Below are 115,343 nucleotides of genomic sequence, written 5' to 3' on the forward strand. Positions count from 1 at the left end.
AATCATAGCCATTTTCATTATATCTGCAGCTGTACCTTGGATTGGTGCATTCATAGCTGCTCGTTCAGACGATTGACGATTGTTTATTGAAGACCCATGTATTTCCGGGGTATATATTCTACGACCAAATATTGTTTCGACATATCCATATTTTTTTGCTTTTTTACATATATCCTCCATATAAACCGCTACAAGAGGGTAACGAAAAAAATATCGATCCATATATTGCTTAGCACTACTTCTACTTATCTTTAAGGCTGATGATAAACCAAAAACACTCATTCCATAAAGCAAGCCAAAGTTTATTGCTTTTGCTGATCTACGTTGCTCGTGAGAAACATTACATATGTCTGTATCGAATATCTCAGAAGCCGTAGCAGAATGTATATCCTTTCCTTCTGAAAAAGAAATTTTTAAGTTAGTATCATCTGAAATATGAGCCATTACTCTTAGCTCTATCTGTGAATAATCAGCAGATATCAGTAAATAATCTTCTCTAGAAACAAAAGCCTGCCTTATCATTCTACCTAAATCTGTACGAACCGGTATATTCTGCAGATTGGGATACGAAGAAGATAATCTGCCTGTAATAACACCTATCTGTGAATATGTAGTATGCAATCTACCTGTATTGATATTAACCATGCTAGGTAATTTATCAGTATAAGTAGATTTTAACTTAGTTAATGATCTATATTCTAGAATGATATTTGGCAAGAGAAAATCATTAGATAATTTTCTCAATACTGATTCGTCAGTAGAATGTAACCCTGCTGACGTTTTCTTAACAAGAGGATATTTCATTAAACCAAATAAAATATCACCTAATTGTTTTGGAGAATTTAAATTGAAACTTTTACCAACTATATTGAAAACCTCTGATTCTAATTTTGAAATTTTATCTGATAAATTAAGACTATGGTCTTTTAACTTATTTGAATCTATCTCTACTCCATTTATTTCAATAATGCTTAGAATATTTGAAATCTTCATTTCTAAATCATAAATTGAATTTAGACTATCTTTTTCTAATAATTTAGAAAATTCGATACACAGTTCCATTATTATTAATGAATTTTTAGCAGAATAATTCGCAGAAGCAATAATATCGAAATCACTAAAGTCATCAATTTCTTTACATTTACCATAAATTTCTTTGTATGAGTTATGTTTTATTTGTAAATACTTTTCTGATAACTTATCTATAGATATATTATTATGCGAATCAAGGACATATGCTTGCAACATAACATCATCCCTTACTCCTTTTAACTCAATACCTTCATTATATAAAACATGAAAACAATTTTTAGCATTATGCACTATCTTTTGTTTAGTAGAGTCTTCTATCCAAGGCTTGAGTAAAGATAAAATATAATTTTTCTGCAAATAAAGATTATCTGGTTTATGATCTAGCATTGGAATATAGAATAATCTTTTATTTGAAAAACAAGAAATAGCAACTAATTTTGATAACATAGGAACTGTAGATGTAAAAATAAAATCTACTGAAACTACTCCAGGGTTATTTAAACATTCTAAAAACGAGTATAAATAGTCTATACTATCAACAATTTCAACATCTCTTAATAAATTATCTATAAATAATTCTCTATCATTAACATGATTACTGTAATAATACTCATCTTTTATCTCATCCAACCATAAATTAAAATCAAATCTAGTGTAAAGATTAATTAATTCATTGTAGATCATAGGTTTTATTAAAAAGTCTTCTTTAGAATTTATACGATCACCTAAATCACAGTCACATTTTATTGTTAATAACTTCCTTGTTATTTCAAATTTATCTATAAAATCACGTAGATTTTTACCTATTAACCCAGGTATCTCATCAATATTCGATATAATATTATTCAGCGATCCATATTTATTTAATAGTTTTACTGCTGTCTTAGGTCCAATCTTTTTAACACCTGGAACATTATCTACTGAATCACCAATTAACATAAGATAATCAACAATAAGATTAGGAGGAATACCAAACTTTCTTGCAACTCCTTCCTCATCTAATATATCATTACTCATAGTGTTAATTATTGAAACACGCTTGTTAACTAACTGGGATAGATCTTTATCACCTGATGATATTACAACGTTAAAGTCAGATATCTCCAAAATTTTTGTAACTATAGATCCAATAATATCATCTGCCTCGAAGCTATTAGAATGATAAATAGGCAACCCTAAAGCCTCTATTATCTTATATATATATTCTGTCTGTTTAACTAAATCATCAGGCATGGAAGATCGGTTTGCCTTATAAGAAGAGAATATATCTTTCCTAAAGGTTTTTTCTGAAGAGTCAAAAACACAAGCAACATAATTAGTATCTTGATCAGAAAGTAATTTACGCAACATATTAATGACACCATATATAGCTCCTGTAGGCTCACCTCTTGAATTGCGCAAATCAGGCATAGCATAAAAAGCACGGTATAAATAACTGGAACCATCTAACAATAGTAGCTTTTCAGACATAATTTATATATTAAACAATCCATAATAATAAGATAAATAATGTCTAGCTATTACGTTCACGGCTAGCCTTACGTCTCTCGTGCTCCTGTAAATAACGCTTTCTTAATCTAATAGATTTTGGAGTAATTTCAACTAATTCATCATCTTCTATAAATTCAATAGCATATTCTAAAGATAACTGCACTGGAGGTATCAAACGTATGGCCTCATCAGTTCCAGAAGCTCTTATATTTGTCAACTGTTTCTCCTTAGTAGGATTAACAACTAAATCATTGTCTCTGCTATGTATACCAACTATCATGCCTTCATATAGAGTCTCTCCAGGATTAACAAACATTCTTCCTCTGTCCTGTAATTTCCATAAAGCATAAGCCACTGCAATACCAGAATATTGACTTATTAGAACCCCGTTACGTCTACCACAGTTGGAGATGTCATTAACAGGAGCATATTCCCGAAATACATGACTCATTATACCATTGCCACGAGTTAATGTCATAAATTCATTCTGAAAGCCTATAAGAGAACGGGCTGATATTACATATTCCAATCGAGTCTTGCCTAGTCCATCTGGTAACATATTTTGTAGATTACCCTTGCGACGACCCAATTCTTCCATAACACTACCTTGGTGAATATCATCGACATATATAGTCAAATCTTCATAAGGTTCATTTTTTATACCATCAATATCTCTATAAACAACATTTGGCCTAGAAACCGCAAGCTCATACCCTTCTCTGCGCATTGTCTCTAATAGAATAGTAAGATGCAATTCGCCTCTGCCTGAAACTTCAAATACAGTATCATCATCTGTTGTAGAAACACGTAAAGCAACATTAGATTTTAATTCTAAAGATAGGCGATCAAATATCTGTCTACTAGTTACAAATTTTCCTTCTTTACCAGCTAATGGAGAAGTGTTAACCATAAAATTCATTGTTAAAGTAGGCTCGTCAATATGCAATATTGGTAATGCCTCTATATTATTAATATCACTCAAAGTCGTACCAATAGATATATTGTCAATTCCATTTATAAGTACAATATCACCAGCCTCCGCTTTGTCTACCGATATTCTATCAAGCCCAGAAAATTTTAATATTTGATTAACTCTAGATTTTTCAGGTTCTCCTGCATGACCTAATTTCATCACAACATCCATACCTGGGTATAAAATACCACGATTTATCTTTCCTATCCCAATCTTACCTACATAAGAACTATAATCTATGGATGCTATCTGCATTTGAAAAGGACCATCAGAAGAATTATTATGCTCAGGAACATACTTTAAAATAGCATCAAATAATGCGCTCATATCACCAGATCTAACATCAGCTCTATCACTAGAATAGCCTGATAATCCAGAAGCATATACGATCGGAAAATCCAATTGTTCTTCTGTAGCTCCTAGACGATCAAATAAATCAAATACTTCATTAATAACAAAGTCTTGACGTGCTCCAGGCCTATCTATTTTATTAACAACAACAATTGGTTTTAATTTTAACGCCAATGCTTTTTTTGTAACAAATACTGTTTGCGGCATAGGACCTTCTACCGCATCTACTAATAATAAAACACCATCTACCATAGATAAAACACGCTCAACCTCTCCACCAAAATCAGCATGTCCAGGAGTATCTATAATATTTATATGCACTCCTTTATATTCCACAGCACAATTCTTAGATAAAATTGTTATGCCTCTTTCTTTTTCTAAAGCATTAGAATCCATAACACGTTTGACTATGTTTTGATTTTTTCTAAAAATACCAGATTGCTTTAATAATTGATCTACTAACGTAGTTTTACCATGATCAACGTGTGCTATTATGGCTACATTGCGTAAAGCACGAGTCATATGTTATCCTCTTATATTGTTTAAATGAAATCTTTATATATCTCTTTGTCGCATAACAATTTATCAAGAGACCTTGATCCATTTAATAAATTTTCTAAAGTAATAGAATTTTCTAATAAAAATGGACCGACCCTTGTTCTCCTTAGACTTATTAAATGCGCAAAACAGCCAAGTTTCCGTCCTATATCTTGAGCAAGTGTCCTAATATAAGTACCTTTGCTACATGAAAGTTCTATCTTGAAAATATCATCACTAAAATTAATTAAATTAATATTATGTACGGTAACTTTCCTAGGTTCTCTATATATATCTATACCACTGCGTGCATATTTATACAAAGGTACGCCATTAAATTTTAGAGCTGAATACATTGGAGGAATCTGCTCTATTTCTCCTATAAAGTAATTAAGTGTTTTTTCTATAAAAGGCATCTCAATAAATTTATAACTAGAAGATTTTGATACTATCTGCCCTGTTAAATCACCAGTATCTGTCTCTTCACCAAGCTTTATAGTAGCAATATATGACTTAGAAGAATTTAAAAAAATATTAGATATTTTGGTTGCCTTGCCAAAACAACAAACTAAAAGTCCAGTGGCAAATGGATCAAGAGTACCAGTATGACCTGCTTTCTTTATATTTAAAAAACGTCTTACTTTTTGTAGAGCTGAACTACTTGTAATGCCTGCTGATTTATCTAGCAAGAAAAAACCATCAAATTGATATAAACTCATAAATCTAATTAATAAATTGATTATCAGATGAGTTAGCTTGTTTTATTAAATCTAACAACTTGTCTGTTTCATAAAATTGACTATCATATAAGAATTGTATACTAGGTACCGTATGAATTTTTAATATCTTATAGAGACAAGAATGCAGCCATCCAGATTTTTTATTAAGAAAATTTTCCACTGCAAAATGATCTAAACCAAAAACGGTAAAATAAACCTTTGCATGTGCATAATCTATGGATAATTCAACCCTAGAAATAGTACAAACCCCAACTTGCTCGAGAGTATAGTATTTTCGTATTATCTCAGATAAATCTCTCTGAATTTGCTTTGCAATTCTAATATTGCGATTAGATATAGAATTATTTTTCATAACTTGTTAATAATAAAAATTATAGCTTCCTTGCAATTTCTCTAATTTCAAATATCTCCATCTGATCTTTAGTTATGATGTCAGAATAACCCTTCAAAGTAATACCGCAATCAAATCCTGATCTTACCTCTTTGACATCATCTTTAAACCTTTTTAACGAGTCTATCTGACCTGTCCAAGTTACTACATTATTTCTAATTAAACGAACTCTAGAATCTTTTCTAACGATTCCATCAAGCACCATACATCCAGCTACTTTACCTATTTTAGATATGCTATAGACTTCACGAACCTCTACTAAGCCAATCACTTCTTCTTTTTTCTCAGGAATTAACATGCCTGATACGGCTTGTTTTATATCATTTATAGCATCATATATAATGCTATAATAACGTATGTTAATGTTATTTAATTCCGCATTTTTTTTTGCTATAGAATCAGCACGAACGTTGAAACCTATTATTACAGCATTAGATGCAATAGCTAAATTAACATCATTATCAGAAATACCACCAACAGCTGCATGTATTATCTTTATACAAACCTCATTATTAGATAATTTTAATAGAGAAGAAGATATAGCTTCTTGAGATCCTTGAACATCAGATTTGACAATAATAGATAAAACTTGAACTGAGCTATCAGTAATATTATCAAAAATAGACTCCATCTTGTCTGATTGCTTACGCGCTAACTTAGAATCTCGGAATTTTCCTTGTCGAAACAAAGCTATTTCTCTAGCTTTACGTTCATCAGATAAAACAACTAAAAAATCAGCTGCAGAAGGAACGTCTGTGAGTCCATGTATCTCGACTGGTATTGAAGGACCAGCTTTTTCTATAGAATTGCCATTTTCATCTAACATAGATCGTATGCGACCAAATGTTGCTCCTACTAAAACAATATCACCTTTCTTTAATGTCCCACTTTGAACTAAGACCGTTGCAATTGGACCACGTCCCTTATCTAAGCTAGCTTCTATAACAATTCCTTTTGCAGGACTGTCTACTTGAGCCTTTAATTCCAAAACATCTGACTGTAGAATAATGTTATCTAAAAGAATATCTATACCATCACCAGTCTTTGCTGATACAGGTATGAAAGGAACACTGCCACCATACTCTTCTGGAATAATTTCTTCTGTAATCAACTCTTGTTTTACCTTATCTAAATTTGCAGAAGAAGACTTATCTGCTTTAGTCAAAGCAACTATAACTGGCACATTAGCATGCTTCACGTGATTTATAGCTTCACGAGTTTGAGGCATAACACCATCATCAGAGGCAACCACTAAAACCACAATATCCGTTAACCTAGCACCACGGGCACGCATAGATGCAAAAGCCTCATGACCTGGAGTATCTAAAAACGTAATAGAACCTATATCTGTTCTAACGTTATAAGCTCCTATATGCTGAGTAATACCTCCAGCCTCGCTACTAGTAACCTTTGTTCTTCTTATATAATCCAATAGTGATGTTTTTCCGTGGTCAACATGCCCCATAACTGTGACAATAGGTGCTCTTTGTATACTATCAGCATTAGATACTGAGGAAATGTCTAAAAAAATCTCTGGATCATCTATTCTAGAAGCTATTGCAGTATGACCAAATTCCTCAACAACGATCATAGCCGTTTCTTGATCTAAGACTTGGTTAATTGTAACCATTTGTCCTAGCTTCATCAAATTTTTAATAACCTCAGCAGCTTTTATAGACATTTTATGCGCTAACTCAGCGACACTTATTGTCTCTGGAACATTAATTACTCGAGAAATAAACTCTTGCTGCTGATTAGCGACATTACCTTTATTATTTTGCAAAGAACGAGAATATTTCCCATTGCTGCTTTTAGATGACTTAACCCCAACAACTTTCCACTCTTCAGAATCGCTATGAACGCCAATTTTTCGATCCTTCTCAACTAACTTCTTACGGTTATTTTCATCACTCCAGTTAGAAGAAACATCGGAAGACTTCAGTGTTTTTTTTGAAACAATAGATGATTTTGTTTCCTTTTTATTAGCTAAATTTTTCTTTCCTAATGGTTTAGAAGTAGAAAAATTATCTGGAGAAGATACTACCTTGCGAGGACGAACTAACATTTCACGTAAGGCAGCAGCCTCATTTTCCGCAAATTTTCTAGAATCATCTTTATTAGAACTATCTAATAATTTTTCATTTTTAGGCTTAATAGCATGATTTTGTGACGAAGAACGACGAATATTTGTTTCGTTTTTAGGATTTTTCATAATTTGAGATTTAGAAATAAGTATCGATTTATCTGATTCTTTATTAAAACCTTGTACTTTATTTTCAATTATTGGCAATACCTTGCTTTCATGCCTATTAGAGGCCATATTATTATCTTCTGTTAAATTAATTATAGATTCATTGTTTTGTTTAGTAATAATGCTATCATCTATACTATCTTTCCCAAGGGTATTATCATCAACATTATTAATAGGTAAACTTAAAACTTTATTGTCATTTAAATTATCTATAGATTGAGGCTTTACAGAACTAATATCTAAACCATCAACTTGGTATCTAGACTGATCTTTTTTTATAAAAGTACGCTTTTTCAAAACTTCAACTTGAATTGTTCTTGATCTACCTTTAGCATCTGCTTGATAAATTTCAGTAGTTTTTCTTTTTGTTAGAACAATTTTTTGATCTTTTTTATTACCTTCACCATTAGCTCGGCGTAATGATCCTAATAACTTTAACTTGTCGCTATCTGTGACAAAATCTTTTACTGTTTTAACATTTACTCCAGCAGATTTTAACTGATCTAATAAAATATTAGAAGGCATGTTAAGCTCAGCAGCAAACTGAGCTACGGTAACACTAGACATTAAGATTTCTTCCCTATATAGCGACTAACAAACCAATAGCTACAAAATAATAAGATTTAGACTTATTATTAACTCACTCCATTACTCAAACCAATGCGCACGAGCTGAGATTATAACACTAGCAGCCTCATCCTCACTCAATCCTGATATTTCGGATAATTCTACAGCATCCAACTCTGCTAGATCATTCTTTGTAAAAATCTTTCTTTCTGCTAATTTTAATAATATTTCCTTACTTACCCCATTAATATTGAGCAAGTCACTTCCTATTTCAATATTCTCTTCTTTAACGATAGCTTCAGTCAATAAAGAACTTCTTGCTCTTGATCGCAAATCATTAACAAAATCCTCACTAAAACCATCTATATCTAGCAATTCTTGTAGAGGTATATATGCAATTTCTTCAATTCCAGTAAATCCCTCATCTATCAATTTGTCCGCAATAATCCCATCAACCTCTAACTTTTTAATAAAATCATCACGCAATGATTCTCTTTCCAATTGATGGCGATTAAGACTTTCCTCTGAAGTAATTATATTAATTTTCCATCCAGTCAAATCAGAAGCTAATCTAACATTTTGTCCCTTTGATCCTATTGCTTTAGATAAATTCTCATCGTCCACGACGACATCCATTGAATGACTGTCCTCATCCACAAGTATAGAGATCACATTTGCTGGAGATAATGCACTAACAATAAATTGAGCTGGATCTTCAGACCATAGAACTATATCTATCTGTTCACCACCTAATTCATTACGAACAGCGGTAACACGCAACCCTCTCATTCCAACACAAGTTCCGATAGGATCTATTCTTTTATCATAAGCAATTATAGCTATTTTGGCTCTTATCCCTGGATCACGAGCAGCAGCTTTTATTTCCAATAAACCTTGTTCGATTTCAGGGACTTCATTCTCAAATAAATATTTAATAAAATCAGGAGAAGTCCTAGAAAGAATAACTTGTTTACCACGAGGATTATTCTCCACCCTAAGGAATAAAGCCCTTACCCTATCCCCCATTCTTAAGTTTTCTTTTGGTATCATTTCAGAACGAGGCAGCCTAGCTTCAATTTTACCTATATCTATAATAGCATCGCCTTTATCAATTCTTTTAATTAAACCAGATAAAATTTTATCATTTTTATCTAGAAAATCATTTAATATCTGCTCTTTCTCGGCTTCACGAATTCTCTGTAAAATAGCCTGTTTAGCAGTTTGAGCACTGATTCTACCAAACTCTACAGGATCTAAAGACTTCTCTATATAACTACCTATATTTACATCTGCATCTAGTTCTATAGCATCTGACAACAATTCTTGTCTATCTGGCTCCTGCAAACCGTTTTCATCTGGAACAACTAACCACCTACGAAAACCTTCGTACTTACCACTATTTCGATCTATCAGAACACGTATATCAGCATCTTCTTTAAATCTTTTTTTTATGGCAAAAGATAAAGCGCTCTCCAAAGCCTCAAAAATAACCTCGCGCGTAACATTTTTTTCTCGCGCTAAAGCATCAACCAACATAAGAATTTCACGACTCATCGCTTTTTGCCCTTGAAATCGAGAACAGGATCCAATTTTGCATAACAAACATCATCGATATTAAAATTGATAACTTTTAAATTATTTTTACTCTCATTATCACTAAATTCAATACTAAACATAGTACTTCTTGAAGAAATATCATTACTATTCAGAGGATTTTGTAAACGAAGAATTCCATTAAAAACCTTTCTCCCATCCAAGGAGTCATTTAATTTCAAAGCTATACGCTCTCCTGCAAAACGAATAAAATCGGACTCACTATGCAAAGGACGATCTGTACCAGGCGAGCTAATTTCTAACTGCTTATAATCAATATTTTCAGCAGCAAACACACAAAGCAGGTGACGAGACACTAATTCACAGTCATCTATACATACTCCATTAGTCTTGTCAATAATGACACGAAGCACACCTGAGGAAAGTCTTTCGATATTGACAAGATCAATATCATTTGCAATTCCATGTAAAGCATTTTTAGTCAATGCAAATAAATCTACCATATACCATTATAAATATAAAAAAACAAAGAAAAACACCCTTATTAAAAATAAGGATTTAAGTCCTAATTAGACTAATATACACAAACAAATAGATATTAATGTCTATATAACACATAACTATAAGTTAATATACAATTTTAACAGACATTTCTAAAAATTAATACAGAAATAACCGTTATACTAACTCAAAAATTCCTTTTCTTTCTTGCTATAAACCCTAAATGAGACTCATGTGCATTAGGATTATTTGGCTGGCGATCATAATTAACGCCAATGGTTTTACTGATGCTTTGTGAAATGTATTTAGTATTAACATTTTTCCTGGGATCAGTATTACTAATCTTATAATTACTCTTCTTTACTTTTCTTTCTAAAGTTGAATCATGTCTGACAACTTTATCTTTTTGCAAAGTTAAATCATTAACAATAAACTGAGAGTCAGATTTAATGATCTGATTCCTTATATTAGCATGACCTCTTGAATTTTTATTAATTTTGGTAGATCTATTTCTATTCTTATTGGCTTCAGTTTGAATATTATTACCATAGGGTTTATTAAATGCCGATCTTTTAATAATTATCCCTTTATCATCTAAAATGTTTTTTAATAGTTCATTTTTTGTAATAATAGCTAATACTATAGATTCATCTAATTCCACCCACTTCCCTCGATGCAAATTTCTAGGAAGCACTATTTCACCGTAACGAATTCTCATTAATCTACTAACGGTAATACCTATGCTATCAAACAACCTTCTGATTTCGCGATTACGACCTTCTTTAATTACCAACTTGTACCATTTATTACTGCCATCCCCTCCAAGATAAGACAAAGAACTAATAGAAGCAGGACCATCATTAAGCAATATTCCATCAACTAATTTAGATTTTTGCTGCTCGCTTATCTCTCCTAGTATCCTGACAGCATATTCACGTTCGATTTCATTTCTAGGGTGCATAAAATAATTTGCCAAATCCCCGGAATTTGTGAAAATTAATAGACCTTCAGTATTAATGTCAAGTCTACCTATAGATATCCATTTACCATAACTGATTTTAGGCAAAGCAGAAAAAACACTATTTCTACCTTGAGGATCGCTATGACTTACTATCTCTCCGGATGGTTTGTGATAGACAATAACACGAGGGATTTTTTTTGTGCTTGATCTTTGTATTATTTTCCCATTAAGTCTTACCAAATCATTTGCCTTAACTCTCTGACCAATATGGGCTGGAGATCCATTAACAGATATTCTTCCTGATACTATAAGCTCTTCCATATCTCTTCTAGATCCAATACCCAGATCAGCTAAAACCTTATGCAACTTAGGAGCAATGTCATCGCCTTGGTATTTTTTTAAGTCAATCTCAGCCTGCCCATAAGATTTATTCAAATAAGGGGATACTACCCTATCACAATTAAGTTCTTCAATATCAAGTTTAGGATTATGAATTTTTAATTTTTTATTTTCTTGGATAGAATCATCCATATTGCTAGAAACTTCTTCGATATTTATTCTTCTTCTCCTAAAGGGAGTGCGTAACTTGCGCCATTTATTATTACGCAATGAGAATCCTGCTTTATCTTCAGATATGTTTTTTTTATCAGAATTCACAATATTTTTTGAATCATGTGAACTATCTTTAACAGTTTTACTTGCCTTCACCAAGACAACTCCAAATTACAAATTCAGCAAATTAATATTAATATTAATATTAATAAAGTATTTTAACGGATAGGTATATAGATGCTTCAGAATACAGAAATATTTATATAAAAGAATAATAATGCTTACCAACAACAGGATAATTTGATTAACTACCAAAAAATTAAGAAAAATAATATTTGCATAGAATTGTATTATATTTTGGGTTGATATGCCCTCTCTGCAAAATTAAATAATAAACAACTAATAATAAACAAAACAGAAATAGAACATTGTCTTTAATATTACATTATATCATAATTAATCATAAAAAACTCTTGCTAATCCATATGTCTATATTATATATTTCCTTGTATTATAGAAACAACACTACATTTTGATAAATTGTTCAATAAAGAGCCGGTGTAGCTCAGAAGGTAGAGCAGCGCATTCGTAATGCGAAGGTCAGGGGTTCGATTCCTCTTATCGGCACCAAAAAACAATATCATTATTTAGAAGGAAATTTTGGCAAAGGGAATGATATATTTTCTTCTATAATAGACACGAAATTAACAGAATCATCACCAAATCCATTTCTTTTTAAAAATTCTACTATTTGGTCAACTATTACTTCTGGAGCTGAAGCCCCAGAAGTAATACCTATATGTTTTTTACCATGTAGCCAAAGCAGATCTATAGAATTAAAACTATCAATAAGATATGACTCTACACCGCTTTGAATAGCTAATTCCAACAATCTATTAGAATTAGAGCTATTAGCACTTCCGGCAATTAATATTAAATCACATTCTTTAACTATATGTTTAAGTGCATTTTGTCTATTCTGTGTAGCATAGCAAATGTCACTCTTTTTGGGACCAAGTATCATAGGGAATCTATTTTTCAATGCTTCCTCTATACAAATAACATCATCAATAGACAATGTTGTTTGTGTAACATATCCAAGCAACAAATTATCATTAACTTTTAAACGCAAAACATCACTAACGCTTTCAACAATATATATTCCACTAGTATCCTGACCCAAGGTGCCATTAACTTCCGGATGATTCTTGTGGCCAATAATTATAACTTCTCTATTTTCTCTACGCATTTTAAGGACTTCAAGATGCACCTTGGTAACCAAAGGACAAGTAGCATCTATAATAAGCAATTTTCTCTTTTTTGCCATGGATATTACATCCTTTGATACACCATGTGCAGAGAAAATTATCACCATTCCTTCTGGGACATCAATTATGTTGTCTACAAAAATTACACCTTTATCCTTGAAATAATTTATAACATGCTTATTGTGAACAATCTCATGGTTTACATATATTTGAGGACCATATATATCTATGGCTTTCTCGACAATAGATATAGCCCTCTTGACCCCAGCACAAAAACCTCTTGGAGAAGTTAATGTTATGTTTTTTTTACATACTGAAACTTTGAATTCCATTATACTAATAACCTTATAATGCTAAATTATGTGAATGTGTGCCAGATGTTTGTATAAAGATGCGATTTAACGTCAAAATGTTGTAATAAGATTTGTTAAGCTAGAGCTATCATATCAAATTATAAGTATATGTTTTAATCCCATGCTAGAATAACTATTTAATAAACTAATATAAAAATCCTTATTGGAAAATAGTTATGAAATCAGAAATACATCCAAACTATCAAGAAGTTGTTTTCCTTGATGTTCAAACAAACCATAAATTTATCATCAGATCTACAGTACAAAGTAGAGAAACAATAGATATTGACAACAAGACATATCCATTGTTTAAATGTGATGTAACATCAAAGTCTCATCCTTTTTATACAGGAGCACAAACAAGAATAGTAGAGACTGGACGTGTAGAAAAATTCCGTGCCCGCTTCTCTAATCTAAAAGGCATAAGCAAACCTAAATAATAAGAACGAACCACAAAAACAAACACACAGGTATGTTTTTCTAAATTGTAGGCAACATACATGTGTTTGATATCTTAGTTATGCCTTGTTTTAAATTAGTTAACATACACTAACAGATATAAAATATTGTTGAAATTGAGAATGTAGAAGTTCATGAATATCTAAAAAATATAAATATTAATTAGAACTATAGAACTATCTAAAATAAAAATTCATAAGTAATTCTATGTATAGCATATATGATGATGAGCAAATTATCAAATTTAGAAATTTTTAGAAAACTAACTAAACAGTCTTTTCCTATTTTAGTTAGTCAACTAGCTGGCATATCATTTGGTTTGCTTGATACTATAATGACGGGTCATACTAATAAAAATGACTTAGCAGCTGTATCTTTAGCAACATCCATATATGTAATAATATTTGTTGGGTTGCTTGGAGTAATAAATGCACTGGTTCCTATAATAGCAAAAAATTTTGGCAGTGGTAACAATACAGAAATTGGAGAGTACTGGGGACAAGGTTTTTGGGTATCAATAGTATTATCAATAATTGGCACAATACCACTATATTTTTCTGAAATATGGTTCTACTTTATTGGTAACATAGATTTAGATGTATATAATAAAGTCGTAAGATACTTAAAGATATTAATAATAGCATTGCCTGCAGCATTGATATTCAGAACCATATATAACCTTTGTGCTGCATTGTCTAAATCAAGAGTAATGATAACAGTTAGCTTAGTATCAGTACTATGCAAAGCTTCCTTAAATTATATTTTTATTTATGGTTTTTTCAAAATACCATCCCTAGGATCAACTGGAGCCAGCATATCTACTATGATAGTATCCTGGATAAGTTTATCTATAGGCATATCAATTATATATACAGACAATTTTTACAAACAATTCAACATACGTATCAGAAAACCAAACGTATCCAAAATAAAAGAAATATTAAAACTAGGACTGCCAATGGGAGGATCATATTTAGTAGAAGTCCTAACATTTTCATTTATGACAATACTTATAACAAGAGAAGGAATAGTAGCTGTAGGAGCACATCAAATCATAACTAACATAGTGTCTGTTTGTTACATAGTGCCTATATCTCTTGGTTTAGCTACATCTTCAATGACTGCTCAATTTTTAGGAGCAAGAAATAATGATATCGCCATACAAATAGGTAAAATTGGAATAAGAGTAACAATGCTAATAGCTGCTATTAGCTGCATAGCCATATACTATTTTAGCGATAAAATTCCAACAGTTTATACAAATGATTCATCCATAAGAACAACATGTTCTAGTATGATGTTTATCGTACCATTTTTCTTAATTGTCGACTCAGTACAATGCTTTAACTCTTATATACTTAGAGCTTATAATATTACAGCACTACCTTTTATATTACAAACAATAGCACTTGGAGTTATAGGCTTAGGGGGCGGATGGTGGTTTGGATTTGGTCCAGGTAGAACAACATATCAGCCTATACACAATATTTTATTTAGCGGGGCTCCTATAGGTGCTAGTAGTATGTGGATAATGGCAACTAGCGGGTTAGCAATATCCGCTTTTTCTCTATATATATTATATAAAGAAAAAGTAATTAAAAAACTCTAGTTATAACTTGAAGAAATATTTACGGTAATAACGCAATTCATTTATTGAATCATATATATCTGAAAGAGCTTGATGCTTACTATTTTTAGAAAAATTTTTATATGCATTAGGGGACCATCTCTTTGCAAGCTCTTTTATAGAACTAACATCGATATTTCTATAATGAAAAAATTTTTCTAATCTAGACATGTATATATTCATGAATCTACGATCTTGACTAATTGTATTACCGCACAATGGAGAAACTCCTGAATTAATATAATTTTCCAAAAATAATAAAATATTATCTTCTGCTTCTTTTTCTGATATCTCAGACGACAAAACTTTATCAACTAGTCCGCTCTTACTATGAACTGATTTATTCCATTTATCCATTGATTCTAAAATCTCATTAGTTTGATGAATCACAATAACTGGACCTTCTATTATCTCATCTAAATTTTCATCCGTAATAACTACAGCAACCTCCAGAATCTTATCTTTTAATGGATCCAGACCACTCATCTCCATATCTAACCATACTAATCTATTGTTATTGATATTCATTATTTAATTATTCCTTATATAAAAAAATAAATTTTAATTATTTTTAATATATCAATTATTAAAAATAACCGTATACTATTTCACGTAACTATAAAATTAGCAATTTTAAAATGGAAAAAAACATTATCGGAAGAGTTATAGGCCTATACAAACAGAATTATATAATTGCTCATGGAAAATCTGTTTTAAGGTGCATCTCAAAAGGAAAAAAAAATGAAGCAGTTGTTGGGGACTTTGTTAATGTAAATTACAAATCTGATAGTTATTATATTATTACTGAAATTATTCAAAGGAACAATCTCTTCCTAAGATCAGATATAACAAAAACAAGAAAAATAGCAGCCAATATAGATAATGTTATACTGTTAGTGGCAGCTGAGCCTGATTTTTCAGTCGAATTAATATTAAAAATTATTATTGAGGCTGTACGATGTAATACAAAAATTACTATTGTGCTTAATAAAAGAGATTTAAGCAGATCCATAAAAACAGCCAAGGAGAAACTTTATTTTACAGAAATCTTAGGCATACCTTTATTAGAGATAAGCGCAAAATATCCAAGCTCAGAAGAGAAATCTATACTTGATATTCTAAAAGGAAAAGTTACATTAATAACGGGGCCTAGTGGAATGGGAAAGTCTACATTAGTAAATTTACTAGTTCCAGAAGCTTGTGCAGCAACTAGAGAATATTCTAAATTTTTAAATACTGGAAAACATACTACAAGTTATACGAAACTATACAAGCTAACACTGGAAAATAGCTACATCATAGATTCCCCAGGATTTAAAGATTTTGGTCTAAATCATCTAAGCTTCAATGATATAGTAAAGCCATTTCTAGAATTTCGTGATTTAAATAATAAATGCAGATTTTATAACTGTACACACTGTCACGAACCTGGATGCAAGATAATAGAGTCTAAAACTAATGGAACAATAGACGAAAAGATGTATTCGTTATATAAAAAAATTATGGGTAAGTATATACTTACCCATGGTAATTAGATCATCAAATTACCTCTTATATATTAATTTTTCCTTAATTCTAGCAGATCTGCCGGATCTGGAGCGCAAATAGTATAGTTTAGCTCTTCGGACACTACCAAATCTTTTGACTTCTATTTTTTCTATTTGAGGGGAATAAAGCTGAAATGTTCTTTCTACCGCCTCCCCAGAGGATATCTTTCTAACTATAAACGAAGAATTAAGACCTTTATTACGCCTAGCTATTACAACACCTTCATATGCCTGAATTCTCTTCCTAGATCCCTCTATTACATTAACACTTACTGTAACAGTATCTCCTGGAGAAAAAACTGGGATATTCTTATTATTACTAAGCCTATCTATTTCTTCCTGTTCTAATATAGCAATTAAATTCATAAAAACTCCTGACTCATCTTTTAACGTATTATATTTTATGATTAAAGATTTTAATTATTAATACAAAAGAGGATGATATTAAAAATGGGGTCATTAATTATAATGGCATATTAACTATAAAATCAAGCTTTATAAACAATCAGATAATTTTGGGACTATTTCAAATAAATCACCACATAAACAGTAATCTGAAACATTAAATATTGGCGCATTAATATCATTATTTATTGCTATTATTGTCCTTGAATCTTTAATTCCTGCTAAATGCTGCATAGATCCAGAGATACCTATAGCCAAATATAATCTAGGAGATACTATCTTGCCTGTCTGTCCAATTTGACAGCTATTAGGCGCATAGCCTTCATCAACAGCAACACGAGTAGCACCAATTGCCGCTCCCAGCTTCTCCGCCAAAGGCATCAATAAATTATTAAAATTTTCTTTGCTTCCCAATCCACGACCACCGGAAACTATAACATTAGCTTCTGTTAAATCAATTTTAGAACTATCTACTCTATTTTCTTTTTTTAATAATTTTGATAATCCTAAGTCATTAGAAACAGTAATATTTTCTATATCGGCATAATTATTTATATCAATATTGATATCTTCATTAGTGAATGAACAACCACGTAAAATTAAAATTTTAATTGGATCTATACATTTGATATTAGCAAGAATTCTGCCAGCATACATGGCAGCAGAAAACACATTATCAGATATAATTTTCATTACATTAGATACTGGAGCAACATCTAATTTTGCAGCAATTTTAGGAGCTATAGATCTCCCATAAAATGAATCGTTAAATATTATATGAGTGTAATTATTAGCTATACTTAAAATATGATTAGCATGGTTCTCTGGTAAAAAATCAATAAAATGAGATGCGTCAGCTGTAAAAACTTTAGATACATTCTTTAATTTGCTTATATTGCAAGCCAAATTTTTAATATCTTTCCCTATAATTAAAATATGTATACTTGATCTAAATTTAGAAGCTGCAGATATAAGACCATATGTTGAAACATCAAAAGACTCATTGTTATGATCAGGAATAACTAGTATCATTTTTCTAACACTCCAAGCTCTGCCTTAATAATCTCAGATAAAGAAAAAACATCTTTTTCTAATATTTTCTTTCTTTCATTTTTTATTTCTTCGATATTTAATAATTCTAAACGTGGTGAATAATCAATATTAATATCTTTAATATTGATTATTTCTGTTTTTTTACTCTTAGCCCTTAATATATTCTGTAGTGTTATATATCTCGGCTTATTTAGATTCAGATCAGCGATAATAACGGCAGGCAATTTTGTGCTAATTATATCAACACCATTATCCAATTCTCTAGTTGCTACCAAATTATCGACATAAAAATCTATATTGCTTACAAAATTTATTTGAGGCCAATCTAACAAACTACTTAATATCTGACCCGTCTGACAAGAATCATTATCGATAGATTGTTTTCCCAAAAAAACTATTTTAGGTGCTTCTTTTTCAACAATATGTTTTATTGCTTTTGCTACAGATAATGGCTGTAAACTAAACTCTGATTCTATTAAAATACCTCTATCTGCACCCATTGACATAGCCGTCTTTAAAATATTCTTGCTAAGAACATCTCCACAAGATAAAGCTATAACCTCATCAATAAAACCTTTCTCTTTAAGACTTATAGCCTCTTCAAGGGCAACCTCATCAAAAGGATTCATTGATAGCTTAGCATACTCTAAATTTATTCCTGAATGATCATTATTAATTTCTAATTTAGTGTTATGATCAATTACAGATTTAACAGCTACTAATACTTTCATCGATTATACCCTATAACTATAATTTAGCTAAAGAACGTATATGCAAAACGGCACTACGACCTAAAGATGACATGTCATATCCACCCTCTAAAAAACTCACTATTCTACTAGAAGAATATTTTTCAGACATTTCTACAAGTATATCAGTAATCCATTTATAATCAGATTCATGAAGATTTAATTGCCCCATGTCATCCTCTCTATGAGCATCAAATCCAGCAGATATCAATATTAACTCTGGTCTAAATGACTCTATTGCTGGTACCCATTTTCTATTTACTATATCCCTTATAAAGGCACCATCTACATAAGCATCAACAGGAATATTACACATATTTTGACTATGAATTAGCCTCGTATCAGGATAGAATGGATGTTGAAAAAAACTACACATTAATACAGATGGGTCATCTGCAAATATTTCTTCCGTACCATTACCATGATGCACATCGAAATCTATGATAGCTAATCTTTTTAGTTTGTACTTGCTAATAGCATATCTTGCCGCTATAGCTATGTTGTTAAAAAAACATGATCCCATTGCCCTATTATGGCAAGCATGATGTCCTGGTGGTCTGGTTGCACAAAATGCATTATTAAAGTTTTTGCCAAATACAGAATCTATTGCAAATAAACCTGCCCCAGCTGCATAAAAAGCAGCATCTAAAGTATATGAATTCATAATAGTATCCATATCAATATAGCAATAACTACCTTTTTTAGGAACAAGGCTACGTAAATAATTTAAATACTCTAATGTATGCACCCTTAGAATATCTTTATCCGAAGCTCTTGAAAAACTATGGTAACTAACTATGTATGACATGATACCACTCATGATTAACTGATCAGAAATAGCATCAATTCTTTTCGGGTTATCAGGATGTAAAACGCCCATTTCATGTAAGTAACCAGCATGATGAGTAATATACATCGTATTCATAAAGACATATTTTGCCAAACTTATAAATTCATAAAAAATTACTATAAAATTTCATATAGTATTTGAATATTATCTTTATTTAATTAATAAATAAAAACACACAGACTAGAAGTAAATACTAGGACTGTGTGTTAAAAAATACAAGCTAAAATTAAAGAAAAAAAACTACATATTTATTTTTTACTGATAATTAACTTTTCCTTTAGGGCCTTACCAGGCCTAAAACATAGCACCAATCTATCAGCAACAAAAACATTCTTTCCAGATTTTGGATTGCGAGCAACTCTAGAACCTCTCTTAGATATAAAAAAGCTACCAAATCCACGTATCTCTATACGCTTTTCTGAAGAGAAACAATCCTCAAATATCTCAAGCATAGCCTTTATTGCTCGCTCCAAATCACCAATAGACAGATAATCCAATCTACTGGACAACACTCTTAATAAATCATTTTTTTTTAAATAATCAGCCATCATTACGTTGTTGGTCTAATTTTTCTTTCAGTAAAGCTCCGAGATTAGTAGTTCCTGAAGAAGCACTAGCATCTGACATTCTTTGGATTACACCAGCAGTATCAATACTATCTCTAGCTTTAACTGACAATTGAATAGAACGAGTCTTTCTATCTATATTAACAATAAGAGCCTCTATAGGATCACCACTCTTTAATATTGAGGTTGCATCTTCAACTCGACCAGAAGAAATTTCAGAGGAACGTAGATAACCATCAACATCTAAAGAAAGATTTACGATAGCTCCTTTAGGCTCTACTGATTTTACTGTGCCATGAACAGTCGATCCTTTATCATGGGACGACACAAAATTTTGAAAAGGATCACCTTCAAGTTGTTTAACTCCAAGAGAAATACGTTCCTTAGCTGTATCTATGCCGAGAACAACTGCTTCTATTTCATCTCCCTTCTTTAGATTTCTTACTGATTCTTCACCATTATCTGTCCATGATAAATCTGATAGATGCACTAAGCCGTCAATTCCTCCAGGAAGACCTACAAAAACACCAAAATCTGTTATAGACTTAATAGCTCCTTTAACCTTATCACCTTTCTTAAAGTTTACTGCAAATTCTTCCCAAGGATTAGGACGACATTGCTTCATACCAAGTGATATGCGGCGTCTATCTTCATCAATCTCCAACACCATCACTTCTACTTCTTCACCTAGAGTAACTACTTTTCGTGGATCTACGTTTTTATTCGTCCAGTCCATTTCTGACACGTGAACTAATCCTTCTATTCCTAATTCAACTTCTACAAAAGCACCGTAATCAGTTAGATTAGTAATTTTTCCAAACAAATGAGTTCCCTGAGGATAACGACGAGCTAGATCTACCCAAGGATCCTCTCCTAATTGTTTAACACCTAAAGAAACCCGATTCTTTTCTTGATCAAATTTTAACACCTTGGCTTCTATCTCTTGGCACACTTGCAGAACTTCAGAAGGATGTCTTACACGACGCCAAGCCATATCTGTAATATGCAATAAACCATCTATCCCTCCTAGATCTATAAAAGCACCATAGTCAGTAATATTTTTGACAACACCCTTAACTATTGCTCCTTCATATAAATTCTCTAAGAGTTTTTGACGTTCCTCTCCCATGCTAGCCTCTAAAACCTGACGTCTAGATAACACTACGTTATTTCTCTTTCTATCAAGCTTTATAACTTTAAACTCCATGGTTTTGCCTTCATATGGAGTTGTATCCTTAACAGGACGCAAATCAACTAAAGAACCAGGCAAGAAAGCACGAATACCATTAGTCATAACAGTAAGGCCTCCCTTGACCTTGCCTGTAATAGATCCAGTAATCAACTCTCCACTTTCTAAAGCTTGTTCTAATTTTAACCAAGCAGATAGACGTTTTGCACGATCACGTGATAAAACAGTGTCTCCATATCCATTCTCTAAAGAATCAATGGCTACAGAAACAAAATCTCCCTGATTAACTTCTATCTCTCCCTTATCATCTAGAAATTCTTCTATCGGGATAAGAGCCTCTGACTTGAGACCTGCATTTACAATAATGAAATTATGATCAATACGCACTACTTCAGCGCTGATAACTTCACCTGATTTCATATCTTGCTTTTTAAGACTTTCTGCGAATAAATCAGCAAAGCTTTCTCTGCCAAATGTAGTTGAGGAAAATGATGACATGGGTTGTTAATCCATATGGCCATATGGCCAAAGTAAAAACCGATTAAAACGGTGGTTTAAAATACCTAGCAATAAAAAATCTTAATAATTAATTACAACTAGGGCCAAGTTTATATTTATATAAATCTAATATAATGCTTAATGTCTTCTCAATATCTAAAGTAGAACTATCTACAACATGTGCATCTGGGGCAGGTAAAAGCGGCGAGCACAAACGACTGGCATCACGCTCATCCCTATCTCTAATGCTATCTACAATACTTGCGATATTAACAATATTACCTTTATTAATCAACTGATCATATCTTCTTTGTGCTCTTATTGATATATCAGCTGTTAAAAAAATTTTCAAGAACGCATAAGGGAAAACAACTGTCCCCATATCACGTCCATCTGCAACCAAACCTGGACAAGATAAAAAACTTCTCTGTTTATCTAGCAAAGCTTGTCTAACTTTATAATTACTAGCCACAATGGAAGCTATTCTACCTATTTCTTCACTACGAATCTTATTATTGGTACTCAACCCGTAAGTACATAAATCTCTTCCATTATTAAATATTTTTAAATTTATCGCTAGCTTCAAAATGCTATCGAAATCATTGATAGGGATATCATTGTTTATCATCTCAAAAGCTAGAGCTCTATATATGGAACCGCTATCAAGTAATGACCATCCCAATTTTTCACTTATTATTTTTGAAATAGTCCCTTTACCAGAAGCAGTTGGTCCATCTATTGTAATTATAGGCGGTAATTTTATACTCAACCCAACTCACCATTAAATTTAATGTGTACTATAAACAATTTCATTATAAACGCTAAAATAATTAGGAAATGTCTTATTAACACAAGAAGGGTCTATGATCTTAACATTTGTATTACCAAAAGTAGCCAATGAGAAACACATAGCCATACGATGGTCATCCCACGTATCAATACTAACCTCTTCTGGCCATTTAGATATATCTATAGGATCTATAGATATCCAATCTTCACCAGATTCCACTTTAACACCGAACTTACTTAGTTCTGTATGCATAGCATGAATACGATCTGTCTCTTTTACTCTCCAACTACCTATATTCCTCAAATAACATTTACCATCGGCATACAAAGCTAATACAGCCGCAGTCATAGCAGCATCTGGAATCATGTTGAAATCGATATCAAATGATTTTAACTTTTCCCCAGAAGAGACATTAATACCAGATGATTCTATATAGCTATCATGGAATTTAATATCAGCCCCCATATCTACTAATACCTTAGAAAAATCTATGTCACCTTGTATGCTATTACACCCAACCCCATTAACTCGAACAGGTCCTCCTCCTATAGCACCAAGAGCAAGAAAATATGAAGCAGATGATGCATCTCCTTCCACAAGAATCTTGCCGGGGCTTTTGTATCTAGATAATTTATCTACAACAAACCTATTAGAATCATTATTGCTAACATTAACACCGAATCTACGCATAAGGCTCAAAGTTATATCTATATAAGGCTTAGATATTAATTGGCCTATAATATCTATAATCAATGGACTATTAATCTTATTAACTAAAATAGGAGAAGCAATTAATAAAGCAGTTAAAAATTGACTAGAAATAGAGCCATTAATATGTACATGATTTAGACCATTATGAATAAATGGATCTATTTCTAAAGGAGGATAACCTTTTTTACCAAGATATTTTATATTGCATCCTAAACTAGTAAGAGCATCTATCAAGTCAGCTATAGGACGTTCATGCATTCTAGGTATACCAGAAAGAATATAATGCCCACTCATAAAGGATAAGGCTGCAACTATGGGGCGAAAAGCAGTACCAGCATTCCCTAGAAATAGATTATCACATTTATCATTGAAATGATCTACACCAGTAACCTCTATGCAATCTTGAGATTTGCTTGATATTTTGATACCTAGTTTCCTCAAAGAGTCTATCATAACTCTTGTGTCATCAGAGTCTAACAACCCTTTAATTTCTGTAACACAATTAGGAGAAAGCGCAGATATCAATAATACGCGATTTGAAATGCTTTTTGATCCAGGTAGAATTACATCACCTTTAGCGCTACAGCATCTATTTAAATGCAAACAAGGCTTCAAATTTTTACTCATGAAAATTATCCTTACTCCAACTACGACGAGCTCCCGCTGCTTTTTCTAATATAAATCTTAGAGAAGTCCTATCATCATAATCGATAGCTTTCTCAGCCTGATTTATAATATTGCGCACCTCAAATAATTCTTCTTTAATAAATTTCTTATTCGAGAAAAAAATATCTAGCCACATTTCAACTGAACCAGCAGAAATACGGGTAAAATCTCTAAAACCACTACCTGCTAATTTTAGACGCAAATCTGAATCCTCAGAACTAGCCACTTGTGCCATGTACATCACAGACAGAAAATGAGGAATATGACTAATTGATGCTAGCAAATGATCATGATTCTTTGCACTCATAAAAATAACATTCGAGCCGCATAATTTCCAAGCATGAGAGATTAACTCAATGTCTTTATTAGAATTATTATCCAAAGGGGTAAGAATGGTATTCTGACCTCTAAACAAATTATCTGAGGCCGCATCAGGACCACTTTTCTCCAATCCAGCAATAGGATGACCTGGAATAAACTGACTAACCTTCTCTCCTAAAATAGAAGTAGCTATGTTTATAACTTCTAATTTAGTACTGCCAACATCAGTTATTATAGTATTATCACCTAAAAAAGGTTTGATGGATTTTAGTAAATCAGACAAAAAACCAACAGGGGTAGATAATAAAATTAAATCTGATTTTTTTGTGGCCTCATCTATAGTCATAAAGTCATCAATTATTCCTAAATCGCACGCTCTCATTAATGAATTTTTATTTCGACCAACACCTATAATATTCTTTACAAAGCCAGCTTTTCTAACAGCTAAAGCAAAAGAACCACCTATAAGGCCAACTCCAACTATAGTCACAGTAGATAAAGAATCTAAGCGACGTAATAGCTTGCTACAATTATTAGGCTCTCTCATGACTATCTAATAATCTCTCTCAGGGATTTAATGAAGAAATCATTCTCGCTAGGCAATCCAATTGTTACTCGCAACCATTCTGATAAATTATATGAATCTACTGGACGAACAATCACACCAAGTTTCAATAATTTATAATTAATAGATTTAGCATCACCTACACGTACAAGAATAAAATTTCCATAACTTGTAACATATTCTAAATCTAAATTTTCAAATGCCTTGTATAGTTTTTTCTTTTCTATATTATTCAATAAACGACTTTTCTCAAGGAACTCATCATCCTCTAATGCTGTAATGGCAGCAATCTGAGCTAATGAATTAACATTAAATGGCTGTCTTATTCTATTTAAAAAACCAATAATATCTTTATCTGCTATAGCAAATCCAACTCTGAGACCTGCAAGACCATAAGCTTTAGAAAAAGTGCGGCATATTATTAAGTTTGGATAAAGATCTATCAATTCAAAGCTATTAAAACAAAGATTATCATCAATATACTCACTGTATGCTTCATCTAAAATAACTAAAACACTTTTACCATATTTTTTCCAAACATTATCCAAGAAGTTTATAATTATCTCACTATTAACAAATGTTCCTGTCGGGTTATTAGGATTAGCAATAAAAATTAATCTAGTATCAGGCTCTATAGAATAAAACATGGCTTCTAGATTGTTACCATAATTCAATGATGGAACAACGATATGTCTAGCACCCCTAGCTTGCGTAGCTAGCTTATATACAGCAAAAGAATATTCCGAATAAATAGCAGACGATGATCTATCTAAAAATGTCATGGATATCATCTCTAATATATCATTGGATCCATTACCTAAAATAAGACATTCCATAGGAACATTATATTTCTCTGATAAGCTAACCTTCAAATTAAAAGCATTTGCATCAGGATAGCGAGAAACTACACTAACATATTTTTCGATAGCCTTTTTCACTTTTTCAGACATGCCTAAAGGGTTCTCATTTGAGGCTAGCTTTATGATATCTTTGACATTTATATTAAATTCACGCGCTAACTCTTCTATGGGTTTACCAGCTTGATACGGCAATATCTTCTTGATGTAATTAGGTATGTATAATGATTTATTACTATCCATGTTAATACTCACTGTGCAGGATAAGATCCCAGTAATTTAAAAAATGCAACACTTGACTTTAACTTTTCTAGGGCCTTAAATACATTAGGCTCATCTTTATGGCCCAATACATCTATATAAAAATAATACTCCCACTGACCTGTACGAGCAGGTCTTGACTCAAAACGAGTCATAGAAACACAATTAGAAGCAAATGGTTCTATCATCTCATAAACAGCACATGCTCTATTCGGCACTGAAAGAATAAGACTAGTCTTGTCCCTAGAGCTTGGTAACGGTTCAATATTACCTAATGATACGAAACGAGTACGGTTATTAGCATCATCTTGTATTCTAGAAGAAACTATAGATAACCCCCATGCTTTAGATGCAGCTTCGCCTGCTATAGCTGCAATTTTATGATCTTTGGATGCTATGCTGGCAGCTTCAGAATTGCTGGAGGCTGCCACCCTAAGCAATCCAGGATGGTTTTTATTTAACCACATCTGACACTGTGCTAATGCTTGAGGATGAGCCATAATTCTTTCAATGCCATCCATATTGCCATTTTTAGTTAATAAAAAATGATTTATGATAAGAGATCGCTCTCCCATGATTTTTAAATTTGTATTGAGCAATAAATCCAAACTTCTATTTACAGCTCCCTCAATAGAATTTTCTATAGGAATCATACCAGCATCAGAACTTCCTGTTTCAATGGCATGCACAACATCATCAAATGATGAACAAGGTAAAACATCTATAGTATGCCCAAAATGCTCGAAAACAGCTTGCTCAGAAAATGATCCTTTAGGACCGAGGTAGGATACAGTCATTTGTTTTTCTAAATTGCGGCATGCTGACATAATCTCAACCCATACAGGCTCTATAGATTTATTTGGGAACGGACCCTTATTATTTTTTTTCAGCTTATCTATTACCTGAGACTCTCTCTCCGGTCTCAAAACAGGACTCTCAATATGCGCGCAGTGCTTAATTTTACCTATTTCCACTACAACATTAGATCTTTTATTAAGTAAATCTAATATCTGCTCATCTAGCTCATCTATCTTGTCTCTTAACGGAACCAGTCTCGACAATAATAAATTATCCATAATAACGCTCGAAATCTCTCATATAATTAATTAAAGCATTTATACCATCAATAGGCATAGCATTATACATGGATGCACGTAAACCACCCATGCTTCTATGTCCTTTTATATTTATAATTCCACTACTTTCAGCTTTTTCTACAAAAATATCAGTAAGAAAATCATTTTTTAAAAAAAATGGTATATTAACCCTAGAACGCACACTTGAATGTATTGTATTAGTATAAAAAGATGTTGAATCTATAAAATCATAGAACATTCGTGATTTTTCCAAATTATTAGACTCCATTCTTTTTATTCCACCATTACTTTTCAACCATTTAAATACTAATCCAGAAACATAAATGGCAAATACAGGTGGTGTATTATATCGAGATTCTGAATTAACTACATTCTTATAGTCAAATACTGAAGGACATATATTTAATGACATACCGATTAGATCTTTCCTTACTATGAAAATAGTAACACCCGATATGCCTGCATTTTTCTGAGCACATGAAAACACCACGCCTGTACAGTTTATATCTAGTTCTCTTGTTAAAAAATTTGAAGATACATCAGCAACTAAAACCGCATTACCATCTATAGAATTTACAAGACCATTCCAATCTACGAACTCCACTCCATTTATAGTTTCATTACTGCAAAATTGTAAATATGAAGAACAAGCTCTAGTTTTTATAGATTCAATTTTTGGAAACCATGTATAAGGATTACAGTCCTGATAATCTATTTTCATAGCATAGTTGCTACTAGCAACTATCGAGGCATCACCGTACTTACATGCCTCAATATATGATTTTGATGACCAATATCCTGAAACAATAAAATCAGCCATATTAATGCCATTTCTACCAATTATATTCATCGGAATAATTGCATTAGCCCCTTGACCTCCACCTTGCATAAATAATATACAATAGTCAGAAGATAACCCTAACAATTCACGTAAATCACTTTCTGCTTCATTATATATGATTTCAAAATACTTGCTACGATGACTAATATCAAATACAGATACTCCGGTAGAGTTCCAATCTAATATATCAAAAGACATTTGATGTATTACATCATATGGCAACATTGAAGGACCAGAAGAAAAATTCCACAAACGCGAAATACCCCCTTGACGATTTACTATATAGATATAACTATAAACCTAGTTTACTGTAGGCTCATCTATAACATCAGACTCAACAACACGACGAACACCAGACAGAAGACTACCATCAACATTCATTAACCTTACACCTTGAGTTACACGACCCATTTGTCTAATTTCTGATACTCTCGTCCTTACTAATACCCCGCCATTAGTTATAAGCATAATTTCATCATCAGGTTTTACCAAAATGGCACCAACCATCTTACCATTACGAGCACTTGTTTGTATCGAAATCATACCTTTTGCTCCTCTATTATGACGGGTATATTCTTTAATAGATGTGCGCTTACCAAATCCGTTTTCTGTAGCAACAAGCACGCTCTTGTCTTCATCATTTGCCACCAAAAGAGATATTACCCTATGTTTAGAATCCATATTGATTCCACGTACACCACGTGAATTGCGACCCATAGAGCGAACGTCATTTTCATAAAAACGCACGGCCTTACCTGAATCAGAAAATAACATGACATCATGTTTGCCATCAGTTAATTCAGCGCCTATTAAATAATCACCGTCACCAAGAACTACTGCTATAATTCCACTTCTTCTAGGATTTGAAAAATCAGATAATGGAGTTTTCTTAACAATACCCTTAGCAGTTGCCATAAAAATATATAAATCGTCAGTAAATTCTCTCACTGGTAGCACTACAGTTATTTTCTCGTTCTCATCTAATGGGAACATATTTACTACTGGTTTTCCTCTTGATCCCCTTGTGCCTTGTGGAGTTTCCCATACTTTCATCCAATAAACTCTTCCAAGATCAGAGAAAAATAAAAGATAATCATGCGTATTGGCTATAAATAAGTAATCAATCCAATCATTTTCTTTAATAACAGTAGCTTGTTTTCCATGACCACCCCTTTTTTGAGACCTATACTCTGACAAAGGCTGGCTTTTTAAATAACCATTATGAGTCAGAGTAACGACCATGTCTGTTGGAGTTATTAAATCCTCAGTATTCAATTCAGCAGAATTAATCTCTATTTGAGAATTCCTAGGATCACCTTTAAGTGAAGAAAATTCTTCCTTAACTAACTCTAATTCATTACTTATAATTTTAGTAACACGATCTGGCTTTGCTAGTATATCTAACAAATCAGTAATCGTATCCATAACTTCTCTGTATTCATCTATAATTTTGCCTTGCTCAAGACCAGTTAAACGCTGCAATCTCATATTAAGAATTTCCTGAGCTTGCAACTCACTTAAATAATATAATCCATCATTACCTAGACCTGAAACAGAAGTTGCAGACTCTGGTCTATAAATATGTCTTAAAGACAAATCTACTCGAAGCAATATATCATTTACTAAAGTCGAAGGCCAAGGACACTGCATAAGACTCTGACGAGCAATTGAAGGAGTAGCTGCTGATTTTATTATTGAAATAAAGTTGTCTATATTCTCCAAAGCTACAGCAAAACCCTCTAATATATGTCCTCTAGCTTTCGCCTTATTAAGTCTAAAGACTGTTCTTCTTGTAACAACCTCTCTACGATGCTGTAAAAAACAAATAATAATTTGCTTTAGATTCAACAACTTTGGCTGACCATCAACTAATGCTACTAGATTCATTCCTATTGAATCCTGTAGTTGAGTGTTTTTATATAAATTATTCAGAACAATTTCTGGAGATTCTCCGCGACGCAAGTCAATCACTAGACGCATGCCATCTTTATCAGACTCATCCCGTATGTCAACAATACCTTCGATCTTTTTTGAATTAACTAATTCTGCTATTCTTTCCTGTAAGCTTTTTTTATTAACTTGATAAGGTATCTCGTCAACTACTATCCTGGATTTGTTTTCCTTGCTTTCCTCAAAATGAACCTTCGCTCTTATAACAACACGTCCTCTACCTGTTTTATAACCGTCTATTATGCCAGATATCCCATGTATTATTCCTCCTGTCGGAAAATCTGGTGCTGGTATTAAATCAATAATCTCATCTATAGAACAATCTGGATTGCTCAAACAAAACAAACACCCATTAATAACCTCTCTTAAATTATGTGGAGGAATACTAGTAGCCATTCCTACAGCAATACCAGAACTACCATTTACTAGCAGATTAGGAATTCTAGAAGGTAATATTAGCGGCTCTTGCTCACTATTATCATAATTGGGCCCAAAGTTCACTGTTTCGCTATCTATATCAGCTAATAATTCATGAGAAATTCTAGATAAACGAATCTCAGTATATCTCATAGCAGCAGCACTATCCCCATCAACAGAGCCAAAGTTTCCTTGACCATCAATAAGAACATATCTCATGGAAAAATCTTGAGCCATTCTAACAATGGCATCATATACTGATTGATCACCATGTGGATGATACTTACCTATAACATCACCGACAATACGAGCAGATTTCTTATATGGACGATTCCAGTCATTGCTAAGCTCATGCATAGCAAAAAGAACACGTCTGTGCACGGGCTTTAAACCATCACGAACATCCGGCAATGCACGCCCAACTATTACGCTCATAGCATAATCAAGGTAACTACGACGCATCTCCTCTTCTAGAGAAACAGGAAGCATTTCCACGGCAAATGAATTCATAGCTAAACCACACCTGAGAGGCAAATATATTAATGAGTAAACAAAATGTTTGAAATTCTTAACAAGGTAAAATTTTACATTCTAAAGACTAAAATGTAAAATAATTAGGAAAATTACTGAATCAAATATTAGCTCACAATATTCTTATGGCAAATATATTTTGTAACGAGAAGCAATAAAATTAACAGACAACAACCAGTGTGTCTTTCTAACACAACATAAATAATATTATTGATGCAATTTTTTATAATTGACATTAAAAACTATAAACAATTCGTTTAAATTGCTATACTCGATCAGGAATTTTATATTTATTTGTTAGTTATTGAATAAAAATTTACTTTATTATTACTGATAGTAAAAAGAGGAAAAACATGAACAAATCATCTAAGTTAGCTATGTTTATTGCCCTAGCTACCATTGCTTCCTCAGGTAGTGCTTATGCACAAAAAACAGATAACTGTTGGCATGGGTCATTTGGAAACATAATAAAAAATGGAACAAATGAGCTATGCTGGAAAAACAACATAGTAAATACACAAGACAATTTTGTGAATCTATCCATCAATAGAAACAAGACAGAAACCGTAGTCAAGAAAAGTATATTTTTTGATTTTGACAGCTCAAGCATTAAGCCAGAAAGTCGTATCCTACTGGATGAAACTATCGATTACTATAAGAGCAAAAAAAACAATATCAAAAAGATTACATCTATTGGTCATTCTGATTCTATTGGTAACGAATTATATAACCAAAAATTGTCTGAACGTAGGGCTGTTGAAGCAAAAAAATATTTAGTAGAAAATGGTATAGATTCTGAAAAATTAGAAATTCATTATTATGGATCAAAAAAACCAATTGCTTCTAATGAAACATCAGAAGGAAGATCTAAAAATCGCAGAGTAGATATTCTCATCACCTCAGAAAAAAATAGAAGCTAACCTATAATTAAGCAGTGTCTGCGCTTTGCGCAGCTGCTGTTTAAATTTTTGTGGAGGTTTAATAATTTGAAAGAAACTAATGTCTATCATTCAGAAATTGACAAATTTAACAGAATGGCTGAAGAATGGTGGGATAAAAGTGGAAACATGAAGACTCTTCATGAAATAAATATTTTACGATTAGATTGGATATTAAGATTATTAACTGATATTAAAAACAAAAGCATATTAGATATAGGTTGCGGAGGTGGAATATTATCAGAAAGTTTGGCTGCATTGGGAGCCGAAGTTACTGGAATAGATTTAGCTGATAACTTAATAAAGATAGCAAATTCTCACAGTTCAAAAAATTTTATTGATGTTAACTATAGAAACATATCTGCAGAAGAACTATCAAGAACAGAAAAAAATAGCTACGACGTTATAGTATGTATGGAAATGCTAGAGCATGTTCCAGAACCTGCTTCTATAATAAAATCTTGTTCGTCTCTAGTAAAAGATGGGGGTAGTGTTTTTTTCTCCACAATAAATAGAAACTTGAAATCTTTTATATTTAGCATTATTGGAGCAGAGTATATTTTAAAACTACTTCCTGTTGGAACACATAAATATGAATTATTTATAAAACCAAGTGAATTAGTAAATCAAGCAAGAATGTTTAATCTTGAGCTTATGGATTTGGTCGGCTTATCATATAACCCTATTAATGGAAAATTTTATTTATCTGATAATGTTAATGTAAATTACTTTATATCTTTTAGAAAAAACATATAAGAAAACATAAATACATTGATCTAAGACAACAAAAAGTAATATAATAAAAATGTTAATATTTTTATTATATTAAAACACTTTGGGGCCGATTAGGATTCGACGTTGATTAGAAAATGGATCATGGCATGTCGAGCACCAGTTAGCTCGCTAATCCACTGGAAAAAATATAAACGCCAATAATTCGCGTTTCAAGTTAGCAGCTTAAAGCTCTAACCGCTGCACTGGTTTTTTTCTTGGATCAGATGATTCTTTCGAGTCATAGCAGTGTCATATACAAGAAATATATTTGTAATATTTTCACGATATGCAAATTGAACATAAAAGTGAATCGCCTTATTAAAAGCCTGTCAATTGGCTGATAATATGGTTAAATTAAAAAAATTGAATACACATGTAGAAATGACATTAGAAGATTAACGGACGGGGGTTCAAATCCCCCCGGCTCCACCAGCCTCAATTGTAGTATTTATAGCCTCTAAAGCAATTAAGATATCTCCTGGTGGAGGTATAAAAAAACTCTGTTCTTTCCCGTCTAAGTCTGGAAATGATAAAAAACAGGCATGTAACATTTGTCTTTCCAACCCTAAAATTTTCTTGCCACCATATAATATATCGCCTACTACCGGATGACCTATACTAGATAAATGAACTCTTATTTGATGAGTTCTTCCTGTTTCCAGTTTACAAATGAGCTGTGTAACTTTATATCCATTTATTAAGCCCCTTCTTACAGCAGTACAATATGTAATAGCATTTCTACCAGCTATAGGATTTTTTACACTCATCTTTATTCTGCTTACTCGATCTCTGCCAATATCCATATTTATAGTTTTAAAATTTGGCAAATGCCCATGTACAATAGCTATATATATTCTCAAAATATTACGTGACTGCATATTTCTTATGAAATGAATTTGTGAAATTTCATTTCTAGCGATAACCATGAGTCCAGAAGTATTTTTATCTAGCCTATGCACTATACCCGCCCTAGGAACAATTGATAATTCTGGATATCTATGTAAAATAGCATTTAAGAGAGTGCCTCTCCAATTACCGGATCCTGGATGAGTTACCAAGCCATGTGATTTGTTTACTATTATCCAATCTTGTTTTTCGTCTACAATGTTTATTTTAATATCTTCTGCTTTAAATGACATTGTTTCTGGCAAAGGTTGCTCATTAACGTAGATAATATCGTGAGGATTAACAATTTGACGAACTTTTGCTGTTACCCCATTGACATAAATGTGATTATTTTTTATCCAATTTTTTAATTTTTCTCGTGAGTATTGCGGCATCAAAGAAGATAGAATCTTATCTAATCTATCTTTCTTACAATCCTTCGGGATTTTAATTTGCTTGTATAATGATTTGTTCTCAGATAACGACATATGATTTTATATAAAACTACAATGATTAAAAAACGTTTATTTTATAAATTTTTTGAAAAAATTAAATTTCTATTTTTACTATCAATAATAATACAAATACATGGATGTGCCTTATACGCACATAAAATTAATCTAGGTATTGATAATTATAATATGAAACAATTGTATGAATTATCAAAAGAAGAAATTAACAGAAAGAACTGGAAATTAGCAAAATACTACATAAATAAAATAACAGACAGTTTTAGCACAGAAATTATCTATCAAGATGCATTAATTGATCTTATATATATTAACTGGCAAGAAGGAAAATACCAAGAATCTTTGTCTCAAATTTCAAATTTTCAAAAATTATACCCAAGAAATCCAAGAATTGACCACTTGCTGTATATAAGAGGACTTATAAATTCTACTATGGATAAATCATTATTTGATCTTATAAAAAATGAAAAAACATTATTAGTAAAAGATAATAAAAAAATAATATCTGCTTTACAAGATTTCAATGAAATTATAACCAAATTCCCTGACAGCAAATATAGCGCACAATCAAGGGAAAATATAGAAGTATTAAATAATATGCTAGCAAAAAATGAACTAAATATAGCAAAGTACTATTATGACAATAAAATATTATTAGCGGCAATAAATCGTGCTAAAAAAATAACAGAACAAACAAATAACATATATTACAAAGAAGCGTCAGAAATTATTGAAAAATCATATCATATTCTAAGTAAATAGCAAATTGCTTAAATTTTTATAGAGTCTAGTAGAGCTATAAGTTTCGATAAAAATATTTTATCTTTATCAGAACCAAATTTACTATATTGATCAGAAATCTCTATAGAATGAAGCCTCAATAGAGAAATATAATCAAAATCGACGTTTTTAATATTATTAATAAGATCCAACTTAATTTTTTTTAGTAATGATATTATTTCATTAGGATTATTAAATAACGAATTAGATATAATAAGCTCAGTACCATCACTAGAAATAAGACGAAACTTAAATTTATCTTCTATATCCTTATAAATTAAAAAACGAGATTTTCTACTACTTTTATAGTTAAATAACTTTTCTTTATTATTTAAGGTAACCTTTTCTAGATTTCTAATTCCTATTAAATCCCTTATTTCCTCTATAATTGGTTTTATTATTTTACGAGCCTTGAAACAACCAAAAGTCAAAATTTTTTCTATATACTCTGGATCTTTAATAAGTTTTTTATATTTTTCTCTAATAGGTGCTAATTCATGCTCTATCTTGTCATATAGGATTTTTTTAGCCTCTCCCCAGGCTAAACCATTATTTAATTTTAATTTAAAACTCTCGGACTCATTTTCATTGGAAAATGCACGATATAATAAATAAATATGACTTTCATCTGCATTTTTAGGATCATTTAACTGACTAGAATCAGTAATTATTTTCATTATAGATGACTTTAAAGTCCTTGTTTCATCATCAAAAATTGGAATAGTATTATTATAACTTTTAGACATCTTGCGACCATCAAGACCAGGCAAAGTAGCTACATTCTTTGCAACAACCGCTTCTGGCAACACAAAAAAATTATTCTTATATGTATGATTAAACCTTTGTGCTATATCTCTAGCCATTTCCAAATGTTGAATCTGATCTTGTCCAACAGGAACTTTATTAGCCTTAAATATTAATATATCTGCAGCCATTAATATTGGATAAGAGAATAATCCCATCGTAATACCGTCATCAATATCTATTCTTTTTGTAAGATTTTGATTTGTCATAGACTTATAAGCATGAGCCCTATTCATTAATCCCTTGGATGTTATGCAAGTTAATATCCAAGAAAGCTCTAAGACTTCTGGTATATCAGATTGTCGATAAAATATAACACGATCCGTATCTAAGCCAGCAGCCAACCAAGCAGCGGCTATTTCCATCCTAGATTTCAATAACCTTATAGGATTCTGATTCTTAATTAAAGCATGGTAATCAGCAAGAAAAAAAAATGAATCGACATTAGATCCAAGACTTGCTTGTATAGCTGGTCGAATAGCTCCCGCATAATTACCTAAATGAAGAGTACCTGATGTGGTAATGCCAGTTATAACACGACTGTTCATGAAACAATTACTATAATATGAAATTAATGAGCAAATAAACGCAATATCTTTTATCTAAGAATATCATTAATAATGCATTAGTAGAATAAAATCAAACACTAATGCATTATCTATTTATATTAAAAATTCAAAGAACGCTTATCAACTGCCAAAGCTGCTTCTTTTAAAGACTCAGAAAGAGTTGGATGAGCATGACAAATTCTTGCTATATCCTCTGCAGAGCCTCTAAACTCCATAATGGTTACTGCTTCAGATATAAGCTCAGAAGCCATGGGACCTATTATATGAATACCTAAAACCTCATCAGTTTTAGCGTCAGCAATAATTTTAACAAAACCAGTAGTATCTCCTAAAGCTCTCGCTCTGCCATTAGCTAAAAATGGGAATGTTCCTACTCTAAAATCATGTCCATCTTGTTTGAGCTGCTGTTCATTTTTGCCAACCCATGCAATCTCAGGAGATGTATATATAACAGAAGGTATAGTATCAAAATTTACATGACCATGTTGTCCAGCAATTCTCTCAGAAACAGCAACACCCTCTTCCTCAGCTTTATGTGCTAGCATAGGACCTCTTACTACATCACCTATAGCCCAGACATTAGGTAAATTAGTTCTACAATCTGCATCTACGCAAATAAAACCTTTATCGTCAATCTTTAATCCTACTAAAGAAGCATTTAGTTTATCGGTATAAGGCAAGCGCCCAATAGAAACTATAAGCTTATCTACTAGCAATTCTTTATCTGTTCCTTTATTGTCTTTGTAACTAATTGATACTGAATCATTGATAATCTTGACTCTGTCTATATTTACTCCAACCTGAATATCTAATCCCTGTTTTGTAAAAATCTTCAAAGCTTCCTTAGCTATTTGACTATCAGCAGACATTAAAAAATCAGGCATAGCTTCTAATACTGTAACACTAGCTCCTAATCTACGCCATACGCTTCCCATTTCTAAGCCTATAACACCACCTCCAATAACTCCTAATTTCTTAGGAACACTATCTATTCTTAGAGCTCCGTCATTTGATAGAATCACCTTTTCATCAAAAGGAAGACCTGGAAACTCCCTAGCTGAAGATCCGGTAGCTATAATAACATGCTTAGCAATAATCTCTGTATTAGTAGAGCCATCAACTTTTATGCACCAACCGCCCTCTATTTGAGCAGAAAAAGATCCAACTCCATGAAAAAAACTAATATTATTTTTCTTAAATAAATAAATAATACCTTCATTATTTTGTTTAACAACAGTTTCTTTTCGAGAAATTAGCTTTTTAAGATTTAAAGATAAATTCTCAATATCAATACCATGATCTTTAAAGTGATTACCAGCTTGCTCAAAGTGCTCTGATGACTGTAACAAAGCTTTTGAAGGTATGCATCCAACATTTGTACAAGTACCTCCAGGAGCTGCTTTACCTAAATCATTACTCCATGCATCTACACATGCTACTGACATACCTAACTGAGAAGCCCTGATAGCTGCAATATAACCACCAGGACCGGCACCTATGACTACTATATCAAATTGTTTAGACATAATTTACATATAAAAAATAATGTTAAATATAGATATTCAATACTAACATTTGATTCGAAATAAAAACTTAACTATAGAGAATAAATAGAAATCAATCAGTCATCATCGGTTATAACGACTGATTGATTTTTTCTACAAATCCAATAAAAGACGTTGAGGATCTTCTAAAGCATCCTTAATAGCTACCAACCCTAAAACAGCTTCTCTACCATCTATTATTCTATGGTCATAAGATAAAGCTAGATAATTCATTGGACGAATAACAATTTGCCCGTTCTCAACTATAGCACGCTCTTTAGTTGCATGTATGCCTAGAATGGCAGATTGTGGAGGGTTGATTATAGGAGTAGATAGCATAGACCCAAACACTCCACCATTTGATATAGAAAAAGTTCCACCAATCATTTCTTCTATGCTAAGTTTACCATCTGCTGCTCGTTTCCCAAAATCAACAATAGATTTTTCTATATCGGCAATAGATAGCTGATCTGCATCACGAAGTATAGGAACCACAAGTCCTCTAGGACTGCCGACAGCTATACCTATATCAAAATACCCATGATATATTATATCTTTACCATCTATGGAAGCATTTATCAAAGGATATTTCTTCAATGCAGAAACGGCAGCTTTAACAAAGAAAGACATGAAGCCAAGCTTAACACCATGTTCCTTTTCAAACTTATCCTTATACTGTTTCCTAATATCTATAACAGATTGCATATTGACTTCATTGAATGTAGTCAGAATAGCATTTTCTTGTTGAGACTGAATAAGACGTTCAGCAATACGAGCGCGCAATCTACTCATAGGCACGCGTTGCTCAGAACGTCCATCTAATGACAGTGAGGACGGTGCAAATTCCTCTGTCTTTGATGATGTTTTTTTATCAGATATCAAAGCATCAGATTTTGTTATGCGACCATCCCTTCCAGTGCCATTTACAGTAGAAGGCTCTATACCTTTCTCTGACAAAATTTTTGAGGCTGATGGTGAAGCAACCCCTTTCAAATCTTTATTCTGAATCTTATCAGAATTAACAGTACTTTGAATTTGCTTACTTGGTTTTGAATCAGTGACAGATGGTTTCGCATCTGTGTCTATCTTTGCAATTAATTCGCCAGAAACAACTGTACTATTATCACCCATCACTATCTCTACCAAAATACCTGAGGAAGGAGCTGGAACTTCTAGGACAACTTTATCTGTTTCAATTTCAATTAAAATCTCACCAGATTCAACAAAAGCACCAACTGACTTTTTCCAGGACAACATAGTAGCTTCTGAGACAGACTCAGACAACTGGGGTACAACTACTTCTTGAATAGCCATAATGATAAATTCCGTAATTTAATAAATATCTATAAAATAATCCGCTTACTTAACTAACATAATCTTAAATTTATTAGCAAATGCTTGTTCTATTAACGCCTTTTGTTGCTCTTGGTGTTTTGCCATATAGCCAACAGCAGGAGAAGCAGAGGCATTACGTCCAGAATAGCCTAATTTCTGGCCATACGACATATTTTCATACAAGTGATGATGTATATAAGACCAAGGACCTTGATTTTGCGGCTCATCTTGAACCCATATAACTTCTGTTGCGTTGGGATATTTTTGCAGCTCAGTTTCAAATGACTTATGAGCAAAAGGATATAATTGCTCAATACGAATAATTGCAACATTATTAATTGATCGGTCACGACGTGCATTCAACAAATCATAATAAACCTTACCTGAGCAAGCCAAGATACGTTTAACCAATTTTGCATTTATCGATTCATCTGTCTCTCCAATAACCATCTTAAACGCACCATCAGAAAAATCAGACAGAGGAGAAGCTGCATCTTTATTACGTAACAGAGATTTTGGTGTGAATATAACTAATGGTTTACGAAATTGTCTTATCATCTGACGACGCAATACATGAAATATCTGTGAACCTGTAGTAGGCTGTATTACCTGTATGTTATTATCAGCGCATAGCTGCAAAAATCTTTCAATTCTTCCAGAAGAATGTTCAGGACCCTGCCCCTCGTAACCATGAGGCAACATCATAGCCAAACCTGATTGACGTCCCCATTTAGCCTCACCAGAACTTATAAATTGATCTATAACTACTTGCGCCCCATTAGCAAAATCCCCGAACTGTGCTTCCCATATTGTCAAAGTATTTGGCTCAGAAGACGAAAATCCATATTCGAATCCCAAAACCGCCTCTTCAGATAACACTGAATCTATTACAGTAAATTTTGCCTGAGAATCCGATACATTCTGCAATGGTATATATGTACCATCATTCCAACTCTCTCTCTTTTGATCATGCAATACAGCATGCCTATGAGTAAAAGTACCGCGACCAGAATCTTGTCCAGTTATACGCACAGAATATCCAGAAATTAACAAAGTAGCATAAGCCAGATGCTCTCCCATTCCAAAATCTAAATTTAAATTACCATTAGCCATATTGCGTCTATCATTCAATACTTTAGTAACTAATGGATGAGGGTTAAATCCTTCTGGAACTTTGGTTATAATATCACCTATGCGTTTTAACTCAGATACAGGAACTGCTGTGTCAGCATAATCAGTCCATTTAGAATTTAAAAACGGAGCCCAATCTGTTGCATATTTACTCTTGTAATCTGTGAGCACAGGTTCTGTAGTTTTGTGACCATCTTCTAGAAGCTTTCTATATTCTTTTACTAATTCATCTGGCTCCTCATCAGTTAGAATATTCTGAGCTACAAGCTTATCTGCATATAATTTTCTAGTTCCAGGATGACTAGTTATACTTTTATACATAAGAGGTTGAGTTAGCGCAGGAGTGTCTTGTTCATTATGTCCAAGCTTACGGAAACAAACTATATCAACAACAACATCACGTCCAAAATTCATTCTATAATCAAGAGCTAATTTTGTGACAAATACCACAGCTTCAGGATCATCTCCATTGACATGAAAAACTGGAGCTTCTATCATTTTTACAACATCTGTACAATAAATGGTAGAACGTGCATCCCTAGGATCTGATGTGGTAAAACCAATTTGATTGTTTATAACAATATGCAAAGTACCACCAGTACCATAACCTCTGGTTTGAGCTAAATTTAAGGTTTCCATAACGACACCTTGCCCAGCAAATGCAGAGTCTCCATGAACAAGAACTGGTAAAATCTGTTTACCACTGATATCGTGGCGTCTTTCCTGTCTAGCTCTAGCACTACCTTCTACAACAGGATTTACTATCTCTAAATGAGAAGGGTTAAAAGCTAGCGATAAATGCACAGGACCGCTATCAGTTGCTATATCACTAGAAAAACCATTGTGATACTTAACATCCCCGTCACTTAAAGCCTGGGAATGTTTGCCTTCAAACTCGGCAAACAAATCGGTTGGGGTTTTACCTAAAATATTTATAAGAACATTTAGCCTACCACGGTGAGCCATTCCGACTATAATTTCTTGAATACCTAATGATGATGAGTGCATAACAACAGAATCCATAGATGCTATGAAACTTTCACCACCTTCTAAAGAAAATCTTTTCTGTCCAACGTATTTAGTATGCAAAAATCGTTCAAGACCCTCTGCTTCAGTCAATTGTTTTAGGATATGACGTTTATTATCAGAGCTCAAAAGATCTTTTCCATGACTTGATTCCATGCGTTCCTGTATCCATCTTTTAGAAGCTGGATCAGAAATATGCATAAATTCAACGCCGATAGTATCACAATAAGTATCACGCAAAGCCTTAATAATTTCACGTAATGTCATTGTACTTGAAGTTGTAAAATACGTATTGCTTGCAGAGTAAGTCTGATCTAAGTCAGCCTCTGTTAATCCATAAAAAGAAGGATTCAACTCTGGTATTTCCAGTCGCTCCCTTCTTTTCAAAGGATCAAGATCAGCCCAATTGGATCCCAAAATTCTATATGCAGCTATTATTGACTGTACGAAAACCTGTTTAGAGGCAATAGACAAATCTGGAGCAGACTGCGATTTAACAAAGGAATTTGTTTTTGCTCTTTGTGCAAATGACTCAACTATTGGAGCATGAGCCTGATCTCTAGTGCAATCACTACCATCTACTGCTGGGGAGTGCTGCAATTTATCAAAATACTGACGCCAGTTATCATCTACAGATCCTGGATTATCAAGATAAGCTTCATAAAGCTCCTCTATATACGGCGCATTTCCGCCAAATAAGTAAGATGTTGACAGTGATTCTTTATTCGAAGACATAATTCGCTTCACCTTTTCGAGCATTTCGCCGACACGATGCAGGGGATAAAACCTTCCGCGACACGGACTTCCCGTTCAGCGGATAGCAATGGGCAGAAGGCACGTGCAAAACTTAAAACATTTAAGCCATATTGGCCCTTAGTATGTATTGTATTACAACTCTCTAAAATTAACAGTATCTTGCCATAATACAACACTATTCTAGTCTTACAAAAGACTAGTTAGTAATAAAATTATTTTTCAAACTTATCAAGTGATATATCAGATTAAATCTTAAACATATAAAATTTAACTAAGATCTTTCAATACGACCGGCATTGCAATTAATTTTTAAAAAAATTATTAATTTAAAATTTAATAGATAAGGAAAGTAATGATTTTTATGGTTAATAAATTATTCTAAAATTCAAATTACTACACAGTTTATTATTATCTCATACTAAATCTAACTATATCTTCCTATTTTTTATCGTTAGCAAACTTTGTTGTAAAAAAAAATAGATAATGTTGACTATTTAAAACAGAAATATGAATTAGTTTTAAATTTTGTGTTAGTGTACTTCAATGGTGAATATTACCTTGAGTAAATAAGAGATGAATTAAAAATCGTAAAAACTCAAAAGCCCCACTGAGCTAATTATAAAGTGGACGAATATTCTTTGCTATAACATTTCCAACTAATATAAGACCATGGATGATACTTTAAATCAACGCGCGCTAGATTACCATGCATTCCCTACTCCAGGAAAAATATCTGTAACACCAACGAAACCATTAAACAATCAAGACGACCTTTCTTTAGCATACTCACCTGGAGTGGCTGCTGCTTGTATGGCAATAGTACATGAAGGAGATGCGGCCGCATCTAAATACACTTCAAGATCTAATTTAGTAGGTGTTATAACAAATGGAACCGCTGTTCTTGGATTAGGTAACATAGGGCCTTTAGCATCCAAACCAGTAATGGAAGGAAAAGGTTGCTTGTTGAAAAAATTTGCTGGAGTCGATGTATTCGATATAGAGCTTGCTGAAAATGATCCAGACAAAATCATAGATATAATAGCTGCTCTAGAGCCTACTATTGGAGGTGTAAATCTAGAAGACATAAAAGCACCTGAGTGTTTTTATATAGAAAAAAAACTACGTGAGAGGATGAAAATACCAGTTTTTCATGACGATCAACATGGCACTGCCATAATATCTTCAGCTGCTATTCTTAATGGTCTGGAGGTAGTAAAAAAAGACATAAGCAAAGTGAAACTAGCATGTTCTGGTGCCGGAGCTGCTGCTATCGCTTGCCTAGACTTGTTAGTCAGACTAGGAATGAAAATAGAAAACATATTTGTTGTTGACTCGCGTGGTGTTATTTGGGAAGGTCGCGATGAAAACATGGAAACAAATAAGAAAAGATATGCGCAAAATACTACTTCAAGAACATTAGCTGATGTCGTAAAAGAAGCTGATATCTTTTTGGGATGCTCTGCTGCAAAAGTTTTGACACCAGAAATGGTAAAAACTATGGCCCAAAACCCTTTAATTTTAGCATTAGCTAATCCAGAACCTGAAATATTACCATCACTAGCTAAATCAGTAAGACCTGATTGTATAATTGCAACTGGACGTTCGGATTATCCTAATCAGGTTAATAATGTACTATGCTTCCCATTCATATTTCGCGGAGCATTAGACTGCGGAGCGACCTCTATAACAGAAGAGATGAAGCTTGCTTGTGTTACGGCAATTGCAGATCTTGCAAAAGCAGAACAGAATGATGAAGTTGCATCTGCATATTCAGGTGATGATTTAAATTTCGGCCCAAATTATATTATACCAAAACCTTTCGATAGAAGACTAATCTCTCATGTTGCTCCAGCTGTAGCTAAAGCTGCACAAGAATCTGGCGTAGCCACAAGGCCAATTAAAGACCTGGATGCCTATAGGCAGAAACTTAACAATTATGTTTATCATTCCGGCCAACTTATGGACCCATTATTTGTTAAAGCAAAACAGGATCCTAAAAGAATTATATATACAGATGGAGAAGAAGAGATAGTTCTAAGGGCAATACAGACAATCGTTGATGAAAAATTGGCATACCCAATATTAATAGGTCGTGATTCTGTAGTAAAAGAGAATATAAGAAAAGCTGGCCTAAGACTTCAGATAGAAAAAGATATTCAATTGATTGATCCTGAGGATGAAAAACTTTTAGAGAAAAATTGGAAACATTATTACAAACTAAAATCTAGAGATGGTGTTACACCAAAAATTGCAAAATCGATGCTTAGAAAACACAACACTTTAATAGGATCGATGCTTCTCGAAAGAGGAGAAGCTGATGCACTTATTTGCGGAGTTTCTAGCAAATACGATAATCAGCTTAAATATATTAGTGAAGTTATAGGAAAGAAAGAAAATCAAACATTTGCCGCTTTAAATGTACTAATGCTTCCTGAACAAACATTATTTATTGCCGATACTCATGTTAATGAAAATCCTACTGCTCAAGAAATTGCAAACATAACCATACAATCAGCTAACGAAATGTTACGATTTGGATTTATACCAAAAATAGCTTTGCTCTCTCATTCTGATTTTGGCAGTAGAATTACGGAGTCTTCAAGAAAAATGTCAGAGGCTTTAAGAATAATAAAAGAGCTAGCACCAGACCTAGAAGTAGATGGCGAAATGCATGCAGACTCTGCTCTATCAAACAATATTAGAAAATCTTCTTGTCCAGATACTCATCTTAAGGATACAGCTAATTTGCTTATAATGCCTAATCTTGATTCTGGCAATATTGCATATAATCTTCTAAAAATGACAGGAAGCAAAGGAGTGGCAATGGGACCAATACTTCTTGGCGCAAATAGACCTGTACATATATTGACGAATAGCACCACCGTAAGAAGAATAGTAAATATGACAACATTAGCAGTTGTAGATGCTCAACAAGAAGATTAAATTTTCTTAGACAATCTAATCTAGGCAAAATCATAATAAATTATAATTTTGCCTAGTGCGATATTTTTTCCTGCAATTACAGAAAAAATACGACAAACACTACATTAGATAATCGTAATTATATTTTATAGCGTTTTATTTATGTAAAAAACGCATTATATATAAAAACTCTATTAACTATTCACAAATTAATATGTATTATTATCAAGTGGAAGATTGATAATAATTACTTAATAACTAATTAAATGAAAAATAATAGCAAAAATAATCTAATTAATAAGAATAAGGTTTTTGATGTTTTTGTTCCTTGTCCTAATGGAATAGAATTAAAGCTAAGCGAAGAATTAAGGTCATTAAACATAGATGTCGTTAAAACCAACAAATCAGGTTGCTATGCAAAAACATCGTGGGATGATATAGAATATATAAACCTAAATTCTAGGATTGCTAATAGGGTGCTATTGCAAGTATCACATTCATCATACATAAAAAATGAAAAGGATATTCTAGAAATATCACATAATGTAGAGTGGGAAGAATGGTTCAGACCAGAATACTCTATAAGAGTGGACACTTCTTCAATAAATAGTAGTTTTATTAGTAATCAATATTGCAATTTACTAGTTAAAGATGGTGTTTGCGATAGATTTAAAAGAATTTTTTCTAAAAGACCAAATGTAAATACCATAAACCCTGATATAAGAATACATTTATTCATTGAAAAAAACTCTGTAACTATCTACCTGGACACTTCAGGTGAATCACTATTCAAAAGAGGATGGAGATTAAGTAAAGGTGAAACTCCATTAAAAGAAAACCTAGCTGCCGGCATAATAGCATTATCCGATTGGGATCCTAGATATAATTTATTAGATCCATTCTGCGGTAGCGGAACTATCCTTATAGAGGCGGCTTCAAAATTAACAAATACTCCCCCAGGAATATTAAGGTCATTTGGATTTGAAAAAATAAACCTTCATGATAAGAGTAAATGGAATAATCTAAAAAAAGAATCAATTGCTAGTATAAAAAAAAATATGGAAACAGAGATAATAGGATTTGATATAGATAGAGAGGCTATAGATGCATCTGTTAATAATTTAAAAATATCTGGTTTACATACAAATAATTTAAGATTTATACAAAAAGACTCAAATAACATTGGAAAATTAAATATACCAAGTGGATATATTATAACAAACCCTCCCTATGGCGAAAGAATAAAAAATGACAACGACATAAAACTATGGCAAAATTTCTCAAAAAACTTAAAACAATACTTTTTTGACTGGAAAGTGAATATTCTATCTAGTGATTTAGACTTGCCTAGAAAATTAAGACTAAAACCAAAAAGGAAAATTCCATTATTTAATGGAAAGCTTGATTGCAGATTATTTCAATTTGATATTGTCGAAAAAAGCTATAGAAATAATTAGCTATAGCTTTTTTCTGATCTTTATATTTTTATGTCTATCTATATTATGTTGTAAAATGCTTCTTTTCCGGGGTAATTAGCCATATTACCTAACGCCTCTTCTATTCTCAATAACTGATTGTACTTAGCCATGCGATCAGATCTTGATAATGACCCTGTTTTTATTTGCATAGAATTTGAAGCGACAGCTATATCAGCGATAGTAGAATCCTCAGTCTCTCCTGAACGATGGGAAACAATAGATGTATAACCGTAACGCTTTGCCATTTCAACCGCAGAAAATGTTTCTGTAATAGTGCCTATTTGATTAATTTTAATCAAAATAGAATTTGCTATACCATCATTTATGCCTTTTCTAAGAATATTAGTATTTGTTACAAATAAATCATCACCTACTAACTGAATATCATTACCTAATTTATCTGTAAGAATCTTCCATCCTTCCCAATCATTTTCAGCCATGCCATCTTCAATAGATATAATTGGATATTTATCACACAAAGAAGCTAAAAAGTCAGAAAATTCATTAGAAGTTAGAGCAATTCCACCTTCGCCATTTAATACATATGAGCCATTTTTATAAAATTCAGAACTTGCGCAATCTAAGCCAAGATAAATATGTTTTCCAGGCTCATATCCAGCCTCACTAATTGCTTCTAAAATAAGTTTTATAGCCTCTTCGTGATTACTTATATTCGGAGCAAAGCCACCTTCATCCCCAACGGCTATAGACATTCCATTATAACTAATTATTTTTTTTAAGGTATGGAAAACCTCAGACCCCCAACGTAAAGCCTCTTTAAAACTCTTGGCTCCAACTGGTAATATCATAAACTCCTGTATATCTAAATTATTATTTGCATGAGCACCTCCATTAATAACATTCATCATAGGAACCGGCATACTCATCAAGCTGCTACCACCTAAATATCTATAAAGAGGCAAACCCGAATCTTCAGATGCAGCACGAGCTACTGCCATGCTAACTGCTAAAATAGCATTAGCTCCAAGTCGCCCCTTATCTTCAGCACCGTCTAATTCTATCATGATATGATCTATATAAGATTGATCATAAGCTTCAAGTCCTATCAAAGACTCTGCTATTTCTGTATTAATATTTTCAACAGCCTTTAATACTCCTTTGCCAAAATAACGATTGGCATCACAATCCCTAAGCTCAATAGCTTCTCTTGTTCCAGTAGAAGCCCCTGATGGAACTGATGCTCTACCGATAGAACCTGTTTCTAAAACAACCTCACACTCCACTGTTGGGTTGCCACGAGAATCAAGTATTTCCCTACCCAAAATATCAACAATAGCACTCATAAAATATTATCCCAAAATAATAAAAAGATATAAAATCAAGTCATCTGCAAACATATGAGAATATAAAAAATAATTACCGAATTATTAAATAATTGATATTTATATAATTTTTCAGGCTAAATATACCTATTCCCCTTAACAATATTATCTATATCTACCAAAGATTTTAAAAATGACTCCACACTATCTAGTGCAACAGAATTAGAACCATCAGACTTTGCCTCTGATGGATTAGGATGTGTTTCTATGAATAAACCAGAAATCCCCACCGCAACTGCAGCACGAGCTAATACAGGAACAAAATTAACATCTCCTCCTGATGATGACCCTTTAGAACCAGGTAATTGAACAGAATGTGTAGCATCAAAAATGACTGGGCAATTAGTATCACGCATGATAGATAGTGATCTCATGTCTACTACAAGATTTCCATATCCGAAAGAAGATCCACGTTCACATACCATAATACCATCAGTATTACCACCAACTTCCTGTACAGCACTCCTAGCTTTATTAACTACATGAGTCATGTCATGTGGCGATAAAAATTGCCCTTTTTTTATATTCACTGGTTTTAATGTTGCAGCACAAGCTTTTATAAAATCTGTTTGTCTACATAAAAATGCTGGGGTTTGTAAAACATCAACAACAGAAGAAACAACATTAATCTGATTTATATCATGTACATCAGTAGTTACAGGTATACCATATTTATCTCTTATATCGCATAAAATTTGTAATCCTTTTTCTATGCCAATACCCCTAAAAGAACTATCAGATGATCTATTTGCCTTATCAAATGAACTTTTATAAATGAAATTTATATTCATATTATCAGTAATATCTTTCAATACTTTAGCAGTCTCAAAAGCAATTTCACTTGATTCAATAACACAGGGTCCTGCTATCAAAAACAGTGGGCAATCTATACCAATATCAAAGTCTAATAATTTCATTTAAACACTTTTAGAAAATTTTCTATTTATAATTGCTTTAACGTAATCTATAAACAATGGATGACCATTACGAGGAGTAGAAGTGAACTCAGGATGAAATTGCACACCTATAAACCATGGATGATCATTCAATTCGATAACTTCTGTTAAATTCTCTGATGATGTGCTAGCCCCTATAATGAGCCCAGCATCATTTAAACATTTTAAATAATTATTATTGACCTCATATCTGTGACGATGTCTTTCATAAAGACTAGCACCATATATACCATTTGTTCGAGTGTTGTTTTTTACAGAAATATTTTGAGCTCCCTTCCTAAGAGTTCCACCTTTATCAGAATCAACACTACGTCTTTCTATTTGCCCACTAATATCTTTCCATTCATTTATTAAAGCTATTACAGGATATTTTGTATCAATGTCAAACTCCGTACTGTTTGCGTTTCTTAGACCAGCTACATTTCTGGCAAATTCTACAACGGCAAGCTGCATACCTAAACATATACCTAAAAAAGGGATTTTATTTTCTCTGGCATAATTAATTGCCATAATCTTACCTTCTATACCCCTATTACCAAAACCACCAGGAACTATTATCCCATCTAAATTTTTTATTAAATCTATTCCCTTGTTTTCGATATCTTCTGAATTTATGTACTTGATATTAACTCTAGAATTTGTATGTATGCCAGCATGCGCTAAAGCCTCAATTAAAGATTTATAGGATTCAGTGAAATCTATATATTTACCAATTATTCCAATATCAACATCACAGCTAGGATTTTCAATCCTCTCTACTAGTTTTTTCCAAACAGAGAGATCAGCTGGTGATGGATTGAAACACATAGTTTTACATACTATATCATCTACTCCTTGTTCCTGAAGTATGGATGGAATTTTATATATAGAGTCAACATTCCAAACAGATATTACTGATTCCATTGGAACATTTGAAAACATCGATATTTTAGATCTTTCCTCGCTAGAAATACGTCTACTAGCTCTACATAGGATAACATCAGGAAATATACCTATCTCACGTAATTTTTGTACAGAATGCTGTGTTGGCTTGGTCTTTAGCTCACTAGATGAAGATACTGATGGCACTAATGTAAGATGCATGAAAAAAAAATTACTCCTGCCTAATAATAAACTCATTTGTCTTACTGCTTCTAGAAAAGGTAAAGACTCTATATCACCAACAGTTCCACCTATCTCTACAATTGCTATATCAGCGTCACCTTCAAAACTATTATTAGCTCCTTTAACAATAAAATCTTGTATTTCATTAGTAATATGCGGAATAACTTGTACAGTATTCCCAAGATAATCACCACGACGTTCTTTTTTAATTACAGAATCATAAATTTGACCTGTAGTAAAATTATTAAATCTAGTCATTCTAGTAGATATAAAACGCTCGTAATGACCTAAATCTAAATCAGTCTCTGCTCCATCCTCTGTGACAAACACCTCTCCATGCTGGAATGGGCTCATAGTGCCAGGATCTACATTAATGTATGGGTCCAACTTTAACATAGTTACACGAAGACCTCGTGATTCTAAAATAGCAGCTAATGAAGCAGCAGTGACTCCTTTCCCTAGAGAAGAAACTACTCCACCGGTAATAAATATATACTTAATCATCGTATTCTAATGGCAAATTGAAATAATAGTGCATCAAGTATTAAACTAAGGCACTAATGAACAGAAAGTTACAAGCAATAAAAATATACTAATATCATAACTTCTTTGAGGAATTTTATAACAATCTTTGTTATATATATATATATATATTGACCAAGATAACATAAAATTTGCGAATATTATGGACTTTACCATTTTTTATAATTTTAAAGATTATTAATATTCGTAAAACATCTATCTATAATTATTTGGATTTTATATTATATATTCATAGTAAATTATGAAATTAATATGTAGTATTGGATCTTAGCTTAGCATTATATTAGTTCGTATCAATTTAATAAATAGTATGGGAAACATATGCACCAAGAAGAATCCGTATATTATGATGTTATTATAGTCGGAGCTGGACCTTCTGGCATATCAGCAGGCATTAAACTTAAACAGCTAGCCATAGATAAAAAAACAGATATAAAGGTTTGCATAATAGAAAAGAGTCTAGAGCTAGGTGATCATATCTTGTCAGGAGCCATTGTAGATATAAAATCTATCAGAGAGCTGTTACCTAATTTCAATGTTGAGGAATCAGGATTATTTACAGCAATCAATGAAGAAAAATTCCTATACCTCAAAAAAGATAAATATTTTAATGTGCCTAATTTTCTTTTGCCAAATTGCCTAAAAAACAATGGCTGCTATTTAACTAGATTAGGACATTTAGTCAAATGGATGGGAAACAAAGCAGAAGAATTAGGAGTTGATGTTTTCACTGGATTTGCAGCAACAAATTTATTGTACAACTCTAAAGATGAAGTATGTGGAATAACGACAGGAAGCTTTGGTTTAGATAGAGAAGGAAATAAAACTAGCCATTTTCAAGCAGGATTAAATATATTATCTAAGCATACCGTATTAGCAGAAGGATCTAGAGGAAGCTTAGGAAAAAAAGTTATCGAGCACTTTAACCTTGATAAAGAAAGAAACCAACAAAGATATTCTATTGGAATAAAGGAGATATGGGAAATAGATCATAGCAAATCAAATCCTGGGCTTGTAGTTCATACAATTGGTTGGCCGTTAGATGATAAAGCTAATGGCGGAGCTTTTCTGTATAATATGGATAAGGACCTTGTATCTGTCGGCATGGTTATCGATCTAAACTATAGCAACCCTTGGTTATCACCATTCGAAGAATTTCAAAGTTATAAAACTCACCCTGTAATAAACAATATTTTAGAGAATGGAAAAAGATTATCATATGGTGCTAAATCTATAACAATGGGAGGATTATTATCCTTGCCTAAACTATGCTTTAAAGGCGGCATATTAATAGGATGTGATGCTGGATTTTTAAACTCATCTCGCTTAAAAGGTATACATACTGCAATAGAAAGCGGAATAATTGCTGCAGAATCAATTATAGAAAGTATGTTGCTAGATAAAAATACTGTAGAAAATAACGAGCTAGTTATTTACACTAAAAAAATTAAAGCATCAGGTCTTTATAAAGAACTGAATAAATCTAGGAATTTTAAACAATGGAGCAACAAATATAAAATAGTTGCATTATTAATGATAGTATTAGAACAAAAAATATTTAGAGGTCATTTCTTTTGGAATCTGTATTCGAAAAAATCAGACAATGAATCCCTGAAGCCAGCAATTTTTTTTGATCAAATAATCTATCAAAAGCCTAATTATAAAACAACATTCGATATAGACAGCTCAGTTTTCTTATCAAATACTCGTTATGAAAAGAATGAGCCTGTACATCTAAAAATCAATAATTCGGAAACACCTATACTCATAAACCTAAAATACTATGCAGGACCTGAAGCTAGATATTGTCCAGCAGGAGTATATAATTTTATCAAGGATGAAAACGGCAATCACAAGCTACATGTTAATTCAGAAAACTGCATACATTGTAAAACTTGTGATATAAAAGACATTACACAAAATATAACCTGGGAGACACCTCAAGGAGGTAGCGGCCCTGCTTACAACGGTATGTAATTTTCTAAAAAGGACCTGATAATTTATCAAAAATGGATATATTCTCTACAGTTGAAATATCTTGGTTAATATCCTCACCATTAGCAATAGATCTTAGTAATCTCCTCATGATTTTACCAGATCTTGTCTTTGGTAGGCTATCACAGAATATAATATCTTTTGGTTTAGCTATAGGCCCTATTTCACAAGAAATCCAATTACGTAACTCCTTCGCTATATTGATAGCCTCATCTTTAGAAGGCTTATCCCCCTTCATAACTATAAAAGCAACCACAGCTTCACCAGTAGTATCATCAGATCGTCCTATAACAGCTGCCTCTGAAACCTTAATATTTGAAACCAAAGCTGATTCTATCTCCATTGTTCCTAATCTATGACCTGATACATTTAGAACATCATCAATCCTACCCATAATCCAAAAATATCCATCACTGTCACGTTGTGCCCCATCTCCTGCTAAATAATAGCCACGAAGCTCTTCTGGAAAATAACTTGTTATAAAACGTTCGGTATTTCCCCATATATTACGTATCATTCCAGGCCATGGTTTTTTAATCACTAAAAATCCACCGGTAAAGTTGGGAACTTCCTCTCCAGACTCGTCAACTATAGCAGCAGATATTCCAGGAAGAGGTAATGAACAAGAGCCTGGTTTTAAATAACTTAAACAAGGCAACGGTGTTATCATGTGTCCTCCTGTCTCTGTTTGCCACCAGGTATCAGCAACTGGACAATTCCCTTTACCTACATTTTCATAATACCATTTCCATGTATTAGGACTAATAGGCTCACCGACAGATCCTATTATGCGCAAACTACTGAGATCAAAATTCTCTGGATGTACATTGTTATCAATATCTGATGATTTTATTAAAGAACGTATAGCTGTAGGAGCAGTATAAAAAACACTAACTCTATGATTTTCTATCATTTTCCAAAATCTAGCAGAATTAGGATAAGTTGGTACTCCTTCAAAAATTACCTGTGTAAGACCTATAGACAAAGGGCCATAAGCAATATACGTATGTCCAGTTATCCAACCAACATCAGCTGTGCACCAAAAGATATCGTTATCATGAGTATCGAATGTCCATCGCATTGTCATTTTAGCCCATAATAAATAACCTGCGGATGAATGTTGTATACCTTTAGGCTTTCCGGTTGATCCTGATGTGTATAAAACAAATAAAGGATGCTCTGCATCAACAAAAACAGGATCACAATAATCTAATTCATTTTCCTCTATATCATTCATCCATAAATCACGACCATTAAACCAATTAATATCGCTTCCAATACGCTTATAAACAATAACATTTTTTATATTTTCACACTTTCCTAAATTAATTGCATCGTCAACAGCTGCTTTTAATGGTATTTTTTTACCACCTCTTTTTTGATAGTCAGAAGTAATAATAATAGATGCTCCAATATCTAATATACGCTCATGTAAACTCTTAGAAGAAAACCCGCCGAACACCACGGAATGAATTATCCCTAGTCTTGCACAGGCTTGCATAGCTACAATTACTTCAATAGACATAGGCATATATATTACACATCTGTCTCCGATTTTATAACCTAGATTTTTTAGACCGTTCGCAAATCTACAAACTCTTTTAAGTAAATTCTTATAAGTAATACTTGTGATTTCGCCATCATCAGATTCAAATATAATTGCAGTTTTATCTGAGTTTCCATTTGTCAAATGAACATCTAAACAATTAAATGTTACATTTATTTTTCCATCTATAAACCATTTATAATGAGGCTTGTTAGAATCATCCAATACCTTAGTAAAGACCTTAGACCAAGATAAAAGCTCAGTAGCGTAATCACCCCAAAATTTTTCAAAATTATTTTCTGCTTTTAAACATAAATTTTTATAAGATTCATAGCTAGGAATTGATGCTCCTAACACGTTACAATTTGTATTTGATACCTTATCATCTGTCATGAACGACTGGATCGCATTAGACATAATGCTATCTCCATTTAATTATTTTTTAAATTTTTATAACACAAATATTTTTACACTAATCAACTAAACGGCTATAAGTGAATCTATGCCTGCTCTAGCTATATCAGCATCTTCGTTTGATTTTGCTCCAGATACACCGACAGCACCAATAATATTATTTTCTATAATAATTGGCACGCCACCTTCTAACATTCCTTCTATTATGGGAGCTGATAGAAATGAATAACGACCAGAATTTATTATTTCTTCATATACTAATGATTCTCTTCTGCCTAAAGCTGATGTCTTTGCCTTAGCTAAGGATATATGGGATGATATTGCTGGTGCTCCATCAAGACGCAACATTCCCAATAGATGCCCTCCATCATCTACTACTGATATTGCCACATTCAAATTTTTATTTAATGAATACAACTCAGAAGATTTTATTATTAATTTTACATCATCTGCTGTAAGAAAATATTTAGACTTCATAATTACCTCTTTATAAAATACAATCTAATAATTAATTCAAATTATTAATAACATATACAGTTCCATATATGATTAAATATAAAATGGAATAGTATATTTACATGGTCTGGGTACTAACTTAAATAGAAAAGCAAGGTTGATTAATTCTCAAACAATCCTAATATATCCTAGTCAAAATGGAAAACATAGAAGCAAACTATAAACACCTAAGATCGGCTATAAAGGCAACTAAACTTGTAATAAATATTTGCTTGGTTACAATGATAGTTTTTGTGTTATCTATTGTTACAGGGTGCTCTACACTAGATAGTTATAATAAAACTAAAACTAAAACAAAGAAGTATTATAATAGAATTCAGGAACAGAAAAAGCTACATTCTACCGTAAAAAATAGCTTTAAAAAATCTGATATTAAAAAGAAGAATAAAAGATTCTATCTTTTTGTTAGTGAGGCATTGGATAATTTAGGCAAACCTTATCATTTTGGTGGGGAAAATCCACGTGATGGGTTTGACTGTAGTGGTCTAATTTATTATTGCGCAAAAAAATCTTTAAATATAAATCTACCAAGAACATCTAAAAAAATCGCAGAAATGAGTAAGCCAGTGAAAAAAAATCAATTGCAAACTGGTGACTTACTATTCTTTAATATAAATAGAAATAAATATTCACATGTAGGCATATACTTATGTGATGATCTTTTCATACATTCGCCTAGAAGTGGTAGGTATGTAGAAATAAGCAGCATTAAAAAAAGCTACTGGTCTAGAAAATTTATAGCTGCCCATAGAATAATAAAATAGTATCTAAATAAAACTTGTATTACTCCTTATATATGAATTTAAATTTAATATTTGGTTCATTAGAAACATATTAAATAATATAACTAGTATATGAGGCATTAATACGCCAATGAATGAACTAATATTCTGATAAAAAACTAAAGATCTTACCAAATTTGTCAAACTTATATATAGAAAACATATCAACAAAGATATAAGTGAATTTATAAATCCTCCATTTCTAGTATTTATAAATCCTAGCGGCACCGCCAAAAATGATAAGTTTAAAAACATTATAAAAGATGAAAAACGCCAAACTATATGGAAGATAGAAGACAAGCTGTTATCATGTATTAAATCAATTATAGAGCTACATTTTAATAATTTGTTTTCAGAATTTTTCACATTGTTATCACTATTAAAATGCATGCCATAATTATCGAAATGATATAAAAAAGAGTCTAGTCCTGATATACTAGGAGGCATATCTAAGCGATCTACATTGCGCATAACAATAGAGCTATTATCTCCATTTATTACAAAATTTACTCTTTCTGCCACTATTATAGATAGATAACCATCTTCTGTAATTTTATTAATAAATACATCACTACATACTAAACTTGTATTAGTACAATTTTCTGCAAAAAAAATGAAATTATTATCGCTAGATTTTATAAATCTACCTGAGGAGTTTTTATATAAATTTACTTGGCTTTCTTGTGAATATATATTGTTAATTTTATCAATCTGCCGATAAGCCCACGGAGATAAAAATAGTGATAAGATTAGAACAATTATAGATATTGGTGCTGATACTTTAGATACAGGAATAAACCAATTTTTTAAAGATACTCCACTGGAAAGCCATACAATCATCTCATGTTCTAAACTACTACGCATTACAGTAAATAGAACAGCAATGAACATCGCAACTTGTATAATAATAGGAGATGCTGTAATTAATGATAATACTGACAAGATAAAAATTATTTTTATAGATATTACTTCGAAATGAGTAATTAAACGAACAACAAAAAAACATATCCAGACCATGGTTAATACTAATAACTGTATAGAAAAACGATTAATAATTTCTCTAGCTACAAAGTGACTGAATATTGACTGCATCAAAATATTTAAACAATATATTATTATAGGAATAAAAAATTACATGGAAATTAACATATCAAACAATATCAATAAAATACATGAAATACAAACTGAAGCTATAAGTATAGGTATATTTTCTGATGAGGATTTAATAAATAGCTCTGAGATAACCAGGAAAATAGATAGCGACACCATTATAAATCTGATAAAAAATGATTTTCAAGCAAATATAGGACAAATTATAGTTTTATATAATATAAATAACATATTAGCAAAAAGGATAATCTTAGTAGGGTTAGGAAAAAAAACAAAATTTAGCGTCGATAATTACATAAGAGCCGAAGAAACATTAGTAAAAACATGCATTTCTCACAATATTAGCGAATATTGCTCTGCTTTGATAATGCGACTGGATACCAATATATGCAAAAAGACTGCAATAAGAAATGCTGTTATATCAATTAAAAATGCTACGTATAAATATACTGAAACAATAAGTGAAAAAGAAAACAAAAAAATAAGATGTTTTACAATTGTAACGAACGAAAAAGATCAAGAAAAAATAAAAAATGGTGCAGATGAAGGTAACTATATAGCAAATGGCATATCACTTTCTAGAAAACTTGCAGATTTACCTAGCAATATATGCACGCCATCTCATATAGCGAAAACAGCTAAGGAATTAGCTGATGAATTTGATTCTATTAGCGTAAATATTATGGATTACGAACAAGTATATAAACTAGGCATGAGAGCATTTATATCAGTAGCTAAAGGATCAAAAGAACCATTAAAATTTATAGAGATAATGTATAAAAGCAATAAAAAAAACAATAAAGACCCTATAGTTATAATAGGAAAAGGCATTACTTTTGATTCTGGCGGAATTTCATTAAAACCTTCTAATTCTATGCATGAGATGAAATATGATATGTGTGGAGCTTCTACTGTAATCGGCCTGTTCAAAGTAATACCACAATTAAAAATAGATCGCGATATAATAGGACTAATACCAGCCTGTGAAAATATGCCTAGCGGAAACTCCAATAAGCCAGGTGATGTTGTATCTAGCATGTCTGGGAAGACAATAGAAATTATCAATACTGATGCTGAGGGACGATTAATTCTATGTGATGCATTAACCTATGCAAAAAAATTTAATCCGGATCTTGTAATTGACATAGCAACATTAACTGGAGCTTGTGTTATTGCTCTTGGAAATGTTTATACAGGGTTATTTTCAAATAATGATGAAATAGCAAAAAAAATCATACGAGCTGGAAAATCTTCTAAAGATCCAGTTTGGAGAATGCCCGTAGATATATCTTATTTAGATTTATTAAAATCAAATTTTGCTGATTTGTCAAATACAGGAGGAGCATCTGCTGGAGCAATAACAGCTGCTTGCTTTTTATCAGAATTTGCAGAAACATATAAATGGGCACATCTTGATATAGCAGGAACAGCTTGGAAAAAAAATAATAAAGGATCTACAGGAAGACCTATTCCATTACTAGTAAATTTTTTGATAGATATTAATAATGGAAATTAATTTTATTTTTGGAATAAAAAAAAGGATGGATGCTGTCTGTCAAATAATAAATGGATACTATCTAAATAAAAGGAGAGTAGTTGTATATTCTAACGAATATGATATTTTATGCAAACTAAATATAATGTTATGGACTTTCAAAGACGTATCTTTTATACCACACTCATTCTATCAAAAAAAAAACAATTGCGAAGAGGAATATATAATTATTTCTGATTATCTATCACAAACAAGCCACATAAAAAACAATGAGATGTTGTTGGTTAACATGTCTAATATCTTACCCTTGTGTTATAATGACTTTGATTGTGTCGTAGAGATAGTAACAGAAGATGAACAAGAGCGCAGTGAGGCTAGGTCTAGATGGAGGACTTATAAAAATGATGGTCATATATTGACAAGTTGTCATTTTAATGATTTAGTCTTTTCTAAATAGGACGTTTTTGTCGCGCAGTCAAATAATATAGATATTTATCTTGAATGATTAACGTGTAACCTATAGACTTACATTTACAATAAATGTAGGTTTGGGTGATTTTTGTATTTTAGATAAAATAATCCTCAATATAGAATCTATTAACTAATAATAATTAGAGGTTAAAAATGAACAATTACCGATCATCCCAATTTAGAGCAAGCGTTGTTATAGATCAGAATGGTGAAATTGTACGTAATAATGTCTTGCGTAATACATACTGGTTATTAGCTATTTCTCTAATACCAACCGTCTTAGGGGCAATTTTTGGAATAGTTTCCGGAATAAATTACGGAATGTTATCGAATCCTGGTATATCTACGATAGTATTTTTTATCGGAGCTTTTACCTTAATGTCTTGTATTGAAAAAAATAAAAATAATATTTTTGGTGTGTTATTCCTCTTAGTATTCACTTTTTTCATGGGTATAATGCTTTCTCGTCTGTTAGGAATAATAATAGGCATGCATAACGGGGCCCAGATAATATCTATGTCTTTTGGCGGCACTGCTATAATCTTTAGCGTAATGAATTTTTTGGCAAACACTACAAAACGTGATTTATCTAACTTTACAAAATGGGTTTCTATTGGAGCGGTATTAATGTTATTCGCAGCAATAGCTAATATATTTATGCATATTAGCGCCCTTTCTTTAACTATATCTATGATATCTATTATAATATTCTCATCTTTTATTCTAATTGATATTCAAAGAGTTGTTAACAATGGCGAGACTAATTATATATCAGCAACCTTAGCAATATATTTAGACATATATAATGTCTTTAGTAATCTATTAATAATTATTGGATTTATGAATAATAACAGAGAATAATTTAATTAGATGTAGTGGAGTAGTGGAGATTAAATAGGATTTTTTTGGTTAATAGTTCTTTACCTCCTAGCATAGTCTCCATCCTTCTTCGCAAGTCTAAACGTAAAACAGGCTCCAATCCCTGATTATTAAAATCAGGCTCTGATTTATCAATTCCGTATCCTATTTCTTTTAATAAAAACCACTCAAATCTCCTTAGAATACTAGCTTTGTAATTAGACTTATTACATAAATATTTTAAAGAATTACTGTATTCATCAAATAATGAAGGATGAGAATCCTCACTAGCCAGAGAATATAAAATTAATTCATTCATGTACCAGGCAGACATTAATGAATCACCCGGAAGTAAAAATATCTCTCCTAAATCAGCTCTAACTAGAGTTTTTATATTAGAAGTATTATTTTTCCAGGCCAACAACAAATGCTGAAAAGACAATAAAACAGGCCTTAATTGAGAATATGGTCTCTTAGCCCCTTTGGCAACAATAGAAATACAACCATGATTACGAGAGAATATTTTTATAATTGATGAGGTTTCCTTCCATGGGATACTATGCAAAACATAACAATCATCCTCTACAAAACTAGATTTAAATCTACTCATAGCCCATGATTTCCAAAAATTCTTTTTTATTAGACCAATTTTTGCAAACTTTTATATATATTTCCAAATATACTTTTTTATCTAATAGTTTCACAATATCTTGACGTGATTCTGTTGCAATGCGCTTCATATGCAATCCATGTGATCCTAATAATATTGCTCTATGGGTAATACGTTCCACAATTATACATGCATATATATATACAAGATTAGCCTGCTCATCCCATTTTTCTATAATTACAGCACACTTATAAGGTATTTCATCACCAACAAGCCTAAAAACTTTTTCTCTTATTATTTCAGAAACAAAAAATTTAGCTGGTCTGTCAGTTAAAACATCATCATCAAAAATCTTTTCTTTATAAGGCAAATATTTAGAAATATCATGTAATAAAGGTTCAAGTTGATATTTTTTAGAAGCACTAATAGGTATGACTGAGCTATATGGATAGTATTTAGTTGCATTATTAATAAATGGTAATAGTAAGTTTTTATCTTTTAGTAAATCAATTTTATTAATAGCCAGTAATACTGTTTTAAATTTAGGTATTATCTCTAATAAATTATTGTCTTCATTATTCCACTTACATGCTTCAATAACATGTACTACTATATCAACATCCATTAAAGCTTTACTTACTAATCTATTCATCATACGAGTCATAGTGCTTACATACTTTATTTGAAACCCAGGAGTATCTACAAAAACAAATTGCTCATTGCCCCTAGTTAGAACTCCATTAATTTTATGACGAGTAGTTTGAGCTTTTTTGGAAACTATAGAAATTTTTTCTCCAATCAATGCATTATTAAGAGTAGATTTACCAACATTTGGACAACCAATAATAGCAATAAATCCAGACTTGTACTTTTCTATGGAATTTTTCATTATAAGTTTAAAAAATTATACCTTTATGCTTTTATATAAATAACAATCTAAATAATTTGAAGATGTTAATATATTAATAGCGATCTTAGCAGCTGCTTGCTCAGCAGAACGTCTTGTATCACCTAATGCTTTTGTTTTTATATTGAGCTCAGATATAATACATTCAATCTCAAAGCGTTGATTATGCGCAGCTCCATTTATATTAACTATCAAATAACGAGGTAGCGATATCTTTCTAGACTGTAATAACTCTTGCAGTAAACTTTTTGCATCTTTACACATAGTCTTTAGATCTAGATTATTCAAAAGCTTAACAAATTGCTTTTCAATAACAATTCTGGCCTCATTAAAACTAGAATCTTTGAAAACAGCTCCGAATACTGCCTCAAGACAATCAGCTAATATTGAGGGTCTATTACAACCACCACTTTTTAACTCTCCATCGCCTAACTTTAAATATCTTGATAAATTTAAATCGCTAGCTATTGTAGCTAAAGAATTTTGCTGAACTAGTCTGGCTCTCAAACGTGATAATCCACCTTCATCAATATCTGAATACTTCTCAAATAAAAAAATGGTGATTGCAAAATTAAGTACAGAATCCCCAAGAAACTCTAACCTTTCATTATGAGGAGAACCATAACTACGATGAGTAAGCGCTAGTTCCAATAAATTATTGTTACTGAATTTATAATTTAAACTATATTCCAATTCAAGAAAAGACATAATAATTAATTTAAATAACCTATACGACCAATATCATTAAAATTCATCCATATAAAAAAAGCTCTACCTACAATATTGTGATATGGAACAAATCCCCAATATCTACTATCAAAGCTATTATCTCTATTATCACCCATAACAAAATAATTATCATCAGGAACTATACAACTAAAATCACCATCAGAATATTTAAAATTTTCTAAAAATGGAAATTTGAAATGTGGACTCAAACTATTGATATATCCTTCATTTGATAATATTTTATAAACAATATTATCTAAAAACTCATTATATCTATTAATAAAACGCATAGAATTATGATCATAATAAAAACCATCTCTATGATTATCTATTTCAATATCGTTGATGAATAGTTGTTTTTTTTTGTAGGATATTTTATCCCCTGGTAAACCTATTATGCGTTTTATATAGTCAACTTTCTTAGAGTAAGGATAATGAAATACAATTACATCGCCTCTTTTAGGTTTTGATAATAATAGAATATCATAATTTAAAAATGGTAACTTTATACTATAACTATGTTTATTCACTATAATAAAATCACCTGGTTGTAAAGTAGGCAACATAGACTCGGAAGGAATACGAAATGGCTCAAAAACAAAAGATCTAAATAAAAAAACTACTAATAGAACAGGAAAAATATTTATAGAACAGTTTGATAAATAAAGTAATTTCTTATAATAAATATTACCTGTATCAGAGGTTATATTTTTTCTTCTGCGTAAATATAAGATATTAATCAACCACAACATAGCTGTTGTTAGTAATATAATAAACAAAAATAAATTAAATAATTGACTCATTAAATTAATAAATTTTATTTGTCATCGACTTTTAGGACTGCTAAAAAAGCGTCTTGTGGTATTTCAATATTGCCAACATTCTTCATTCTTTTCTTTCCAGCTTTTTGCTTTTCTAATAATTTTTTCTTTCTGCTTATATCTCCACCATAACACTTAGCCAAAACATTTTTTCGTAACGCTTTAACATTTTCACGAGCTATAATGTCAGATCCTATAGCTGCTTGAATAACAACATCGTACATCTGTCTAGGAATAACAGATCTCATGCGTACTACCATATTACGAGCACGCAAACGAGCATTTGCACGATGAACTATCATAGATAAAGCATCAATTTTATTATTATTTATAATAACATCAACTTTTACAACATCTGCGGCACGATACTCTAAAAACTCATAATCCATAGAGGCATAACCATGAGATATAGATTTCAAGCGATCAAAAAAATCTAAAACAATCTCAGCTAATGGCATCTCATAAGTTATATTTACTTGACGTCCATAGTAAACCATGTCTACTTGAACTCCACGCTTACTATTACATAAAGTCATAACTATACCAACATAGTCTTTAGGCATAAATAACTTAACAATTACTATCGGCTCACGAATTTCTTCCAAAGAGCCTGATATTGGCATATGTGATGGACTACCTATCATTTCTACGGCACCACTTTTTCTTGCTACCTGATACACAACAGATGGAGCAGTAGTAATTATATTCATACTGAATTCACGTTCCAGTCTTTCCTGTACAATTTCCATATGCAATAAACCAAGAAAACCACAACGGAATCCAAAACCGAGCGCCTCAGAAGATTCAGGCTCAAATACTAATGAAGCATCATTTAGCTTTAATTTATTTAAAGATATATGTAACTGTTCATATTCGGAATTTTCAACTGGATAAATTCCGGCAAAAACTTGAGACTGAACATTTTTAAATCCTGGCAAAGGATCTAACGATGGATTCATATATGTAGTAATAGTATCTCCAACTTTAGCATGTTGAAGGTCTCTGATCCCAGCAACAACAAAACCAACATCTCCAGCTGATAATAAGTCTCTTGACTCTGATTTAGGAGTGAATACACCGGTTTGTTCACATATATACGTACAATTAGTTGACATAAATAGAATTTTATCTTTTGGTCTTAAAATACCATTTACAATCCTAACTAAAGCAACAACTCCTATATAACTATCAAACCAAGAATCTATAATAAGAGCTTGTAACGGCTGATCAAATGATCCTTTAGGCGAAGGTATTTTCGTAACTATTAACTCCAAGATATCATCTATGCCAACACCAGTTTTTGCACTTATAGAAATAGCATTTTTAGAATCTATTCCTATAAAATCTTCAATTTCCTTTTTGACACTACATGGATCAGATTGTGGTAAATCAATTTTATTTAGTACTGGCAAAACCTCAACACCCAAATCAATTGCCATATAACAATTTGCAACAGTCTGAGCTTCTACACCTTGAGAAGCATCTACAACTAATAATGCACCTTCACATGCAGAAAGAGAACGACTCACTTCATATGAAAAATCTACATGACCAGGAGTATCTATCATATTTAATTTATATGTAATACCATCTTTTGCTAGATAATTAAGACAAACAGTTTGTGCCTTAATTGTTATACCTCTTTCTCTTTCTATATCCATGGAATCTAAAATCTGATTAGACATCTCCCTTTCTACCAAACCGCCACACTTCTGTATCAAACGATCGGCTAAAGTTGATTTGCCATGGTCAATATGGGCAATAATGGAAAAATTACGAATTTGTTTCATAAATAAAATATTTTTAATACTATAGTTAAATGCAATTCTAAGTAATTGGTTAATATTAGTTATATACTAGTTAAATTTTATAGGAATCCATTGAGTTTGCTCGCCACGTCTTACAAGTAAAGCTAAAGATCTATTTTTACAAAGAGTTTTAATATGTTTTCCAAAATCCTTAACTCCATTTATGCAATACTCGTTAATAGCAAGTATCATGTCTCCTTGTTTTAGACCACAAGAAGCTGCTATTCCGAATGATTTCTTTACCAATACACCACCATTGATCCGTAAATTTGAACAAACATCACTAGGTATATCTGCCACTTTTAAACCAATACTATCAAAAACAATAGAACCTTTATCTAAATTGCTATTATTGTCAACAATACAAGAATTAGCAGATTGAATCTCTCCTACCTTAACATCTATTTTTATCTTCTTTCCATGACGAAATACAATTAGAGTAGATTTGCTTCCTGGTTTTGCTTCTCCAACTATGCGAGGTAAATCTGTATGTTTTTTTATATTCTCATTATTGAAACTTAAAATAACATCACCAGCAATAATACCTGAAAGATCTGCGGGACTACCATTCTCAACGTAACTAACCAAGGCCCCATAAGAATTTACTAATCCAAGAGCATCCGCAACTTCTTTGCTTATTTCTCCTATATGGACTCCAATTCGTCCACGTATAACTTTACCTGATAACCGTAATTGCTCAGCAACTCTCATTGCCTCATCTATTGGGATAGACAGCGAGATACCCATAAACCCACCACTACGTGATATAATTTGAGAGTTTACTCCAATTACCTCGCCATTTAAATTAAGTAGAGGACCACCGGAATTTCCAGGGTTAACAGCAACATCAGCTTGGATAAATGATAAATAATCCCCAGTATCTCTACCTATAGCACTTACTATACCTGCAGTAACAGTAGAGTCCAACCCAAATGGAGATCCTATTGCTAAAACCCATTGCCCCTTTCTAACAAAATTAACACTGCCTATAGATAAAGGCTTGGTGTTTTTATTATCTATTTTCAGTAAAGCAATATCTGTACGATCATCTGTACCAACAACTTTTGCAATAAATTCTTTTCCATCATAAAGAGTAACAATTATTTCTGTTGCATCTATAATAACGTGATTATTGGTCAATATATAACCATCATCAGAAATAAAAAAACCAGACCCCATTCCTCTTGGAATTATTTTTTCTTCGTTAACTTGTGGAGGATAAATAGGAACAGGTTGTTGCAATTGCGGTCCAAAAAACCATCTAAAAAAATCATAAGGATCATTGTTAAAGTTATTGCTAGCATCTCTATTTGCTATATTTGTCATGGTACGTATATTAACAACAGAAGACTCTACTTTCTCAACAATATTTGTAAAATCTGGCAAATTAAGAGAAGAATTATTTGTTAAACCAGCTATAGATTGCGCGTAAACAGAGATATAGCACGAGGCTAAACACAATTTTATTATGATTAACGTTGATAAGAATATCCTAGAAATAAAAAGTCTAGATACTTTAATTTCCAACATCTATAAATCCTCATTTTAAATATAATAGGGAAACAAATCTAAAATTAACTAAGAGCATCTGTGACTTTAGTAATTAAAAATATTTCCCAATTAAATAATTTTTTAAAAAATAATATATAAACTATTTTACAAATTACATAATATATAAAATCTATAAAAATAAACTCTACATTTTACGCATAATGATAGTACCATTGGTACCACCAAAACCAAATGAATTAGAAATTGCAACATTAATATTCATATCTCTAGCATCTTTTGAGCAATAATCTAAATCACAATCACTATCTTGATTAAATATATTAATAGTTGGAGGAGATATTTGTTTATAGACTGCCATAGCTGTAAATATAGCCTCAATACCACCAGCAGCTCCCAATAAATGACCTGTCATGGATTTAGTTGAGTTAACTACCAAATTATATGCGTGATCTTTAAAAAGCATTTTTAAAGCATCCGTTTCATTCCTATCGCCTATAACAGTAGAAGTTCCATGAGCATTTACATAATCTACTTGATCGTAATTAATGCTTCCATTTTTCAATGCCATTAACATTCCATTATAAGCCCCATCTTTATTAGGAGAGGTAATATGAAATGCATCTGAACTCATGCCATATCCGACTAGCTCACTATAAATTCTAGCGCCACGACGTTTTGCATGCTCATACTCTTCTAGAACTACTACACCTGCTCCTTCACCTAAAACAAATCCATCCCTATCTTTATCCCAAGGCCTAGAAGCTGTTTTAGGATCATCATTGCGCTCAGACAAAGCACGCATAGCAGCAAAACCACCTACGCCAAGCGGAGAAACAGTTGATTCTGCTCCTCCAGCCAACATAACATCGGCGTCACCATATTCTATTAAACGAGATGCATCTCCTATACAATGTAACCCTGTGGTACAAGCAGACACAAGAGCATAATTAGGACCTTTAAAACCATACAATATTGAAACATGCCCAGATATTAGGTTAATAAGTGATGCTGGAACAAAAAATGGTGATATCCTGCGTAAACCTCTATCTAAAACTTCTGTCTGCGTCTCTTCTATTTTCTGCAAACCACCAATACCTGATCCTACTACAACACCAATCCTACTTGCATTAGTTTCGTTTAATTCCAAACCACAATCTTGCCATGCCTGTATACTAGCAGCAACGCCGTAGTGAATAAAGGTATCCATATGACGAGCTTCCCTAGCCGGAATATAACTAGAAATATCAAAATTAGAAACCTCTCCAGCTATACGAACAGAAAGATTAGAAGGATTAAATTTAGTAATTAATCCAATGCCAGAAACACCATTAACTATATTATCCCAAGCAATATTTAAACTATTACCAACAGGTGAAACTATACCAATACCAGTAACAACTACTCGCCGTTTCAACAGACACTCCTTAACTAGAAAAAACGGTTACCAAATATAAAACTATAAATCGAAGCTAAATACAATAGAATTTGGCATCATAATTCACAAGACATCTATGCCAAATGCTAAAAATATTACTTCTTGACTGAGATATAGTCTATGGCCTGTTGAACCGTTGTGATTTTCTCAGCATCCTCATCTGGAATCTCAGTCTCGAACTCATCTTCCAATGCCATAACCAATTCAACCATATCAAGAGAGTCAGCCCCAAGATCATCTATAAAAGATGAATTTATACTTATATCAGACTCGCCTACACCTAGTTGCTCAGATACAATCTTCCTAACACGCTGCTCTATACTATCCATCTACATCCCCAAATTACAATAACAAAATTATAAAAATAATACTTTAAAAAATACAAATGGCTTATTAATACCATTCCCCACAAATAATCTAAATATGCCACTAAGATTTTACATGTGCATCCCTCCATTCACATGCAAAGTGGTACCATTTATGTAGCTAGCTTTAGAACTTGCTAAAAATGATACAGCATAAGCTATATCATCATCAGAACCAAGTCTACCTGATGGTATCTGTTTTAATATCAAATCAATTTTTTCTTGACTTATAGCTTTAGTCATATCTGTATCTATAAAACCAGGAGCTACGCAATTTACTGTTATACCTCGGCTACCTAACTCCTTAGCTAAAGATTTCGAAAATCCAGAAATAGCAGCTTTTGAAGCTGCATAATTAGCTTGACCTTTGTTGCCTATGGAACCGATAACTGATGTAATATTAATTATGCGACCCCATCTTTTTTTCATCATGTTATGCAAAACAAACTTAGTAATACGAAAAACAGAATTAAGATTAGTATTAATAACATCATTCCATTCTTCATCTTTCATTCTTATGAAAAGCATATCTCTTGTAATACCAACATTATTAACTAAAATATCAATATTAAACATATCATTTGCAAGACTATCTAGTGCTAAATTACAACCATCAATATCATTTACATTTAAAACAATACCTTTAACTCCTAAACCACCTAAATCAGCATTAATTATATCCACTCCAGACTCGCTAGTTGCTGTTCCTATAACACTAGCCCCTCTATAAGCTAATTCTTTTGCAATAGCTCTACCTATACCTCTCGTTGCTCCAGTTACGAAAGCATTCTTTCCTTTAAGTTCCATAAAGCAACTCACATAGTATTAATTAACAAGCATAATGGCTTTATTTAAAGAATTATAATCTCTAATAGATATTGTTACTAACTCTGGGTCTATACGTTTAATTAAGTTAGACAAAACACTACCAGGACCAAATTCTAAAATATGAGTTACGCCCATCATTTTCATATATTGAACAGTCTCAACCCATCGTACTGGACTCCAGGCTTGACGAACCAATGCATCACGAATTAAAACTGGATCATTTTCTATTTTAACATCTACATTATTTATAACATCTACTTTTGGTGCTTTTATATCAATAGAATCAAGAAAATAAAATAAATATTTTGATATTGGTTTTAATATTGTCGAATGAAACGGAGCTGAAACAGGAAGCATAATAGTACGTTTTGCACCCAAAGCTTTTGCCTCTTTACAAGAGCTAATTACAGCATCTTTATGTCCTGCAATCACAATCTGTAAAGGAGAATTATAATTAGCTATCTCAACAATATGAACATCATTGCTATTTCTATTACAGATTAATACTACATCATCTTGTTCTATGCCAATAATCGCAGCCATAGCGCTATGATCAGCAGGAATAACAGATTGCATTAATTCAGCTCTATAACGAACTAACCTCAAACAGTCAGAAAAAGAGATAGCTCCAGAAGCAGCCAAAGCTGTATATTCCCCTAAACTATGTCCTGCCATAATATCAGGATCCCTACCACCAGATTCACGCCATACTAAAAAAAATGATAGGCATACAGCTAACATTATAGGTTGAGTATTAACAGTAAGATTTAGAGATTCCAAAGGACCTTTTGATATAAGACTTTTAAGATCTTGTTTCAATATACTAGAAGCCTCCAGCATAACACTATTTATCGTCTCATTATTCCAAGAATCTAACATTCCTAAATACTGCGATCCTTGGCCTGGAAAAACAAAAGCAATTTTCATATAAATTTCATTAATTAATTTTTTTATATGCGAACCAATAATGATCCCCAGGTAAAACCACCACCAACACCTTGAATAAGAACAAGATCACCATTTTTGATTCTTCCATCTAGTTTTGCAACATTAAAAGCGAGAGGGATACTAGCAGCTGATGTATTAGCATGCTTATCTACAGTTATAACAAACTTATCATTGCTTATACCTAATCTACGACTCAACATTTTTATAATTCTTATATTAGCTTGATGTGGAATAAACCAATTTATACTATTTATATCAACACATGCTTTATCACATACCGCCCGTGCTGATTCTTCCAAAACATATACTGCATTCTTAAAAACCGATTGGCCATCCATCCTTACAAATGGGCAACCATTTACATTGCCCCTATCAAAATGCCCGGAAACACTTAGAATATCTGAGATTGATCCATCTGAAGATATACAGGATGATAATATACCACAATCATAAGAAGCTGTAAGAACAAAAGCACCTGCCCCATCTCCAAAAAGAACACATGTACTACGATCATTCCAATCCAAAATGCGAGAAAACTTTTCAGCTCCAATAACAAGAACATTCTTTGCTTTGCCAGAACAAATAAAACTTTCTGCTGTTGATAAGGAATATATGAACCCACTACAAGCTGCCTGCAAGTCAAAAGCAGCGGCACGACTTGCATTCAACTTGGATTGAACAACACATGCAGTACTTGGAAATACACAATCAGGCGTTGATGTTGCCACTATTATTAAATCAATATCAGATGCATCAATGCCAGAGTCAATTAAAGCCATTCTTGCAGACTCAACAGCCATATGACTAGTATTAACATCAACATCAGCAACATAACGTTGTTTAATACCCGTGCGTTGTACAATCCAATCATCAGAAGTATGAATGCCCCTGCATAATAAATCCTTAGCCAAATCATTATTAGAAACAACTGTACTTGGCAAGAAAGACCCAGAACCAACAATTCTGGTATATATCATAAAACTTCCTGGAAATTATATAGGTCAATCATTATGACCTAAGCAATTGATTAATCTGAGACAACTTATCTATTGTTCTTGCTAAGAGATTATTTATAATAGCCTCGCGAGAGCGTTTTAAAGCAAAATAGAAAGATTTCACATCAGCCGACCCATGACTTTTAAAAACAATACCTCTTAGACCTAATAGAGAGGCCCCATTATATCTCCTATTATCCAATCTATTTTTTAACCTTTTTAATGTCGAATTAGCTATAAAACTAGTAAGCAATGAAAACCAATTACGTTGAAATTCCTCTCTAACTACTCCAGAAAACATCTTAGCAATACCCTCTACTGACTTAAGTACGATATTACCTACAAAACCATCACATACTACAACATTAACTATTCCCTTAAATATATCATTACCCTCTATATTGCCATAAAAATTTAAAGGGCTAGATAATAGAAGATTACTAGCTTCTTTAACAATTTCATTGCCCTTTATAACTTCAGATCCAACATTCAATAGACCAATACTAGGATCTTTAATGTATTCCACTGCCTGTAATAATGCAGTTCCCATTATAGAAAATTGCAACAAATTATTAGCAGAACAATCTACATTTGCACCAAGGTCTAACATGGCAGTAACCCCGCCATTTTGTATCGGAAGAAAAGCAGCAATAGCTGGGCGGTCAATCCCATCTAAAGTCTTTAAAATATATCGTGATATCGCCATCCAAGCACCAGTATTTCCAGCAGAAATACAAGCATCAGCATTGCATTTCTTAACCTCCTGGACTGCAATATACATAGATGATTTTTTCTTTTTTCTAAGAGCTACATCAATAGTATCACTCATGGTTACAACTTCATCTGAATGTACTATGTGAACTCTATTAAAAGGCACTCCATCAATAAGATTGAGGGCAGACTTGATGAGAGGCTCAACACCAACCAACAATAAATCAACATCACCATAATCATTGGCAAAATTAACAGAGGCTGGTACTGTAACGTCTAAACCAAAATCTCCACCCATACAATCAATAGCAATACGCATCAGCTGATTCAACGGAAAATATAATTATTTAAATACTATAGTACCATAGGCCTAATCATCATTTTTTAAATTTATGACTTTTTTCCCTCGATAAAATCCGGTAGAACTTACATGATGACGAAGATGAATCTCTCCTGTTTTAGATTCTATCGCTGTAGAAGGTAACGATAAAAAATCATGAGAACGATGTTTTCCTCTTCTAGAAGAAGATTTTTTATTTTGTTGAACTGCCATTGTAACTCCCTAAAGCCACCTAACCTAATAAAGACAAAGGTATTATAATAATTAACTAGAATTAAATAAATACCCACTAATTAAATAAAACATTAAAAAATACTAACAAGCAAATAATATAATTAGCAAGTATAATTGAGACTATGTATTAATCAAAATTCTACACATTAAATAATATTTGTCGCTAATATAAATATGCAAAAAGAATAAATTACTAAAAAACTAGATATAGAAGGAAAAATGAAGTTATAAGTTATTCTTAGAGACATCATCCGTAATTCTAACATATCGATAAACAGCAATATCATTATGAATAATAAAACATCAATAAAATTAATCCTAGCTTCTAGTTCTGTATATCGCAAAGAACTATTGTCAAGATTATATATACCATTTACAATCATATCACCTGACATAGATGAGAATCCTCTACAAAAAGAGACTCCAGAGGAAACAGCATTAAGATTATCTACAAGCAAAGCAAAACATATATCAGAATCTAATCCTGGATTTACTATAATAGGAGCTGATCAAGTATGCTCATGCGATGGTATACTTATAGGGAAATCTGGGGAATTTAATAATGCAAAAAAACAACTACAATTTATGTCAGACAAGAGAGTCTTCTTTATTAGCGCAATATCAATAACGAACGGTAATAAAACGTTATCATCATCAGTTACAACAGAATGCAAATTCAAGCATCTAAGCGATGACAAAATCGAACATTACCTTCAAAAAGAAAAACCATATGATACAGCAGGAAGTGTTAAAATGGAGAAACTAGGTATAACTTTGGTAGAATACGTAAAAAGTGATGACCCTACTGCAATACTAGGTTTACCACTTATTAAGCTTACAGAATTTCTTAAAGAATTTAGCATTATATCTATGTAATTAAGAAAAATGATATCTACATTACATCTTATACCAGTTGGAATAAGCGATTCCAATCTGAAATTTTGGATGCCTTTGGAAGCTCTCAAACAGGCAAGGTCACTTAATGTATATATAGCAGAGAATGCTAAGACAGCACGATCTTTTTTAAAAGATATAGGATCATCTCACCAATTAAATGATATAACGATACACCAACTGTCAAAAAATATTACTAAGGAACAAATAATAAGATGGTTATCTTGCGTTAAACAAGGGAAAGAAATTGGACTAATCTCAGAGGCAGGTTGTCCTGCGATAGCAGACCCTGGATCAGATGTTGTTTCATTAGCTCAATCTATGGGAATAAGAATAAAACCATGGACAGGACCATCATCAATTTTCCTAAGCTTAATGGCCAGTGGACTGAATGGACAAAGTTTTGCTTTTAGAGGATATCCGCCTATAAAACCAGATGAGCTAAAAAGAAAAATCATATCTTGGGAAAATGAGTCTAAAAATATCAATCAAACTCAAATTATGATAGAAACACCTTATCGTAATATGCGTTTATTGCAATCTGCAATGGATAACCTAAAGCAAGATACAATGTTATGCATAGCATCTTCTATAACATCAGAAAGTGAGTATATAAGAACACTATCAATTCTTGAATGGAAAAAAACACCACTGGACTCCATACAAAAAAAACCAACAATATTTCTCTTCCTTGCAAAAGGCATAAAATAGACCTCTATTAGCAAATACCATCTAGTTTTATTAAAAGATTACTAAAATCATTTGGCAAGTCTGATACTATTTTGAGGTTTTTTTCAGTATTCGGATGTGAAAATATTAGACTATGTGCATGTAAGAATAATCTTTTAGAGACTAATTTACTTATTTTTTCATTAAAAAGAGATAAATCAATACCATACTTAGTATCACCAACAATTGGGAATCCAATAGAGGATAAATGAACTCTTATCTGATGAGTTCTACCACTATATAGCTCAACCTCAACCAAACTACAACTGTCTCCATAATTCCTTATGAGATTTACTGCAGTATGAGCCTCTTGACCATTTGGATCCACTTTCACCCTTCTTTCCCCTGTCTTTGTTATCCATTTAGATAAAGAAGATTTAATATGTTGACGCTGATTTAGCCATCTTCCATGAACTAAGGCAACATATCTTTTATCAATTAATCGATCTCTTAACTTAGAATGCATGGCTAGAAGAGTACTACGTTTTTTTGCTAAAATAAGCAGACCAGACGTATCACGATCTAGTCTATGCACTAACTCTAAAAAACTATTTTCTTTATAATATTCCCTTACTTGTTCTATAACACCGAAAGATATTCCACTTCCACCATGGACAGCTACGCCAGATGGCTTATTTATAACTAGCAAATAATCATCCTCATACGCTACTGAAAACTTTCTTGGTAAAATTTTAGAATTTTGTAATCTGCTACTAGCAGGAACTGAAAGTTGAAAAATAGAGACAATATCAGATAATTGCAGTCTGTAATTTATATCAACTTTTTTATTATTTACTTTTACATATCTAGTACGTATCATTTTGTAAATGTGGCTTTTAGGTACACCTTTACAAATTTTTAATAAAAAATTATCTAGCCTTTGTCCATAAAGATCTTCTGTAATAGTTAAATTTTTCACAATAGAACCGACATAGTTAATAAAGTTTCTTTTCTCATATCAGAAAGCGACATATAATCAATATAATCTAATGAATTAGTTATTTAGCTTTTTTAATATAACAGTCACCATGAGTTGTGTAAATTAATTAAAATCTTAAAATCATAGATGCTATTGAGATTTTGCTATATGTCAACCTAATTCATAGATTTGCTATAAATTCTAGTTCTATCTCTTATTAGAAATGAGATGGCTAGTAGCTAGTTTTTATGATCTGCAAGATTAGAGATTTTAAGGCAGAAGATATACAGTGTTTATTTAAAACAGGTTCTTAGTAACAGTAACCTGAAAGTAACTAATTAATACATGTACACCTAGAACAAGATATTAAAAGATTGTATGTAACATGTAAATTGAATCTACTGGCGCACAGAAAATACCTACTCAAGAATATTTAATTCAAAGATCATATTGATTAAAAATTAAAAGCCTGTTTTGGCATATGGTAATGGAGAGTACCAATAATGAAAAGAATGTTATTTAATGCAATGCATCAAGAGGAACTTCGCGTTGCAATTGTTGATGGACAAAAACTTATAGATATCGATATAGAAACAGCTGGTCGCGAACAACGAAAAGGCAATATATACAAAGGAACCATAACGAGAGTAGAACCTGGTCTAGAGGCATGCTTTATCAACTATGGAGAAGAAAAGCATGGCTTCCTTCCTTTTAAAGAAATAACTAAAAATTATTTCAAAGAAGGGATTGATATTAAAGGAGCAAGAATACAAGATGTTATAACAGAAGGACTAGAATTAATAGTACAAGTAGAAAAGGAAGAACGAGGCAATAAAGGTGCGGCGCTTACTACATTCATTTCCCTGGCAGGTAGGTATCTTGTCCTTATGCCAAATAATCCAAGAGGCGGAGGAGTATCTCGTAGAATAGAAGGAGAAGAACGTCAGGAATTACGAGAAACTATGGAACAGTTAAATATTCCTGCGGGAATGAGTATCATAGCGCGTACCGCTGGTATCGGACGCACTTTGAACGAACTTCAGTGGGACTTATCCTATTTGTTGCAATTGTGGAACGCGATATATAAAGCCTCAACAGAAAATAAATCCCCAGTACTTATTTACCTAGAATCTAGTCTAGTAATAAGAGCAATAAGAGATTATTTTTCTCCTAATATTAGTGAAATCCTAATAGATAATGATGATATTGTAAAACAAGCAACTGCATTTATGAGCATAGTAATGCCTGATAATGTTCAGCGTGTAAAACATTATCAATCTGATGTGCCGCTATTTTCAAGATTTCAAATAGAACATCAAATAGAAACTGCTTATTCTCGCATGATACAGCTACCATCTGGTGGCTCAATAGTGATTGATCACACTGAAGCGCTAGTTGCAATAGATGTAAATTCCGCAAGATCTACAAGAGGGGCTGATATTGAAGAAACAGCACTTCAAACGAATCAAGAAGCAGCTGATGAGGTAGCTAGACAACTAAGGCTACGTGATCTAGGTGGGCTAATTGTTATAGATTTTATTGATATGGATGATGCTAAAAATCAAAGATCAGTAGAACAAAGATTGAGAGAAGCTTTAAGGGTGGATAGAGCTAGGGTACAAATGGGGAAAATATCAAAATTTGGCTTAGTAGAATTATCTCGTCAAAGATTACGTCCCGCATTAAATGAGGATTCTCACAAAATTTGTCCGAGATGCACTGGTACCGGAGTTATTAGAGATACAGAATCGAGTGCATTACAAATATTAAGACTAATCCAAGAAGAGGCAATGAAAGAAGGAACTTATATAATACATGCACAAGTTCCAGTAGATGTAGCTACTTATTTGCTTAATGAGAAACGTAATGATATAAATAATATAGAAAGCCAACAAAAGATTAAATTGATATTAATACCAAATAAATATCTAGAAACACCAAATTATAATATTGAGAGACTAAAGCAAGACGATCAAAAACTTGAAGAAAATAGAACTAGCTTTAGACTAATCGACACTCCAATTAATAATATGATAGTTAATGGAGCAGAATTAGAAGATAAAATCCGTCCTGAGGCAATCGTAAAGACAGCTACTCCTTCTCAGCCTGCACCTATACCAACAACCAATAAACCTGTTAATAATATTAAGACAAACAATATATTTAAGAAAATAATATCTTGGATATGGAAAAAGAACACAAAAAACAATGATAATATTGATAGCATATCGAAAACAGAAAATAACAGGATAATAAAGAGCGAAAGAAAATATAAATATAAAAATAAACAGCAAAATAAAATATCAAATAATAGAAAGCATATATCCGATAATTATACTAATGACGTAAGCAATAAAGCTGAATCACAAACAACTTATATTAATAAACAATTAGATATCATTAACGATGATAAATCCATAGGTTTAGCAACAAACAAAAAAAATAAACGAAATAATTTTAATGATCAGATTGTTGTGACAAACGATGAAAAATCATCCAAACAAATTATGCACGATAATATTCTCACAAGCTCAACACCTGATAGTTCAATATCAGAAAAAGGTGAGCGTAAATATGTTAATCGCAGACGACATAATAATAAAAAAAATCGTGATACTGAAAATTCTTTTGTGAAAAACACAGAAAAAATAGAAAACTCATTTACTTCTAACCTAAATACTAATGGAGAAGAAGATAAAAATTCAAAAGAAAATAAAATAATTAATAACTCTGAAAATAATATTGAAAAAATAATAGATAATGATAGTCAATTATTAAAATCAAAATTATCAAATATATCACTAGATAAGACAGGGGCATCTAAAAATATATCTGTCAATCAAGTAATAGATTTTGGCATGTTGAAAATGGTAGAAACAAATATTAATCTTCCTAACAAGTTAGAAGAAAGTAAAACATCTATAAAAATAGAAAGAAAACCATATGTCAGCGATTATGACAAAGAAAATAAAAGCAAGACTTTGATACAAGTAGAAACAAAGAAATAAACAGAAAAACACCCATTCTCTCTGCGGCAATGAATGGGTGTTTTAAAACATCATTTTAATTTTAAATATTACTTATTGCGATTAGACATTAAAATAGAGAGGATATCAGCAATTTTTCTTTTCAAGTTTCTCCTATCTATAACCATATCTATAGCTCCCTTCTGAAGAAGAAACTCAGACCTCTGGAATCCATCTGGTAATTTCTCACGAACAGTCTGCTCTATAACTCTCGGGCCTGCAAAACCTATTAATGCTTTTGGCTCTGCAATTACAACATCCCCCATAAAAGCAAAACTTGCTGAAACACCACCCATAGTAGGATCAGTTAATACACTAATAAATGGCAATTTAGAAGATGAAAGCAATGTCAACATAGCATTCGTTTTAGCCATCTGCATCAAAGAAAATAAACTTTCCTGCATACGAGCCCCGCCAGATGTTGATACACATACAAAAGGGATATTATTATTTATAGAATGTTGAACAGCATCTTTAAATCTCTCACCAACAACAGATCCCATGGACCCGCCCATAAAATCAAACTCAAAACAAGCCAAAACAATTGGAATGCCAAATATAAAACCACTAAAAACAATTAATGCATCTGATTCTCCAGTAGATTTAGAAGCATCATTTAGTCTATCGCTATATTTTTTTTTATCTCTAAATTTTAATACATCAATTGATTTGATCTTGGAAGATATTTCTACTCTGTTTTCGATATCCAACATATAATTAACACGTGTTCTAGCACGTATTCTCATATGATAATCACATTTTGGACAAACCTGAAGACTATCAACTAAATCATCGCTATATAAAACAGACTCGCAAGAGCTACACTTAACCCATAGTCCCTCAGGAACACGCCTAATGCCACTATCATTAGACCTGTTTATTCGTGGTAAAAGCTTACCAAACCAACTCATTTGAGATCTTCTCAAGCATAAAGTAATAATAAAAGAAATAGTGCTATTTCAATACATTATTAATTGTAGATATAAAATTGACTGCAGCTTCTATGGCGCACTCTTCTTTTTCTCCAATCTTTGCATCATTGAATGCTTGCTCCATTAATTCTATAATTTTACTTCCTATAACTATAGCATCAGATAGAATAGCAATTCTTCTTGCTGTGTCTGCATCTCTAACACCAAAACCAACCCCAACCGGTATATTTATATATTTGCGAATTGTTTCTAAGCGTTTATTAACGTCACTTACATCTAATTTACTAGATCCAGTAACACCTTTCAGAGAAACATAATATATATAACCACTAGCTATTTCTGAAATAAATTTAATCCTTTCTTCCGTAGATGTAGGAGAAAGCAAAAAAATCTGATGCATATCATTTTTCTTTAATAAATCAGAAAAATAATATGACTCTTCAGGTGGCGAGTCAACTACAAGGACTCCATCAACACCACTATTTTTAGCAAGATTAACAAAATTTTCCTGTCCTATACACTCAATAGGATTTTCATATCCCATTAATACAATTGGAGTTTTAGTATCATCATTACGAAATTTCTCTACAGCAGACAAAACATCCATTATGCCAACACCTTTAGCAATAGATCTTTCTGAAGACTTTTGTATAACTGGTCCATCTGCCATAGGATCTGAAAATGGTATACCTAACTCAATAATATCAGCACCAGACTTAACTAAAGAATGCATCAAAGGTACAGTTATATTAACTGATGGGTCACCAACAGTAATATAAGGAATCAAAGCAGACTTACGACCACTATCTTTAACTCTAAAAAATGCGTTCTTAATTCGATTTGTTTTCATATTTGTACAGTCTATAAAATGATACCAGAGCGCTCGGCAACAGTATGCATATCCTTATCTCCTCGCCCTGACAAATTTACTAAAATAATAGAATCTTTAGGCAAATTGGGAGCTATCTTCATAGCATGAGCAATAGCATGAGAAGACTCTAAGGCTGGCATTATTCCCTCTATAAGACAACAGTCATGAAAAGCCTTTACTGCCTCATCATCCTTTATGCTAACATAGTCAGCTCTTCCTATTTCTTTTAACCAAGCATGTTCTGGGCCAACCCCTGGATAGTCTAATCCTGCAGAAACAGAGTGGGTTTCCTGAATCTGACCATTATTATCCTGAATTACATAGGTACGGTTACCGTGCAGTACACCAACCTTGCCCGCATTTAAAGAAGCTGAATGTCTGCCAGTTTCAATTCCATCACCAGCAGCCTCAACTCCTATTAAATGAATATTTTCATAAGGAATATATGGATAAAATATACCTATAGCATTTGATCCGCCACCAACAGAAGCAATGACATAATCAGGTTGTTTGCCAGCACACTCTGGCATTTGAGTCAAGCATTCTTGTCCTATAATCGCTTGGAAATCTCTAACCATACGAGGATAAGGGTCTGGGCCAGCAACAGTACCAATAATATAAAAAGTGCTATCTATATTTGTTACCCAATCCCGCATCGCTTCATTTAAGGCATCTTTAAGAGTGCAGGATCCTGATTTCACAGGAACGACACTAGCTCCAAATAACTTCATGCGATAAACATTGGAAGCCTGTCTACGTATATCTTCACTGCCCATGTATACAATACATTCCATACCATATCGAGCAGCAACGGCAGCTGTTGCTACTCCATGTTGACCGGCCCCAGTCTCAGCGATTATACGACGCTTACCCATTCTTTGAGCTAACAAAGCCTGACCAACACAATTATTAACTTTATGGGCTCCTGTGTGATTTAAATCCTCACGCTTTAGCCATATCTGAGCCCCACCAATAGATTCTGATAACCTCTTAGCATGATAAATAGGACTAGGCCTACCAACAAAATGCTTGAGCTCATTTTCAAACTCTTTTCTAAACTCAGAGTCAAATCTATACTTGTCGTAGGAAGAACGAAGATCACTCAATGCATGTATAAGCGTTTCAGCTACAAAAATACCACCATACGGACCAAAGTGTCCGGCTTCATCAGGATAGTTATAACTCACGAACAATATTCTCCGTTAAAGGCAACAGGCAAACACTAACAAAATACCAAGTAATGGCTAATTATAACCTAATATTTAATCAAAATGTAAACATGTCCCCTAAAATTTATACTTGTTATATTAATGCATAACAACTTTGATAATTGCAATTAATAGCTTGCAACTTAAGATTTATAAATAAAGAATGTTTCTTCATAATAATTTGCTACCATAAATATTATCTATACTAATTTTTCTAAACTTTTTATAATACCAGTGCGCTGCCAATCCATATTCTGCAAAATTATGCATATCACCAGTTCTTATTTGAATTTCTATTAAATAATTATATTTATCTATAACAACAGTATGCAATGACTGATAACCATTTGGTTTAGGTCTAGATATATAGTCATCAAACTCCTCTGGTATATGACTCCATAACTTGTGCACTATGTCAAGCACCATGTAACATGTTTTCACGTCTTTAACCACAATTCTCAATGCACTTAGATCATATAACTTCGCAAAATCAACGTTCTTAATAAGCATTTTATTCCATATACTATATATATGTTTTAGCCTTCCAGTAATCTCTGCTTTGATTCCATATCTATCAAGCACATGTCTGATTTTACTTAAAGTGTTCTCTATAAATAACTCATGCTCAACTTTTTTGCCATCAAATAATAATGCTATTCGATCGTACTGTTCAGGATATAGAGTCTTAAATGCCATATCCTCAATCACACACATTGTCTTATAAATACATGGATAACTTAAAGTATGTAGTCTTGATAAAAATCTATATAGAATAGCTTTAAAATCTACTTTCATGGCTAAAAACATATTTTTTAAAGTTCTATTATTATTGTTACTTTTATCAATACAATGTTTATTATAATTAGGATCACATATTGATAAACTCTCGTTGTAATCAAGATTAAAGAAATTCAAAAAACTAAGATTATTCTTGTTTGTCACTAGAAAATCATAAGTCGCAATGGAAGATAGAATATAAATATGTAGATTTCTGTCAATATTAACAATTGAAGGATTAGATATAGTCATTAATATGCTAGTATTTAAGGCTAATGGAAGAACAATATCTGACATTTTATCAAGATTACTATTTTCTGCATAAAAACAGGAACAAGCAGTTAGTGATAACTTGCTGTCTATTTTAGTAATTTTTGATATGGGTAGCGATAAAATTAAAGATTCAGAATTATTCATATATAGGTCAAATTAAGTATCTATTTAAATATAAGAATAATCATAATAAAAAATCTCCTAAATCAATGGTAGATCAAAAACCTTTCTAATATATGACAAGTACTCTGGGTCTTCGCATATTATTTTCTCAGGAGAATCTGAGACTTTTGCTACTGGTTGATCATTACAGCGAACCATTTTCATTACTATTTGCAAAGGAGCTTTACCCATATCATTAGTTAAATTAGTACCTATTCCAAAAGCAACCCTACATCTTCCTGAAAAATGACGTAATAATTTTATAGCTAATGGAAAAGTTAAAGAATCAGAAAAAACTAAAGTTTTATCCCTATAATCAACCCTATTTTTTGAATAATGATCTAGCAAACGATCTCCCCAGATAAATGGATCACCTGAGTCATGCCTAACACCATCAAATAATTTACAAAAATAAATATCGAAATCTCTTAAAAAAGCTTCCATCCCATATACATCTGACAGAACAATCCCTAAATCACCTCTATATTCTTTTGCCCATATATCGAAAGCAAATACCTGTGAATCTCTAAGTCTAGGACCTAGAGCCTGACAAGCTTGTAAATATTCATGGCCCATGGTTCCTAACGGAGAAACATCATAACGTTTTGCTAACATAACGTTACTAGTACCAGCAAAATTTTTACCCATAAATTGCTTCATAGTAGAAACAACTTCATCTTGCCACAATTGAGAGAATCTACGCCTAGTACCATATTCAGCAATTCTAAAATCTACTAGATCAGGATCTTTTGATACCAAATTTATCTTGGATCTTAAGCGTTTTCTACCCTCTTCTAAACTAATATTTTTCTTTCGAAAGTAAACTTCGTTCACTATAGCCAAGATGAATATTTCAAATAATATAGTATGTAACCAAGGACCACTTACAGTAATACATATCTCCCCATGATTACTGCCATTTGATATGGAAACACATCTCTCCGGTAAATAAAATAATCTTAAAAAATCTATAAAATCACTCTTTATAAATCTTAATTCCTCTAAATAACTTAATTCCTCCTCAGTGAATCTTAAAGCACATAAATGGCTTATCTCTTCCTGTATTTCTTCAATATGAGAAGCCAAATCTACTCCAGTACTGCGGCATTTGAAACGATAAACAACCTGCGCAGAAGGAAAATGATGCAAAACAACTTGCATCATAGTAAATTTATATAAATCTGTATCAAGCAAAGAAGTTATTATCATATAAAATAAACTTTTCCAGCAAAAACAATGCAATTTAAAATTCACAAAAAGAATAACTAAAAATATAAAAACAAATAAGTTTTTAATGATACATTATTATCTTTTTTTATTATATATTCTATCAAGGAAAGGCTATAGAATGACGCATGTTGTTACTGAAAACTGTATAAACTGCAAATATACAGACTGTGTAGATGTATGCCCTGTTGACTGTTTTCGAGAAGGAGAAAATTTTTTAGTAATAGATCCAGATGAATGTATTGATTGTGCTGTTTGTGTTTCTGAATGCCCAGCTAGCGCTATTTTATATGAAGAGGATTTACCAGAAGATCAAAAAATATTTATATCAATAAATAGTGAACTATCAAAAAAATTTAATAGCATATCAAGATCTAAAGAAGCATATTGCGACGCAGATAAATGGAATGGCGTGGCAGATAAACTTAAACTTTTAAAAAAATAGGTATATTCTATATGATAGTAAATTTGTTAAATAATAATCACAGTTACTCAATCCAAAAGATAAAAAAAATAAATGAATGGGTCCCTGGAAAACTGTTTTCTATAACAATAACAAAAGATAAAAATTTTTTTTTCAAGGCAGGACAATTTACACGCATTGGAGTTGGCATTAACAACGACACTAATAATATAATATGGAGAGCCTATTCAATGGTTAACTCTCCTAATGAAGATTACTTAGAGTTTTATTATGTGATCGTGCCAAATGGAAAATTTAGCAGAATTCTATCTAAACTAAAGTTTGACCAAACATTATTTGTTAGAAGACAGTCTTTTGGTTTTCTAACAATAGATCAATTCCAAAAAAACACTGACAACTTATGGCTAATGGCAACTGGAACAGGAATATCTTCTTACATTTCAATACTAAAAGATAAAAAAACTTGGGACCGTTTTAAAAAAATTATACTTGTACATAGCGTTAGAGAGATAAAAGAATTAACCTACCAAGAGATAATAAATAAAATAAAAATAGAACAATCTACAATTGGAAATATATTAACTTATGTCCCAATAACAACAAAAGAAAATACAGAATGTGTACTACATGAACGCTTGCCAATAATTATAGAAAACAAAAGACTAGAAGAGATGGCTAAAGAAACCCTGGACTGCCGTTGTTCAAGTGTTATGCTCTGTGGAAATCCAGAAATGCTATTAGATGTACGTAAAATATTGATTGAAAAAGGATTCACGACAAAAAATTCTGACAACTCTAAAAATCTAGTTATGGAAAATTATTGGTAAATAAAAACTGTAAATCACTGAATATTAAAAATCACTCCTAAGAAGAATATGTCCCGTAAGGAATTAATAAGTATAATAGATGACTCTTTGCCACAAACTCAATGTAAAAAGTGTGGTTATGAAGACTGTATGTCCTATGCAAATGCAATAGTTAATGAAAACGCTAGTATAAGTTTGTGTGATCCAGGTGGAAATAATGTTACAAAAGAAATTGCTGATAAACTAAAACTAGACGAAACTAATCAACTGGACAGAGATGATTTTAAAAAACAACTAATGTTGGCTTATGTAGAAGAGGATGAGTGCATAGGATGTACTTTATGCATAAAAGCATGCCCTGTAAGCGCTATAATTGGATCTAATAAATTAATGCATTCTGTAATACAAGACTGGTGCACTGGATGCGAGTTGTGTCTAAAAACATGTCCAGTTGATTGTATAAAAATGAAATCATCTGAAAAAATATGGACGAAAGAGGACGCAGAAACAGCACGTAAACGTTATAAAAAAACGAAAGAAAGGATATATAAAAACTCAATTAATAATCACAGCCTAATGAGTAATGTTTATGATAATAAACATGAAGATGAAAACATTGGCGGTGATGACTTAAATCAAAAAAACTCATTAATTGCAAAAATTTTAAAAAAAGCAAGAGATATGCGAACTGACTAAAATTATAATTATCCTATGAATATCAATAACATATGCAAGAAAATTTTTGATCGTTTAGCAAATATCAATCCTACACCAAAGACAGAACTTATATACGATTCTAATTTTCAATTATTGATATCTGTAATGCTTTCAGCTCAATCTACAGATAAATCTGTTAATTCTGTAACAAAAATATTATTTTCTAGTTATGGAACAGCAGAGATAATGTTAAATCTCAAATTATTAGAAATGGAAAATCTTATAAGAAAAATAGGTCTTTACCACATGAAAGCTCGTAATATTTTAAAAACTTGCGATCTAATAGTTAATAAGTTTGGAAATAAAGTACCCGAATCTAGGGAAGAGCTAGAATCATTACCTGGTGTTGGAAGGAAAACGGCTAATGTCGTTCTGAATGTAGCATTTAATCAGCCAACTATAGCAGTTGATACGCACGTTTTTAGAGTAGCAAATAGAACTGGTATAGCAAAAGGTAAAAATCCACTTGATGTTGAAAAAAAACTTATTAAAAATATACCAAAAAAATATTTACACAATGCTCACCACTCACTAGTTCTATTTGGGAGATATATATGTACAAAACGTAATCCTAAATGCGATCAATGCACAATAAAAAATTTATGTGAATATTACAAAAAAATTTAATTTCTATCCTGTCTATATATTAAACTAGAAGCAATATGAAAAGAATTATATTTGATCTATTACCAATAACTCTATTTTTCTCAACATATATGTATACAAATAACATATATTTCGCTACGAAAGCTATTGTATTTACATGCATATTTCAATTGGCTTATATAAAATTTTTCCACGTTAAGATAAATAAAACAAATATAATGAGTAATCTCATTATAATACTACTTGGAGGCACTACAATTTTTCTTGAAAATGACCTGTTTATAAAAACTAAACCAACGATAGTTTACTGGATATTAGGACTAACAATATTTTTTTATAGAATAGCTCTAAATAGAAATATTGTATGTACTTCATTAAAAAATAAAATTAAACTTCCCAAAAAAATATGGGACTACATAAATAAACTCTGGATATGTTTTTTTATCATAATGGGTTGTATAAATATATTTATAGCCTTTTCCGGTTTTTTTAGCGAAAAAGAATGGGTATTATTTAAGATAATAGGGTCACCATTAGTGTTTATAGTATTTATTCTAATACAATTAATTATCTTCAAGAAACATATAAGTTATGATAATGAATAATATGAAATCAGATGAAATAATAAAAATCATAAAAGATAGAGTAGCTTGTATAGAACCAACTTATCTTGATATAAAAGATGATTCCCGACTACACGAAAATCACAATAGTGGGGCGGCAGGACACTATACTATAACAATAATATCAAAAAGGTTCATAAACCTTTCTATTATAGAACAACATAAGCTAGTATATAAATGCTTAAGAGATTTGATCCCCTTTCCTATTCATGCTCTTGCTATAAAAACTAAAATTTAAAAAACATAAAAGGATCTTAATGAAGAAATTAATACTAATGCTATTTATATTGACAACAACATCTGCATTTTCTAAAAATATAGCAACAGTCGATGGAATACCAATTACTCAAAATAGTATGGAGCAATTTATAGAATTACTTGTTGCTCAAGGAGCCAAAGAATCAGACCAGCTCAGAGAACAAGTTAAACAAGAATTGATAAATAGACAGATATTATTACGAGAGGCAGAAAAACTTGGTATTCATAAAAGGGAAGATACACAAACAGAAATAGATTTAGCCAAAAATAGTATTATAATTAGAACGCTCCTAAATGAATATATAAAGAAACATCCTATATCATCAACAAACATAAAAAATGAGTATGATAAATTAAAAAAAGAACAATCCACAAAAAAAGAATTTAGGTTAAGTCATATACTAGTAGACACAGAAAAATATGCTAATGAGTTGCTTAATATTATAAAAACAGATGCAAATAAATTTAATGACATAGCAAAAGCAAATTCTAAAGATGTTGCCAGTGCTGTGAATGGAGGTGATCTAGGATGGGGGTCATTAGAGAACTATGTAAAATCTTTCTCAGACTCTATTAAAGATATAAATGTTGGAGAGATTGTACAAAAACCAATCAAGACACAATTTGGGTGGCATATAATACAACTAAATGATGTAAGAGCGGTGGAATTCCCTGAGTTGGATCAAGTTAAACCACAAATAGAAGAAATATTGAAACAACAACTTATATTAGAATATCAGAGAGATTTACGTAGTAAATCAAAAATTGAAATGTAAGAAAATCAGAAACTATAGATCAATTAGCTTCATAAATGCTTTTTGATCTATTACTTTTATTCCATTATCTATCGCAAAATCTAACTTCTTGCCAGAACTCTCACCAGCAATTAAATAATGATTTTTTTTAGATATGTTGCTTGTAACTCTACCTCCATTATCCTCTATATGTTTTACAATATCTTCTCTAGAATAGTCTGGCAATCTACCTGTTATAGCAAATAATTTACCTTCTAATAGTTTTAGATTATTTGATTTGTAATATTCATCAGATAAAGGATAAACACCTATAGACTTTAAAGAATTTATTATGCCTATATTGTGTTCTTCAGAAAAAAACAACCTTATGGATTCAGCTGTCTTAGATCCAACATCCTTAACTGATAGCAAATCATCAATACTAGCCTGAATAATACTCTCAAGAGTATTAAAATTATTAGCTATATCAATAGCTGTTGCCTCGCCCACATGTCTTATTCCCATAGCAAATATGAAATTACTCAGACTAGGTTTACGTGCATTATTAATAGCTCTTAATAAATTAGTAGCTGATTTCTCAGCTACTAATTCTACCTTCATCAAATCAGAACATGATAATCTAAAAACATCAACCAAAGATTTTAAGTATCCCAAATCAACCAATTTGTCAATAAGTTTTTCTCCAAAACCAACTATATTAAATGCCTTGCGACTTAGAGCGTGCTTTAATCCTTGTTTTAATTGAGCGGAGCAATATAAACCACCAGTACAACGATACGCAATCTCATTATCAATGCGTTTAATTGAAGAACTACAAATAGGACAACTAACAACCATATGAAATGGTGTTGTATTAACAGGTCTCAAATCTATAATTGGATAAACAACTTCTGGTATCACATCACCAGCTCTTCTAATTACAACAAAATCTCCTATGCGTATATCTTTGCGTCTTATTTCGTGTTCATTGTGTAATGTAGCATTAGAAATAGTAACTCCACCAACAAAAATAGGCTTTAAACGAGCTACAGGAGTTATGACACCAGTTCTTCCTACCTGAACATCTATACCAATAATCTGTGTAACTGCCTCTTCTGCCAAAAACTTATGAGCCAGAGCAAACTTCGGAGCTCTGGATGAGTATCCAAGCATCTCTTGCCTATCCAAAGAATTTACTTTATAAACTACACCATCTATACCATATGGCAAAGAATCACGGTCATTAACTATTGAGTTATAATAGTCCAATATACCACTAATTCCTGATACAACCTTATGGTATCTTTTATTAACAGGCAATCCTAATGAAATAAACCAATCAAGTACTGAATCATGAGTTTTATACTGACATTTAAATAATTTATTAGGCGCAGATTGATCATCAATAATTTTGCCCCATCCATAAGCAAAAAATCTTAATTTACGCATAGAACTGACCTTTGAATCAAGATTTCTCAAGCTTCCAGCAGCAGCATTGCGAGGGTTTACAAAAACTCTTCCTCCATTTCTTATATTATAGTTGTTGAGATTTTCGAAATCCACATTGTACATTAGTACTTCTCCCCTTACATCCAATATCTTAGGAAAATCTCCAATTAATCTTAATGGAATAGATCTTATAACACGTATATTAGCAGTAACATCTTCACCAATATAACCATCACCACGGGTAGATCCATGAACTAAAATACCATTTTCGTATCTAAGGTTTATAGCAAGGCCATCTAGCTTCAAATCACAAAAATACTCAACATCATCTCTAAGATCAATTTTCTTAAGTAACGAGGAAATTACTCTTTTATTAAACAATTCAACATCTTCTGATGTAAATGCATTGGAAAGAGATAACATAGGTATTGAATGCTCAATTTTATTAAATGACTCAAGAGGAGTGGATCCTACCCTCTGTGTAGGAGAATATTCTGTTATTAAATTAGGGTACATGGATTCTAGATTTAATAACTCATTCATTAAGACATCGTACTCTGAATCACTTATAATGGGATTGTCATAGCAATAATAATGTACGTTGTGTTCCTCTATAGTCTTGCATAAATGTTCTATCTTGTTTTTTATTAACTTAGTACGCTCAAACATTATTTAAAAACTCTTCTAGCTCGATAACTTCCTGATGTAAAACCGCACTCATCTAATCTTTTGAATAATTTATTTAACTGCCTACTAATAAGTTCTATAGAATCATCATTTAGAATTAAACCATTATCATCAACTAATTTAGCATTTAATTCTTTTGCAATTTTACTTGACAAATCAAAGAAAGCATTCAAAGTATTTTCATCTTGGATAGAGCATGGAATATCCATGATAATATCTAAATTACACAAATTATCGTCTTCCTTGAGATACACTTTAATACGATCAGATTTTAATATATAAATATCATGAAATTTATTAAAGCCAATACTAGAAATAATTTCTGACAGTTTTTCTCTTGAGAAACAATGATCTGTCACTATTTTAAACTTTATTTGTGCATCTAGAAACGCACATAAATTATCTAGTTTTTTAGCCTTATTAATTACTATTTGTTTATCAGGAACTACGATCATAGCATTAAAATTATTAGCTAACTTTCTGGAAATACTTACTATTTTATGCCACTGTTCAGAATCTATAGGGCCATCGCGACTAGCTAATAAAACAAATATATGAATAGAGACATAGTAATCATTTTCATCTAGAATTTCACTTTTTTTACCAAAATTATTCTCAAGCATGATTCTTATGAAAGAATCGCTAATATTCTTAAATTCTTTTAAATGACACGACAAATCAATACCTTTGACGCTTGGTTTTAAATTCACCAAAATATCTACTTCTATAAGAGAGTCAAAATCATGGAAATCATAGTCAATACAATTATTGTATTTATAATTTTCTAGTGATGAGGAATCATTCTTTTCTAGCAATAAAGAAACCTTATTATAAAAAAAACTAGACTTTATTTTTTCTATTATATTAAGAATGTATTTAAAAAAATTATTACTCATCTTTGGATTTTATAATATTTAGTTAATAGGATAATATATTCTCATGGATTACAAATCAAATATATCATTAAAATATATGGAATATATAATGAAATGAAGTATCTGTTAAGCTTACAAGATAATTAATTAGGCAATATATATTAAATAACTATTTTTATATGAATTCAATAAAATAAGAGCTGCTACATATGGAATTCAAAATTATATTTATATATAAAATATTATTCAATACTAAAGAAGAGTTATGCTATAGGATATGATTGATTCATTTTTACTAAATAGCTTTTCAATTTTGCATACATTATTGTATTGGCAGATAAATTTACAAAAAATCATTGCTACTAACTATAAATTTCATTAAATTACCTGACTTTTTTATAATGATACGTTACTGTTCCTAGAGTAATGTTATAAATAACAATCACATTGTATTAATGTTTTATATGATATTTTCAGAGATATTCGAGAACAGCATTTTATTGTCGAATATTATAACCATGATAGAAAACATATAGTCCGATATAGTAGACAAACTATTTGCCTAACAAAGAGGCTATCAAACAAAGATCAGCCCAAGCTAATGACTTTTCTTCTGGCCTCCTTAACAGATAAGCTGGATGATAACTAACAACCACCGGTATACTAGACCCCTTCGATTTAAAGCCATGAATCTTACCTCGCAAACCTCTTATGCTGGAATCACTACAAAGAAGAGTATTGGCCGAAAATTTACCCAAAGCTAATATTGTCTTGGGATTTATTATGTCTATTTGCTCAATTAAATAAGGACGACAAGAAATTATCTCTTCTGGCCTAGGATTCCTATTTCCTGGGGGACGACATTTTACAATATTTGAAATAAATGCATTAGAACTTCTACTTATAAAAATAGAACTGAGCATTGAGTCTAACAACTTACCAGACTTTCCAACAAAAGGTTTACCCTCTATATCTTCATATTCACCAGGAGCTTCGCCTATTATCATACAATCAACATCTGATAAAACACCATCTCCAAATACTACATTTTTTCTATGACCAGATAGAAAACAATTTTTGCATCTTACAACTTTCTCTTTTAATATAGAAATATCATTACAAAATGTAGTTTTATAGGAAGAGTCTATATCCTTTTGTAAAACATTTATAGTATTAATATTGTTGTTATTGTTAAATCCATTACAGAGCGAATTGGCTATCTTATTTTCATGATTATTACTATTTAAAGAAAATGTTTTACTACTTTCATTATTTTTATCAATAAACTTAGAATAGATTAACCTATCTATACCAATTTCTTCTAAAAATAAGCATTGAAATCTATTTAAAGACATATGCTAGAAAATGATTTGTTATATTGTTTCATATGAATTCAGACATTTTTTCATGACTAAAGCATCATTACTTCTGCCATCTTTTGATAAATAATACCCTTTGCGATTTCCTATAATATAGAAACCATGTTTTTTATAAAAATTAATAGCAATTGTATTGGATTCCTCTACTTCTAATAAAATACTTTCTAGTGAATAATCATTGCAAATTTTGAAACATAATTTCAATAATTTTGATCCTAATCCCTTGCACCTAAAATCACTATCCACTCCAATTCTTAATAAATGAACAGCGTCTGGAGCCAACATAAATATACAAAAACCTAATATAATTCCTTGATTATTTCTAATAAGATAAGACTTATAACCACACTCTATCGAGTCTCTAAAATTACCTAAAGTCCAAGGGAATAGCTGTATCTTCTGTTCTAACTCTGATACCTTTTCAATATCACTATTAAGAATTTCTAATGGTTCTAAATAATCAAAAACTCCCACCTTTGGATTCCCTCCCTTACCTTGTGATGTTTCTAGGGATGTAAAGGCTATCTTATTTCTAACATACAAAGGACTAACAATATCAGCTGATAGAATTCTATTTCTTAAAAAATCACTCTTTGCTATATATGCAACATCTTTCACCATTGGGTAGCATGCTTCAGAACTAACCCATCCATCTGGAACCTCCAGGTAAGAATATACTTTCCATGCATCACCAGCTAAAAAATAATCAGCTTCATCAATATTAACTTTCCATTCAACAGTATTGCAATATATCCAATCTATTAAACTATCAGCAGATATAAGTATAGGTGATTGCAATTCAACACAAGAAACCTCATTACAGGATTTTTTAAACAAATAGGCTGAAACATACAATTCCTTCATACGAGCATCTGTAGCAGCTATAACTACTCTATTATTTAGAATATTATCATTTAGATGATTAGCTAACGCATAAGAAGATCCAACTGATATTACTGGAATGTTTAGTGATAAACCTATACCTTTAGCTTGACTACAAGCAATTCTTAAACCAGTAAATTTTCCCGGACCTGATCCAAATGCAACAACATTTAAATCACGTGGCTCAAGATGGTATTTAGATAATAAAAAACTAGACTTAACCATAAGAAGTTCAGAATATAGCTTTGAGTCCTCAAACTCAAAACACGAATACTCAAGAACACTTCCTGCTCTATTAAATATTAATAAGGCTATTCCTGAGTAACAAGATGATGTCTCAAAAGCTAATAAATTGATATTTTCTTTATACATACAACAAAAGTTATGATAATGTAAATACTAGAATCAGATTATAATAATTAATCAAAAAATATTTATTTCAATAATATGTATATAATAAAGCAATTAGTCTTTAAAATATACTTGTTGTTACCTTTATTGAAGATTGCTACTATTCAAATAGTACATTAGCATCACATCAACCAGCAGTATATTTAATTTCAAAATAATTACTCAAAATAAGGACTTGATATGAAAACAGTTGGAGAAAAGTTGGAATCTTTTCGAGTTACGGGAGTGAAACCAGGATTCAATAATCATGAGGAAAATGGGGTTTCTGCATTTGAAGAAATTACAGAAAGCTCTTTCCCTGGTAAATGGAAGGTGATTTACTTTTATCCAAAAGATTTTACTTTTGTATGCCCTACAGAAATTGTCGGTTTTGATAAACTATCAGGCGAATTTGAAAACAGAGAATCAGTACTTATGGGCGGATCTGTAGATAATGAATTTGTTAAGCTTGCATGGCGCAGAGAACATCCTGGATTAAGCAAACTAAAACACTATCAGTTCGGTGATACATCTGGTTCTTTAATTGACCAACTTGGAATTCGTGATGAAAATGAAGGAGTAGCCCTAAGAGCGACTTTTATAATAGATCCTGATAACGTTATACAACATGTTTCTGTAAATAATCTTAGTGTTGGAAGAAATCCAGAAGAGATTCTTAGATTATTAGACAGTTTCCAAACTGGTGGTCTGTGTCCATGTAACCGTGAAATCAATGGTGAAACATTATAAATTTCTAAGCTATAATGATATATTATTAACGATCATTTTATAATCATAGACCTCCTTGGTTCTTTAACGTGAAATGTTAAAGCTGGCAATGTATGTTTAGGTATACTACACATACATTGCCAGCTTTACTAGTAGTTAATTTATCTAATAAAAATAAAATCCTTATCTGCTAAAAGAACAATTGCATTAGCGGATATCCCTTCTCCTCTGCCTATGTGTCCTAAATTTTCATTGCTCTTGGCTTTTATATTTATAAATTTAGGATCTACTCGCAAGTCTTCTGATATATTAGATATCATAGAATCTACATAAGGTGCCATTTTGGGAGATTGTGCGTGTATTGTTGTATCTAGGTTTATAATCCTTAACCTCTTAAAGTCTATTTTATCAGCAGTTTTTCTTAAAATTACTCTGCTATCTATATCTTTATATTCAATACTATCATCCGGGAAATTTCTACCTATATCACCTAATCTGGATGCTCCTAACAATGCATCTATTATCGCATGTATTAGAACATCAGCATCGGAATGACCTATTAGGCCATGACTGTAAGGAATATTAACACCTCCTATTTTTAACTGATAACCAATCATTAGCCTATGTATATCAAATCCTTGCCCTACATAAAAAGGAAAGTTCATATTAATTTTTCCATAATTTCAAAATCTTCTGGCCAAGTAACCTTCATGTTATATATTGATCCTCTGATCATAATTGGAGATAGCCCAATCAATTCTAATGCAGATGATTCATCCGTTGTAAATAAACCACTATCTGAAGCTATATTCAAAGCCTTGCATAATAAAGAAACTCTAAACATCTGTGGAGTTTGTGCTAACCATAAACCATTTCTATCTATTGTATGATCAACTTTATGTCCTATCCCTCTCTTTATGGTATTTGATGCAGGTATAGCTAACAACCCTCCTACAACATTACTTGATAGGCACTTATCTATGAGAAATTTTAAACATGAAATAGGCAAACCAGGACGTGCAGCATCGTGGATTATGACCCAATCGTTATCAAAAACATCTATACTATTAATCGTGTTCCTAACAGTCTCAAAACGAGTAGACCCTCCATATTTCCTTATTGTAACTTTTGACATGCCTGATAATATATATTCTGCCCAAGTATCTTGTGGTGAAACAGATACTATTACATGCTTAATCCTAGAATCCGCCAACAGTGACATAATGCTATGAATTAGCATTGGTTTGCCAGCAATATTTCGATATTGTTTAGGTATCTCATGATCTGAATCTTTACATGCTCTAGATCCTGTTCCTGCTGACGGAATAATAGCTATTAAAGAATTTTTCATTTTGTTTTAATCCATAATAAGACGCCATACTATATGAATTTTACAGACAAATCTTATATATCTAATATAACTAAAAACTTGTTGCAAATGCTAAAAAAAGGCAGTAAGTATTTTTATGAAAGACCATTTGGATCTGGAACACCTATGTTAATAGCTAATATGGCTATTAACAGTAAAAAACTAATTACGGTATTCACAAGCAATTCTTTAGAAGCAAAACAAATATCATCTGATATAAAAGTATTTTCACCAGGTTTGCGTGTAGCCACAATGCCAGATTGGGAGATATTGCCTTATGATGAATTTTCTCCAAGCAATAGAATAATCTCAGAGAGGATAAAAATCCTACATGAATTATTAAATAAAAATATTGATGTATTAACAATATCTATTACAACAGCTATGCATAATATTTCCCCACCAGAGTTCATAGCAGCATATAGTTTTTATTTCAATAAAAGTGATGTAATAAATGAAAACAATCTTAAAAAACAATTGGAAATAGCTAACTATAAGCATGTAACTCAGGTTAGAAACTTTGCAGAATTTTGCACAAGAGGAAATATTATTGATATCTTCCCTATGGGATCTATAACTCCATATAGAATAGATCTGTATGACGACACTATAGAGTCGATAAGATTATTTGATCCTGAGACACAGTGCAGTACTGGATTTATTGAAAAGATAGAAGTATTACCAGGAAAAGAATTTCCATTAGATGACCAAGCAAGAAAAATATTTAGGACTAAATTTAGAGAATATTTTGAAGGAGATCCATCAAAATATTCAATATATAAAGAAGTTGGAAAAGGATGTTATTTCCAAGGTATGGAATACTATCTCCCATTTTTTTTTGAAAACACAGCTACTATATTTGAATATCTATCAAGTGATAGCATATGCATAATCACAAATAATATAGATAATATTATAGATATATACCATTCAGATATAAATGAACGATATAACTTTTTAAAACATGATATAGAAAGGCCTATAATATCTCCAGATAATCTTTTTTTAACTAAAGAATCATTCAATAAAAAAGCTAAAAATTTTAAACAATTATCATTTAAAACATTGAAAAATGATTATTTTACAGAAATAGAAAGCCTAAATAATGCTAATCTAAAATCAAACTGGCTAGAAGAAATAATTAAAATTATCAATTTGAATAGTGAATGTAAAATACTTATATTTATAAATTCAGAAAAAAGAATAGATTTATTACAAAATAGAATTAACTCAGATACTAAATTTAAAGCAAGTTACCCATCTTCTATACAAGAATTCATTAATAATAATGAAAGATGTGGATTAATACTTGCACAAATAAGCACAAGTTTTAGATTCTCACCTAACAATCTTCTTGTAATTGCCGAAAATAGCATTTTAAATACTGAAAATCATAATAATCATATAATAAAACGAGATAACAAAAAATCACGTAACATAGATGCTATAGTAAACGATATTTCAGAAATTAGCATAGGAGACCCTATCGTACATAATCAACATGGAATAGGAAGATATAATGGCTTAGTACATATGCAAGCTAATGGAACTGAGATGGAGCTCTTACAAATAGAATACGCTAATAAAGCTTCTTTATATGTACCTATATCTCATATGCATGTTGTTTCAAGATATATAGGAACTGATGTGGAATCAGCACCATTAAATCAGCTAGGATCTGATCAATGGGAAAAAAAATGCAAAAAAGCTGCAAAACAGATTCATGATACAGCTACAGAACTACTGAATTTATATGCTCAACGCAATAATAATAAATATGGATTTAGTTTTAAAGTGCAAAAGGAAGAATATAGAAAATTCTCAGATGAATTTGGTTTTGAGGAAACCATAGATCAAATAAATGCTATTAACGATGTTATAAATGACATGGTATCTGAAAAATCAATGGATAGACTAATCTGTGGAGATGTGGGTTTTGGAAAAACAGAGATTGCACTAAGGGCGGCTTTTATAGCAGTATCTAATAACAAGCAAGTTTCTATTTTATGTCCGACAACTTTGCTATCGGAGCAACATACTCAGACATTTATAAATAGATTTGAGAATTGGCCTGTACGCATAGCAGAATTATCTAGATTCAAAACAAAAAAAGAGATTCTTCAGAATATTCATGATATAAATAATGGCAATATAGACATAGTTATAGGAACACATAAAGTTTTATCTAAAGATGTAAAATTTAAAAATCTAGGACTAGTTATAATAGATGAAGAGCATCGTTTTGGTGTGCGGCAAAAAGAACTGCTAAAAAAAACAAGACCACATGTTGACGTACTAACATTAAGCGCAACTCCTATTCCAAGAACATTAGGAATGTCCCTAGAAGGAATCAGAGACTTTTCTATAATAGCGACAGCCCCCAAAAAAAGACTATCTATAAAAACATTTATAAGGAAATATAATAAAAATGTTATAAGAGAAGCTATAACACGAGAACTTAGACGAAGTGGTCAGGTATATTTTTTATGTAATGAAGTAAGTACTATTGAAAATAAAAAACAATCATTAGAAACTATAATACCTGAAGCAAAGATTGCAATTGCTCATGGTCAACTGCACGAGAGAGATCTTGAAAGTGTAATGAAGGCATTCTATAAAGGTTACTATGATATTTTATTATGTACAACAATTATAGAAACAGGTATAGATATTCCAAATGCTAATACTATAATCATTGATCATGCAGACAATTTTGGTTTAGCTCAATTACATCAACTTAGAGGAAGAGTTGGTAGGTCCTATCATCAAGCTTATGCCTACTTACTAACCCAAGATGAAGAAACAATAACTAGTCAAGCAAAAAAAAGATTAGAGGCAATACAAAAAATGGAGGAATTAGGATCAGGATTTTACCTGGCCATGCATGACTTAGAAATAAGAGGAGCAGGAGAAATTTTAGGAGAGTCTCAATCTGGTAATAATATACATGAGATTGGTTATTCTATGTATAACGAAATACTAAAAAGCGCCATTGAATCTATAAAAAATGGAAAAGATTATGATCTTGTTAATAAAAACTTACAATACTGTGAAGTAAATATACATGAAGCAGCACTATTGCCAGATAGATATTGTTCTGATATCCCATCAAGATTAGAAATTTATAAACGATTGTCTCACACTTGTGATATAGATGATCTAACTATCATCAAGAATGAACTAATAGATAGATTTGGGAAACTACCTATACAAACAGAAAATTTAATTCTAATTCATAAAATTAGAATTAATGCTCAATCTTCTTATATAAATGAAATTGATATGTCTGACAAAAAAATAACAATTAAATTTCATGAAAAATCTAATATAAATCCGGCCAAATTGATAGAAATATATAAAAATTCAAAAATACTTAAATTTCAACCAGATAACAAAGTATTTATAAATTTATCCATACCAAATATAAAAGAGAGATCAAATGAAGTATTAAAAATAATTAAATTTCTGAAATAGCAAAATATAATATTTATTGCCCAAAAGAATTATTTACAACCTCTATACAAAAATCTAAAAGAGAATCAGGGAATATGCTTAGAAAAAGTATCAATAATAAATTTAACGATAATAAATACAAAGAAAAATCACTAATATTCTCCATCTTTGCTAAATAATGACAATTATCTTTAGAATAATTAAAGTATGATATTTTTATCACTCTTAAATAATAAAAAGCCCCGATTAATGAAAAAAGTACAGCTATGACTGATATAAAAACATATCCTGAATTTATCAAAGTTTTAAATATAACGAGTTTGGCATAAAACCCTATAAATGGAGGAAGACCTGCTAATGAGAACATAGATACTAATATTATAAAAGCTAATAAAGAGTTATATTTCTTTAATCCTATTAAATCATCTATATATACGCATTCCTTACCTTTAGATAATAGTAGAATAGAACCAAAAATAGCCATCGTATTTACTAGATATATTATAATATAGTACATTGATGAAGAATATGTAATGCTATTAGAGCTACAATGATCTTGACTAACTAAACCTAAAAGAACAAACCCCATATGAGATATGGCTGAATATGCTAACATTCTTTTCAAATCTTTCTGCATAATAGCTGTAATATTACCTATACACAAAGATAGCAATGAAAAAGAAATTAACAAAATATTCCAATTTAAGTTACTAAAATATCCAAAAGAACTAACAAATAGACGAACTATAACAGCAAAAATAGCTAACTTAGGGACAGTACCAAGGAACAATGTAACTACTGTAGGTGAGCCTTGATAAACATCTGGAAGCCACATGTGAAATGGAACTATACCAAATTTAAATATTAACCCAGATATCAAGAGCATAAATCCTAATGTTATAACTCTAACATCTACAATGTTGTTTACATACATGTCAGACACAACTGGGAAATCTAATGAGTTTGTAACTCCATATATTATGGATACTCCATATAAAAATATTCCAGAAGCTACTGACCCTAAAACAAAATACTTAATAGAAGCCTCAATGTTAGTCAAAACATTTCTACGTATAGCTATCATCGCATATAATGGCAGAGACATTAACTCTATACCAAGATAGAGAGACATGAGATTACCAGAAGAAATCATAACCATCTGACCAAGTAGAGACAATAACAATAACACGTAAAATTCACCACCATTACCTATCATATTAAATTCTCTTACGTAAGATTTACTATAGATAAGCATAAAAAATATAGTCAAATAGGAGATAATTTTTAAAGAATGGGAGAAATAATCAACAATTAACGAAGAACCAAAAATAGTTCCATATATATTAAATTTAATTTGAAAAAAAGATTCTATAGTTAGAATAATAAGAGTTAATAAACTTATTAGTAAAGTTAAAAACCTATTTTTATCAACACTAAAAATATCAATAACAAGAATAATCAAACTTAAAAAAAGTAATGTTATTTCTGGTACTATTAAAAAAAAATTAGTATCTTGCATATATTTTTATCTATCTAAAGTTTTGTAACTGATAAATGCTCTAACAAACACTTAGCCGGCAAGTTAATAACATCTGTAAATGGCTTGGGGTATATGCCCATAAATATGATTGCCAGGGCAAGTATACTAGAAATTAAGAACTCTCTTTTATCCAGATCAACAAAACTATTAATATCATGCTTAACTTTAAGCCTGCCAAATGCAATACGCTTCAGCATCCATAAAGAATAGGAAGCACTCAAAATTAGGGAAGTTGCAGCTAAAATAGCTACTGGGAAACTATACTCTACACTACCCATTATTACCAGAAATTCGCCTACAAAACCACTAGTAGCTGGTAACCCACAATTAGCCATAGAGAAAAATACAAAAAATGTTACAAATCTAGGCATAACACTAACTAAACCATTATAGTCAGATATAATCCTAGAATGAGCTCTGTCATATAAGACTCCTATAGAAAAAAACATAGCAGCTGATATAAAACCATGTGATATCATTTGTACAATTGCGCCTTCTATACCTACTACATTAAACACAAACATACCTAAAGTAACAAAGCCCATATGAGCTATTGACGAATAAGCTACAAGCTTCTTCATGTCCTCTTGAACTATAGCAATAAATCCTATATAAATAATAGCAATCAAGGATAGAACAATCATCATGCTTGATAAGCTAGCAGAAGCATCTGGCAAAATTGGCAATGATAAGCGCAAAAAACCATAAGCTCCCAGTTTTAGCATAATAGCAGCAAGGATTATAGATCCGCCAGTAGGAGCTTCTACGTGCGCATCAGGCAACCAAGTATGAAAAGGCCACATTGGTATTTTAACAGCAAAAGCTGCCATGAAAGCTATGAATATTAAAATCTGCTGTACATAACTAATTTTTATTTTATGCCAAGTCAAGATCTCAAAAGATCCTGATATCTCATACATATAAATAAAAGCTATAAACATCAATAATGAACCTAAGAGCGTATAAAGAAAGAACTTAAAAGCAGCATAAAAACGATTAGGCCCTCCCCATATACCTATTATTATATACATAGGAATAAGAGTAGCTTCAAAGAAAACATAGAATAGAATAGCATCTAAAGAAACAAAAACACCATTCATCAGACCCGATAATATTAAAAAAGCTGCCATATATTCAGAAACTCTATTTTCTATAGATTTCCAAGCAGCTAATACTACAATAATAGTAATAAAAGAAGTTAAAAGTAAAAACAATAAAGATATACCATCAATACCAATATGGTAATTTATATTAAGATTACCTATCCATTTATAATTTTCCTCAAACTGAATTGAATTATTGCTTTGATTAAAGAAATTATAGATATAACAAACTATCAAGAAACTAACTACAGCTGCTATCAAAGAAATAACCTTAATAAAATAAGACTTCCTATCATTACCAAAGATTAAGATTGAAAGGCCAAAGAATATAGGCAAAAATACTGCTAAACTAAGAGACGAATTATATATATATGTGGACATTGTCATATTAAAAAATAAATACAAAAACAGTTACCATGGACACAATACCTATTATCATAGAAACTAAATAATGATAAATAAAACCAGATTGAAGACACTGACTCATTCTAGATATAAACTGAACAAAGTTAGCACTACCATTAACTAAAATTTTATCAATTAATGTTTGATCACAAAATTTCCACAAAAAAGAACCTAGTCTAATAGAAACCCTAGCAAGTCCGTAATAAATATTATCGAAATAAAACTTATTATTCAAAATATGAAGTATTAATGAAAACTTGGATTTTATAGAATTCACAATATTGTCATTAACAATATAACAATACCAAGATATAAATGCTCCAGACAAAACAAGTAAAAAAGGTATACTAAAAAATGCATGCTTGGCAAAATGCAACCATCCTTCCCACTCTTTTGAAACATGAGAAAAATTATTGTGAATAGGCATAACAGTTATTATAGAATCAAAAAAACAACCAAAAACAAAATTATCCACAACAAACAAACCCAATAAAACTGAAGGGGCTGCTAAAAAAACAAGAGGGAATAAAATAGAATACCCAGGATCATGTGGTATTTCATGAAATTCAGTATTTTTTCTAAATCTCTCTTGACCATGAAAAACTAAAAAATATAAACGAAATGAGTATAGGGATGTAACAAAGACACCTATTAAAACAGAAATATAAGCAAACTCAGAACCGAAAACATCAGAATACTTAACCGATTCTATTATTAATTCTTTAGAATAAAAACCAGAGAAAAAAGGGAACCCTACCAAAGAAAGAGTAGCCAGTAAAAAAGTTAACCATGTCACAGGCATATACTTATATAAACCACCCATGCTCCTTATATCCTGATTATGATGAGTACCAATTATAACAGAACCGGCACCTAAAAAGAGTAATGCTTTAAAAAATGCATGAGTAACTAAATGGAACACAGCAACTGAATAAGCGGAAACACCCAAAGCCACTGTCATATAACCTAGCTGAGATAAAGTAGAATAAGCTATTACACGCTTTATGTCTGTTTGAACAATACCAAGAATACCCAAAAATAAAGCTCCAATAGAGCCCGTTATAATAATTAATGATAATACGAAAGATGATAATTCGAATAAGCCAGAAAACCTCGAAACCATGAATATGCCAGCAGTAACCATAGTAGCAGCATGTATAAGAGCAGAAATTGGAGTTGGCCCCTCCATAGAATCAGGCAACCATGCATGCAATGGAACCTGGGCTGATTTTCCCATAGCCCCAATAAAAAGACACAAACAAGATATTTGAATTAAATCTAATTTATGAAAAAGATCGCCACCAGGAATTGATTTCAACTGAATACAATCTATATTACTAAGGATATCTTGATAACTTATACTTCCTGTACTAAAAATCAATAAACACATGCCCAGTATAAATCCAAAATCGCCAACTCTATTGACTATGAATGCTTTCATATTAGCAGTTACAGCACTTTCTTTAGTGTACCAAAACCCTATTAACAAATAAGAAACCAGGCCTACAGCTTCCCATCCAAAAAACAATTGCAGTAGATTGTTTGACATTACTAACATTAACATTGCAAAAGTAAATAATGATATATAAGAGAAAAATCTTTGATAGCCAGAATCATCAGACATATAACCAACTGTATATATATGAACCATTAAAGATACAGACGTAACTACTAAAATCATTACAGAAGAAAGAAAATCTATTAAAAATCCTAGGTCTAATCTAAGTGTGTCAACTACACTCCACGTATATAAAGTAATATCACATGAACACCTATATTGGATCACATTATACATTAGCAATATTGCCGATATAAATGAAATAAATATACAAAATATTGAAATAAAACTAGATGACAAACGTCCAATAATAGGATTGGCAGATAAAAAGCTAGAGCCAAATAAACCAGATACTATACTTCCGATAAGAGGAGAAAACACTATCACCATACATAAGTTATAAGGATTATAACTATTCATGTTTACTATCCTTTTAACTGACTAATCTTATTAACATTCATTGCATCTAAATTTCTAAACAATAAAACCAAAATAGCCAAACCTATTGCTGATTCAGCAGCAGCAACTGTCATAACAAAAAAAACAAAAACCTGGCCAGAAATATTTTGATTCCATTCTGAAAAAATAACAAAATTTAAATTAGATGATAACAATATTAGTTCAATAGACATTAGCATAACGATTATATTATGTCTGTTAACAAATATACCTAAAATCCCTATGGCAAAAATACATGAGCTTAATATTAAACAATGAGATATTGCTATCACTTATTACTCCCATCTTTCAAAATTGATTTATCAACTGAATTATTATCATGATTTTTAGAAAATTTAGCAAATATCAAACGGTTTTTAGGATTAGCTAATAATGCCATATTAGTATTATTATGCACCTTTCTATCCTCTCTTACCCTTAAATTCAAAACAATGGCAGCAACCATGCCTACTAATAATATCAAGGCACATATCTCTACTGCAAAAATATAATCCCGGTAAATTGACAAGCCTATAGCGATAGGCGTACCGATATTGCTTTCATAAAAATAAGCACTAAGATTTCCCCATTTGCTATAGAATGCTATAGATATCTCTACAATAATTAAAATGCCTATAAAAATTCCATAAAAAACATAAGGTTTAAATATATTTTCTTTATCACTATTTCTAGAATTGCTATCTATCATCATAACTACAAATAGGAAAAGAACCATCACAGCTCCAACATATACTAAAATAAGCAACAAAGAAAGAAACTCAGCTCCTAACATCATCCATAAAATTGCAATGTTTATAAAAACTAGTATTAAGTACAATACAGAAACTACTGGATTGCTAGCAAAAATCACACACAACGATGCTATTAAGGTTACAGAAGACAACAAATGAAAAAACAATGTAGAAGAAGTCATCTTAAAATCCAAAAGAAATCAGCGATATATAGCATCCTCTCTCCTCCTAACAGATATATCGGATTCGTATTTATCGCCTATAGCTAACAATATATCTTTTGTGAGATATAAATCACCTTGCTTTTCCCCATGGTACTCATGAATATGAGTCTCCACTATTGAATCTACTGGGCAACTTTCTTCACAAAAACCGCAAAAAATACACTTTGTCAAATCTATATCATATCTAGTAGTACGACGTGAACCATCAGATCGTTGCTCAGACTCTATATTAATAGCCATAGCAGGACAAACAGCCTCACATAATTTACATGCTATACAACGCTCTTCTCCATCACTGTAACGTCTCAATGCATGAAGCCCTCTAAATCTCGGAGACATAGGTGTTTTTTCATAAGGGTATATTAAAGTAACCTTGCGTTTAAAAAAATATTTTCCTGTCAAAAACATCCCTTTTAAAAACTCGTATAACAGGAAGGTGCTAAAAAATCTCTTAATAAATATCATATAATTTCTCTAGATATAATAAAATTTAATACCAAATATTCCAAGGACTTCTCATCCAAACAGCAATAAAAACAAGCCAAAGAGCTGTTATTGGTATAAATATCTTCCACCCCAATCTCATTATCTGATCATATCTATATCTAGGAAAAGTAGATCTAAACCAAATAAATAAAGAAACTATAAAAAAAGTCTTTAGCCATAACCAAAGCCATCCAGGCATTAGTGTAAATGGAATAAAATTTAACGGTGATACCCATCCACCTAAAAACATTATAGAAGCTAGACTAGACAATAAAATCATATTTGCATATTCTGCAAGAAAGAATATAGCAAATGTAACACCTGAGTATTCTACCATATGACCTGCAACAATCTCAGATTCTCCTTCTACAACATCAAATGGATGTCTATTTGTTTCAGCAACAGCAGATATAATATATATTACAAACAAAGGAAATAAAGGTAACCAATTCCAAGAAAGGAAAGGAAATCCTTTATCAAAAAACCAACCCTTATTCTGAGAAAAAACTATATCACTTATGTTTAAACTTTTAGAAACCATCAAAACAACAACCATTATAAAACTTACAGCCAATTCATAAGATATCATCTGTGCCGATGCTCTTAAAGATCCTAATAGAGCATATTTAGAATTGGAAGCCCATCCTGCTATCACAACACCATAAACACCTATAGAAGTAATCGCCATGACATATAAAAGTCCAGCATTAACATTTGCTAAAACAATTTCTGGCCCAAATGGAATTACAGCCCAAGCAGCCAGAGCAGGCATTAAAGTTATGACTGGTGATATCAAAAATAGAATTTTATTAGATTGTGCTGGTATAACTATTTCTTTAGTAAGTAATTTGATTACATCAGCAAATGGCTGTAAAAGACCATTATAACCGACTCTTGTAGGTCCTAAACGCACATGCATAGCTCCAATCATCTTTCGTTCCCAATATGTTAGATATGCAACACAAAGTATTAGAGGAAGGACTATACATATTATCTTTATAAGAATGCTTATAACTGCAAATAAATTACAACCAAGAAAGCAAATTAATTTATCTTCTAGGAATGACCATGGATTCGGCATTATAAACGCTCCACATTAAGAGTACAAAATGAACTTCCTAATAAAGAGGTATTTTCGAATCCTGCAGAAACATGAATGACATTATCGGGAACACAATCATCGATTAATACCTTCATTCTTATTTTACCATCATCACTTGAAATCATGACCTCTTCACTTTCATTCAAGTTAAGCAAAATCATGGATCTTCTGTTTATTCTAAGAAATGGAGCTTTAGACGATGAAGTCTCTTGTAAAGGATCAGAGTGTCTAACTATACAATCAGATCTATAAATAGGCAAATCAGCAATTCTTTCAAAACCTTGTTTTATATTCCCTAGACCCATTCTTGAGTTTATAGAATTTGACAGCCTATCCTTAAAACCATCATCTAATATATGTTTTCTTAAAGAATCAAAACTATCGTACTTAAAACCAGGCAAGCCCAACATAATTGATAACGTACAAATCACTCTCCATGCAGGTCTAGTTGATCCTAATGGAGCAACAACACTCCTAAAATTCTGAAGAATACCTTGAGAATTTATAAATGAACCTGAAGTTTCAGTAAATGGAGATATCGGTAACATTACATTTGCCCACTTCATCGCCTGAGAAGCATATGATACAAAAGCTACATTAAACTCAGATTCAGATAACGACTTTATAGATAGTGCTCCATTATCTGTATCTAGAAATGGATCAAAATGCATTATCAAATATGATTTGAGAGGCTTTTGAAACATTTGCAAAACATTTTTACCACCATTCTTAGGTATAAAATCAGCTATGTAACCACCTAAAGCATTAGCTCCAAATGTCAAAAACCCCAATTTTGCTCCCACTAACGTAGAAATTCCATATGAATTTGCAAATGCAGTAGACGCATCTGGCATATAAACTGCTGTATTTCCCAATAATATTGCATGTTTACCAACGCAAGTAAGACTATTTGCTATATTTTTAATTTTATCATCTATATCTGCATCTTTTAAATCAACAAATTCATTAGGTATTTCTTTGCATTGAATTCTAGAAATTTCTATATATAACTTTGCTAGAGTCTCCGATAACGCAGAGGGCTTAACACTAATCCTACCACTTATATTCATTAATTGATCAGAAGCGTAACTATCTATAATAAAAACTTTTGCTCCATTCTTAGAAATCTGTCTGAGTCTTTGGGTCAGTAGAGGATGATCCGTTCTTAGGAAGGATCCAATTATTACTACAACATCTAAATCATCTATTTCCTTTAAAGACAAACCAAGCCAAGGAACACCATCTAAAGACCTATCAAAATTAAGATCTGTTTGCCTAAGTCTGAAATCTGTATTGTTAGAACCAAACATATGCAACATTCTAGCAAATAGAAAGTATTCTTCTAGTGTAGAATACTCCGAAGCCATGGCTCCAATCTCATGAGCTCCATAAGATTCCTTTATCCTGATTAATTCAGCAGACACTTTAACTAAAGCATCCTGCCAAGACACTTCATGCCACTTGCCATTATCATCCTTTATCATAGGAGCCGTAAGCCTATCCTTACTATTTAATCCATCATATGAAAAACGATCTCTATCACTAATCCAACATTCATTAATACTATCATTCTCAAAAGGAACAACACGCATAACCTTATTTCTTTTAACCTGAATAACTATATTAGACCCAAAACTATCATGTGGACTAATTGATTTACGTCGCGCTAATTCCCAAGTTCTTGCAGAAAATCTAAATGGTTTAGATGTTAGAGCACCAACAGGACAAATATCTATCATATTCCCAGATAATTCCGACTCTATAGAAGAGCCAAGAAAAGATGTTATTTCTGATTTTTCTCCACGATTTATCATTCCAAGCTCAATTATGCCTGCAATTTCCTCACCAAAACGAATACATCTCGTACAATGTATGCACCTACTCATCTCTGAAGCAGATATTAATGGACCAATATTCTTCTGAAATACAACTCTCTTCTCTTCCTTATATCTTGAATGAGAAGATCCATAACCAACAGCTAAATCTTGTAATTGACATTCACCACCTTTATCACATACTGGGCAATCAAGTGGATGATTAATTAACAAAAACTCCATGACAGATTTCTGTGCATCTTTTACTTTCTCTGAATTGGTGTGAACAACCATCCCATCAGTAACAACTGTAGCACATGCAGGCAAAGCCTTAGGAAATTTTTCTACTTCTACCAAACACATACGACAATTAGCTGCAATTGACAATTTCTTGTGATAACAAAAATGCGGAACATAACAACCTATACTTTGAGTAGCTTGTATTAATTTACTACCCTTTGGAACACTTATTTTTTTACCATCAACAATTATATCAACCATTTGCTTTTCCATAACCTACAAATACTTTGACACTAAACATGAATTATTTTCAATGTGATACTCAAACTCATGCTTAAAATGCTTTAAAAAACTAATTACTGGCATGGATGCAGCATCACCCAAAGCACAAATAGTACGACCAATAATATTATTAGAAATTGAGTCAAGTAACTCTATATCTTCAAAATTACCTTTGCTATTCTCTATACGATCTAATATTCTATATAGCCAACCGGTACCTTCTCGGCAAGGAGTACACTGTCCACAACTTTCTTCGTAATAAAAGTAAGATAATCTTAGCAGGGACTTAACCATACAACGTGTCTCATCTAACACAATTATCGCTCCAGATCCTAACATTGATCCAGCCTTAGAAATAGAATCATAGTCCATATCTAGGTCCATTATAATATCAGCAGGCAGCACTGGCGAACTAGACCCACCTGGTATAACAGCTTTTAATTTATTACCATTTCTAATACCGCCAGCTAATTCTAAAATTTTTGAAAAAGGAGTTCCTAGTGGAACTTCATAATTTCCAGGAAATTTAATATCTCCACTAATAGAAAAGATCTTAGTTCCAGCATTATTCAATTTTCCTATTTCTAGATATTTATCAGCTCCATTCAGTATTATCCAAGGAACAGCCGCAAATGTTTCTGTATTATTGATAGTCGTAGGTTTGCCATATAAGCCACTACTGGCAGGAAATGGAGGCTTAAAACGTGGCTGACCTTTTTTCCCTTCCAGCGATTCTAATAAGGCTGTTTCCTCGCCACAAATATAAGCGCCGTAACCATGAGTAGCATATAACTGAAAGTTAAAATCTTGACCTAATATCCTGTCTCCAAGGAAACCAGCTTCTCTAGCTTCAGAAATAGCGAATTCGAAGCGTTTGTATACATCAAAAATTTCACCATGTATGTAGTTATAGCCAATGCTTATTCCCATAGCATAAGCTGCTATTATCATGCCTTCTATAACTATATGAGGATTAAACCTCAATATATCACGATCCTTAAATGTACCTGGCTCTCCCTCATCAGAATTACACACAAGATACTTTTGATCTCCACTACCAGATGGCATGAAACTCCATTTCAAGCCAGTAGGAAAACCAGCACCACCACGACCACGCAAACCAGAAGATTTTATTTGTTTTATAACCTCTTCTGGAGATATTTTCTCTCTTAATATTTTTTCAATGGCTTTATAACCACCTCTATCTAAATAATCACATAATTTCCAATTATTACCACTAATACCATTAAAAATTTGAGGAGAAATATGTCTTCCATGAAAACAGGTAGAACTCAAAATATCATTGTCTAAATAGGGGATCAAACCATGATCAAAGTTTTTTAGAAAATCAGATACGGACATAAAAACTACTCTCCAGATTCTTTTTTAAGAGCATCTATAAGAAGATCTACTTTCTCTTCTGTCATTTTAATACAAATATGTTTATTATTTATTAAAATGACAGGAGCATCACCACAAGCTCCAGCACACTCACCCTCTAGCAAAGTGAAATTAAGGTCAGAAGTAGTCTCGTGAAAATCTATACCAAGCTTATTTTTCAAATAATTTGCTATCATTGCACCACCTCGAAGTGCGCAAGGCAAATTTGTACAAACTGAAATCCTATTCTTACATTTATGTTCTGTATTAAACATATTATAAAATGTAGCTACTTCTTGAGCTACAATAGGAGGTATCCCTATATATTTAGCCACTTCTTCTATAATTTCTGGAGACAACCAAGAGTTCTCTTCTTGAGCTATGGCTAAAGCTGCTATTAATGATGATTGACGCTTATCTTTTGGATATTTAGACAATTCCAAGTCAATTTTCTGATAAGATTGTTCTGTAAGCAACATAAGTTGTATATTTATTTAATAAAGATAAAAATATTAGAATCAACGATCTATTTCGCCAAATACAATATCCTGAGTACCTATGATAGTAACAACATCAGCAAGCATATGACCACTAACCATTTCCTCTAATGACTGCAAATGAGCGAAACCTGGAGCTCGAATTTTAACTCTATAAGGCTTGTTAGCACCATCTGATAAGATATATATTCCAAACTCACCTTTAGGATGCTCTACTGCTGAATACGCCTCACCAATAGGAAGATGAAAACCCTCAGTAAAAAATTTAAAATGATGGATCAACTCTTCCATTCCAGATTTTATATCTACTCTTTTAGGAGGAGAGAACTTACAGCTTTCTATCATAACAGGTCCTGGATTGTCTCTAAGCCATTGAATACACTGCTTTATAATTTTGTTGCTCTCCCTCATCTCTGCAATCCTAACTAAATAACGATCGTAACAATCACCATTTATGCCTATAGGCACATCGAAATTTAAATCAGAATACACCTCATATGGCTGAGTCTTCCTGATATCCCACTCAACTCCAGATCCGCGTAACATTGGACCAGAAAATCCTAATTCTATAGCCCTATCTGGACTTACAACCCCAATACCAACAAGACGCTGTTTCCATATGCGATTATCCGTTAAAAGAGTCTCATATTCATCAATACAATCAGGAAACCTAATTGTAAAATCCTCTATAAAATCTAGTAAGGACCCCTCCCTGTTTTTATTCATATTACTGAAATCTTTACTACTGCGTACTTTCTTTGATGACTTCTGATATTTAGGCATATTATCAGGCAAATCTCTATAAACCCCCCCAGGTCTATAGTAAGCAGCATGCATTCTTGCCCCGGAAACAGCCTCATAACAATCCATTAAATCTTCTCTCTCACGGAAAGCATAAAGGAATACAGCCATTGCTCCAACATCAAGCGCATGAGATCCTAATGACATTAAATGATTTAGTATCCTAGTAATTTCGTCAAACATAACACGAATATATTTAGCCCTCAAAGGAACATCTATGCTTAACATCTTCTCTATAGCCATAACATAAGCATGTTCGTTACACATCATGGATACATAATCAAGCCTATCCATATAAGGAAGTCCTTGAATATATGTTTTACTTTCTATTAACTTCTCAGTAGCTCTGTGTAACAATCCTATATGAGGATCAGCTCGGCAGACAACTTCTCCATCCAACTCCAAAATCAAACGCAACACACCGTGAGCAGCTGGATGTTGAGGACCAAAATTTAATGTATAAGTTTTAATGTCCATTATATTTTTATTATATTACTCATTATAGTACGAATTTTCACGAATAATCCTAGGCGTTATCTCCCTTGCTTCTATGGTTACTCCTTGATATATAATCTTCTTTTTATCATTATCATAGCGCATCTCAACATTCCCAGATAAGGGGAAATCTTTTCTAAAAGGATGTCCGATAAACCCATAATCAGTTAATATTCTACGTAAATCAGGATGTCCATTAAAAACAATACCAAATAAATCGAAAGCCTCTCGTTCAAACCATGAAAAACCCGGCCAACAACTAACTAATGATTGTATAGCAGGGCAATCATCATCAGAAGCCCAAGTTTTAAGTCGTAAACGCCAGTTATTTTTTATAGATAGAATATGAGCAGCTACAGCAAAACGCTTACTACTTGCTCTAGGAACAAGATCATGAGTATCATTTAAATTAGACTTTCCCCAGGAAAAATAATCAATACCACATAGATCTATACATGAATCAAAACAAAATCTACTATCATTTTTCAAAACACTACAAATAGACAACCAATCCTCATCAAGAACATTCATGGTTAATTCGTTATACTCACATATTAAACTAACGCGCTCACCAAACATTTCCAGCAAAGAATTCTTAAGAACGTCCAATTTGTCCATATTATCAAACATAATCTCAATAATTAACAATGATCTAAAACATACTTGCGATACTACCTATCAATCCTATTTGTTGATCTAATTTTATTTTGCAACTGCAAAATACCATAAATCAAAGCCTCCGCAGTAGGTGGACATCCAGGCACATAAATATCAACAGGAACTATTCTATCACAACCTCTAACTACGGAATATGAATAATGATAATAACCTCCACCATTAGCACATGATCCCATAGATATAACCCATTTTGGTTCAGGCATTTGATCATACACTTTTCTAAGTGCTGGAGCCATTTTATTGCAAAGAGTACCAGCAACTATCATCAAATCAGACTGTCGGGGACTTGGTCTATAAAAAGTTCCGAATTGATCTAGATCATAACGAGCAGCACTAGCATGCATCATTTCTACAGCACAACAAGCCAAACCAAAAGTCATAGGCCATATCGAACTTGTATTAGCCCACTTCAATACCTTATCTGCACTAGTAGTAATAAAACCTTTCTTTAAAATACCTTCCATAGCTATAATAATCTCTAAGCAATTGCACTACGTTATGTTAAAACTATTCCCAGTCTATAGCACCTTTCTTCCATTCATAAAAAAAACCAACAAACAATATAAATAGAAACAGCATTACAGAAATAAATCCTTCAATACCTATCATGTCTTGCACTATAGCCCATGGAAATAAAAAAGCAATTTCCAAATCGAATAAAATAAAAAGAATAGCAACTAGATAATATCGTATATCGAACTGCATTCTTGCATCTCCAAAATTCTCAAAACCACATTCATACGGAGATGCTTTTTCCTCAGTATATTTTTTAGGACCTAAGAAATAACCGACTAAAAGCAAACCAAGACCTATACCTATAGACACTAGAATGAATAGCAAAACTGAAAAATATTGTTGTAAATTCATAAAAATCACTTTTAGCCGTCAAATATATGATTGTAACATTTACAATCATATATTCCTTTAAAAGATGCAATTATAAACTAAATAAACACAAAATAAAAACCACCCTCAAGGGGTGGTTTTTATTTTAATCAGCGATTAGCTCAAAAAAACTAAAAACGATGACGCAAACCTACACCAACAACTTTGCTTTTTGCGCTGTATAGGAAAGCATAATCTGAAGCACAAGATCCATATGCATAAAGATTAGTACGTTTAGATAGGTCATAAGTATACCCAATACTATAAATATTCATAGTATCGTTATCCCCAGTTAACCTTGCTCCATTTGGCTTTGGATTGGCTGAAACACACTGCCATGAACCAAAGACATTACCAGAGTTACCTATAGGAGCACTCAATCCAACCATATATGAATTAGCAGAAAACCCATTTGCAAATTCTGTAACTAGACGACTTAATCCAATCAAATCACGGAACCCAGCTACGTTAAGAGCACCAACCCATCCATCTATAGTTCTTGCGTACGCCATAGAAACTTTGGCAATTTCAAAGTCATAAGAACCACCAATAACATAAGAACGAGGACTTACATCAAAGTAAGTGTCACGAGCTACACGTCTCTTAGAACCATCTACCGCATCATAAGAAAAAGCAGCAGTCAAAGGACCATTGCTATAACGAATACCCGCTGTTATAGCCCTATCATTCTCTGCTGTCCTCCAATTAGACGCCTCTTCTGCAGAAAATGCATTATTAACAGTAACGCAATTAGTATCAGCAATTCTAGTATCTATACAAAAAGAATAACCAATGCCAAAATCAAACCCATTATAAGAAGGAGTTTGATACATGACCATATTATCATAGCGAAGAGCATTTGTAGGACCTATGCCCATGCCCATACTAGCCTGCTCAAATCCAGAATGAAAAGGATCTATGCCAGTAAAATATTTACTGGATATATTTGTCTGACGACCTAAATCTACTCGACCCCAAGAATCACTAGACAAACCGACTGTGGCTTGTCTTCCGAAAACACGACGTGTTTGCAAACCGTCACCATTTCCAGAATTGAAACCACCTTCTAAAACAAATTCAGCACGAAGACCAGAAGACAGATCTTCAGAGCCTTTTAATCCCCAGTGAGATCCACTCTGGGCACCTGATACTGGCCCAACACGACTAATCTCATGCCTTACCCCACGAAAATCACGGACCTCAACAGAATTTACATTTATGCCTGTATCAACTGTTCCGTATAAGTTCACAGATGTTTCTGCCTGAGCAACACTAGCAAAACTAGCAACTAAAGCAGCAGCGAGCAGAGTTTTTTTCATATAAAAAATCTCCAATAATTTGAGTGACAAGAGCGACACATAATTACACACAACACAAATTCCAAATTCAGTAAGTTGAATTTAGAAAAATTGCATCAAAATTTAGCTAGACTGGCCAAAATGTGCAATATAAAAATCAAAGAGCAACATAAAGCATGTTGTAACAACACAACATTATGAAACACTATAAACTTTCACTCACAATGTACAGACCAAGTTAATTAAAAACTAGCCAACCTTAATCAGTCTATACGAAATAATGCAAATTACAAATTTATAGATTCTAAACTCTTTACAAAAAAACAACAAAACAACAAATACTTCATCTAATAGATGACATCTATATGTTATTTGATTATTTCTGGTACCGACGGCGAGAATCGAACTCGCAAGGCTCTCGCCACTACCCCCTCAAGATAGCGTGTCTACCAATTCCACCACGTCGGCTTAATAAACAGATAACATGGATTCTACCACAACCAGTCTCATTAAATAATCAAATTGTAACCGTGAATATGATTTTATTTAATCAACCTTTATTAATAAATCATCTACATTAGACAATAAAGTATCATTACCTATACTTTCCATTATACTACGATTGGAAGTATTGACAGAAGACTTATAATTCAAACATGCCAAACTAAGAGTACTAGCAAAAAATACTATCGCAAACCATTTAGTG

General features: G+C 31.9%; 100 protein-coding genes, 2 tRNA genes and 1 other RNA gene (2 of these 103 cut by a window edge). 27 read left to right on the forward strand and 76 right to left on the reverse strand.

The window, feature by feature from the left end:
- The 8 genes from polA to CKBE_RS02870 all read right to left on the reverse strand — a co-directional run.
- Positions 1 to 2,502: the 5' portion of a DNA polymerase I gene (gene polA / locus CKBE_RS02835; protein ID WP_015238082.1), read on the reverse strand. The gene continues 204 nt to the left of window position 1, outside the view; the window shows 2,502 of its 2,706 coding nt (coding positions 1-2,502); it begins with the start codon at positions 2,500 to 2,502; the stop codon falls past the left edge of the window.
- A 43-nt stretch (positions 2,503 to 2,545) separates the two neighbouring features.
- The gene (gene typA / locus CKBE_RS02840; protein ID WP_015238083.1) at positions 2,546 to 4,369 is read right to left on the reverse strand and encodes a translational GTPase TypA; all 1,824 of its coding nucleotides are present in this window, start codon (positions 4,367 to 4,369) and stop codon (positions 2,546 to 2,548) included.
- 20 nt (positions 4,370 to 4,389) lie between these two features.
- Positions 4,390 to 5,103 (reverse strand): tRNA pseudouridine(55) synthase TruB, encoded by a 714-nt coding sequence (gene truB / locus CKBE_RS02845; protein WP_015238084.1) that lies wholly within the window; start codon positions 5,101 to 5,103, stop codon positions 4,390 to 4,392.
- 4 nt (positions 5,104 to 5,107) lie between these two features.
- Positions 5,108 to 5,476, reverse strand: a complete 369-nt coding sequence (gene rbfA / locus CKBE_RS02850; RefSeq protein WP_015390030.1) for a 30S ribosome-binding factor RbfA — start codon at positions 5,474 to 5,476, stop codon at positions 5,108 to 5,110.
- Between the two features lie 19 nt (positions 5,477 to 5,495).
- Positions 5,496 to 8,333: a translation initiation factor IF-2 gene (infB, locus tag CKBE_RS02855; protein WP_015238085.1), complete on the reverse strand. Its 2,838-nt coding sequence runs from the start codon at positions 8,331 to 8,333 to the stop codon at positions 5,496 to 5,498.
- An 81-nt stretch (positions 8,334 to 8,414) separates the two neighbouring features.
- A complete protein-coding gene (gene nusA / locus CKBE_RS02860; RefSeq protein ID WP_015390031.1) occupies positions 8,415 to 9,887 on the reverse strand; it encodes a transcription termination factor NusA in 1,473 nt (490 codons plus the stop codon).
- Complete coding sequence (gene rimP / locus CKBE_RS02865; RefSeq protein ID WP_015238087.1) at positions 9,884 to 10,390, reverse strand: ribosome maturation factor RimP; 507 nt, start codon at positions 10,388 to 10,390, stop codon at positions 9,884 to 9,886. Before rimP ends, nusA begins: the two co-directional genes overlap by 4 nt.
- A 185-nt stretch (positions 10,391 to 10,575) precedes the next feature.
- On the reverse strand, positions 10,576 to 12,057 hold the full coding sequence (locus CKBE_RS02870; RefSeq protein WP_015238088.1) for a pseudouridine synthase: 1,482 nt from the start codon (positions 12,055 to 12,057) through the stop codon (positions 10,576 to 10,578).
- A gap of 398 nt (positions 12,058 to 12,455) precedes the next feature.
- Here CKBE_RS02870 and CKBE_RS02875 point away from each other — a divergent pair.
- A tRNA-Thr gene (locus CKBE_RS02875) sits at positions 12,456 to 12,531 on the forward strand.
- 13 nt (positions 12,532 to 12,544) lie between these two features.
- On the opposite strand, the gene ispH is transcribed toward CKBE_RS02875, so the two are convergent.
- Positions 12,545 to 13,501: a 4-hydroxy-3-methylbut-2-enyl diphosphate reductase gene (gene ispH / locus CKBE_RS02880; protein ID WP_015238089.1), complete on the reverse strand. Its 957-nt coding sequence runs from the start codon at positions 13,499 to 13,501 to the stop codon at positions 12,545 to 12,547.
- A 197-nt stretch (positions 13,502 to 13,698) separates the two neighbouring features.
- Between ispH and CKBE_RS02885 the strand changes: the two genes are divergently transcribed.
- On the forward strand, positions 13,699 to 13,962 hold the full coding sequence (locus CKBE_RS02885; protein ID WP_015238090.1) for a type B 50S ribosomal protein L31: 264 nt from the start codon (positions 13,699 to 13,701) through the stop codon (positions 13,960 to 13,962).
- A 245-nt stretch (positions 13,963 to 14,207) separates the two neighbouring features.
- Positions 14,208 to 15,590: an MATE family efflux transporter gene (locus tag CKBE_RS02890; protein WP_015238091.1), complete on the forward strand. Its 1,383-nt coding sequence runs from the start codon at positions 14,208 to 14,210 to the stop codon at positions 15,588 to 15,590.
- Here CKBE_RS02890 and orn read toward each other — a convergent pair whose 3' ends face one another.
- The gene (orn, locus tag CKBE_RS02895; RefSeq protein ID WP_015238092.1) at positions 15,591 to 16,136 is read right to left on the reverse strand and encodes an oligoribonuclease; all 546 of its coding nucleotides are present in this window, start codon (positions 16,134 to 16,136) and stop codon (positions 15,591 to 15,593) included. It lies immediately after the preceding gene.
- Positions 16,137 to 16,246: 110 nt separating this feature from the next.
- Here orn and rsgA point away from each other — a divergent pair, with 110 nt between their 5' ends.
- A complete protein-coding gene (gene rsgA / locus CKBE_RS02900) occupies positions 16,247 to 17,143 on the forward strand; it encodes a ribosome small subunit-dependent GTPase A (protein ID WP_015238093.1) in 897 nt (298 codons plus the stop codon).
- A 9-nt stretch (positions 17,144 to 17,152) separates the two neighbouring features.
- Here the strand turns inward: rsgA and rplS are convergent, their stop codons facing one another.
- The 13 genes from rplS to gyrA all read right to left on the reverse strand — a co-directional run bounded on the left by rplS (position 17,153) and on the right by gyrA (position 31,451).
- Positions 17,153 to 17,521 carry a 50S ribosomal protein L19 gene (rplS, locus tag CKBE_RS02905; protein WP_015238094.1) on the reverse strand — a complete coding sequence of 123 codons (369 nt, stop codon included), beginning with the start codon at positions 17,519 to 17,521 and terminating at the stop codon, positions 17,153 to 17,155.
- 129 nt (positions 17,522 to 17,650) lie between these two features.
- Positions 17,651 to 18,592, reverse strand: a complete 942-nt coding sequence (locus CKBE_RS02910) for an electron transfer flavoprotein subunit alpha/FixB family protein (protein WP_015238095.1) — start codon at positions 18,590 to 18,592, stop codon at positions 17,651 to 17,653.
- Positions 18,589 to 19,344 (reverse strand): electron transfer flavoprotein subunit beta/FixA family protein, encoded by a 756-nt coding sequence (locus CKBE_RS02915; RefSeq protein ID WP_015238096.1) that lies wholly within the window; start codon positions 19,342 to 19,344, stop codon positions 18,589 to 18,591. The genes CKBE_RS02910 and CKBE_RS02915 overlap by 4 nt, the downstream gene beginning before the upstream one ends.
- Positions 19,345 to 19,360: 16 nt before the next feature.
- Positions 19,361 to 20,287 carry a histone deacetylase family protein gene (locus tag CKBE_RS02920; protein ID WP_015390033.1) on the reverse strand — a complete coding sequence of 309 codons (927 nt, stop codon included), beginning with the start codon at positions 20,285 to 20,287 and terminating at the stop codon, positions 19,361 to 19,363.
- Positions 20,288 to 20,460: 173 nt separating this feature from the next.
- Complete coding sequence (locus CKBE_RS02925) at positions 20,461 to 20,763, reverse strand: HU family DNA-binding protein (RefSeq protein WP_225968674.1); 303 nt, start codon at positions 20,761 to 20,763, stop codon at positions 20,461 to 20,463.
- Positions 20,753 to 22,465 carry a 30S ribosomal protein S1 gene (rpsA, locus tag CKBE_RS02930; protein WP_015238099.1) on the reverse strand — a complete coding sequence of 571 codons (1,713 nt, stop codon included), beginning with the start codon at positions 22,463 to 22,465 and terminating at the stop codon, positions 20,753 to 20,755. Before rpsA ends, CKBE_RS02925 begins: the two co-directional genes overlap by 11 nt.
- A gap of 88 nt (positions 22,466 to 22,553) precedes the next feature.
- Positions 22,554 to 23,234, reverse strand: coding sequence for a (d)CMP kinase (gene cmk / locus CKBE_RS02935; protein WP_015238100.1), 681 nt, complete (start codon positions 23,232 to 23,234; stop codon positions 22,554 to 22,556).
- 18 nt (positions 23,235 to 23,252) lie between these two features.
- Positions 23,253 to 24,593, reverse strand: a complete 1,341-nt coding sequence (gene aroA, locus CKBE_RS02940; RefSeq protein ID WP_015390034.1) for a 3-phosphoshikimate 1-carboxyvinyltransferase — start codon at positions 24,591 to 24,593, stop codon at positions 23,253 to 23,255.
- A complete protein-coding gene (locus CKBE_RS02945; protein WP_015238102.1) occupies positions 24,586 to 25,500 on the reverse strand; it encodes a prephenate dehydrogenase in 915 nt (304 codons plus the stop codon). Before CKBE_RS02945 ends, aroA begins: the two co-directional genes overlap by 8 nt.
- Before the next feature lie 2 nt (positions 25,501 to 25,502).
- On the reverse strand, positions 25,503 to 26,618 hold the full coding sequence (hisC, locus tag CKBE_RS02950) for a histidinol-phosphate transaminase (RefSeq protein ID WP_015238103.1): 1,116 nt from the start codon (positions 26,616 to 26,618) through the stop codon (positions 25,503 to 25,505).
- 8 nt (positions 26,619 to 26,626) lie between these two features.
- Positions 26,627 to 27,712 (reverse strand): prephenate dehydratase, encoded by a 1,086-nt coding sequence (gene pheA, locus CKBE_RS02955; protein WP_015238104.1) that lies wholly within the window; start codon positions 27,710 to 27,712, stop codon positions 26,627 to 26,629.
- Positions 27,705 to 28,835: a 3-phosphoserine/phosphohydroxythreonine transaminase gene (gene serC / locus CKBE_RS02960; RefSeq protein WP_041571789.1), complete on the reverse strand. Its 1,131-nt coding sequence runs from the start codon at positions 28,833 to 28,835 to the stop codon at positions 27,705 to 27,707. Before serC ends, pheA begins: the two co-directional genes overlap by 8 nt.
- A gap of 39 nt (positions 28,836 to 28,874) precedes the next feature.
- A complete protein-coding gene (gene gyrA, locus CKBE_RS02965) occupies positions 28,875 to 31,451 on the reverse strand; it encodes a DNA gyrase subunit A (protein WP_015390035.1) in 2,577 nt (858 codons plus the stop codon).
- Positions 31,452 to 31,825: 374 nt separating this feature from the next.
- On the opposite strand from gyrA, the gene CKBE_RS02970 reads away from it, so the two are divergent.
- The 3 genes from CKBE_RS02970 to ssrA all read left to right on the forward strand — a co-directional run bounded on the left by CKBE_RS02970 (position 31,826) and on the right by ssrA (position 33,616).
- Positions 31,826 to 32,392 (forward strand): OmpA family protein, encoded by a 567-nt coding sequence (locus CKBE_RS02970; RefSeq protein ID WP_015238107.1) that lies wholly within the window; start codon positions 31,826 to 31,828, stop codon positions 32,390 to 32,392.
- A gap of 66 nt (positions 32,393 to 32,458) precedes the next feature.
- Positions 32,459 to 33,166, forward strand: a complete 708-nt coding sequence (gene ubiG, locus CKBE_RS02975; RefSeq protein ID WP_041571791.1) for a bifunctional 2-polyprenyl-6-hydroxyphenol methylase/3-demethylubiquinol 3-O-methyltransferase UbiG — start codon at positions 32,459 to 32,461, stop codon at positions 33,164 to 33,166.
- 81 nt (positions 33,167 to 33,247) lie between these two features.
- Positions 33,248 to 33,616, forward strand: a transfer-messenger RNA (tmRNA) gene (gene ssrA / locus CKBE_RS03930).
- On the opposite strand, the gene CKBE_RS02980 is transcribed toward ssrA, so the two are convergent.
- Positions 33,595 to 34,557, reverse strand: coding sequence for an RluA family pseudouridine synthase (locus CKBE_RS02980; RefSeq protein WP_015238109.1), 963 nt, complete (start codon positions 34,555 to 34,557; stop codon positions 33,595 to 33,597). The genes ssrA and CKBE_RS02980 overlap by 22 nt on opposite strands.
- Positions 34,558 to 34,578: 21 nt before the next feature.
- On the opposite strand from CKBE_RS02980, the gene bamD reads away from it, so the two are divergent.
- Positions 34,579 to 35,301 carry an outer membrane protein assembly factor BamD gene (gene bamD, locus CKBE_RS02985; protein WP_015390037.1) on the forward strand — a complete coding sequence of 241 codons (723 nt, stop codon included), beginning with the start codon at positions 34,579 to 34,581 and terminating at the stop codon, positions 35,299 to 35,301.
- A gap of 8 nt (positions 35,302 to 35,309) precedes the next feature.
- On the opposite strand, the gene trpS is transcribed toward bamD, so the two are convergent.
- From trpS to CKBE_RS03005, 4 genes are all read right to left on the reverse strand, one after another.
- Entirely contained in the window at positions 35,310 to 36,671 is a 1,362-nt protein-coding gene (gene trpS / locus CKBE_RS02990) for a tryptophan--tRNA ligase (protein ID WP_015238111.1), read from the reverse strand.
- A 119-nt stretch (positions 36,672 to 36,790) separates the two neighbouring features.
- A complete protein-coding gene (gene lpdA / locus CKBE_RS02995) occupies positions 36,791 to 38,218 on the reverse strand; it encodes a dihydrolipoyl dehydrogenase (protein WP_015238112.1) in 1,428 nt (475 codons plus the stop codon).
- Between the two features lie 132 nt (positions 38,219 to 38,350).
- Entirely contained in the window at positions 38,351 to 39,550 is a 1,200-nt protein-coding gene (odhB, locus tag CKBE_RS03000; RefSeq protein WP_015238113.1) for a 2-oxoglutarate dehydrogenase complex dihydrolipoyllysine-residue succinyltransferase, read from the reverse strand.
- A gap of 45 nt (positions 39,551 to 39,595) precedes the next feature.
- Entirely contained in the window at positions 39,596 to 42,463 is a 2,868-nt protein-coding gene (locus CKBE_RS03005; RefSeq protein ID WP_015238114.1) for a 2-oxoglutarate dehydrogenase E1 component, read from the reverse strand.
- A 690-nt stretch (positions 42,464 to 43,153) separates the two neighbouring features.
- Here CKBE_RS03005 and CKBE_RS03010 point away from each other — a divergent pair.
- Both CKBE_RS03010 and CKBE_RS03015 read left to right on the forward strand, forming a co-directional pair.
- Positions 43,154 to 45,427, forward strand: coding sequence for an NADP-dependent malic enzyme (locus CKBE_RS03010; RefSeq protein ID WP_015238115.1), 2,274 nt, complete (start codon positions 43,154 to 43,156; stop codon positions 45,425 to 45,427).
- A 245-nt stretch (positions 45,428 to 45,672) separates the two neighbouring features.
- A complete protein-coding gene (locus CKBE_RS03015) occupies positions 45,673 to 46,863 on the forward strand; it encodes a THUMP domain-containing class I SAM-dependent RNA methyltransferase (RefSeq protein ID WP_015238116.1) in 1,191 nt (396 codons plus the stop codon).
- A 38-nt stretch (positions 46,864 to 46,901) separates the two neighbouring features.
- Here CKBE_RS03015 and eno read toward each other — a convergent pair whose 3' ends face one another.
- The 3 genes from eno to pyrG all read right to left on the reverse strand — a co-directional run bounded on the left by eno (position 46,902) and on the right by pyrG (position 50,791).
- Positions 46,902 to 48,188 carry a phosphopyruvate hydratase gene (gene eno, locus CKBE_RS03020; RefSeq protein ID WP_015238117.1) on the reverse strand — a complete coding sequence of 429 codons (1,287 nt, stop codon included), beginning with the start codon at positions 48,186 to 48,188 and terminating at the stop codon, positions 46,902 to 46,904.
- A 116-nt stretch (positions 48,189 to 48,304) separates the two neighbouring features.
- Positions 48,305 to 49,144, reverse strand: a complete 840-nt coding sequence (gene kdsA, locus CKBE_RS03025) for a 3-deoxy-8-phosphooctulonate synthase (protein ID WP_015238118.1) — start codon at positions 49,142 to 49,144, stop codon at positions 48,305 to 48,307.
- Positions 49,145 to 50,791 carry a CTP synthase gene (gene pyrG, locus CKBE_RS03030; RefSeq protein WP_015238119.1) on the reverse strand — a complete coding sequence of 549 codons (1,647 nt, stop codon included), beginning with the start codon at positions 50,789 to 50,791 and terminating at the stop codon, positions 49,145 to 49,147. It lies immediately after the preceding gene.
- Positions 50,792 to 51,151: 360 nt separating this feature from the next.
- On the opposite strand from pyrG, the gene CKBE_RS03035 reads away from it, so the two are divergent.
- Positions 51,152 to 52,807 carry an electron transfer flavoprotein-ubiquinone oxidoreductase gene (locus CKBE_RS03035; RefSeq protein WP_015238120.1) on the forward strand — a complete coding sequence of 552 codons (1,656 nt, stop codon included), beginning with the start codon at positions 51,152 to 51,154 and terminating at the stop codon, positions 52,805 to 52,807.
- 4 nt (positions 52,808 to 52,811) lie between these two features.
- On the opposite strand, the gene acs is transcribed toward CKBE_RS03035, so the two are convergent.
- Both acs and CKBE_RS03045 read right to left on the reverse strand, forming a co-directional pair.
- A complete protein-coding gene (gene acs / locus CKBE_RS03040) occupies positions 52,812 to 54,788 on the reverse strand; it encodes an acetate--CoA ligase (RefSeq protein ID WP_015390038.1) in 1,977 nt (658 codons plus the stop codon).
- A 63-nt stretch (positions 54,789 to 54,851) separates the two neighbouring features.
- On the reverse strand, positions 54,852 to 55,262 hold the full coding sequence (locus CKBE_RS03045; protein ID WP_015238122.1) for a GlcG/HbpS family heme-binding protein: 411 nt from the start codon (positions 55,260 to 55,262) through the stop codon (positions 54,852 to 54,854).
- Between the two features lie 176 nt (positions 55,263 to 55,438).
- On the opposite strand from CKBE_RS03045, the gene CKBE_RS03050 reads away from it, so the two are divergent.
- Positions 55,439 to 56,065, forward strand: coding sequence for a C40 family peptidase (locus tag CKBE_RS03050; RefSeq protein WP_015238123.1), 627 nt, complete (start codon positions 55,439 to 55,441; stop codon positions 56,063 to 56,065).
- 3 nt (positions 56,066 to 56,068) lie between these two features.
- Here CKBE_RS03050 and CKBE_RS03055 read toward each other — a convergent pair whose 3' ends face one another.
- Positions 56,069 to 57,175, reverse strand: a complete 1,107-nt coding sequence (locus CKBE_RS03055; RefSeq protein WP_015238124.1) for an LptF/LptG family permease — start codon at positions 57,173 to 57,175, stop codon at positions 56,069 to 56,071.
- A gap of 43 nt (positions 57,176 to 57,218) precedes the next feature.
- Here CKBE_RS03055 and CKBE_RS03060 point away from each other — a divergent pair, with 43 nt between their 5' ends.
- The 3 genes from CKBE_RS03060 (at position 57,219) to CKBE_RS03070 (ending at position 60,020) form a co-directional block, all read left to right on the forward strand.
- On the forward strand, positions 57,219 to 58,709 hold the full coding sequence (locus CKBE_RS03060) for a leucyl aminopeptidase (protein ID WP_015238125.1): 1,491 nt from the start codon (positions 57,219 to 57,221) through the stop codon (positions 58,707 to 58,709).
- Positions 58,699 to 59,145, forward strand: a complete 447-nt coding sequence (locus CKBE_RS03065; protein ID WP_015238126.1) for a DNA polymerase III subunit chi — start codon at positions 58,699 to 58,701, stop codon at positions 59,143 to 59,145. Before CKBE_RS03060 ends, CKBE_RS03065 begins: the two co-directional genes overlap by 11 nt.
- Before the next feature lie 167 nt (positions 59,146 to 59,312).
- Positions 59,313 to 60,020 carry a Bax inhibitor-1 family protein gene (locus CKBE_RS03070; protein ID WP_015238127.1) on the forward strand — a complete coding sequence of 236 codons (708 nt, stop codon included), beginning with the start codon at positions 59,313 to 59,315 and terminating at the stop codon, positions 60,018 to 60,020.
- Position 60,021: 1 nt separating this feature from the next.
- On the opposite strand, the gene recO is transcribed toward CKBE_RS03070, so the two are convergent.
- The 13 genes from recO to rpmF all read right to left on the reverse strand — a co-directional run bounded on the left by recO (position 60,022) and on the right by rpmF (position 72,239).
- Complete coding sequence (recO, locus tag CKBE_RS03075; protein WP_015238128.1) at positions 60,022 to 60,627, reverse strand: DNA repair protein RecO; 606 nt, start codon at positions 60,625 to 60,627, stop codon at positions 60,022 to 60,024.
- Positions 60,620 to 61,516, reverse strand: a complete 897-nt coding sequence (gene era, locus CKBE_RS03080) for a GTPase Era (RefSeq protein WP_015238129.1) — start codon at positions 61,514 to 61,516, stop codon at positions 60,620 to 60,622. The genes recO and era overlap by 8 nt, the downstream gene beginning before the upstream one ends.
- A gap of 15 nt (positions 61,517 to 61,531) precedes the next feature.
- Positions 61,532 to 62,242: a ribonuclease III gene (gene rnc, locus CKBE_RS03085; protein ID WP_015238130.1), complete on the reverse strand. Its 711-nt coding sequence runs from the start codon at positions 62,240 to 62,242 to the stop codon at positions 61,532 to 61,534.
- A 5-nt stretch (positions 62,243 to 62,247) separates the two neighbouring features.
- On the reverse strand, positions 62,248 to 63,066 hold the full coding sequence (lepB, locus tag CKBE_RS03090) for a signal peptidase I (protein ID WP_015390040.1): 819 nt from the start codon (positions 63,064 to 63,066) through the stop codon (positions 62,248 to 62,250).
- A 14-nt stretch (positions 63,067 to 63,080) separates the two neighbouring features.
- A complete protein-coding gene (gene lepA, locus CKBE_RS03095) occupies positions 63,081 to 64,874 on the reverse strand; it encodes a translation elongation factor 4 (protein WP_015238132.1) in 1,794 nt (597 codons plus the stop codon).
- Positions 64,875 to 64,940: 66 nt separating this feature from the next.
- On the reverse strand, positions 64,941 to 66,422 hold the full coding sequence (locus CKBE_RS03100; protein ID WP_015390041.1) for a Do family serine endopeptidase: 1,482 nt from the start codon (positions 66,420 to 66,422) through the stop codon (positions 64,941 to 64,943).
- 166 nt (positions 66,423 to 66,588) lie between these two features.
- On the reverse strand, positions 66,589 to 67,818 hold the full coding sequence (gene fabF, locus CKBE_RS03105; RefSeq protein ID WP_015238134.1) for a beta-ketoacyl-ACP synthase II: 1,230 nt from the start codon (positions 67,816 to 67,818) through the stop codon (positions 66,589 to 66,591).
- Between the two features lie 116 nt (positions 67,819 to 67,934).
- The gene (acpP, locus tag CKBE_RS03110; protein WP_015238135.1) at positions 67,935 to 68,168 is read right to left on the reverse strand and encodes an acyl carrier protein; all 234 of its coding nucleotides are present in this window, start codon (positions 68,166 to 68,168) and stop codon (positions 67,935 to 67,937) included.
- 108 nt (positions 68,169 to 68,276) lie between these two features.
- Positions 68,277 to 69,011, reverse strand: coding sequence for a 3-oxoacyl-ACP reductase FabG (fabG, locus tag CKBE_RS03115; RefSeq protein WP_015238136.1), 735 nt, complete (start codon positions 69,009 to 69,011; stop codon positions 68,277 to 68,279).
- Between the two features lie 18 nt (positions 69,012 to 69,029).
- On the reverse strand, positions 69,030 to 69,959 hold the full coding sequence (fabD, locus tag CKBE_RS03120; protein ID WP_015238137.1) for an ACP S-malonyltransferase: 930 nt from the start codon (positions 69,957 to 69,959) through the stop codon (positions 69,030 to 69,032).
- A gap of 23 nt (positions 69,960 to 69,982) precedes the next feature.
- On the reverse strand, positions 69,983 to 70,957 hold the full coding sequence (locus tag CKBE_RS03125) for a beta-ketoacyl-ACP synthase III (RefSeq protein ID WP_015238138.1): 975 nt from the start codon (positions 70,955 to 70,957) through the stop codon (positions 69,983 to 69,985).
- A gap of 31 nt (positions 70,958 to 70,988) precedes the next feature.
- Complete coding sequence (gene plsX / locus CKBE_RS03130) at positions 70,989 to 72,008, reverse strand: phosphate acyltransferase PlsX (protein ID WP_192811412.1); 1,020 nt, start codon at positions 72,006 to 72,008, stop codon at positions 70,989 to 70,991.
- Positions 72,009 to 72,056: 48 nt separating this feature from the next.
- Positions 72,057 to 72,239, reverse strand: coding sequence for a 50S ribosomal protein L32 (gene rpmF, locus CKBE_RS03135; RefSeq protein ID WP_015390042.1), 183 nt, complete (start codon positions 72,237 to 72,239; stop codon positions 72,057 to 72,059).
- Positions 72,240 to 72,548: 309 nt separating this feature from the next.
- Between rpmF and CKBE_RS03140 the strand changes: the two genes are divergently transcribed.
- Positions 72,549 to 73,136 carry a Maf family nucleotide pyrophosphatase gene (locus CKBE_RS03140; RefSeq protein ID WP_015238140.1) on the forward strand — a complete coding sequence of 196 codons (588 nt, stop codon included), beginning with the start codon at positions 72,549 to 72,551 and terminating at the stop codon, positions 73,134 to 73,136.
- A gap of 9 nt (positions 73,137 to 73,145) precedes the next feature.
- Entirely contained in the window at positions 73,146 to 73,865 is a 720-nt protein-coding gene (locus CKBE_RS03145) for an SAM-dependent methyltransferase (protein WP_015238141.1), read from the forward strand.
- A gap of 7 nt (positions 73,866 to 73,872) precedes the next feature.
- Here the strand turns inward: CKBE_RS03145 and CKBE_RS03150 are convergent, their stop codons facing one another.
- A complete protein-coding gene (locus CKBE_RS03150) occupies positions 73,873 to 74,802 on the reverse strand; it encodes an RluA family pseudouridine synthase (protein ID WP_015238142.1) in 930 nt (309 codons plus the stop codon).
- Positions 74,803 to 75,305: 503 nt separating this feature from the next.
- On the opposite strand from CKBE_RS03150, the gene CKBE_RS03155 reads away from it, so the two are divergent.
- Positions 75,306 to 77,810, forward strand: coding sequence for an Rne/Rng family ribonuclease (locus CKBE_RS03155; RefSeq protein ID WP_015238143.1), 2,505 nt, complete (start codon positions 75,306 to 75,308; stop codon positions 77,808 to 77,810).
- A gap of 68 nt (positions 77,811 to 77,878) precedes the next feature.
- Here the strand turns inward: CKBE_RS03155 and accD are convergent, their stop codons facing one another.
- The 5 genes from accD to pncB form a co-directional block, all read right to left on the reverse strand.
- Positions 77,879 to 78,739, reverse strand: coding sequence for an acetyl-CoA carboxylase, carboxyltransferase subunit beta (gene accD / locus CKBE_RS03160; RefSeq protein ID WP_015238144.1), 861 nt, complete (start codon positions 78,737 to 78,739; stop codon positions 77,879 to 77,881).
- A gap of 43 nt (positions 78,740 to 78,782) precedes the next feature.
- The gene (trpA, locus tag CKBE_RS03165) at positions 78,783 to 79,610 is read right to left on the reverse strand and encodes a tryptophan synthase subunit alpha (RefSeq protein WP_015238145.1); all 828 of its coding nucleotides are present in this window, start codon (positions 79,608 to 79,610) and stop codon (positions 78,783 to 78,785) included.
- An 11-nt stretch (positions 79,611 to 79,621) separates the two neighbouring features.
- Positions 79,622 to 80,818: a tryptophan synthase subunit beta gene (gene trpB / locus CKBE_RS03170; RefSeq protein WP_015238146.1), complete on the reverse strand. Its 1,197-nt coding sequence runs from the start codon at positions 80,816 to 80,818 to the stop codon at positions 79,622 to 79,624.
- 192 nt (positions 80,819 to 81,010) lie between these two features.
- Entirely contained in the window at positions 81,011 to 82,033 is a 1,023-nt protein-coding gene (locus CKBE_RS03175; RefSeq protein WP_015238147.1) for an HD domain-containing protein, read from the reverse strand.
- 57 nt (positions 82,034 to 82,090) lie between these two features.
- A complete protein-coding gene (pncB, locus tag CKBE_RS03180) occupies positions 82,091 to 83,260 on the reverse strand; it encodes a nicotinate phosphoribosyltransferase (RefSeq protein ID WP_015238148.1) in 1,170 nt (389 codons plus the stop codon).
- 139 nt (positions 83,261 to 83,399) lie between these two features.
- On the opposite strand from pncB, the gene fdxA reads away from it, so the two are divergent.
- Genes fdxA through CKBE_RS03215 form a run of 7 tightly spaced genes read left to right on the forward strand, consistent with a single transcriptional unit; the run spans position 83,400 to position 87,488 of the window.
- Positions 83,400 to 83,723: a ferredoxin FdxA gene (gene fdxA / locus CKBE_RS03185; protein ID WP_015238149.1), complete on the forward strand. Its 324-nt coding sequence runs from the start codon at positions 83,400 to 83,402 to the stop codon at positions 83,721 to 83,723.
- Positions 83,724 to 83,734: 11 nt separating this feature from the next.
- A complete protein-coding gene (locus CKBE_RS03190; protein ID WP_015238150.1) occupies positions 83,735 to 84,529 on the forward strand; it encodes a ferredoxin--NADP reductase in 795 nt (264 codons plus the stop codon).
- Positions 84,530 to 84,577: 48 nt separating this feature from the next.
- Positions 84,578 to 85,204, forward strand: coding sequence for an RnfABCDGE type electron transport complex subunit B (locus tag CKBE_RS03195; RefSeq protein ID WP_015238151.1), 627 nt, complete (start codon positions 84,578 to 84,580; stop codon positions 85,202 to 85,204).
- A gap of 15 nt (positions 85,205 to 85,219) precedes the next feature.
- Entirely contained in the window at positions 85,220 to 85,852 is a 633-nt protein-coding gene (gene nth / locus CKBE_RS03200; RefSeq protein ID WP_015238152.1) for an endonuclease III, read from the forward strand.
- A 35-nt stretch (positions 85,853 to 85,887) separates the two neighbouring features.
- The gene (locus CKBE_RS03205) at positions 85,888 to 86,436 is read left to right on the forward strand and encodes an inner membrane-spanning protein YciB (protein WP_015238153.1); all 549 of its coding nucleotides are present in this window, start codon (positions 85,888 to 85,890) and stop codon (positions 86,434 to 86,436) included.
- Positions 86,429 to 86,692 (forward strand): BolA family protein, encoded by a 264-nt coding sequence (locus CKBE_RS03210; protein ID WP_015238154.1) that lies wholly within the window; start codon positions 86,429 to 86,431, stop codon positions 86,690 to 86,692. Before CKBE_RS03205 ends, CKBE_RS03210 begins: the two co-directional genes overlap by 8 nt.
- Positions 86,693 to 86,705: 13 nt before the next feature.
- Positions 86,706 to 87,488: a peptidylprolyl isomerase gene (locus CKBE_RS03215; RefSeq protein ID WP_225968688.1), complete on the forward strand. Its 783-nt coding sequence runs from the start codon at positions 86,706 to 86,708 to the stop codon at positions 87,486 to 87,488.
- 12 nt (positions 87,489 to 87,500) lie between these two features.
- On the opposite strand, the gene ligA is transcribed toward CKBE_RS03215, so the two are convergent.
- From ligA to CKBE_RS03235, 4 genes are all read right to left on the reverse strand, one after another.
- The gene (ligA, locus tag CKBE_RS03220) at positions 87,501 to 89,564 is read right to left on the reverse strand and encodes an NAD-dependent DNA ligase LigA (RefSeq protein ID WP_015390044.1); all 2,064 of its coding nucleotides are present in this window, start codon (positions 89,562 to 89,564) and stop codon (positions 87,501 to 87,503) included.
- On the reverse strand, positions 89,564 to 90,478 hold the full coding sequence (locus tag CKBE_RS03225; protein WP_015238157.1) for a cell division protein ZipA C-terminal FtsZ-binding domain-containing protein: 915 nt from the start codon (positions 90,476 to 90,478) through the stop codon (positions 89,564 to 89,566). Before CKBE_RS03225 ends, ligA begins: the two co-directional genes overlap by 1 nt.
- A gap of 533 nt (positions 90,479 to 91,011) precedes the next feature.
- Positions 91,012 to 91,812 carry a uracil-DNA glycosylase gene (locus CKBE_RS03230; RefSeq protein WP_015238158.1) on the reverse strand — a complete coding sequence of 267 codons (801 nt, stop codon included), beginning with the start codon at positions 91,810 to 91,812 and terminating at the stop codon, positions 91,012 to 91,014.
- Positions 91,813 to 91,830: 18 nt separating this feature from the next.
- On the reverse strand, positions 91,831 to 93,090 hold the full coding sequence (locus CKBE_RS03235) for a bifunctional tRNA (adenosine(37)-N6)-threonylcarbamoyltransferase complex dimerization subunit type 1 TsaB/ribosomal protein alanine acetyltransferase RimI (RefSeq protein WP_015238159.1): 1,260 nt from the start codon (positions 93,088 to 93,090) through the stop codon (positions 91,831 to 91,833).
- Between the two features lie 219 nt (positions 93,091 to 93,309).
- Here CKBE_RS03235 and CKBE_RS03240 point away from each other — a divergent pair, with 219 nt between their 5' ends.
- Positions 93,310 to 93,858, forward strand: a complete 549-nt coding sequence (locus tag CKBE_RS03240) for a peroxiredoxin (protein WP_015238160.1) — start codon at positions 93,310 to 93,312, stop codon at positions 93,856 to 93,858.
- A 140-nt stretch (positions 93,859 to 93,998) separates the two neighbouring features.
- Here CKBE_RS03240 and ispF read toward each other — a convergent pair whose 3' ends face one another.
- Both ispF and ispD read right to left on the reverse strand, forming a co-directional pair.
- A complete protein-coding gene (ispF, locus tag CKBE_RS03245; protein WP_015238161.1) occupies positions 93,999 to 94,502 on the reverse strand; it encodes a 2-C-methyl-D-erythritol 2,4-cyclodiphosphate synthase in 504 nt (167 codons plus the stop codon).
- On the reverse strand, positions 94,499 to 95,188 hold the full coding sequence (gene ispD / locus CKBE_RS03250) for a 2-C-methyl-D-erythritol 4-phosphate cytidylyltransferase (protein ID WP_015238162.1): 690 nt from the start codon (positions 95,186 to 95,188) through the stop codon (positions 94,499 to 94,501). Before ispD ends, ispF begins: the two co-directional genes overlap by 4 nt.
- 33 nt (positions 95,189 to 95,221) lie before the next feature.
- Between ispD and mfd the strand changes: the two genes are divergently transcribed.
- A complete protein-coding gene (mfd, locus tag CKBE_RS03255) occupies positions 95,222 to 98,680 on the forward strand; it encodes a transcription-repair coupling factor (RefSeq protein WP_015238163.1) in 3,459 nt (1,152 codons plus the stop codon).
- Positions 98,681 to 98,693: 13 nt separating this feature from the next.
- On the opposite strand, the gene CKBE_RS03260 is transcribed toward mfd, so the two are convergent.
- The 17 genes from CKBE_RS03260 to secG form a co-directional block, all read right to left on the reverse strand.
- Positions 98,694 to 100,178, reverse strand: a complete 1,485-nt coding sequence (locus CKBE_RS03260) for an NADH-quinone oxidoreductase subunit N (RefSeq protein WP_015238164.1) — start codon at positions 100,176 to 100,178, stop codon at positions 98,694 to 98,696.
- Positions 100,179 to 100,192: 14 nt separating this feature from the next.
- Entirely contained in the window at positions 100,193 to 101,683 is a 1,491-nt protein-coding gene (locus CKBE_RS03265; RefSeq protein ID WP_015390045.1) for an NADH-quinone oxidoreductase subunit M, read from the reverse strand.
- A 7-nt stretch (positions 101,684 to 101,690) separates the two neighbouring features.
- Positions 101,691 to 103,685 (reverse strand): NADH-quinone oxidoreductase subunit L, encoded by a 1,995-nt coding sequence (nuoL, locus tag CKBE_RS03270; RefSeq protein WP_015238166.1) that lies wholly within the window; start codon positions 103,683 to 103,685, stop codon positions 101,691 to 101,693.
- Positions 103,686 to 103,690: 5 nt separating this feature from the next.
- Positions 103,691 to 103,996: an NADH-quinone oxidoreductase subunit NuoK gene (gene nuoK, locus CKBE_RS03275; RefSeq protein ID WP_015390047.1), complete on the reverse strand. Its 306-nt coding sequence runs from the start codon at positions 103,994 to 103,996 to the stop codon at positions 103,691 to 103,693.
- On the reverse strand, positions 103,993 to 104,637 hold the full coding sequence (locus CKBE_RS03280) for an NADH-quinone oxidoreductase subunit J (RefSeq protein ID WP_015238168.1): 645 nt from the start codon (positions 104,635 to 104,637) through the stop codon (positions 103,993 to 103,995). Before CKBE_RS03280 ends, nuoK begins: the two co-directional genes overlap by 4 nt.
- A gap of 18 nt (positions 104,638 to 104,655) precedes the next feature.
- Positions 104,656 to 105,144 carry an NADH-quinone oxidoreductase subunit NuoI gene (gene nuoI, locus CKBE_RS03285; protein ID WP_015238169.1) on the reverse strand — a complete coding sequence of 163 codons (489 nt, stop codon included), beginning with the start codon at positions 105,142 to 105,144 and terminating at the stop codon, positions 104,656 to 104,658.
- Between the two features lie 25 nt (positions 105,145 to 105,169).
- On the reverse strand, positions 105,170 to 106,246 hold the full coding sequence (gene nuoH / locus CKBE_RS03290; RefSeq protein WP_015390048.1) for an NADH-quinone oxidoreductase subunit NuoH: 1,077 nt from the start codon (positions 106,244 to 106,246) through the stop codon (positions 105,170 to 105,172).
- A complete protein-coding gene (gene nuoG, locus CKBE_RS03295) occupies positions 106,246 to 108,582 on the reverse strand; it encodes an NADH-quinone oxidoreductase subunit NuoG (RefSeq protein WP_041571797.1) in 2,337 nt (778 codons plus the stop codon). The genes nuoH and nuoG overlap by 1 nt, the downstream gene beginning before the upstream one ends.
- A 15-nt stretch (positions 108,583 to 108,597) precedes the next feature.
- Positions 108,598 to 109,965, reverse strand: coding sequence for an NADH-quinone oxidoreductase subunit NuoF (gene nuoF / locus CKBE_RS03300; protein WP_015238172.1), 1,368 nt, complete (start codon positions 109,963 to 109,965; stop codon positions 108,598 to 108,600).
- Positions 109,966 to 109,970: 5 nt separating this feature from the next.
- Positions 109,971 to 110,462: an NADH-quinone oxidoreductase subunit NuoE gene (nuoE, locus tag CKBE_RS03305; RefSeq protein ID WP_015238173.1), complete on the reverse strand. Its 492-nt coding sequence runs from the start codon at positions 110,460 to 110,462 to the stop codon at positions 109,971 to 109,973.
- 39 nt (positions 110,463 to 110,501) lie between these two features.
- The gene (locus CKBE_RS03310; protein ID WP_041571799.1) at positions 110,502 to 111,761 is read right to left on the reverse strand and encodes an NADH-quinone oxidoreductase subunit D; all 1,260 of its coding nucleotides are present in this window, start codon (positions 111,759 to 111,761) and stop codon (positions 110,502 to 110,504) included.
- Positions 111,762 to 111,773: 12 nt separating this feature from the next.
- Positions 111,774 to 112,406, reverse strand: a complete 633-nt coding sequence (locus CKBE_RS03315; protein ID WP_015390049.1) for an NADH-quinone oxidoreductase subunit C — start codon at positions 112,404 to 112,406, stop codon at positions 111,774 to 111,776.
- 41 nt (positions 112,407 to 112,447) lie between these two features.
- Positions 112,448 to 112,924 carry a NuoB/complex I 20 kDa subunit family protein gene (locus CKBE_RS03320; RefSeq protein WP_041571801.1) on the reverse strand — a complete coding sequence of 159 codons (477 nt, stop codon included), beginning with the start codon at positions 112,922 to 112,924 and terminating at the stop codon, positions 112,448 to 112,450.
- Positions 112,925 to 112,961: 37 nt separating this feature from the next.
- Positions 112,962 to 113,321, reverse strand: a complete 360-nt coding sequence (ndhC, locus tag CKBE_RS03325) for an NADH-quinone oxidoreductase subunit A (protein WP_015238177.1) — start codon at positions 113,319 to 113,321, stop codon at positions 112,962 to 112,964.
- A 149-nt stretch (positions 113,322 to 113,470) separates the two neighbouring features.
- Positions 113,471 to 114,658, reverse strand: coding sequence for a porin (locus CKBE_RS03330; protein WP_015238178.1), 1,188 nt, complete (start codon positions 114,656 to 114,658; stop codon positions 113,471 to 113,473).
- Positions 114,659 to 115,020: 362 nt separating this feature from the next.
- Positions 115,021 to 115,105 (reverse strand) — tRNA-Leu (locus CKBE_RS03335).
- A 78-nt stretch (positions 115,106 to 115,183) separates the two neighbouring features.
- Positions 115,184 to 115,343, reverse strand: the end of a protein-coding gene (gene secG / locus CKBE_RS03340) for a preprotein translocase subunit SecG (RefSeq protein ID WP_015390050.1). It continues 173 nt past the right edge of the window; 160 of the gene's 333 nt are visible here — the last part of the coding sequence; the start codon falls outside the window, past its right edge; it ends in the stop codon at positions 115,184 to 115,186.

The organism is Candidatus Kinetoplastibacterium blastocrithidii (ex Strigomonas culicis), assembly GCF_000319245.1.
GTDB classification, from domain to species: Bacteria; Pseudomonadota; Gammaproteobacteria; order Burkholderiales; family Burkholderiaceae_B; genus Kinetoplastidibacterium; species Kinetoplastidibacterium blastocrithidiae.

What these genes read in the sequence shown, in the direction of transcription:
- CKBE_RS03055 (WP_015238124.1), bottom strand. Translation starts at nt 57,175, where the DNA reads ATGCAGTCAATATTCAGTCACTTTGTAGCTAGAGAAATTATTAATCGT.
- nusA (WP_015390031.1), bottom strand. Translation starts at nt 9,887, where the DNA reads ATGAGTCGTGAAATTCTTATGTTGGTTGATGCTTTAGCGCGAGAAAAA.
- ispD (WP_015238162.1), bottom strand. Translation starts at nt 95,188, where the DNA reads ATGAAAAATTCTTTAATAGCTATTATTCCGTCAGCAGGAACAGGATCT.
- ndhC (WP_015238177.1), bottom strand. Translation starts at nt 113,321, where the DNA reads ATGAATTTACAACAATATTTTTCAGTTTTGCTATTCATTCTAGTGTCT.
- CKBE_RS02890 (WP_015238091.1), top strand. Translation starts at nt 14,208, where the DNA reads ATGAGCAAATTATCAAATTTAGAAATTTTTAGAAAACTAACTAAACAG.
- CKBE_RS02925 (WP_225968674.1), bottom strand. Translation starts at nt 20,763, where the DNA reads ATGATGGCTGATTATTTAAAAAAAAATGATTTATTAAGAGTGTTGTCC.
- CKBE_RS03100 (WP_015390041.1), bottom strand. Translation starts at nt 66,422, where the DNA reads ATGTTGGAAATTAAAGTATCTAGACTTTTTATTTCTAGGATATTCTTA.
- CKBE_RS03265 (WP_015390045.1), bottom strand. Translation starts at nt 101,683, where the DNA reads ATGTCCACATATATATATAATTCGTCTCTTAGTTTAGCAGTATTTTTG.
- trpA (WP_015238145.1), bottom strand. Translation starts at nt 79,610, where the DNA reads ATGAAAACAAATCGAATTAAGAACGCATTTTTTAGAGTTAAAGATAGT.
- CKBE_RS02885 (WP_015238090.1), top strand. Translation starts at nt 13,699, where the DNA reads ATGAAATCAGAAATACATCCAAACTATCAAGAAGTTGTTTTCCTTGAT.
- CKBE_RS03050 (WP_015238123.1), top strand. Translation starts at nt 55,439, where the DNA reads ATGGAAAACATAGAAGCAAACTATAAACACCTAAGATCGGCTATAAAG.
- trpS (WP_015238111.1), bottom strand. Translation starts at nt 36,671, where the DNA reads ATGAACAGTCGTGTTATAACTGGCATTACCACATCAGGTACTCTTCAT.
- rimP (WP_015238087.1), bottom strand. Translation starts at nt 10,390, where the DNA reads ATGGTAGATTTATTTGCATTGACTAAAAATGCTTTACATGGAATTGCA.
- pyrG (WP_015238119.1), bottom strand. Translation starts at nt 50,791, where the DNA reads ATGATTAAGTATATATTTATTACCGGTGGAGTAGTTTCTTCTCTAGGG.
- CKBE_RS03260 (WP_015238164.1), bottom strand. Translation starts at nt 100,178, where the DNA reads ATGCAAGATACTAATTTTTTTTTAATAGTACCAGAAATAACATTACTT.
- infB (WP_015238085.1), bottom strand. Translation starts at nt 8,333, where the DNA reads ATGTCTAGTGTTACCGTAGCTCAGTTTGCTGCTGAGCTTAACATGCCT.
- accD (WP_015238144.1), bottom strand. Translation starts at nt 78,739, where the DNA reads ATGAGTTGGTTTGGTAAGCTTTTACCACGAATAAACAGGTCTAATGAT.
- fdxA (WP_015238149.1), top strand. Translation starts at nt 83,400, where the DNA reads ATGACGCATGTTGTTACTGAAAACTGTATAAACTGCAAATATACAGAC.
- kdsA (WP_015238118.1), bottom strand. Translation starts at nt 49,144, where the DNA reads ATGAAATTATTAGACTTTGATATTGGTATAGATTGCCCACTGTTTTTG.
- rsgA (WP_015238093.1), top strand. Translation starts at nt 16,247, where the DNA reads ATGGAAAAAAACATTATCGGAAGAGTTATAGGCCTATACAAACAGAAT.
- hisC (WP_015238103.1), bottom strand. Translation starts at nt 26,618, where the DNA reads ATGGATAGTAATAAATCATTATACATACCTAATTACATCAAGAAGATA.
- CKBE_RS03015 (WP_015238116.1), top strand. Translation starts at nt 45,673, where the DNA reads ATGAAAAATAATAGCAAAAATAATCTAATTAATAAGAATAAGGTTTTT.
- fabG (WP_015238136.1), bottom strand. Translation starts at nt 69,011, where the DNA reads ATGGAACTTAAAGGAAAGAATGCTTTCGTAACTGGAGCAACGAGAGGT.
- mfd (WP_015238163.1), top strand. Translation starts at nt 95,222, where the DNA reads ATGAATTTTACAGACAAATCTTATATATCTAATATAACTAAAAACTTG.
- typA (WP_015238083.1), bottom strand. Translation starts at nt 4,369, where the DNA reads ATGACTCGTGCTTTACGCAATGTAGCCATAATAGCACACGTTGATCAT.
- nuoF (WP_015238172.1), bottom strand. Translation starts at nt 109,965, where the DNA reads ATGTCCGTATCTGATTTTCTAAAAAACTTTGATCATGGTTTGATCCCC.
- era (WP_015238129.1), bottom strand. Translation starts at nt 61,516, where the DNA reads ATGAAAAATTCCATAGAAAAGTACAAGTCTGGATTTATTGCTATTATT.
- CKBE_RS03175 (WP_015238147.1), bottom strand. Translation starts at nt 82,033, where the DNA reads ATGAATAATTCTGAATCTTTAATTTTATCGCTACCCATATCAAAAATT.
- ispF (WP_015238161.1), bottom strand. Translation starts at nt 94,502, where the DNA reads ATGAACTTTCCTTTTTATGTAGGGCAAGGATTTGATATACATAGGCTA.
- bamD (WP_015390037.1), top strand. Translation starts at nt 34,579, where the DNA reads ATGATTAAAAAACGTTTATTTTATAAATTTTTTGAAAAAATTAAATTT.
- CKBE_RS03315 (WP_015390049.1), bottom strand. Translation starts at nt 112,406, where the DNA reads ATGTTTGATAATATGGACAAATTGGACGTTCTTAAGAATTCTTTGCTG.
- acpP (WP_015238135.1), bottom strand. Translation starts at nt 68,168, where the DNA reads ATGGATAGTATAGAGCAGCGTGTTAGGAAGATTGTATCTGAGCAACTA.
- ispH (WP_015238089.1), bottom strand. Translation starts at nt 13,501, where the DNA reads ATGGAATTCAAAGTTTCAGTATGTAAAAAAAACATAACATTAACTTCT.
- acs (WP_015390038.1), bottom strand. Translation starts at nt 54,788, where the DNA reads ATGTCTAATGCGATCCAGTCGTTCATGACAGATGATAAGGTATCAAAT.
- rbfA (WP_015390030.1), bottom strand. Translation starts at nt 5,476, where the DNA reads ATGAAAAATAATTCTATATCTAATCGCAATATTAGAATTGCAAAGCAA.
- CKBE_RS03010 (WP_015238115.1), top strand. Translation starts at nt 43,154, where the DNA reads ATGGATGATACTTTAAATCAACGCGCGCTAGATTACCATGCATTCCCT.
- CKBE_RS03035 (WP_015238120.1), top strand. Translation starts at nt 51,152, where the DNA reads ATGCACCAAGAAGAATCCGTATATTATGATGTTATTATAGTCGGAGCT.
- ligA (WP_015390044.1), bottom strand. Translation starts at nt 89,564, where the DNA reads ATGTTTGAGCGTACTAAGTTAATAAAAAACAAGATAGAACATTTATGC.
- CKBE_RS03205 (WP_015238153.1), top strand. Translation starts at nt 85,888, where the DNA reads ATGAAAAGAATTATATTTGATCTATTACCAATAACTCTATTTTTCTCA.
- CKBE_RS03060 (WP_015238125.1), top strand. Translation starts at nt 57,219, where the DNA reads ATGGAAATTAACATATCAAACAATATCAATAAAATACATGAAATACAA.
- CKBE_RS02970 (WP_015238107.1), top strand. Translation starts at nt 31,826, where the DNA reads ATGAACAAATCATCTAAGTTAGCTATGTTTATTGCCCTAGCTACCATT.
- nuoG (WP_041571797.1), bottom strand. Translation starts at nt 108,582, where the DNA reads ATGGTTGATATAATTGTTGATGGTAAAAAAATAAGTGTTCCAAAGGGT.
- rplS (WP_015238094.1), bottom strand. Translation starts at nt 17,521, where the DNA reads ATGAATTTAATTGCTATATTAGAACAGGAAGAAATAGATAGGCTTAGT.
- CKBE_RS03125 (WP_015238138.1), bottom strand. Translation starts at nt 70,957, where the DNA reads ATGATATATACCAGAATTGTTGGTTCTGGGTCTTTCTTGCCAAGTACA.
- nuoH (WP_015390048.1), bottom strand. Translation starts at nt 106,246, where the DNA reads ATGCCGAATCCATGGTCATTCCTAGAAGATAAATTAATTTGCTTTCTT.
- orn (WP_015238092.1), bottom strand. Translation starts at nt 16,136, where the DNA reads ATGAATATCAATAACAATAGATTAGTATGGTTAGATATGGAGATGAGT.
- CKBE_RS03145 (WP_015238141.1), top strand. Translation starts at nt 73,146, where the DNA reads ATGATATCTACATTACATCTTATACCAGTTGGAATAAGCGATTCCAAT.
- CKBE_RS02910 (WP_015238095.1), bottom strand. Translation starts at nt 18,592, where the DNA reads ATGATACTAGTTATTCCTGATCATAACAATGAGTCTTTTGATGTTTCA.
- CKBE_RS03240 (WP_015238160.1), top strand. Translation starts at nt 93,310, where the DNA reads ATGAAAACAGTTGGAGAAAAGTTGGAATCTTTTCGAGTTACGGGAGTG.
- rpsA (WP_015238099.1), bottom strand. Translation starts at nt 22,465, where the DNA reads ATGTCATCATTTTCCTCAACTACATTTGGCAGAGAAAGCTTTGCTGAT.
- CKBE_RS03070 (WP_015238127.1), top strand. Translation starts at nt 59,313, where the DNA reads ATGAACAATTACCGATCATCCCAATTTAGAGCAAGCGTTGTTATAGAT.
- CKBE_RS03190 (WP_015238150.1), top strand. Translation starts at nt 83,735, where the DNA reads ATGATAGTAAATTTGTTAAATAATAATCACAGTTACTCAATCCAAAAG.
- eno (WP_015238117.1), bottom strand. Translation starts at nt 48,188, where the DNA reads ATGAGTGCTATTGTTGATATTTTGGGTAGGGAAATACTTGATTCTCGT.
- gyrA (WP_015390035.1), bottom strand. Translation starts at nt 31,451, where the DNA reads ATGAATTCATTTGCCGTGGAAATGCTTCCTGTTTCTCTAGAAGAGGAG.
- pncB (WP_015238148.1), bottom strand. Translation starts at nt 83,260, where the DNA reads ATGATAATAACTTCTTTGCTTGATACAGATTTATATAAATTTACTATG.
- nth (WP_015238152.1), top strand. Translation starts at nt 85,220, where the DNA reads ATGAATATCAATAACATATGCAAGAAAATTTTTGATCGTTTAGCAAAT.
- lepA (WP_015238132.1), bottom strand. Translation starts at nt 64,874, where the DNA reads ATGAAACAAATTCGTAATTTTTCCATTATTGCCCATATTGACCATGGC.
- CKBE_RS03235 (WP_015238159.1), bottom strand. Translation starts at nt 93,090, where the DNA reads ATGTATAAAGAAAATATCAATTTATTAGCTTTTGAGACATCATCTTGT.
- odhB (WP_015238113.1), bottom strand. Translation starts at nt 39,550, where the DNA reads ATGGCTATTCAAGAAGTAGTTGTACCCCAGTTGTCTGAGTCTGTCTCA.
- CKBE_RS03005 (WP_015238114.1), bottom strand. Translation starts at nt 42,463, where the DNA reads ATGTCTTCGAATAAAGAATCACTGTCAACATCTTACTTATTTGGCGGA.
- rpmF (WP_015390042.1), bottom strand. Translation starts at nt 72,239, where the DNA reads ATGGCAGTTCAACAAAATAAAAAATCTTCTTCTAGAAGAGGAAAACAT.
- CKBE_RS03195 (WP_015238151.1), top strand. Translation starts at nt 84,578, where the DNA reads ATGTCCCGTAAGGAATTAATAAGTATAATAGATGACTCTTTGCCACAA.
- CKBE_RS02915 (WP_015238096.1), bottom strand. Translation starts at nt 19,344, where the DNA reads ATGAAAGTATTAGTAGCTGTTAAATCTGTAATTGATCATAACACTAAA.
- CKBE_RS03280 (WP_015238168.1), bottom strand. Translation starts at nt 104,637, where the DNA reads ATGACTTCTTCTACATTGTTTTTTCATTTGTTGTCTTCTGTAACCTTA.
- nuoE (WP_015238173.1), bottom strand. Translation starts at nt 110,462, where the DNA reads ATGTTGCTTACAGAACAATCTTATCAGAAAATTGACTTGGAATTGTCT.
- lpdA (WP_015238112.1), bottom strand. Translation starts at nt 38,218, where the DNA reads ATGTCTAAACAATTTGATATAGTAGTCATAGGTGCCGGTCCTGGTGGT.
- CKBE_RS03065 (WP_015238126.1), top strand. Translation starts at nt 58,699, where the DNA reads ATGGAAATTAATTTTATTTTTGGAATAAAAAAAAGGATGGATGCTGTC.
- CKBE_RS03225 (WP_015238157.1), bottom strand. Translation starts at nt 90,478, where the DNA reads ATGAGTAATAATTTTTTTAAATACATTCTTAATATAATAGAAAAAATA.
- nuoL (WP_015238166.1), bottom strand. Translation starts at nt 103,685, where the DNA reads ATGAATAGTTATAATCCTTATAACTTATGTATGGTGATAGTGTTTTCT.
- CKBE_RS03140 (WP_015238140.1), top strand. Translation starts at nt 72,549, where the DNA reads ATGAATAATAAAACATCAATAAAATTAATCCTAGCTTCTAGTTCTGTA.
- recO (WP_015238128.1), bottom strand. Translation starts at nt 60,627, where the DNA reads ATGAGTAGATTTAAATCTAGTTTTGTAGAGGATGATTGTTATGTTTTG.
- lepB (WP_015390040.1), bottom strand. Translation starts at nt 63,066, where the DNA reads ATGAGTCAATTATTTAATTTATTTTTGTTTATTATATTACTAACAACA.
- rnc (WP_015238130.1), bottom strand. Translation starts at nt 62,242, where the DNA reads ATGTCTTTTCTTGAATTGGAATATAGTTTAAATTATAAATTCAGTAAC.
- pheA (WP_015238104.1), bottom strand. Translation starts at nt 27,712, where the DNA reads ATGGATAATTTATTATTGTCGAGACTGGTTCCGTTAAGAGACAAGATA.
- CKBE_RS03155 (WP_015238143.1), top strand. Translation starts at nt 75,306, where the DNA reads ATGAAAAGAATGTTATTTAATGCAATGCATCAAGAGGAACTTCGCGTT.
- aroA (WP_015390034.1), bottom strand. Translation starts at nt 24,593, where the DNA reads ATGAGTAAAAATTTGAAGCCTTGTTTGCATTTAAATAGATGCTGTAGC.
- nuoI (WP_015238169.1), bottom strand. Translation starts at nt 105,144, where the DNA reads ATGATATTTATTAAGAGATTTTTTAGCACCTTCCTGTTATACGAGTTT.
- CKBE_RS03045 (WP_015238122.1), bottom strand. Translation starts at nt 55,262, where the DNA reads ATGAAGTCTAAATATTTTCTTACAGCAGATGATGTAAAATTAATAATA.
- CKBE_RS03210 (WP_015238154.1), top strand. Translation starts at nt 86,429, where the DNA reads ATGAATAATATGAAATCAGATGAAATAATAAAAATCATAAAAGATAGA.
- CKBE_RS02945 (WP_015238102.1), bottom strand. Translation starts at nt 25,500, where the DNA reads ATGAGAGAGCCTAATAATTGTAGCAAGCTATTACGTCGCTTAGATTCT.
- CKBE_RS03230 (WP_015238158.1), bottom strand. Translation starts at nt 91,812, where the DNA reads ATGTCTTTAAATAGATTTCAATGCTTATTTTTAGAAGAAATTGGTATA.
- CKBE_RS03330 (WP_015238178.1), bottom strand. Translation starts at nt 114,658, where the DNA reads ATGAAAAAAACTCTGCTCGCTGCTGCTTTAGTTGCTAGTTTTGCTAGT.
- fabD (WP_015238137.1), bottom strand. Translation starts at nt 69,959, where the DNA reads ATGAAAATTGCTTTTGTTTTTCCAGGCCAAGGATCGCAGTATTTAGGA.
- truB (WP_015238084.1), bottom strand. Translation starts at nt 5,103, where the DNA reads ATGAGTTTATATCAATTTGATGGTTTTTTCTTGCTAGATAAATCAGCA.
- CKBE_RS02980 (WP_015238109.1), bottom strand. Translation starts at nt 34,557, where the DNA reads ATGTCGTTATCTGAGAACAAATCATTATACAAGCAAATTAAAATCCCG.
- CKBE_RS02920 (WP_015390033.1), bottom strand. Translation starts at nt 20,287, where the DNA reads ATGAATACGATGTATATTACTCATCATGCTGGTTACTTACATGAAATG.